The organism is Amycolatopsis sp. NPDC043887 (assembly GCF_056435665.1).
The window spans coordinates 1-88842 of sequence record NZ_JBWKEB010000012.1; the positions used below are offsets into that span (position 1 = coordinate 1).

Here is an 88842-nt window from a genome sequence, read left to right on the forward strand (position 1 = left end):
ACGGACGCCGCTGCCCCACCCAGCCCACCTCTCACCGAAGATCAACGAGACACGGCATCAAACCACACCCCAAAGGTCATTCTGTTAGGACCCCTAAATGCGGCAAGGGGTCAGGCGGCGCTGGCGGCGGGTTCGGGGGCAGGGGAGCGAGGCGCCCGCGGAGCCGGACGGCGCATGGTGAGCGCGGCGAGCACGCCCAGCACCAGTACCGCGGCCGGGAGCAGCAGTGTCACCCTTGCCGCATCGGTCAGTCCATTGTGGACGGCGTCGAGCGCGAGCCGCTGGGCCTGCTCGGCGACGCCGGACGGCAGGCCGGGGAACGCCGCCGTCCCGGAGGAACCGAACTCCCCGGTCGATTCCGCGGCCTTCGCGACACCTTCCGCGAACGGGGCCCGGTACTGCTCCGGCAAGGCGCTCGCGGCCACCGCGGCCTCGTCGGCGATCGAAACGCTGATCCGTGCCTGCAGCAGCACACCGACGGCCGCGCTGCCGAGCACGCCGCCGACCTGGCGCGCGGTGTTGAAGATGCCCGACGCGGTCCCGACGAGCCGCGGCTCGACCGAACTCATCGCCAGGTTGCCCATCGGCGCGAAGATGAACCCGATCCCGAAGCCCGCCACCAGCAACGCCGGGGTGAGCGCCCAGGCGTTCGCGCCCGCCCGTGCGGTCAGCGCCGCCAGTGCCAGCCCCGCGCCCAGCGCGGCCAGCCCGATGATCAGCAGGACCTTGCCGTTCACCTTGTCCGAAGCGCGGCCGACGAACGGGCCGATCAAGCCGCCCAGCAGCGACATCGGCGCGAACAGCAGGCCGGACATCGTCGGCGACTCGCCGAGCACGGCCTGGATGTAGATCACCAGCGGAAGGAACATGCCGGTCATCGCGAAGCCGACGGTGACCGCGGTCAGCGCTCCGGCCGAGAAGTTACGGTTCGCGAAAACGCCCAGCGGCAACAAGGGTTCCTTGCGGTTGAGCCGCTGCCACACCACGAAAGCGACCAGCAGGGCGACACCGGCGCCGATGATCTCGAACACGGTGATCGGCCCGAAGACGCGGCCCCAGTCGTACTGCTGTCCATTTTGGACACCGTAGACGACGCAGAACAGGCCGGCTCCCGACAGCAGGATGCCGGGGACGTCGAAGGAATGTGAGTGCTTCGGCTGCCAGTCCGGCACCTTGAGCAGTGCCAGCGCGAGCGCGACCACACCGACCGGCAGGTTGACGAAGAAGATCCATTCCCAGCCGAGATGGTCGACGAGCACACCGCCGAGCAGCGGACCGACGATGGCGGCGAGCCCGGCGACGCCGCTCCAGAGCCCCATCGCGGGGCCGCGTTTCGACGGCGGGAACAGATGGCTGATGAACGCGAGGGTCTGCGGTGTCATCAAGGCGGCGCCGAGTCCCTGCACCGCGCGGGCCGCGATCAGCATTTCGACCGAACCGGACAGGCCGCACCACAGCGAGGCCAGCGTGAACACCACGAGCCCGGCCAGGTAGACGCGTTTCGGGCCGAAACGGTCGCCGAGCCTGCTGGCGAACAGCATCGGCACCGCGTAGGCGAGCAGGTAGACGCTGATCACCCAGACGATCGCGTTCAGGCCCGCGCCGAGTTCGCGCAGCATCGCGGGAATCGCGGTCGAAACGATCGTGGTGTCCAGCAGGATCATGAAGAAACCCAGACACAGCGCGGAAAGCGCCGCCCAGGGGTCAGCTTGTCGCGCGTTCATCGCTGTCGTCCTCGGTGACCAGGTTCAGGTGCGGGGTGCAGTGCTCCTGGAACCGGATGCGGCCGGATTCCAGGTCTTCGACCAGCTTCTTGGTCCACTCGAGTTCGAAGGCCCGCCGCGCGGTGGCGTAGGACCAGTCGAGCCAGTAGATCTCGGGAAGCTTGTGCTCGTTGACGAGGTTTTCGAGAACGACCTGGTCGGAGGCGATGGCGGCCTGAAGCCGCAGCACACGGTGCTTGAGGTGGGTGAGCGACATTTCCGGGCCGAGCTCGTCGATGACGGCGAGCGCGCTGAGGTACTCGGGGTACTCCTCGGCGGGGTTGGCCAGCATGTCCTGCGCCCGGTCGACGAACTCGTCTCGACCGGCGTCCGTCATCGCGTACACGGTGCGCTCGGGGCGCTTCCCGTCGCGCTGTGTCTCGACGACCTCGACGAAACCGTTCTGCACCAGGCGATCCACCGTGTGGTAGAGCGAGCCCGCCTTCACCTTGACGCGCGTGTTGACGAAGCGCTCCCGCATCAGCTGCGCCATCTCGTACGGATGCATGGCCCGTTCGTGAAGGAGTTCCAGCACCGCCATGGCGAGTGGGGTGAGCTTCGAGGCCATGGATGATCCCCTCGGAAGATTCCTTACTGATTATTCCGAGTGGACTATATGGCAGGACCGGTCCGGGCTCAAGTACGGGGTTCGCGTGCTTGAAGGCGTGACTCGCGTGCTCGGAGGCGGAACTCGCGTGTCAGTTCAGGGGTCTCGGCCCGATTTCGCGTTCGAGGAAGCGGTGGTACTCGATGGCCGCGATCGAGTTCTCCAGCTGTTCGAACGTCGGGGCGGGGAGCGCGCCGTTGAAGACGATGGTGAGGCTCTTGCGCGGGATGTTGATGACGTACGGATCGACGTCGAGTTCTACGCAGTGGCTCCGCAGGACCGCGGTCCAGTGGTCGAGGTCCTCGTCCTCGCCGAGGTGCTCCCATCGCGCGACGATCCAGTTGCCGTTGATCAGCTGTCCCGCCATCTCCCGCGGATCGTGGACCATGTACGGCTCGGCGACGTCGTTCATCGCCCGAGGTGCTCGAGGAGCGCGGCGAAGGACTCGGCCGGGAGCACCAGGATCGGCCGGGTCTCGTCCGGCATCGCCCACTGTTTGGTGTCCCGGATGCCGACCAGGCCGGGCGCGGCGCCGACCTCGACGCAGGCGTTCTCTTCCCAGTGCGTGTAGGTCGACTTGTGCCAGCCGGTCATGTTCTCGTGCCAGGTGGTCATCGGAGGCCCTTTCCCCAGTGACTGTTTCGGCAAGTAGACGGGTTGCGCGGCAGCAAGGTTGGCGAGATCGGGTGATCTGCGCCCGTTGGTCGGTGAACGGCTTCGGTGATCGCGTTCGGCGCACGAAAGGGGACCTTCACCGACAGCTGCCTTACTCACGATGCACTCTCGGAGTGCATAGTGCAAAGGGTCTTAGGTCACCGAAGTGAATCGGCCGCGAGCTGTCGGTAGTCGGCGGCGATCCGCGTCAGATGCGAGCAGGCGATGTCGCCGTAGGTGGCGTAGTGCTCGACTTCGGTGAAGCTCTTCTCGTAGTCGGCCACTTCGCGTTCGTCCGTGACGAGCGCCGTGGCCGTCTGAGTCCCGAGGAGCACCGCGCGCGAGTCGTAGATGTCGAAACCGTGGAGGACCGGGATCGAAACCGGTGCGGTCCACGGGATCACGCCCAGCCGCACCCGGCCGCGCCGGGACACCTCGATGAGGTGGCCGAGCTGGGCCAGCATCGTCGCCGCACCGCCCATGTTCCAGCGCAGGGCGCCTTCGGTGAGCACGAAGTGGAACTCGCGGTTCGAGTCGAGGATCCGCTGGCGTTCCAGCCTGGCATCGACCGTCTGGTCGCGTTCGTCGGCAGGCAGCGAATCACCGAACAGGGCGGTGATGTAGTCGCGGGTCTGGAGCAGGCCGAACACGATGGTCGGCTGGAAACTCCGGATACGGGCGGACGCCGTCTCGATCTTGCCGATGCGCTGCTGCATCCGCCAGGCACCGCGCTGGAGGACGACGCGGGCGGACGACGCCTCTTCACGGAGGTCCCGGGTGATCGCGACGAGCGCCCGCCGGACCTTCGCGGGCGCGCGGTAGACGCGGCACAGCGCGACGACCTGTTCCTCGGTCGGCATGAACGCGCCGGTTTCGACCCGCGAGACCTTCGACTGACTGAGGCCGGTGAGCCTGGCCGCTTCGGTACCGGACAACCCGGCGGCTTTGCGCAGACGGCGCAATTCGGTGGAGAGGTGGTCCTGGTTCGTCACGCACGGCTTTCTGGGGCGATCGCGGTCGGCGGATCCGTCACGATAACCCGCGAAGCCGCCTTCAGCGAGGAAGCGCCGAAGCCCGCCAGGCTCCCTCGCCGGGCGCGAGCGGGGCTCGCACGAGCGAAGCCTTGTCCGCCCACCACGAATCCCGTTTCGGCGCCGGTTCCGGTGCCCGCGCACTGGCCGCCGCAGCGACGACGGCGGTCAGGGCGGCGAGTTCGGTGTCGTCCGGGTTGCCCCGGACGACACGCAGCAGCGGGGTTTCGGGCGCGGTCACAGCGGGATGTTCCCGTGCTTCTTGGGCGGCAGCGTCTCCCGCTTGCCCTGGAGCAGCGAGAGCGCCTTCGCGATGTGGCCGCGGGTGTGGGCGGGCACGATCACCGAGTCGACGTAGCCGCGCTCGGCCGCCGCGTACGGGTTCAGGAGCGTGTCCTCGTACTCCTGGATCAGCTCGGCGCGCAGCGCGTCGACGTCCTTGCCTTCGGCGGCGGCCGCGGCGAGGGTCTTGCGGTGCACGATGTTCGCCGCGCCCTGCGCGCCCATGACCGCGACCTGCGCCGTCGGCCAGGCCAGGTTGATGTCCGCGCCGAGGTGCTTCGAACCCATGACGTCGTACGCGCCGCCGTACGCCTTGCGGGTGATGACGGTGACGAGCGGGACGGTCGCTTCGGCGTAGGCGTAGATCAGCTTCGCGCCGCGCCGGATGATGCCGTTCCACTCCTGGTCGGTGCCGGGCAGGAAGCCGGGGACGTCGACGAAGGTCAGCACCGGGATGTTGAACGCGTCGCAGGTGCGCACGAACCGCGCGGCCTTCTCGGAAGCATCGATGTCGAGGCAGCCGGCGAACTGGGTCGGCTGGTTCGCCACGATGCCGACGCTGCGCCCGTCCACCCGGCCGAAGCCGACCAGGATGTTGGGCGCGAACAGCTCGTGCACCTCGAGGAAGTCGCCGTCGTCGACGATGCGGGTGATGACCTCGTGCATGTCGTACGGCTGGTTCGGCGAGTCCGGGATCAGCGTGTCGAGCTCGCGGTCGGACTCGGTGACGTCGTCGAAGAACCCGCTGGGGGCCGCGTCGGTCTCGAAGACGGGAGCCTCGGAAAGGTTGTTCGCCGGGAGGAACGAGAGCAGTTCCTTGACGTAGGCGATCGCGTCCTCGTCGTCGGAGCCGAGGTAGTGCGCGTTGCCCGAACGGGTGTTGTGCGTGCGCCCCCCGCCGAGCTCCTCGAAGGAGACCTCTTCACCGGTCACGGTCTTGACGACGTCGGGGCCGGTGATGAACATGTGCGAGGTCTTGTCGACCATCACCACGAAGTCGGTCAGCGCCGGCGAGTAGACGTGCCCGCCCGCGTTGGCGCCCATGATCAGCGAGATCTGGGGGATGACGCCGGACGCCTTGACGTTGCGGTTGAAGATCTCGCCGTAGAGCCCGAGCGAGACGACGCCTTCCTGGATCCGCGCGCCGCCGCCCTCGTTGATGCCGATGATCGGGCGGCCGGTCTTGATCGCCAGGTCCATCACCTTGACGATCTTCTCGCCGTACACCTCACCGAGTGAGCCGCCGAAGACCGTGACGTCCTGGCTGAACACGCACACCGGACGACCGTCGACGGTGCCGTACCCGGTGACGACGCCGTCGCCGTAGGGCCGGTTCTTCTCCTGGCCGAAGTTGACCGAGCGGTGCTTCGCCAGTTCGTCGAGTTCGACGAACGAGCCCTCGTCCAGCAGCAGGTCGATCCGCTCGCGGGCGGTCTTCTTGCCCTTGGCGTGCTGTTTCTCCACCGCCCTCGCGGAACCCGCGTGCACCGCCTCGTCGTATCGGCGGTACAGGTCGGCCAGCTTGCCGGCCGTGGTGTGGATGTCCGGTTCGTCCTCGGGCGGCGTCCCGAGCGGCTCCGTCGCACTGCTCATGAAAGCGCAGCCTAGCTACTCGACGGTCACTTCGCGTGTGGCGTAGGCAACGTCCGTCAGCGGCGGCGGGTGGGTGGTCGCGGACGACCGGTCCGTGAAGGCCTCCTTGCCTACCCTCAAAGTAGGGAAGGAGGCCTTCACGACCTCGGCCGCAGCCAAATCCAGTAGGTATCCGAGACGCTCTTGGCTCTAGCCCGAATCGCCACTCACGACCACCCCGACCCATCCCTCACTGGACGGAGGCGCGCACCAGACCGGACTCGTAGGCCGCGATCACCAGCTGCGCCCGGTCCCGCGCCGCGAGTTTGTGCAGGAGGTGGCCGATGTGCGTCTTCACCGTCGCCAGCCCGAGATGCAGGGTCCCGGCGATCTCGTCGTTCGACAGGCCGCGCGCGATCAGGCTCAGGACCTCGCGTTCGCGGGTGGTGATGTTGTCCAGCGAAGCCGCGACGCGCTGCCCGGGTTCGGGCAGCCGGGCGAACTCGGCGATGAGCCGCCGCGTGATCGACGGGGCCAGCAGTCCTTCGCCCGCCGCGACGACCCGGATCGCGGTCAGCAGCTCGGCGGGCGGGGTGTCCTTCAGCAGGAATCCGCTCGCGCCCGCGCGCAGGGCCGAATACACGTAGGCGTCGAGGTCGAAGGTCGTCAGCATCAGCACGTGGACGCCTTCGGTGGCGGCCGACGCGCAGATCCGCCGGGTGGCTTCGATCCCGTCCAGTTCGGGCATGCGGACGTCCATCAGGACGACGTCGGGGCGCTCCTTCTCGGCGAGTTCCGCGGCCTCCGCGCCGTCGCTCGCCTCGCCGACGACCTCGAGGTCCGGCGCGCTGTCGACGAGCACGCGGAAGCTGCCGCGCAGCAACGCCTGGTCGTCGGCGATCAGTACGCGGATCATCGTGTCCCCACTTCCTTGGCGGCGTACGGCAGCCGCGCGAACACCCGGAATCCCCCGGCGGGCAGCGGGCCCGCTTCGAAGTCACCACCGTAGACGGCGACGCGTTCGCGCATGCCGATCAAACCGTGCCCGCCGGGCGTCGACGGCGAACCTTCGCCGCGCCCGTCGTCGACGATTTCGACGCTGACCTCGCCGGGGCCTTCGGTGATCGTGACCCGGCAGGCCGACGGTCCCGCGTGCTTCACGACGTTGGTCACCGCCTCCTGCGTGATGCGGTAGACCGAAAGCGCGACACCTTCCGGGAGGTCGTCCACCGCCTCGCCGGTCAGCTCGACGCGCACCCCGGCCTGTCCGGCGCGTTCGGCCAGGGTGCGCAGGTCGGCGAGTTTCGGCGCGGGGCCGAGCGCGGCCTCGGGCGTCCCGTCACCGGAACGGAGGACGCCGAGCATCCGCCGGAGTTCGACGAGCGTCTCGCGGCTGGTGAGTTCGATGACTCGCAACGCTTCGCGTGCTTCTTCCGGCTGTTCTCGCGCGACGTGGTTGCCGACGGCCGCCTTGACCGCGATCAGGCTCATGCTGTGCGCGACGACGTCGTGCATCTCGCGCGCGATACGCAGCCGTTCGTCGGAAACCGCCTGATCGGCTTGGGTTTCCGCGAGCTGGGCCAGGTTCGCGCGCCGTTGCCGCGTCATCCAGCCGAGTGCCCACGAGCCCACCACCCCGCCGCCCGCGAAGGCCGTCGACGCGATCGTGTTCGGGCCCAGCCGCAGGAACTCGAAGATCATGACGACGACCAGGCCGAGGCCCATCGCGATCAGCGAGCGGGCGCGCGGGTGTTCCAGCGCCACGGTGTACAGGGCGCACGCGGTGGCCAGGAGCGCGGCCGGGCCCAGCCCGTTGCCGGCGAGCAGGGCCGGGACCAGGCTGCCGAGGCCGAGGCCGTACGCGACCAATGGCCGGTGGCGTCGCAGCGCGATCGCGATCCCGCTGGCGGCGACCGTCGCCCAGGCGAGCCACATCGGGATGGCGATGAGGAACGTCCAGGTCTTCGCGGCCAGGTTCCCGCCGACGGCCACGACGAGCACCAGCGCGAGGAGCGCGTCGATCGTGTACGCCACCCGCTGGGGGAGCGCCGACGGCTGTTTCATACGGCGAACTTATCCGGACATGTGGTGCGTGCGCGTCCGTCCGGCGGAGGTCATCCCCAGGGTGGAGATCAGCTTGCCTGAGTCGCCGCGAAGAACTCTTTCAGCTTCTCGCGCCGGCTTCGTAGCGCCTCGGGCACGATGTCGTCCTGTCCGGCGGGGACGGTCTGGGTCACCTCGACCATGGTGCCGTCGAGTTCGGAATGGCTGAACTCCCAGCGGACGATCCCGCCCCGTGGCAGCGAAAACTCCAGCAGCCGCGGCGGTTCCTCGCGGATGACCGTGCCCTCGCCCGGTTCGGCGGTGAGACGGGCCCAGACCTCATCGAGCGGTTTCCAGACCAGGTCGCGACGGAAGCGGATCACCTTGCCGTCGCCGGTTTCCAGAACTTCGCCCTCGGCGAGCCCGAACTCCTCGGTGTAGGCCTCGATCGGGCCGATCCAGTCGGCCGACGGCTCATGGTCCACGCCGTCGAGCAGGGCGACGAGCGCCACGAGGCAGCTATCCCAGCCGGCGGCCGTGCGGGGCGCCGCGATCTTGGCGATGGCGGGTTCACCGCGGCCGAACGTATGCGTGAAGAGCAGACGGCTGCCGTCGCCGTCCGGAGTGATCTCCCAGCGCAGCACGTCGTCGTTCCAGCTGAACACGAACACGCGGGGTTCGTCGGCTTCGAGGACTTCGCCCGCGGTCGGGGCCTCTTCGCCCTCGAAGCTGAATTCGATCTTTCCGCCCGGTCGCAGGTCGACTGTGACCGTCGCGGGAAACCATTTCGCGAGCTTCGACGGTTCGGTGATCGCCTGCCAGACACGCTCCGGCCGGTCTGCGAGACGACGTTCCATCCGTAGCGCAGGACGTTCCCCGACGGTCTCCAACCGGGCGCGAGAGTTCACGGTGACCTCCTTATGTGCTTTGACGCTAATATAACCACGGGCTAATATTCGGTCAAGCGTCGAGGTGGACACCGATCCCGCTCAGCCCCGGCGCGAGTTCCTCACGCAGGACCAGATCCTCGTCGTAATCACCCCCGTTCTGGTGACGGAACGGGATCGGGTCCTGAATGGCCAGCGTCCGCAGCCGTTCGCGCAGCGCCGCGGCCGCGGCTTCGTATTGCCCTGGCGAGACGCGGTCGGCGCCGCAGATCGTCAGCGGGGGAAGGACGGACATGCCCGCGTACCAGAGTGTCCCGTGCTGCAACGGGAACAGCAGGTCACCGATGTCGCCGTTCACTCCGCGCGGGCCGATCGTGGCCTCCGGCGCCCCGGCGGTCAGCACGACCATGGCGCGCTTCCCGGCCAGCGCTCCTTCGCCGTAGCGCGCCGTCCGGCCGTCGGGACGCTGGACGCCGTAGGCGAAACCCTTGACGAAGACGCGGTCGAACCAGCCCTTGAGGATGGCGGGCATTCCGTACCACCACAGCGGGAATTGGATGATCACGGTGTCCGCCCACGCCAGTTTTTCGTGTTCGGCGCGGATGTCCTCGCCGAGCTCGCCGGTCTCGAAGGCGTACTTCGACGTCGAGCCGACGACGAGCCGGTCCGGGGAAGCGGCCCGGCCGAAGTCGTCGGCGTCGACGACGGCCTTCCACTTCATCGCGTACAGATCGGATTCCCGGACGTCGGCGCCCTGCGCGCGGAGGGCGCTCAACCCCTCGTCGCGCAGCGAGCCGCCGAGGGAACGGGGTTCGGGGTGAGCGAAGATCCACAGCACGTTCATGGTCCCACCGTCGCGTGTTCTCCCGGCCGGGGACGAGTGGCCTGATGGACAACATGTGCAAGAATCGAGCCATGGGCTTCTTCGTGCATCCCGGCCGTCATCGGGTCGCCGTGCTGGTCCGCCACGGAATGCTGGTGATGGAGCTGGGGATCGTCACCCGGCTGTTCGGCACGGCCAAGTCCGCCGACGGCGAGCCGCTCTACGAGGTCGTCACCTGCACGCCGGAACCGGGGCAGATCCGGACCGACGCCGACGTCACGATCTCGGTCGCGCTCGGGCCGGAGGTGCTGGCCGAGGCAGACACCGTCGTCATCCCGGCGTCGTCCACCGAATACGAACCGTCGGGGCACGACCTCACCGAGCCGCTCGCGCGGGCACTGGAGCTGATCCGGCCGGAGGCCAGGATCGCGTCGATCTGCACGGGTGCCTTCGTGCTCGCCGCCGCCGGGTTGCTCGACGGCCGGAGGGCGACCACGCACTGGCGTTCGGCGCTGGACTTCCAGGCGAAGTTCCCGAAGGTCGACCTCGATCCCAACGTGCTCTACACCGATGAAGGGAACGTGCTGACCGCGGCGGGCGTCGCGTCCGGGATCGACCTCTGCCTGCACATGATCCGCTGTGATCACGGTGCCGCGGTCGCGAACGAGGTCGCGCGCGGCACGGTCGTCTCACCGCATCGCGAGGGTGGGCAGGCGCAGTTCATCCGGCGGCCGGTGCCGGAGCCGCAGTCCTCCTCGACCGCGGCGGCGCGGGCCTGGGCGCTCGAGAACCTCGACCGGCCGCTGACCCTGCGCGAGCTGGCGGCGAAAGAGGCGATGAGCACGAGGACGTTCACGCGGCGGTTCCGCGACGAAGTCGGGATTTCGGCGTTGCAGTGGCTGACCCAGCAGCGGATCGAACGGGCCCGTCAGCTGCTCGAAGAGACCGATCTGCCGGTGGACAAGGTCGCCACCGAAGCGGGCTTCGGTACCGCCGCGTCGCTGCGCCAGCATCTTCAGGCGGCGTTGGGGGTCTCGCCGAGCGCGTATCGGAACACCTTCCGCGAAGCCGTCTGAAAGCAGCTGACCGCCTGGTAACTTACCCTGGGATAAGTTCCGGAGGTGGTCAGTGAAGGCCCTGAAAATCGCCGAACGGGTGTTGTTCGCGAGCGCCGCGATCGGCACGGTGTACTCCGCGAGGACAGGCAATCGGAAACTGCGACTCGCGACCAAGCCCGCCGCGGTCCCGGTGCTCGCCGCCAGGGTCGCGCGTTCGCGGGGGCTCGCGCCGGGGGAGAAGGGCCTGCTCGTCGCCGCGTTGATCGCGGCGGGAGCGGGCGACCACTTCATGGGCAGGTCCGACGAGGACGGCCAGCTGATCAGGGGTGCGACTTCGTTCGGTGTCATGCAGGTGCTGTACTCCGCGCTGTTGTGGCGCCGCGGTGCCCGGCCGCGCGCGGCGACCGCGCCGCCCCGGCTGGCGGCGTGGGCGGCGGCCGCGGTCGCGATGGCGTTGCCGAAGCCCTCGCCGGTCTCTTCGGTGCTTTCGGTCTACGGGGGCCTGCTGAGCACGACGTCGACCCTGGCGGCCGACCCGGTGCTGGCGCCGAAGGCCAGGGTCTCGGGCGGGATGGTGGTCCCGTCGGGTGACCGCCGCACCTGGATCGCCGCCGGCGCGCTGCTGTTCTCCGCGTCGGATCTGGCGATCCTGATCCGCCGCAACTTCGTCACCAGTGAGCGGGTGCGGGCCAACCTCGAAACCTTCGTGCTGACTTCGTACCTCGCGTCGCAGTGGCTGCTCGTCGAAGGCATGACCGCGGAAAGTTAAGCATCTACTTGACTATCGTACGGCGTGGGCGGATAGTTAAGCATGTGCCTAACCAACGCATGGACCAGGTGTTCAAGGCGCTGTCCGACGGGACGCGCCGCGAAATGATCGAGCGCCTCACCCGGGGCCCCGCCTCGGTGGGGGAGCTCGCGCAGCCGTTGTCGATGTCGCTGCCCGCCGTGATGCAGCACCTCCAGGTGCTGGAGGCCGGCGGGCTCGTCCGGTCGGAGAAGGCGGGGCGCGTCCGTACCTGCCACCTCGAACCGGACGGACTGCGGATGGCCGAGGACTGGCTCGGCGGGCAGCGCACCGGCTGGGAACACCGGCTCGATCGCCTTGGCGGCTTTCTGGACTCCGACGAAGGGAAAAGGTCATGACCGTCAAACACGCCACGTTCACCCTCGAGCGCGTCTACCCTGCGGCGCCGGAACGCGTTTTCGCCGCTTGGTCGGATCCGGCCGCGAAGGCCGGTTGGATCACCGTGCCCGGCGGCGGGCACTCCCTCGACTTCCGGGTCGGCGGCCGCGAGGTCATCAGCGGTCCCCCCGGCGGCAAGGAGATGCTCTTCGAAGCCCGCTATGAGGACATCGCGGAAAACGAGCGGATCGTCTACGCGGGGAAGCTCTCCGCGGACGACGTCCTGGCCACCGTTTCGGTCACGACGATCCTGCTCGAAGCAGAGGAAGGCGGCACCCGGCTGACGTTGATCGAGCAGGGCACCTTCCTCGACGGCCACGAGGAACCGAGCTGGCGGGAGCAAGGCACGGGCGACTGGCTCGACAAACTGGGAAAAACACTGTCGCGATAACTTCCGGCAGGATGGGGGACATGCTGACCGCTGAGCTGATCGTCGACAGCCATTTCCCGTCGGAACCCGCGCTTTCCCCCGATGGGAAATGGGTGGCCTACCAGGTCTCGACCATCACGAAAGGCGTCCCCGAGATGTGGCTCGCCGCTGTGGACGGCAGCGAAAAGCCGCGGAAGCTGGCCGAAGGGTCCTCGCCCCGGTGGTCCACGGATGCCCTCTATTTCCTCCGGGACGGCCGTGTCTGTTCGCGGGACGAGGAGCTGTTCGCTTGGGAGAGTGAGATCACCGGCTTCCTTCCGCTGCGCGACCGGATCGTGTTCATCGCCGAAGACGAGACGCCTGCCGCGGAAATCTGGGTCTGGAGTGAAAGTCTTCGCCCGGCGCGGCTGCGGAGCTTCGATCTTCGAACCGGCGAGATCACGACACTGATCGAAGACCACGTCGTCGACGTCGCCTGCCGCCAGGACGACAAGGCGCTCGCCGTCGTCACCTGGCCGACGCCGGAAGTCGACCCCGGCGGGCTCGAACCCCGGCTTTCCTTGCTGGACCTGGAAACCGGGGAGCGGCGTGATCTCGGCCGGGTCGCGGTTGAAGCCGCCAGCCCCGTTTGGTGGCGGGAGGAGGGCGGCTGGCACATCGCGTACCTCGGGACTCCGGAACTGGTGGGTGGCCGGGCCGTCTTCGACGTTCCCGTGGAAACCGGGGAACATCGGAACCTGACCGAGGAATCGACCTGTCCGATCAAGCTCGCGCAGGTCGATTCCGGTGCTCCTCTGGTGCTCGTCGCCGACGGGCTCGACACGGCTCTCCATCGGCTCGGCGCCGGCGAAGTGTCGTTCTGGCGCGGGCAAGTCGACGCGCTGGCCTCGAACGGCGAGATCGTGGTCACCGTGCTGAGCACCGCTCATCATCCGAAAGATATCCACTGTGGACCGGTGGGCGGAGCGTTGACGCGAATCAGTGACACGGCGCCGGAGTTCGCCGGGATTTCGTGGGGCTCCCAGGAACGGTTGTCCTACAAGGCGTCCGACGGCCTCGCGTTGGACGGCCTGCTCGTTCTGCCGCCGGGAAAGACTCGCGCCGACGGACCTTTCTCGCTGGTCACGCGGGTTCACGGCGGACCGTACGACCGGCACGCGGACCGCTTCATGCTCAACTGGTACCCGTCTGCGCAGTGGCTGGCCCTGGCAGGGCACGCCGTCTTCCTGCCGAATCCCCGTGGGGGACAAGGCCATGGGCATGAATTCGCCGCTTCCGTCGCGGGACGGGTAGGCATGGAGGAATGGAGCGATATCGAGACCGGGATCGATCTCCTCGTCGCCGAAGGAGTGGCCGATCCGGAGCGGCTCGGGATCGTGGGCGGGAGTCACGGCGGATATATGACGGCCTGGGCCGTCGGGCAGACCCGCCGGTTCAAGGCGGCGCTGATGGTCGCCGGGATCTGTGACTGGGGAATGCTCGCCGCGACCGGTGAACTCGGTCCGCTGGTGGAATCCGCGCATAGCGGAAGTATCGGCTGGGAAGGAACAGGTCCGCACCGGCACGATCAGCTCAGCCCGATCTCCTACGCGTCGAAGATCGAGACCCCCGTACTGATCGTGCACGGTGCGGACGACACCAACGTCCCCTTGTCCCAGGCGGAATTCTTCCACCGCGCGCTACGCCACTTCGGCGTCGAACACGACCTCGTCGTGTATCCCGGCGAAGGGCATTCGTTCCGCGGACGTGATCACCAGCTGGACCTGCTCCGCCGCACTCGCGAGTGGTTCGCGCGGTTGCTTTAGCTCTGCGGGGCTCCGAAGACGTACGTGCCGAAGGTCCATTCGTAGCCTTCGAGATCGTCGACGCGGCAGCGGTAGTTGCCCCATTCGGTATTCACCGGTTCCCAGACCGGTGTCGCGCCGGCCTCGATGGCCGAGGCGAAAACGGCGTCCACGGCCTCCTGCGTCGGAAGGCTCACGTAGAGGCCGTGGCCGACGGTTTCGCCCTTGCGCGCCGGGCGGTCGTAGTCCTCTTCCGCGCTGAACACGACGATCCCGACTCCGCCGAGCCGCAGTTCCGCGTGCAGGATCAGGCCTTTGTCGTCGGGGTACTCCGTGGTGGTCTCGAAGCCGAAGGCGCGTTCGAGCCAGCGAAGGGCCTTGGGGGCGTCGTTGTAAGCGAGGTAGGAGTGGAGGGAGGCGGTGCGTTCCTGGGTTTCGGTCATGGGCACAGCCTCGCAACCGATGCGGACAACCACGGTCCTCGATTCGCGGCTGTTTCTTCACCAGAGCAGCCGCAGCCCGAGCGCGCTGATGAACGCGCTCGACGCCAGCGCGGTCATCAGCCGTCCACGGCGTCCGGTCAGTGCCTTGCCGAGCATGGCGCCACCGCCCGCGAGGAGCAGTTGCCAGCTGGCCGAGGCCGCGAACGCCGCCGCCACGAAGACCACGTGTTCCGCTCCGCTCGCCGAGGCCATGTCCTCGCTGCCGAGTACGAGCGCCGCGAAGTAGACCACCGTCGTCGGGTTCAGCAGGGTGATCCCGAGCAGGCTCACGTACGCCTTCACCGGCCCGATCGCGACCGCCTGCGTCATCTCGGCTTTCGCGGAGTCGCGGAAGTTCCGGATCCCACCGAGTCCGATGTGGACGGCCAGTGCGAGCAGCACCACCACCGACGTCCAGCGCAGCGGTACGGCGATCGGCTCGATGACGGGGATGAGCCGCCCGCCGCCGAGAACCGCGACCAGCGCGTACAACCCGTCGGCCGTGGCCACACCGAGCGCGGCGTACGCGCCGATCCTGAGCCCCGATCTGGCCGTCAGCACAACGAGATAGGTCGCGACCGCGCCCACCGGGATGGCGATGCCATACCCGGCGAACAGGCCCGCGACGAGCGCGGCGCTCACGGCCGGACTGGTGTCGGCCTCCGCCAGGACCCGGCCTGCTGCTGCACCCGCACCCGTCGGACGACGGAGGACGGGGTCAGGAAGGCGAGGGTCGAAGTCATGGGAGAAGGATGCGAACGGGCGGCCGCTCGCGCAACACAATTACCGCTCGGTTCGCGATGGGGCTCGTGAGTTGGGGGTAAGGCAAACGTGGCGGGTTGTGGACGCCTGCCGCGCAGCCTTTTCGCTGACTTCACGGCAAGTTCTCTACCGTCCGGGCCTTTGGTGTCCGCATAGGTCCCTTTTCGGGCAGTGCGCGCCTGTTTGATGCCTGTACGCGGGGGGTCGAGTGGTAGAGAGCGTTACTGAGGGTAAGGCGAACGTGGTGGGTCGGCGGCCGCTCACCGCGAGGATCAGGTGCGGCCAATGACTGTCCACAAGGGACGATGAGTCGGATTCCGCTGCCCGATTTGAGTACTTTGCGCAGCCTTGACGCAGGGGTCGTGAGTGGCAAGTGTCGTTCTAACCCTCTTTATCACTCACAACTCCCCGCGAAACCGGACATACAGGCATGAAGCAGGTGTGCGCTGACCGAACGGTGACCTATGTGGACATCAAAGACCCGGCCGGTAGAGAACTTGCCGTGAAGTCAGCGAAAGGCCTGCGCGGCAGGCGTCCACAACCCGCCACGTTTGCCTTGCCCCTCAATAGAACGACCCAAAACGGGCGTCGGAACCCGGTCCAGGAGTCCCTTGTGGACCGTTATGTGCGCGCCTGATACCCGTGGCGAGGTGGCACGCTGCCGACCCGCCACATTTGCCCTGCCGCACCACTCAAGAGAGGGCGGGCTGCAGAGCGGCGTCCAGGTCGGCCAGCAGCTTGGCCTTCGGCCGTGCCCCGACGGTCGTCCACACTGGACTCCCGCCCCGGAAGAGGATCAGCGTCGGCAGCGACATGACCTGATAATTCCTAGCCGTGAGCGGGTTTTCGTCGGAATTGAGCTTGCGGATGAGCAGCGAGCCCGCTCGCTCTTCGGCGATCTGCTCGAGCACCGGCGCGATCATGTGGCAGGGCGGGCACCATTGCGCCCAGAAGTCCACCAGGACGGGCGTGTCCTGATCCAGGACGAACTCTGGGAAGGTTTCGTCGGTGACGACGGACAGGGACATTCAGGCCTCCTCGTTTCGCGGCACGACGACGCACGGTCCCGGCGGCGTTTTCAGCGCGCCCGCCAGCTTGGTCAGCAGGCTTTCCCGCACGTCGTTGAGCCTGGCCAGACAGGCGTCCACCTCGGCGAGTTTGCGTTGGTAGACCTCGATCGAATCGGCGCACGAGTCACCGGTCTCGTGCCCGGCGCGCAGGCATTCGACGAACGGCCTGGTGTCTTCGAGGCTGAGCCCGACCGCTTGCAGGGTCAGGATCTCGTTCACCAGGCGGTAGTCGTCCTCGTCGTACTCCCGGTAGCCGTTCGACGCGCGCCGTGCGTCGAGAAGCCCTTGTGACTCATAGAAACGCAGCGCGCGGGTGGTGGTTCCGGTGCGCGCGGCGAGTTCGCCGATCCGCATGGAGCCGAGCGTAGACCTTGCCCTTGGCGTCAAGGCAAACGTTCAGTCGTCGAGATCGACCCGGATGGTGAGGAGGTTCGTGCCGATCGCCCGCACGGCGGCGCTGTTGACCGTGGGCAGGGTCTTCAGCCGGGCGCGGGCGTCGTCTTCGGGGAGCAGGCGCGCCGTGCCGGTGTGCCACCGGCCCTTGATCCGCACCCGGACCCGCGGATCGGCCTGGATGTTGCGGACGTACTGCGACTTCTCGCCGAACTCCGAGACGATCCAGAACGAGCGGCCCGCCCGGCGGCCACCGATCGGCGTCCGCCGGGGCTGTCCGGACCTGCGGCCGGTGGTCTCCAGGATCGGCTGGGCGGGCAGGCGGACGAGGATGGGGTTGCCGACGTGGCGTTGAAAGGTGGTGGCCACGCGATGCTTGATCTCGTGATAGCGGGACATGGCTCCAGGGTGCCCTACGCTCGGACCATGGTGAACGAGTCCGACGTGGACCTGGGGGACGGGACCACACTGCACACCTACGACACGGCCGGCGCCGGTCCGGTGGTCTTCTGGCACCACGGCACCCCGAACATCGGCGCCCCGCCGGTCCCGCTGTTCGCGGCGGCCGAGCGGCTCGGGCTGCGGTGGGTCTCCTACGACCGGCCCGGTTACGGCGGTTCCTCGCCGCGGCCCGGCCGGGACGTCGCGTCGGCGGCGTCGGACGTCGAGAAGATCGCCGACGCCCTGGAGATCGAGCGGTTCGCGGTCTTCGGGCATTCCGGAGGCGGACCGCACGCGTTCGCGTGCGCGGCCCTGTTGCCGGAACGGGTGACGGCGATGGTCTGTGTCGCGAGTCTGGCTCCGTACGACGCCGAGGGGCTGGACTGGTTCGCGGGGATGGGCGCGGCGGGAGCCGGCTCCTTGAGGGCAGCCGTGGCCGGCCGGGAGGAAAAGGAGCGGTACGAGGCGACCGCCGAATATGACGCCGAGATGTTCACCCCGGCGGATCACGCGGCCCTGACGGGTGACTGGAACTGGGTGCTCGACGTGGTCGGTCCCGCGGTCGAGGGCGGACCCGGCGCGTTGATCGACGACGATCTCGCGTACGTCGCGCCGTGGGGCTTCCGGCCGTCCGACGTCCAGGCCCCCGTTCTGAACCTGCACGGTGGCGCGGATCGGATCGTGCCGGTCGCGCACGGCGAATGGCTGACCCGGCGGTGCGCCACGGCCGAGTCGCGCGTCTTTCCCGAGGACGGGCACGTCTCGGTCCTCCGTCACGGGGAGGCCGCGCTCGACTGGCTGGCCGAGCGCGCGTGAGCTGCGACGTCGTCCTGATCCGGCACGCCGAGTCCGTTCCGCCTTCGCCGGGAAAGCCCGACGACCCGGAGCGGTCACTGACCGCGGCGGGCGTGGCGGCCGCGGAACTGCTCGCGCACGAGCTCGCCGCGATGAAGCCGACGGCGGTCGTGTCGAGTCCGTACCGGCGAGCGGTCGCGACGGTCGAGCCCGCGGCAAGGAAGGCCGGGCTCGAAGTCACGACACGCTGGGAGCTACGCGAGTGGGACTCGGGCTTGGAGCCGACACCGGACTACGCCGGGCACTACGAGCGCAGCTGGGCGGATCCGGATTTCGCGCGGCCGGGCGCCGAGAGCCTGCGGCAGCTGACGGCACGCGCGATGGCCGCCGTCGCTCGGCTCGCGGAGGAGTATGACGGCGGTGTCGTGCTGGTGGGCAGTCACGGAACCTTCGTGTCCCGCCTGCTGGCCGGGGTGCGGCAGGGGATCGGCTGGCCGTTCTCCCGGGACATGCCGATGCCCGCCGTCCACCGGCTGCGCTGGCCCCACGAGCATCATCCGGCGCCGAAAGCGGCGCGAAGCGACCTCTCGTAGTCGTGCCGCGAGAACGTCAGATCACCGATGCTGCCGTAGTCCCAGTCCCGGTACGTATTACGCAGATCCGACCACGTCACCGTGTCCTCGCCGGTCGCGATCTTCGCCACCAGCGCCCAGCAGTCGTCGATACCGCAGGTGCACCCCAGCAAGAGGTGTTCGCCGTCTTCGACGCCGTGCGGGACGCGATCCGGCGCTCCGCCGAGTAGGTGCTCGGCGGAAAGGCTCGTCGAGGGAGCGTAATCCCCGGCGAGCAAGGGGGCGGGCTCCGACGGGAATTCCTCGATGCGCTCCTTCTGTTCCGCGAGCGCGCCGGGAAGTTCGGCTTCGCGCACCAGCTCCAGAAAAGAAACGCCGTCGATCAGGAATCGAAGCGACGTTTCCCGCTCGGCCGGTCTCGTGGAGATCCTGCGGAACTCGATCGAACGCATGGTCGCCACGGTAACCGTCGGTGCCGGGGCCAGGGGTGGTTTGGCCGGTTCAGGCCGCGGGCCGTCCGGCGCCGGTGTAGTCGTCGCCCTTCGAGCGATACGTGTGGATCTGGATCGCCTGGCCCTCGGTGGGCGCGTTGATCATCAGCCCGTTCCCGAGGTACAGCCCGACGTGGTGGATGCGCGTCGCCGGGTTCCCGTAGAACACGAGGTCCCCGAGCTTCGGCTCGCCGGACACCTGCGGCAGCGCCCGGAACTGGGTGTCCGCGGTCCGCGGGAGCGAGATCCCGGCTTCGTCGTAGGACTTCTTGGTCAGGCCGGAGCAGTCGAAGCCCGCCGCGCCCGCCTCGGGGCCGTTGCCGCCCCACACGTACGGGAGGCCCAGCTGGCCGAGGGCGAACCGGGTCGCCTTCACGGCGGGGCTGCCGGAACGTGCCGGGTCGAGGGACAGGGTCGCGTACAGCTGGGCGTTGCCCAGGACGCGCTGGCGGAACAGTTCGGCGTCGTTGCCCTTGCCGCCCTGGTAGCCGGCGATGGCCTTCCACCAGCCGTTGCCGCCGCCGAGGTCGGCCCCGGAAGCGCACAGGGCGCGGCCGGCGGCGACCGAGGCGGAGTCGGGATCGGTGAGCGCGGGTTTCGCGATACCGGGGATCGACGCGCCGTGCTTATTCCATTGCTGCGCCGACAGGCCGAGGGGGTTGTCGCCGCCGCGTCCGTGGTTCGAGCTCGCCGCGCCGATCCCGGCGAGGGTGACCCAGGACAGGTGACACTTCGGCTGCTCGCCGCGCAGCGCCAGTTCGCCGTTCGCGTACCCCATGAGCGACTTCGCCGGGATGTCGAGCGCCCCGGCGAGCTTGTTGGCCCACTCTTCGAGCGGCCGGGCGCCCTTCGGCGTTTCCTGCGCCTTCACCGGCGCGCTGACTTCGAGCACCGACGGACCCGCGCCGCCGCCGACGGTGGCCGGGTCCTGCTTGGCGGCGGGAACGGGAATCGGCTGGCGCCCGTCGGCGGGTGCGGGATCGTTGCCGCCCGCGAGCAGCCAGCCCGCCGTCGCGAGCCCCGCGACCAGGGGGAGGGCGACCAGGCCGCGCATCGCCACGCCGTGCGCCCACGACTTCTTCCGGCTGGTTTCGGGCGCGCTCGGGGCCGGGTCGGGCTCAGTCACGCCGTCCAGGTTATTGGAGACCACCTCTGCGTAACGAGCGAACGCCTTGCACGTTAGGGGGACTCTCATATTCTGGACGAATGAGTGAGACGGGAGCGCTCGACGCCGGGCGCCTGAGTGCCACGCTGTCCGGCCGGTACACCGCGATCCAGGTCGTTTCGAGCACCGGGTCCACCAACGCCGACCTGCGGGAAGCCGCCGCGAAGGGTGCCGAAGACCGCACCGTGCTGATCGCCGAAGAGCAGACGGCCGGGGTCGGCCGCCGCGCGCGGCAGTGGGCCTCGCCGAAGGGATCGGGCCTCTACGTCAGTGTCCTGCTGCGTCCCGGCGGCGTTCCGTTCGCCAATTTGGGTTCACTTTCCGTGGTCGCGGGCCTCGCGGTCCGGGAGGTCGCCGCGGGCCTCGGCGTCGACGCCGTCCTCAAGTGGCCGAACGACGTCCTCGCCGGTCCTGAGCGCGCCAAATGCGCGGGCATCCTGGCGGAGGCCGTCGCCGGCGACGACACCACCGTGATCCTCGGCATCGGCCTGAACGTGCTGCCGCTCGGCGAGAACGTCCCGGCCGGGCCCGGCGGTCTGCCCCCGACCTCGCTGGCCGAGCAGGGCGCGACGGAGACCGATCGCGCCGAGATCGCCTCGCGGCTGCTCACCGGTTTCGACGAACTCGAACGCCGCTGGCGGCTCGCCGGCGGGTCACTGGCCGAGGCCGGTCTGCTCGGGGACTACCGACGGCACTGCGCCACGCTGGGCCAGGACGTCGAGGTCCAGCTGCCCGACGGCTCGGCGCTGACCGGACGCGCCGCCGACATCGATCCCGCCGGCCAGCTCCAGGTCGACGTTCCGGGTGGTGAGCGGTACACGGTGTTCGCCGGCGACGTCGTCCACGTGCGCCCGGCCAAGGCCTGATCCGTGCGTCTCGATTTCCGGCGTCTCCTCTTCCGCCGGGACCGTTCGCCGGTACGGTGAGCTCACCAGCGCCGAACACACTTTGGGAGCGTCCGTCGTGGCCTATCCGGACGATTTGCTCAGCGAAAACGAGCACGTCGTGGTGCACAGTCACCCGCATTTCAAGATGCTGATCTTCCCGTTCCTCGCGCTGATCATCACGCTCGGCGTGGGGATTTGGCTGGCCATCGTCGCGAAGGACGCGACGGCCCCGTGGGACCTGATCTCCGAGATCGCGATCGCCGCGGTCGGGCTCGGTCTCGTCGTCTGGCTCTTCCTGGCGCCGTTCGTCCGCTGGCGCACGACGCATTTCATCGTGACCACGGACCGGCTGATCGCCCGCGAGGGTGTGCTGAAGCGGACCGGGATCGACATCCCGCTGTCGCGGATCAACAGCGTCCAGTTCGAGCATGGGCTGCTGGACCGCGTGTTCGGCTGCGGCACGCTGGTGATCGAGTCCGCTTCGGACGAACCGCTGAAGTTCGACGACATCCCCAAGGTCGAGCGGGTGCACACGGTCATCTACCGCGAAGTCAACGACAACCCGTACGACGACTTCGCGCCGGGTGCGCCGCAGCAGACCGAGCCGCTTCCGCCGCAGGGGCACCCGCCGCGCGGAAACCGGCGCCGCTGATGGGCACGCGAGAACTGGGGCTGCCCGACCGCGTCCCGTCGGCCGCCGCGTTGCCGGAGCGGGTGACGATCTGGGAGGTCGGTCCGCGTGACGGTCTCCAGAACGAGAAGTCGATCGTCCCGGTCGAGGTCAAACTCGAGTTCCTGGACAAGCTCGCGGGCGCCGGGCTGACCACGCTCGAGGCGACCAGTTTCGTGAGCCCGAAATGGGTGCCGCAGCTGGCCGACGCCGAGCAGCTCCTGGCCGGGCTCGAAAAGCGCGAAGGCGTCCGGTACCCAGTGCTCGTCCCGAACGAACGCGGACTGGACAGGGCGCTGGAAGCCGGGGTCTCGCATATCGCGATCTTCGCCAGCGCCACCGAAACCTTCGCCAAGAAGAACCTCAACTCGACGGTGGACGACCAGTTCGCGATGTTCGAACCGGTCGTCACCAGGGCGCGGGCCGAAGGTCTCGACGTCCGCGGGTACGTGTCGATGTGCTTCGGCGACCCGTGGGAAGGCGCCGTCCCGGCCGCGCAGGTCGCCGGGGTGGGTAAACGGCTCCTCGACCTCGGCTGCTCGCAGCTCTCGCTCGGCGACACCATCGGCGTCGCCACCGCGGGCCAGGTCGAGGCGCTGATCGGGCAGTTCGCCGACGTCGGCACCCTGGCCGTCCATTTCCACGACACCTACGGCCAGGCGCTCGCCAACACGCTGGCCGCCCTCCGCTGCGGCGTGTCCACTGTGGACTCCTCCGCCGGTGGGCTCGGCGGCTGCCCGTACGCCGAATCCGCCACCGGGAACCTCGCCACCGAAGACCTCGTGTGGATGCTCGACGGTCTCGGCGTCGAAACCGGTGTCGACCTCGACGCGCTGGTCGCGACGAGCAAGTGGATGGCCGGGAAACTGGGCAGGCCGAGCCCGTCCCGGGTGGTCAACGCGCTCGCCGGATGAGGTTCGCGGAACTCACGGACGAGACCTTTCCACTGCCTTGCTGCGGGCGGCGGTCGACTTCGCGGCCGGGCGTGGGGCGCGCGTCGTCGAGGGTTACCCCGTCGAGGTACTGGGGAAGCGGTCGGGCGCGGATCTGTACCACGGCACGGTGAGCACGTTCGCGAAGGCGGGTTTCGAACTCGTCGAACGCCGGTCGGCGCTAAGGTCGTAACGCGTCCTGTCCGCTGCCTCCCCCGTTCACCGGTGGGGTCCGATTCCTTGGGGGAGGTGCGGTGACCGATCCGAGCGAGGCCGGAACGGGCCCGATCCGGCTGCCTGCCGAGTACGACGCCCCGACCCCGCCGCACGGGGCGCGCGCTCCGTACGCGCCTTCGCCGTGGCCGCCCGCGGTGGCGCCGCTGCGAGTGCCGTTTCCGCCCCAGCCCGTCGCTCCGCCGCCCATGGGGGCCTTGCGGACCGAGCGGGAGAGCGTGATCGCGCTGTTTCTGGTGCACATGTTCCCCATCGGTCATCTGCCGGTCGCGATGGGGAAACCCGCGCGCCAGTTGCCGCTCCCCGAGGGCGGTTCCGGCCCGCAGGACCATCCCGAGGCGGACGTGCTCGACGACCTGGACGCGTTGTCCCACGTCAGCAGCGGTTTCCGGCGTTCGCCGACGGCTCCGGGCGTCGCGCCCCCGGCGGAGTTGACCAGGGGCCACGATCCGTGGGGCGGAATGTCCCAAGAGGACTGGAAAGCGCGTTTCGTGACCGGAACGGGCTACCTGTGGCCGGAGGACGCCGATCCGGCGAGGCCGGTGATGCTCGAGGCGGGCACCCATCTCGACCGCTTCGGGGATCAGCACGGCCGGGTGTTCGCCGAGGACGCGACCTTGTTTTCGATGCGCTCGCTGCCATCTGATCAGGTCACCTCGTACCGGCGTTACCGCGTCGTGCGGGCGCTGCCGGTCTGGCGCTCGGTGACCGCCGGCTGGTTCGGCCAGCCCGGCGGCGGGGTGCGCTTCCGCACGGTGCTGGGCGCCGATGAACTCGTCACGCTGGGCTTCCTGGCGGACGTCACGGGGGAGGTTCGGTGAACACGGGGACGATCCTGCGGTGGCTGGCCGCATTGGGTGTGCCACCCGAAGTGGTGTCGGTCGGCGCGGAGACGGACAACGCGTGGTGCCTCATGCGTGCCGAGGAGGAAGGCGCCGAGCCCGCCTGGGAGGTCTTCTGGCGTGAGCAGGGCAACCGGTACGACTGGGCCCGGTTCACCACCGAACAGGTCGCCTGCCACTACCTCTTCGGCCGTCTCGCGTGGTCGCAGGTCGCGCGCGGCGCCGTCGGCCTTCTGCCCGGCGCGCAGTGACACCCCGCGTTCAGCGCTTCAGGATCGCCAAGACTTCGTCGTGGAGCAGGCCGTTCGTCGAAAGCGCTGAGCCGTTGTCGTAGCGCCCTTCGCCGTTCAGATCGCTGAACCGGCCACCGGCTTCGGTGATCAGCACCTGGGCCGCGGCGACGTCCCACGGGTTCACGATGCATTCCGCGGTGACGTCGAGCGCGCCCTCGGCGACCAGACAGTGGTGCCAGAAATCGCCGAACGCGCGGCTCTCCCAGCACGCGTTGACGAGGTCGAGGTACTTCTCGCGGGAGTGGTACTCCACCCACGAGTTCAGGTCCGTTGTGGACAGATACGCGTCTTCGAGCGACGCGACCTTCGACACCGAGATGCGGCGTTCCCCGGCGGAGTCGCTCATCCAGGCGCCGTCGCCGGCGGCGGCCCACCAGCGGCGGCCGAGCAGCGGCGCGCTGATCATGCCCACCACGGGCGTGCCATCTTCGACCAGCGCGATCAGCGTCGCCCAGACCGGGACACCGCGCAGGAAGTTCTTGGTCCCGTCGATCGGGTCGAGCACCCAGGCGCGGCCGGTCGCCGCGGTGCCGCCGCGTTCCTCGCCGAGCACCGTGTCGTCCGGCCGGTCCGCGGCGAGGATCGCGCGGATGGCGTCTTCGACGGCGGTGTCCGCGTCGGTGACCGGCGTCCGGTCGGGTTTGCGTTCCACGGCCAGGTCGAGCGCGCGGAACCGGGCGGTGGTGATGGCGTCGGCGGCGTCGGCCAGCCGGGTGGCGAGTTCCAGATCATTCTCGTAGCCAGGCACGGTGACGATGGTTTCACGCCCGGCAGTCGTAGAGTTGGCCAGGTGAGCATGGTGCTACTCGCCGAGGACGACCCGGCCATCGCCGATCCGCTTTCCCGCGCACTCCAGCGGGAGGGCTATGACGTGCGGGTCGTCGGCGACGGGCCCGCAGCCCTCGACGCGACCGGGAGCGACCGGGTGGACCTGCTGGTCCTCGATCTCGGCCTGCCCGGGATGGACGGGCTCGAAGTGTGCCGCCGCCTGCGCGCCAGCGGCACCGAGGTGCCGGTGCTGATGCTCACCGCGCGCACGGACGAGGTCGATTTCGTGGTCGGGCTCGACGCCGGCGCCGACGACTACGTCGCCAAGCCGTTCCGGCTGGCCGAACTGCTGGCCCGCATCCGCGCGCTGCTCCGCCGCCGGGCCCCCGACGTGCTCGAAGCCGGGGGAGTGCGGATGGATCTCGGCGCCCGGATGGTCACCGTGGACCTGCACGAGGTGCAGCTGGCGAACAAGGAGTTCGAGCTGCTCCGGGTGCTGATGAGCCGCGCCGGTCAGGTGGTCAGCCGCGACGAGATCCTCGCCGAGGTGTGGAACGACCTCGAATCGAAGACCTCGAAGACCCTCGACATGCACATGTCGTGGCTCAGGCGGAAGCTCGCGATCGCGGCCGACGAAGCCGCGGGCAGGGCGGGCAAACCCGGCGGGAACGGCGACGGCGAACGGCGGATCGCCACCGTCCGCGGCGTCGGCTTCCGCTTCAACGCGGAATAGCATGCGCCGACGCATCCTCCTGGCGATCCTGCTCGCCGTCGCGGTCACCGCGGCGGTGCTGGGCATCCCGCTGGGGATCACCGCGTGGCAGCTGGTCGATAACCTCAACCGCGAGAACCTCGCTTCCTCGGCCCGTGGGATAGCGGCGACGCTGGACAGCGAGATCGCGGTCGGCCAGCCGATCAACCTCGACCTGGTCCGGGTCGCCGTGCCGCAGGGCGGATTGCTGACCGTCCGCGCGCAAGGGCAGATCGAGAAGCGCTACGGCTCCGATCCCGGCTCGGACGTGGTGTCCGAACGGGCCCCGATCGCGTTGCACGGCGAGGTCGAGCTGTCCGTGCCCGCCGGCCCGATGCGCACCCGCCAGACCCAGGTCACCCTACTGGTGGTGCTGCTGGTCGTGCTGTCGGTCGGCACCGGCACGGTGGTCGCGACGGTGACCGCGCGAAGGCTCGCGAAACCGCTGCGACACGTCGCGGATCGCGCGGTCAAACTCGGCGGCGGCGATTTCCGGCCGGATCCCAAGCGCTACGGCGTCGGCGAACTCGACATGGTCGCCGAGGCGCTCGACGCGTCCGGTTCGGCGCTCGCCCAGCTCGTCCAGCGGGAACGGCAGCTCGTCGGCGACGTCTCCCATCAGCTGCGGAGCCGGTTGACCGCGTTGCAGCTGCGGCTCGAACCGCTCACCATCCACGCCGACCGAGACGTCGTCGACGAGGCGAAGGCCGCGCAGGAACAGGCCGACCGGCTCGCCGAGGCCCTCGACGAACTGCTGGCCGCCGCGCGGGCGGCGCGCGAGGTCGGTGCGGAACCGGTGAACCTCCAGGAAGTGCTTCCCGAAGTCTCCGAAGAGTGGCGACAGCTGCTTCGCGCCGAAGGAAGGCATCTGCGGATCCGCGTCACCGACGGGCTGAGGGCGAGGGCGACGCCGGGCCGGTTGCGCGAGGTCGTCGGCGTCCTGCTCGACAACGCGCTGCGCCACGGCGCGGGAACGGTCACGCTCGCCGCGCGGCGCGGCGACACGGAAGGCACCGTCGTCATCGAGGTCGCCGACACCGGATCGGGGGTGCCCGACGAGCTCGCGCCGCACATCTTCGAACGTGGCTTCTCCGGCGGCGGGTCGACCGGCGTCGGGCTCGCGCTCGCTCGCGCGCTCATCGAGGCAGACGGTGGACGGCTGGAGCTGTCGAGCAAGCAGCCCGCGGTGTTCAGCCTCTTCCTGAAGGTGCCCCGGCCGGGCGATGTGGCCGAGGTGCGCTGGCCGGCCGAGCGGGTCCCTCGCTAAGACCTCCCCAAGGTTCTCCCGATCGGGCAAGGCCACGGAAGCGCGCGGACCTACCGTCGGGGAGTGCGTGCGACGGCGTTCCGGTACCACCCGCCGGTGAGTCCGGTGGCCGCGGCGACCCTGGAGATCGGCAAGGTGGCGGTCACCGTGGGGTTGTCCTTCGAGGGTGCCCTGTGCGCGTGCCGCCGTCCGCCCGGAGTGGTGGAGCGGATGGAGGCGGAAGCCTTGGACCTGCTGTCGAAGGGGCTGTTCGTCAGCGGGTTCGACACCCCGGTCGCGACCGTGACCGGGGCGGCGGGACACCGGTTCGTCCAGCAGAGCGCCGAGTTCCGGCCGCCGGACGCCCGGCTCTACCGGGGCATGTGCGGGGTCGGCGCCAGCCGGAACGGGCTGACCCTGACCGGCATCCTCGGCTACCGCCTCGAAGTCCGCGCGGGGTGGGCCAGGCGGGCAGGCGAATGCGGCCCGCCCGAGACGGCCTCCGAATGGTGCGAGCTCTTCGGCGGGCAGCTGTCGTCCATCGGCGGGGTGGTCCTGCGGCGGTCCTCGGTGCTCAGTCTCGGTACTCCGCCGTGACCGTGACGACGAACGCCGCCCGGGCGGGCAGGCCGAGGCTGACCCACAGTCCGGTCGGATCGGTGCGCCCGAGAGTCATCCGCAACGGCTGCTCGTCGACCAGGAGGAACTCCGTCCCGAGCAGGATCCGCAGCGAACGGTCGAGCAGGGTGTGCTCGTCCCGGACCTTGTCCGCCCGCGCCGTGACCAAATAGGACAGTTCGCACCGGTTCGCCCGCACGGCGCCGGTTCCCGGGCCGGCGCCGTGCAGGGCGAAGAGGAACAGATCGACGCTCGACACCCGCGTTTCGGTCTGCCAGGTGGGTTTCGGCGGATCCAGCCGGACCACCGTCCCCTCCGGCAGATGAGGTGCGATGAGCAGGCACAACGCCTCGTCGACCTGACTGATCACGGGATCAGATCAATCCCTCACGCAGTGCGTAAGCCACCGCGTGCGAGCGGTTCCGGAGCTGGAACCGGTTGGTCACGTCGTGCAGGATGCTCTTCACCGTGCGCTGCGAATAACAGAGCTGGTCGGCGATCTCCTGCGTCGAGAATCCCGACGCGACCAGCTTGAGCACCTCGGTCTCCCGGCTGCTCATGCCACCGAAGTGCAGGCCGCGCGGCTGCAGCACCTGGCGTTGCAGCCGCGAGACCCGGTGCAGCAGCCTGCCGAGCAGGTCGGGCGGCAGCGCGCCTTCCCCGGCCGCGGCCGCCTTGATCAGCCGGACCAGGACGTCGGCGCCCGCCTCGGAACGCCGGGCGACCGCGCAGACGCCGTGTTCGATGGCGCTGAGGATCTCGTTGTCGTCGACTTCACCCGCGATGAGCACGATGCGGGTGAACCCTTGGTGGTGCAGTGCGGACAGCAGTTGCGTCATGGCCTCGTCGAGGCGGTCGGTGACCAGGAGGGCCACCATCGTCGGGTCGGCGGCCTCCCCGTCCACCAGCCAGACATCGTCACGGGAGCGGAGCGTCATGCAGACGCCGTTGTGCAAAATCGGATCGGTGGCGCGGACGACCACCGGTGTCCTGTTCGGTTCGAACATGTGATTCCCATTCCCCTCGAACGGTGCGAGGGTCCCACCCCCCGCGCTACTCACCCTGCCGGGTGGGGTGTCCCGGGCGCATGGGACTCCGGTCCCGGAATTGCCCGAAAAGCCGCCCTTATCGGGGTCGCTTTTTCAGCGACCCAACCCCGCTTCGCGGGCACGCACGATCGCTTCGGCGCGGTCCGCGACGTGGAGCTTGCTGAAGACGTTCGAAATATGGTTCCGCACCGTTTTCGGGCTGAGGCAGAGAGTGCTGGCGATGGCGGTGTTGCTGTGCCCGCCCGCGATGAGCGAGAGGACCTCTCGTTCGCGGACGGTGAGTTCCGGGAACACCGTGTCCGTGCTCGGCTGAGAGTGGTTGAAGAAGCCGAGAACGCGCGTCGCGATGTCGGGCCCGAAGATCGCTTCGCGCCTCGCGACGGCGTGAACGGCACGAATGATTTCGTCGGGCTCCGCGTCCTTCAGCAGATATCCGCGGGCTCCGGCCCGCATCGCCGAGAAAACGGATTCACTCTCGTCCGCCATCGTCAGCATGAGCACGCCGACGTCCGGCCGTTCGGCGACGATGTGCCGGGTCGCTTCGGCGCCGCTGATATCGGGCAAATGCAGGTCCATGACCACGACGTCGGGATCGAGGGCGCTCGCCGCGCTGATCGCATGCGCGCCGCTCGCGGCCTCTCCGACCACGTCGACCAGCGGTTCGTTGGCGAGCAGGGTGCAGACCCCGAACCGGAACAGCGGATGGTCGTCGACCACGAGCACGCGAAGGCGTTCGTTCATACGGTTCCCCCTGTCTCCCCGACGCGGCACGTTAGCGAGAGGGCCGCTCGGCGGACAACGCGTGGTCCGGACAGCGGACCGGCGAAAATTAAACGCCTGATGAGTATCGCGTATCGCCGGGCCCGTCCCAAGTCATTAACCCTTTCGGCGCGTTCTTGGGTTTCAAATCCGTGAAGGCCTCCTTCCCTACCCTGAAGGTAGGGAAGGAGGCCTTCACGGACTCTGGGTCCCCAAGGGGGCCTTCATGTACTAACAGGGAGCCAGGCGGTAGCAAAGGTCCCTTGCTCCCTTTCCGCAGGTCAGGCGAAGGCGGCGGCGTGCTCCCGAGCCCAGTCCGCGAACGTCAGCGGCGCCCGCCCGAGCAGGTCGCGGACGGTGCCGAACACGATCTCCTCGTTCCCGGCCGACTGCCGCTTGAGCTCGAAGATCCCGTCGACCGCCGAAGCGGGCCAGCCGTACCCGAGCATCCTGGCTCGCGAAGCGGCTTCGGGCTCTTCGACGTACGTCAGCGGCCGCCCGAGCGCGTCGCCGAGGATCTCGACCTGCCGCCGCGTCGTGAGCGCTTCGCCGCCGGTGATCGGGTACGTCCTGCCCGCGTGCCCGTCGGTGGTCAGCACGGTCGCGGCGACTTCGGCGATGTCGCGGACGTGCACCAGCGCGGACCCCGGATCGCCTTCGGGGACGCGGACGACCCCGTCGCCGCGCACGGCGTGCAGCCAGGCGAACCGGTTGTCCATGAACGTGCCGGGACGCAGGATCGTCCAGTCCGGCCCGGCTTCGCGCACGGCCCGTACGGCCTCGGCGTGCACGAGGGAGATGGGTCGGTCTGTCCGAAGTGGACGCCGGTCGTGGAGAGTTTGACGATGTGCGAGACGCCGGTGGCGGCCTTGAGCACGGCCCGCTCCTGGGCGAGGGGGGCCGAGCCGTGCCCGGAGGTCAGGACGAACACGCGACCGTGCGAACCCGGCCGGCGTCATCAGTGAAGGAACGTTGACATGGATGACCCTAGGCAATCACATGTCTTTTGGCAAGTACTTAGCGGAGCGGAATGACGTCCTCGTCCGGCTCGTCGCTGTCCCGGCGGCGTTTGCCCAGCTCATCCGGGAAGACCCACTTCTTGAAGCCCCAGAAGCGGAAGAACATCGCCAGCAGCATGCCGATGATCGACCCGCTGGTGAAATCCGCCAGCTCCTGGACGAACCGCGTCACGTGCGGCACTTCGAGGTCGAAGATGTAGCGCGACGTGTACAGCGGGATCAGGTTGACCACCACGGCGATGCCGCTGATCACGAAGAAGAGCGCGGCTTCGTGATGCCGTTCGCGGCCGCCGCGGGTCCGGAAGGACCACTCGCGGTTGAGGATGTAGGACACGATCGTCGCGACGATGATCGCGATGGCCTTCGCCGTGGTCGGCTTCGACTCCAGCACGCTGAGTTTCAGCAGGTACCAGACGCCGTTGTCGACCAGGAACGTCGTGCCGCCCACGATCGCGAACTTCAACAGCTCACGGTGCTTGATCAGCACGGATCGGAGCGGCTCGGGCGTCCTGGAAAGGACGGATTCGACCACGGTCACCAGATCAGTCTAATTCGCGTCGGCCGCCGAACGGGTCGGCAGGGGATGGACAGCGCGATATAGGGCGCTTTGGGCGATTCGGCGGCGGGTCGTGAGTGGCGATTCGGGTTAGAACACGAATCGCCACTCACGACCACTCGCCCTGCCTCCGCTGGTGTTGCGATGACCTGCGAAAAGAGAGCAAGGGACCTTTGCTGCCGCGCGGCGGGCGGATCAGGCGGCGGGATCGTCGGGAATGGCGGAAATGTCCTGCCCGCCGCCCCGCAGCAGTCGCGGCCGCGCGCCGGCCTCCGGGAAGACCCACTTCTTGAACGACCACCAGCGGAACGCCGTGCCGAGCAGGGTGCCGATGATCACGCCGCTGACGAAGTCGGCGATCTCCTGGGCCAGCAGCCCGACGTAGGGTTGCTCCAGCTTGAACACGTACCGCGAAACCAGCTGCGGAAGCGCGTTGAGACCGAGCGCGATCGCGCTGAGCAGGAAGAAGAGCGCGGCTTCGTGGGCTCGCTCACGCCCGCCGCGGGAGCGAAAGGACCATTCACGATTCGCGACGTACGAGAAAACGGTCGCCACCAGGACGCCGATGATCAGCGCGGTCACCGGTTTGTCGGTCAGCACGGTGAACTTGAGCCCGTAGGTGATCGTCATCGTGATGACGAAGCTCGCGCCGCCGACCAAGACGAACCGCAGCAGTTCGCGATGCTTCCCCCGCATGCGCGCGACGCTACTGGAAAGTGCGGTCGACCACCCCGTTGGGCCGCGTGGTCGGCTTGGACTTCCCGGGCTTCGGCGGAGCGCTGGTGGTCGTCGTGGTCGTCCCCGGCTGGGACGGCTCCTCATTCGAAGGCTCCGAAGGCGTCACGGACGGCGAAGGCTTCTTCGACGGAACAGGCCACCCTGGCCGTCCAGGCTTCGTCGTGTCGATGCTGGCCGGAGGCTTCGAAGTGACCGAAGGCAGCGAAGGCACCGTCGTCGGCGGAAGCAGTGCGTTGTCGTCACACCAGTGGTGCCAGCAGCCGAAGTAGACCTCGACCGGCTTCGCCTTGGCAGCGCCGAGGGTGGCGTTCACCGTCACCGGGACATGGGCAGGCGGACGGCCCTTCAATTGGACCAACAGGCTCGCCCGACGCCCCGGAGCCAGCGAACCACGCGAAGTGCACGACGCACCTTCGCCGGTCGGAGTGCATCGGATGCCGGAGAAGCTCGACGAGTAGAGGATGCGGTGGTCGAGAGTGATCGTCACCGGCTTCGTCGACTCACCGGTGTTCGTGACGTGGATGTACAACCGCGGGTTGTGGTTCCAGGGGAGCGCGGACAGCCAGTCGCTCGTGGCCGTCAGGGTGAGGGCGTCCCGTGGCGGCGCCGGCACCTTGACCTTCACCTCGACCTGAACCTTGATCTGCGCGCCCGCCGTCACCGATCCGGTGACCACGCTGCCGTCCACGGCCGTTTCGTCCGCGAGCAGCCGGAAGGTCAGCACCGCGGACTGTCCCGGTTCGAGACCGGTACCGGTCCGGCAGGTCACCGTACCGGTACCGCCGGGGCAGCTCACCGCGATCGTGGAGGGTGCCTGCTGACGGAAGCCGTTGGTGCCCATCGCGCCGCCGCCGGCGGCGGGAACGGCCCGCACACCCTTCGGCAGGTTCAGCGAGACCGCCACGGGCTCGGACTTCGTTCCGCCGTCGTTGCGCACGGTGATCGGCAGGTTGGCCGCCTCACCGGGCTTGAGCTGGACACCGCCGGGCGGGGTCGACGCGGTCATCACCGGAGGCGCCGGGATCACCGGCGAAGGCGCGGGCGGCTCGGCGGGCGCCGGAGTCGGCGCGGGAGCGGGCGCCGGAGGAGGCACCTGCTGAGCGGGCGGTACCGGCTGCTGGGCGGGCGGCACCGGCTGCTGGGCGGGCGGCACCGGCTGCTGCGCCGGCGGCGGGGCGGCAGGCGGTGCCGGGGGCGGGTCGGCCGGTTTGGGGGCGGGTGCCGCGGCGGGCGGCGGGACCGCCGCGGCTGCCGGGATCTCCTGCGTGCCGCCACCGGCGGCGAGCGCCACCGCGACGGCGGCGACGATGGCCGCGCTCGATCCGGCCACTCCGGCGAATTGACGCGGTCCGGCCGCGGCCGCGCCGGCGGCGGCGCCCGAACTCGAACCCGCCGCTGCGGCCGTCGCGGCCGCGGTGACCGCGCCCGCCTTGCCCGCCCCGGTCGTCGCCAGGTAACCGAGGGCCGCGCCACCGAGCACGATCGGCGCGATGATCCCGCGCAGACCGGTGTTGACGTCGGCCAGTTCCGCGGCCAGCGCGCGGCATTTCTCGCATTCGTCCAGGTGGTTCTCCACCTGGGTCCGTTCGCGTTTGGACAACCCGTCCCGGGTCCACGCGCCGAGCTTGTCCGCGCTCGCGCGGCAGCGTTCGGCGGAGTTCTCGGCCAGGTGGACCTGCAGATACGCCTGCCGCAGTCCTTCACGGGCGCGGTAGGCGAGCGCGGAGACACCGTTCGCGGTCAGGCCCAGCAGCGGCGCGACCTCGGCGGGCGTCTGCCCCTCGATCTCGGTGTGCCACAGCACCGCCTGCCACCGCTCAGGTAGCCGGGCGAACGCCTTCGCGGCGAGCGTGCGCTCGAGCCCGGCGACGGCGGTGTCGGAGAAAGGGACGGTCAGCGCTTCGCCGATGGCGCCGCCGACGTCGGACATGTCCTCGTTCAGGTCGACGCGCTTGTCCTTGCGCGTCTTGTCATAGGCGGTGTGCCGGAGCGCGGTCAGCAGGTACGCGCGGAACGCGGCGTCGGGGCCTTTGCCGCCGCGCAGCGTGTCCAGCACCTTCGCGAAGGCTTCCGAAACGAGGTCGTCGGCCTCGGAACTCGAGCGGGCGAGCTGGCGGGCGAGGTTGTGCGCCGCGCCGGCGTGGCGCTCGTAAAGGGTTCCGTAAGACGCGATCTTCCCGTCACGCACCTCGGCGATCAGCTCGGCGTCACTCTTACCGGAGAGATCGGCGGGAACGGTGGACACGGGGCTCCTTCATCTGCTGGTTCGGCGGGTCTACTGTCTTAAACGCCCGAACCCGCTCAGTGTGACGGACTGGGCGACGCACGTCACCTCGCGGCCCCGTCGATGACCCGGAGAGCGCAACACCTTCACCCGCCCCGGGTTGATTTCGAGCCGCGCGCGCAGCGCGTCCGTTGAGGGTGGTGGCGGGGGCATGGATGGAGAGTTCGGAAAGATCCTTGAAAAACGCCGTCACGCGCGGCGTGGACGGGCGTCCCCACCGTGAAGCGATCGCAAGATCGAAAAGATCGGAACGGAAAGGGGCGGTGGGCAGTGGACGTACCGGCCACCGGTGCGCCGTCCGGGGGATCCGACGGGCAAGCCGCCTGGAACCGGTTCGAACGAGATCGCACGCTCCGCGCACTCCGGGCCCGCTGGCGGACGGCCAGCCTGGCCGCGGGCTGGCGTTTCCCCAGCGACTGGGGCCTGCCCGAGGTCGACGCCGTCTGCGCGGCGGTGATCAAGAACGGCCGGGTCGCTCCCGCAGAAGTGGCGGAGACCGCACTCGCGGGGCTGGGCCGGGCACGGGCCGCAGCGGGCGCGGGACTGGCCGAGACGCTCGCGGACCTCGCGGCGTTGCACGCCGTGCTCGCCGACCCGGACGCGGTGGACGGTTTCCTCGCGCCGGACGTCGACTCCACACCGTCCCGGTTGCTCCGGGTGACGGCGCTCGCCTGGGCGGACGTCGCGACCGACCAGCTGGTGAACACCGAGGTCACCGAACCCCTCACCGGCCTGCCCACCGCCGCGTACCTGAGGACCCGGTTGAGTGAGCTGTACCGCCAGGCCCGCCGTGACGAGCGGCCGGTCGCGGAGGCGCACACGCTGCTCGTGGTCTCGATGGACTTCAGCTCGGTCGCGGGCTGGCCCCGGCTGACCGGGATGATCCTGGTCGCGGACGCGTTGAAGCAGGTTTTCGACGGCGGGGAGAGCGTTGCCTCGATCGGGCCGTCCGTCGCGGGCGCTCTCGTACCGAAGGACGTGCGGCTCGCTTCGTCCGGCGTCGCGCTGCGAAGGGCGCTCAACGAGCGGCTTTCCGTGGACGCCCAGTTGCGTGACACCGGCCGCCCGCAGATTTCGGCGGTCCGCCTCCCGGCGACCTACGACCTCGCGTGCGATCTCCTCGGCACCCTCGCGCGTTCCTGACGTGGGGTAGCGTAAGACGTTCTCCAGGTCACGGCCGACCCTGTCGACCAGGGACGACCCGGTTCATGATTTCCTGTTCGCGTGACCCGGACTGTTCCCGCCGACGCCAACGGCGACGTTTCGGCGAGCCGCCCGCAGCATCGACTGTCGCTGCGAAAGTCGCTCGCCCGCTTGTCCGTCCGGCCGAGATCGATCCTGATTCTGTCCGTGATCCCGCTGGTCGCGATCGGTTTCGGTATCTGGGGCTGGCAGCACGAATGGGTGCTGGGCGTGGACAGCGCGGTCTACCGCGCCGGTGCCGAGACGCTGTTGAACGGCGACCCGCTGTACGACGCGAACACCCTTCCGGTGGAACCGTGGTGGGCGCTGCTGCCGTTCACCTACCCGCCGACCGCCGCGCTGCTGTTCATCCCGCTCGCGATCGTCCCGACGCAGGTCGCCTGGGGGCTCCTGACCGCCGTCTCGCTGCTCGCGCTGGCGCTGTGCGTCCGGATCGCCATCGGCGCGCTGCCGAAGCCCTCGACCGACGGCCCCCGCTGGTGGGCCTCGCCCGCCCGGTCGACGATCGCGTTCTTCCTGGTCTTCCTCGGCCTCGAGCCGGTGTGGCGCACGATCTTCCTCGGCCAGATCAACATCATCCTGATGGCGCTGGTGATGCTCGACATCCTGGTCATCGGGGCAAGGGGCAGCCGCTGGGGCGGCGTGCTCGTCGGCGTCGCGGCCGCGGTCAAGCTCACCCCGATCGTGTTCCTGGGGCATCTGTTCATCACCGGCCGCCGGATGGACGCCGTCCGCGGGCTCGTCACCTTCGTCGTGATGCAGGGCCTGATGTTCCTGATCATCCCGCACGACGCGGCGCGGTACTGGACCTACACCCTGCCCGACACCGGCCGCATCGGCCCGGTGCACTGGGCCGGCAACCAGTCGCTGAACGCGCTGATGAACCGCTTCACCGAGCTCGCGCCCTGGGCGTCGAAAGCGGCGATGGGGATCGGCGCGCTGCTCGCGATCCCGGCGATCTGGCTGGTGCTGCGCTTCCATCGCAAGGGCCAGGCGCTCGCCGCGATGCTGGTGACGGCGTTCTGGATCCTGCTGATCTCGCCGATCTCCTGGACGCATCACTGGGTGTGGGTGGCGCCGCTGGTCGTCCTGCTGGTCTCGCGGCTGCCGAAGACCACGCCCGCCACCGCGTGGAAACGCTGGCTCGGCACCTTCGCGGTGTTCTTCGTCTTCATCAGCTGTGTCCTGCTGATCCTGCCGAACGGCCGCAACGTCGAGCTCCACTGGCAGGTGTGGCAGAACATCCTCGGCAGCGCGTACATCTTCATGCCGCTGGTGCTGGCGCTCGCACTCGCCGGACGCTGGTGGTACCTGCGCCGGAAGCAGGGCACGGGGCACACCGCTGTGGGGATTAACGACGAGCATGCTGAAGTCACGTCCGGCGGCTGAGGCCAGGCTTGTCGGGATCACGCTGGCGGGTGCGCTCGCACTGGCGATGCTCGCGCTGGGCGTGGTCGCGTGGCTCGGCGAATGGCACCTCGGCGCGGACAGCGCCGTCTACCGGGCCGGCGCTCTCACGCTGCTGAAGGGCGAACCGCTCTACACCCGGGAGGCGCTGACGACGCTGCCCCCGTGGGTGCTGCTGCCGTTCACCTACACCCCGGCCGCGGCGCCGCTGTTCCTGCCGCTCGCGATCGTCCCGGCCGGGCTGACCTGGGGCGTCATCGGCGCGCTTTCCCTGGTCTGCCTGAGCGTTGTGATCTCCGTGGTCGCCCGCGCCTGCGGCGCCCCCATCACCCGGTGGTGGGTGTTGCCGCTGGCCACGGCCGGCGCGCTGGCGCTGGAGCCGGTCTGGAAGACGATCTTCCTCGGCCAGATCAACCTCATCCTGATGGCACTGATCGTCGTCGACGTCCTCGTGCTTTCGGCGCGCGGTTCGCGCTGGGCCGGGGTTCTGATCGGGATCTCGGCCGCGATCAAGCTGACGCCGCTGATCTTCGTGCCGCATCTGCTGTTCACCGGCCGCTGGAAGGACGCGCTGCGGGCGCTCGGCACGTTCGTCGCGCTCGAAGCCGTGATGTTCGCGGTGATCCCCGGTGACGCCGTCCGGTTCTGGACCGAATCGGCGACCGACCCCAGCCGGGTCGGCTCCGTGCACTGGATCTTCAACCAGTCGCTCAACGGCCTGGTGAACCGGGCTTCGGAACTCGCGCCGTGGTCGTTGACGGTGGCCATCGCGATCGCCGCCGTCTTGGCCGTACCCGCCGTCTGGCTGGTCGTGCGCCTGCACCGCCGCGGCGACCCGGTCGGCGCGCTGCTGGTGACCGCGTTCTACGGACTGTTGCTTTCGCCGGTGTCCTGGTCACACCACTGGGTGTGGACGGTGCCGTTGCTCGTCCTGCTCGTGCTCCGCCGATCGTGGGTGCCGGCCGCGGGTGTCGCGGTGCTGTTCGCGAGCGGCTTGATCATGTTCGTGCCCAATGGCGGGGAGACCGAGTTCGGCTGGGGCCTCGGCTGGTCGCTGCTCGGGAACGTCTACGTCCTCACGGCTGCGATCGCCATCACAGGCCTGGCGGTGCGGGAGCTGCGACGCGGGTCCGCCCAGGTCGCGGCTGTGACGGCCAAGTAATCTCTCCGTCGTTATGGACAAACGAACCGGTCTTCCGATCGTGGGCATGGTGGGCGGCGGACAGCTGGCCAGGATGACCCACCAGGCGGCGATCTCCCTCGGCCAGTCCCTGCGCGTGCTGGCCGCCGGGGAGAACGAATCCGCCGGCCTCGTCGCGGGTGAGGTCGTGCACGGGCACCACACCGACCTCGAAGCGCTGCGCTCGTTCGCCGCCGGGGTCGACGTGCTCACCTTCGACCACGAGCACGTCCCCGGCGAGCACCTGCTGACGCTCGCGATGGAAGGCGTCACCATCCGTCCCGACCCGGCCGCGTTGTCGATGGCGCAGAACAAGCTCGTCATGCGCGAGATGATGGCCGGGCTCGAGATCCCCGGCCCCGCCTTCGCCGAAGTGTCCTCTGTGGACGATGTGATCACCTTCGGCGACAAGCACTCGTGGCCGGTGGTGCTCAAGGCGGCGCAGGGCGGCTATGACGGTCGCGGCGTCTGGATGCTCGACACCGCGCAGCACGCCCGCGAGACCGTCCCTGAACTGCTCGACGCCGGAACCCCCTTGCTGGTCGAGGAAAAGGTCGTCATGCGGCGCGAACTGTCCGCGCTCGTGGCACGGTCGCCGTTCGGACAGGGGGCGGCGTGGCCGGTGGTGGAGACCGTGCAGTCCGGCGGGATCAACACCGAGGTGCTCGCGCCGGCGCCGGGGCTGAGCGTCGAGCGCACGCAGGAAGCGCAGGACCTGGCGCTGCGGATCGCCGCGACGCTGAACGTGACCGGCCTGCTCGCCGTCGAGCTGTTCGAGACCGGCGAAGGCCTGCTGGTCAACGAACTCGCCATGCGCCCGCACAACTCGGGACACTGGACCCAGGACGGTTCGAAGACCTCACAGTTCGAGCAGCACCTGCGTGCCGTGCTCGACTACCCGCTCGGCGTGACCGACCTGATCGCCCCCGCCTGTGTGATGGCGAACGTCCTCGGCGCCCCCGAGGCCCCCGCGATGGGCCCGGACGAACGGCTGCACCACCTGTTCGCGCGGTACCCGGACATCCGCGTGCACCTGTACGGCAAGGGCGAGCGTCCCGGCCGCAAACTCGGCCACGTCAACCTCGTCGGCGACCGCATGGAGGAGCTGCGCGACCGCGCGCTGCTCGCCGCGCACTGGCTTTCCCACGCCGTCTGGCTCGACGGCTACGAAATTCACTAGGAGTAGGAAATGGCGCCGCAGGTTGGCCTGATCATGGGCAGCGATTCGGACTGGCCGACGATGGAAGCGGCCGGGCAGGCGCTGGCCGAGTTCGGCGTCGAATACGAGGTCGGGGTCTACTCGGCGCACCGCACTCCGCAGCGGATGCTCGACTACGCGGCTTCGGCCGCTTCGCGCGGTGTGCGCGTGATCATCGCGGGCGCCGGCGGTGCCGCGCATCTGCCGGGCATGGTCGCGTCGGCGACGGTGCTGCCGGTGATCGGCGTGCCGGTCCCGCTGAAGTACCTCGACGGCATGGATTCGCTGCTCTCGATCGTGCAGATGCCCGCGGGCGTCCCGGTCGCGACGGTCTCCGTCGGCGGGGCGCGCAATGCGGGCCTGCTCGCGGTGCGCATCCTCGCCGCGTCCGACGAGGAGCTTCAGGCGAAGATGGCGCGGTTCCAGGCGGATCTGGAGCAGCTGGTGCTCGACAAGGACGCCGCACTGCGTAAACGCGTCGAAGGCTGAATCTGCTCCATTTCCTCCGGTTCTTTGGAACCTGCTTGCGGGCACCCGTCGTCACAGTAAGGTGTCAGGCGGGCACTGCCGGTCAGAACGGTCCGGTGGTGGAGGAGGGAGCACGATGCTTTGCTTTGTGATGCCGTCATGACGGCGCCGCAGGATCCGCGAGTGTTTCGCGATCGGGTGCGGGCCATGGAAGCCCGACTCACGGGGACCGTGCACATCGGACGGTCCGCGGATCAGGCGGTGGCCGCGACGGTGACCGGACGCGGCGAACTCGTCGATCTGCGGATCTCGGACAACGCACTGGACCGCGCACACCCTCAGCTGCTCGGATACAGCATCGTGCAGGCCGTCCAGGCCGCGCGTGGCGCCGCCCACTCGGCCGCGGTCCCGGAGCTGGCGGCGGTGATCGGGAAAGAACCGGCTTCGCCGCCTACGTCGGATTGGGGAGCAGGGAGTTCGGCTCGGCCATCGCCGGCGCCGCCGGTGGAGACGGCCACTGCCGGTCGGAGAGCGCGGGCGCCACGGGACGAAGTGCCCGATGAAGAGAGCTACGACCAAGTCGACTTCCTCTCCGACGAAGACTTCGACGACCGGGGTGATCACAGGTGAACACCCACGACAGGCTGTACCACCTGGCCAAGGAAATCGATACGAGAGTCACCGCGATCGAGCAGGCCGCGAGCAGTGGTCGTGCGGCGACGCTGACGTGGAACATTTCTGCCGGGCTCGGCACGGTCACGGTGGACGGGATGGGCTCGTTGAGGTCGGTCGACTTGAAACCCGACGCCATGGAAACTCAGACGGAGGCGAGTCTCGCCCGGCACATCCTGCGTGCGATCAATGATGCGGAGCGTGCAGCGCGTATGAGGCGCGACGCAATGGTCGAGGAAGCGGAGAAGGGAGGCTTTCGATGAGCGGCCCGTTCGAGCCGCTCGGCTCCAGTGGCTCCGGCTACGAGGTGTATCCGGAAGCCCTTCGAAGGGCGACCGAAGACGTCTTTCATGCTGCCGGGCGTATCCGTGATTTCGCGAATGTCGATATCGAAGGACTGCGCCTCAATGTTCATGACGTCGGCATGCTGGGTGAAGAGGCCGGAATCATCGAAGCCTTCAACGGGATGATCGCCGAACTGCAGGCAAAGAGCACTCGTGGCTTCGATCGTTTGATCAAGCTGGGGGACGCCATGGACAAGGCCGCCGACTACTACGACGCGCAGGACGAGGAGTACTACAAGCGCCTCCGTGACCTCGAGAAAGACGGGGAATGATCGTGAGTGAATTGCCGGCGTACCCGTTCGCTGCCGACCAGAAAATTCGCGACTTCGCTGGGCTTCCGCTTATCGGTCGTCCTGACGTGTTCCGTATGCTCGACGATATTCGGACGCGGCTTCTCGGTAACGCCGTCGGGATTCAGGAGATCGCTTTCCGGTTTGCGAGTAACGCTGCGATACAGGGTGCACACGATGACATCGGTGACGCGGTGCAGGCGTTGGCGGGGACCTGGACAGGCCGGGCGGCCGACCAGTTCGTCGCGCATGCCGCGAACGTGACCAACGCGCTCAAGTCGGAACAAGAGGCGGTAGCCGGAATTTCCGGAGTGATGGCGGGTATCGCGAACGAGGTGATCAAAACCTATGGTACGGCGATCACCTTCCTCGGCGAATGCGCCGGAGAGCTTGCCAAGATTGATTTGAAGGCGTTGGTGGCAGCTCTGACCTCTACTATTCCTGGAGTGAATCTGCTGACCTTCGCCGACGTCATAGATTCGGTTATCGAGGCGCTCGGTGAGCTCGTGAAAAAGATCAGCTCATTGTTCGACGAGGCACTCAAGACAATCGGTGCTTTCAAGGCCGGCGCCATCAGTCTCGTGCAGATTCAGACTAATTTCGTCGAGGTTCCCGACCTTCGCGAAGGTTCCGGAGTGGACGAGCAGAAGCAATGGAAGGTCGAGCCGGATGCAGTTCCGGAATAACTTGAGGTACGTGTCCGTCGCCGTATTCACGGTGGTCGTGCTCATTGGCGGGTGTGGTCCGGGGAAGCCTGACCCGTTGCTCAAGGAGCGGCCGGCGCCCGCCAGGGCAGGAGACGCGATCCCGGTTACGCCGGTCGAGCAACCTGTTGATCTTGCATCTTTTCAGGCAGACCCTTGTGGCTCGCTGAAACGTGAGGATGTAGCAGCGCTGGTCCTCGATCCGCCGGATCGGGTCAAGCCCAGTCGGGCGGATTCTCCTCTGATGGGGTGTGCGTGGGTCGTCCGGGACGCGCCGCAGTTGCGTGTGCAGATCCCGACAGTGAAAGAAAAAAGCCTTGCCGGTCTGACGGCGCTCAGCGCCAGTAATCAGGGCACATACTCCGGGTGGAGGGAATTGTCGATCGAGGGTCTGCCTGCGGCGCAGTACCATTTGTTCGGCGACATGAAGTCGTGCGCGATGGTGGTCGGTGTGTCGGACGACGCGGCTCTCGAATTCGACTACATGGTTCCCGATGGGGTTGATTCGCAGTATTGGGGCACCGATCGGTGTGCGGGTGTGCTCAAGGCCGCGGAGCTGGTGATCGGCAACCTCCGCGGCCGCTGAGCGTCAGTCGGCGAGCTGCTTCCGCAGTTCCCGTTTGAGCACCTTCCCGGCGGCCGAGACCGGGATCTGGTCGACGAAGTGGATCGCCCGCAGCCGCTTGTACGGCAGGACGCGGGCGCCGACGGCCTCCAGGAGTTGTTCGGCGGTGACGTTCTCGTCGCTGCGCACCACGAACGCGACCGGTAGCTCGCCGACCTCGGTGTCCGGTTTGCCGACGACGGCCGCCGCGGCGACGCCGGGCAGGGTGATCAGCAGCTCTTCGAGTTCGCGCGGGAAGACGTTGTATCCCTTGTACAGCAGCATGTCCTTCTTGCGGTCCACAATGGACAAATAGCCGTCCTCGTCGAGGATGCCGATGTCGCCGGTGTGCAGCCAGCCGTCGACGAGCGCGGCCGCGGTCTCCTCGGGGCGGTTGCGATAGCCGGTCATCACCTGTGGGCCGCGCAGGCACACCTCGCCGCTTTCCCCGGCGGGCAACGGATCTTCGCCGCCTTCGGCCGGGACGATCTTGATCTCGGTGTCGGGCAGCGGAAGGCCGACCGAGCCCACCTTCCGGGTGGCGGAGCGATACGACGGCGCGATGACGGCGCCCATGGTGACCTCGGTGAGGCCGTAGCCCTCGGTGATGATCACTCCGGGGAAGCGTTTCTGCAGGGCGCGGATCATCTCGTGGTTCATCGGCGCCGCGCCGGAACCGATGGTCAGTACCGAAGACAGGTCGGCTGTGTGAAACTCGGGGCAGGCGAGCAAGGCGGCGAACAGCGCCGGTGCCCCGCCGATCGTGGTGACCCGCAGCAGTTCGGCGTCGGCCACATACGCCGCCGGGTCGAAGCGGTCGTGCAGGACGACGGTGCCGCCGTCGAGCAGCGGGACGTTGAGCGCGGCGATGGTGCCCATGGCGTGGAACCACGGCGTCAGGTTGAGGGCGACGCCGGTGCCGATCCGCGACGGCCATTCGTCCGGACCGCCGAGCTGCTCGACGATCACCTCTCCTGACGCGTCGAGGGCCGGGACCGCGCCCAGCCGCCAGCAAGAACTCTGAAGGCTGTTGACCACGACGTTCCGGTGCGGCAGGCACACGCCCTTCGAGCGTCCGGTGGTGCCGCCGGTGTACGCCAGATGGGCGAGATCGCGGTAGATGTCGATCTCGACGTCCGGCCGCTCGTCGGAGTGAGCGGAGGAGAACTCGGTGAACTCCACCTCTCCCTGCCCCAATGCCTCGGGCGGGTGAACGACGATGCTCAGCCGGACCGATGTCCGGTCACGGAGCGAAGCGAGTACCCGCGCGACGGGGCCGACGGTGACGGCGGCGACCGCCCCGGCGTCGGCCAGCTGGAAGGCGAGGTCGTCCGGCGGGAGCAGCGGGTTCGCCGGGCTGAAGGTGGCCCCGGCGAGCAGTATCCCGTAGTACGCGACCGGGTACGCCAGGCAGTTCGGCAGGTGGAGCGCGACGACGTCGCCTCGCCCGACGCCCTCGGCGCGCAGGGCGTTCGCGAAGCGGCAGGCCGCGCTGTACGTCTCGGCGAAGGTGAGGCTCTGGCCTCCGTGGGCGAAGGCCGTGCGGGTGCCCCAGCGGGCAGCGGCGCCGGCGAGCACCGAGCCGACCGGGACCTCGGGATAGTCGAGCGACCGGGGAAACGGGGTGAGCTCCATCACTCGAACGTACGGACTTTGCGGTCAAAGACACAAGCGCTCGCGATGTCGCACAATGTGAACGAGCGCTAACATCGGTCAAACTCCCAAACGCGGTTAGAAGAGGTGACGAAGGTGTCTGACGGCCCGGGTCTGTACCAGCTTGCCGAAGAGCACGAGGAGCTGCGGGCCGCGGTGCGTGCCCTCGCGGAGAAGGAGATCGAGCCGTACGCGGCCGAGGTCGACGAGGACGAGCGCTACCCGATCGAGGCGTACAACGCGCTGGTCAAGTCGGGTTTCAACGCCGTCCACATCGGTGAGGCCTACGACGGTCAGGGCGCGGACGCCATCGCCGCCTGCATCGTGATCGAGGAGGTCGCGCGTGTCGACGCGTCGGCGTCGTTGATCCCGGCGGTGAACAAGCTGGGCACGGTGCCGATCATTCTTTCGGCGTCGGAAGACCTCAAGAAGCTGGTGCTGCCGTCGATCGCCTCCGGTGAAGCGTCGGCGTCGTACGCGCTTTCGGAGCGCGAAGCCGGCTCGGACACCGCGTCGATGCGCACCCGCGCGAAGCTCGACGGCGACCACTGGGTGCTGAACGGCACCAAGTGCTGGATCACCAACGCGGGTGAATCGTCCTGGTACACCGTGATGGCGGTGACCGACCCGAACGCCGAAAAGAAGGCCAACGGCATCTCCGCGTTCGTCGTGCACAAGGACGACCCCGGCTTCACCGTCGGCTCGAAGGAGCGGAAGCTCGGCATCAAGGGCTCGCCGACCCGCGAAATCCACTTCGAGAACTGCACCATCCCGGCCGACCGCATCATCGGCGAGCCCGGCACCGGCCTGAAGACCGCGCTGCGCACCCTCGACCACACCCGCCCGACCATCGGCGCGCAGGCGCTGGGCATCGCGCAGGGCGCGCTCGACGCGTCGATCGCGTACGTCAAGGAGCGCAAGCAGTTCGGCAAGTCGATCTCGGAGTTCCAGGGCGTCCAGTTCATGCTGGCCGACATGGGCATCAAGATCGAAGCCGCCCGGAACCTCGTCTACGCCTCCGCCGCGGCGACCGAGCGTGGCGACAAGCGCGGCGGCTACATGGCCGCGGCCGCGAAGGCGTACGCGTCGGACATCGCGATGTCGGTGACGACGGACGCCGTGCAGCTCTTCGGTGGCGCGGGCTACACGCGCGACTTCCCGGTGGAGCGCATGATGCGCGACGCGAAGATCACCCAGATCTACGAAGGCACCAACCAGATCCAGCGCATGGTCATGGCGCGCGCCCTGCTCAAGGGCTGATTCGTTCCCGCGTGAAGGCCCCCTTCCTCGGCTCAGCCGAGGGAAGGGGGCCTTCACGCGCTTCGGGGCTCGCATTCAGGTGACGAAATGCGCAGGTGAGATCGCCCCTCGGTGAGATGCTTCACGGAAGTACGGCGATCATGGACCGCCGATGTCACTCTCGAAAGATGTTCTGGTTCGCACCGGTGTCGTGGACACCGCACGACGAGGCCGAGCTGATCGCCGGCTGGCGGTTGTGGCTCGAACTCGGGGATCGCATGTGGCCGTCGGCCGCGTGGGACGGGACGGCGGCCGACGTCGTCAGGCCGTTGCGTGAGCTGGTCGCGGCTTGCGACGAGATCGAGACGGGCTACCGCGAGGCTGTCGACGAGCCGTCGGAGGGGTTCATCCGGATCATCCAGTTCCTCGTGTGGACCGTCAGCACGGTGATCGAACTGTGGGCCGACGACGAGGTTCCGCTCGACGCCGAGCGGATAGCGTTGCTGCACGCCGATCTGGCCGGCTTCGCGGAGCAGGCCGAGCGGGTGCTCGAGGTGCTGGCCGTCAGTGGCGGCTGGACGGGTCTGGCCGCGGAGCACCGGCGGACGGGTCGCTGAGCGACTCCGGTTTCTCGACCCACGCGAACCGCGAGCCCGCCAGGTGCTCGGTCAGCGGGCGGTCCAGCGAGAGCAGGGTCACCGGGGTGCCGAACGGGTCTTCACCGCGCGCGATTTCGTACCCCAGCTCGATGACGGACTCCTCCTTCTCATCGGACTCGACGTCGTGACGGGTGACACCGTTGTCGATCGACCACGTGCCCTCGATGGTGCGATGGAACTTCAAGACCAGGTCGCCCGGGCTCGCCCAGGTGAAGCGAAACACCGCGAACTCTGTGCTCCAGCTCGACCAGTAGAGCCATCCGGAGCCGTCGCGGCGGAACACCAGGTCCACGGACTCGACGCTGCCGGGATGCAGGATTTCATCCGACCACAGGCCGGCCAGCCGTTCGTCCGTCACGGACGAGAGTCTGCCGTACCGGAAACGACCGGGTCCGCTTCCTGTCGGGTACCTGTCGATCACGCTCCGGAGGTGCCATCGGAGCCGCCCGGTGCCTTACCGTGATCCGAGTAAGTTGAATATTCACCGACCAGAAAGCTGATACCCGATGTTCGCTCGTTTCAAGGATGTCGCCCTCCTGCTCGGCCGGATCGGGGTCGGTGTGGTCTTCCTCGCACACGGCCTGCAAAAGTGGGAAAACGGGATCGACGGCACCGCGAAGTTCTTCGAGCAGACCGGAATCCCGCTGCCGACGCTCGCGGCGATCTTCGCGATCGCGGTGGAGATCGTGGGCGGGATCTTGTTCATCGTCGGTTTCCTGACGCCGCTGGTTGGCCTCGGCTTCGTCGTGGTCTCCGTCGGTGCTCTGCTCTCGGTGCACCTCGACAACGGCCTCACCGGTCAGGGCGGTTACGAACTTGTCCTCGTCCTGGCGGTCGCCGGGCTCGCGCTCGGTTTCAACGCCGGCAAGCTGTCGCTCGACCACGCGCTTTTCGGGCGCAAGCGTGAGGCGAAGCAGCTCCAGGACGCCTGACTCCGGATGGTATGAAGGGACCTTTCCTTGCAAATTTCGCAAGGAAAGGTCCCTTCATGGCATTTCAGGAGAATAGATCCGCCGTCGTCCGCTCGGCTTCGCGCCGGGAAGCGAGTTTGGCCGGATCCGCGTCGGTGACCTGGACCAGATGCGCACCCGCGGCCAACGGCGTGAGAAAGCCCGCGAGAATCCCTTCCTCGCCTGCCCACTCCACAGTGGACAGAACGCGATCCTCGGCGGACAGGCCCGCAGAGGCAGCGCGAGAGCGGGCTTCGGCGAGCACTTCGTCCACAGTGGACGAACCCAGTGCCGGAGTGTCGCCGGGCACGGGGAACAGCGGGCTGAACTGGTCACCCGAAAGCCGGGCTTCGGTCAGGTAGTCCAGCGCGCCGTCCGGTACGGAACCGGCGGGCAGCCCGAGACCCATCGGGTGCAGCGAGACGACGGCCGTGGCGGCCGCGTCGGACGCGCCGCCCGGGGCGACGAACGCCACCCGTGCGCCCGCGGTCTCCGTCACCACCCTGGCGCCGCACCACCACGCGCCCAGCAGGACACCGGCGGTCTGCCAATGCGACGGCAGTACCACGGCGACCTCGTCCCCGGGTTCGACGTCGAACTCGTCGACCAGCCAGTTCGCCGTCTTGGCCGCCCAGTTCACCGTGGTCGCCACGGACAGTTCGACCCGGCTGCCCTGCTTGTCGTCGTAGTGCGTGATCAGCGGTTTCGAGGGCGACCCGAGTACGGGCCGCAGCAGCAATTCGGTGAGGCTCACGCCACGACGTTAGTTCACGCAGGGAACGCTCGACGCGGCGAGCACCGGAGCCGCGCCGGGAGCGCCGCCACCGCCGCCCCTGCCCGCCAGACCGGAGACGAAGCTCCGCACGGCGGCTGGGTCGATCTCGACGATGCTCTGGCCGTCCGCGCTGCGGCCGTTGATGTTCACCACCGGGATGGTCGTGAACGTCAGGTCGCCCGACGCGATCCCCTTCGCCTGCTGCGCGAACTCCAGCAGGTCCAGTCCTTCGTCCAGGACGATCGAGCGGCGCACGACGTCCATCAGTCCCGCCATCGTCGAAGGGCTGGTCAGCGTCCCCGCCGAAAGCACCTGATTCAGCGCCGAGGACAGGAACGTCTGCTGCCGCACGATGCGGTCGAGGTCGCCGCGCGGCAGGTTCTTCCGCTGCCGCACGAAGGAAAGCGCCTCGCCGCCCGACACGGTCTGTTCGCCGCGCCGGAAGTTCGCGCCGGAGTCCTTGTCCTCGGTCGCGTGATTCAGGCAGACCTTGACTCCACCCAGCGCCTCGGTCAGGAGGTAGAACCCGAGCAGGTTGACCTCGGCGTAGTGGTCGATGCGGATCTGCGTCAGCTCCTGAACGGTCTGGACCAGTGCCTTGCGGCCTTCCTGGTCGGAATCACGTTCGAGTTTCGCCTGATCGGTTTCACCCCGATGGGCGTTCGCGTAGTTGGTCTTCGCGACGCCGTACGCCGAATTGATCTTGTTCGGACCGCGACCGGGGATCTCGGTCCAGGTATCGCGCGGGATCGAGACGCCGGACGGTTTCCCGCCGTTCTTCGGAATGCGGAGGATGATGATGGTGTCGGTGTTGACGCCGGCCTTGTCCTCGGTGCGCAGCTGCTTGAGCATGCGGAGAGGCAGCGGGTTGCCCTGTGCGTCGGTCCGCGCGTCGCTGCCGACCAGGAGGATGTCGGTCGCGCCGTCGTCGGCGGGCGGCGCGGCGGGATCGTCGGCCTTGCTCAGGGCGTTCGTCGTGGGGACGTTGTTCTGCAACTGGTCCTTGGTGACGTACGCGTAGCCCGTCGTGCCGAGGGCGAGCAGGGACACGAGGCCGACCGCGATCCGCCGGGTGATCCGGCCGGCGCGGCGCAGCGGGCGCTCGGGCACGTCGAGCACACCCGAACTCGGTTCGTCTTCGTCCTCTGCGGGGGCTGACGGCTGAGGGAGCGGCGGATTCCGCGGGTACGGCGTCGGGACGGGCTTTTCGTCACTCTCGGTGTCCGAATTGCCGTCCTCTTCGGACTTCGGCTCTTCGGCGTCCAAGTGCTCAGAACGTTCGTTGACGCTCTTGTCCTCGTCGCTCATCCCTGATCACCTCCCCTGGCGCTGCAGCTGGTCCGATCGTAGGAGAAGGCTAAGCCACCGTGAGGGCGGCCACGCTGAGTACCCGGAATTAATTGACGCAGGGCACATTGCCCGCGACGATCGGCTTCGAGGTGGGCGCCGCCGGAGCGCTGGAGGGCGGCTGAGCCGGCTTCGAGGGCGCCGACGTCTTCGCCGGCGGCGTGGCCGCGCCGGTGGACGCGCCCTTGAAGTCCTTGCCGAGCAGTACCCGCACCTTGCCGGGCGCGACGTCACGGTCCGCCTCGGCCTGCACCGCGGTGCCGAAGACCTGCTTGATCAGGTCCAGCGCGGCGTCGTCACCCGGCGCGTGCCGGATGACCGTCGAGTTCCGGGTGCTGAGCTTGGTGTCGGCAGCGAGTTTGAAACCCTTGCCCTGCAACAGAGTCCGGGTCTCGGTGGCCACCGTGGGCGAGCCTGTCCCGTCGAAGAGCTCGACGGTCACCGCTTCCGCGCCCGGCAGGGTGGCCGGGGTCTCGGACGGCGCCGCCTCCCCATCAGCGGTCAGGCGGGCGACCTCGGCCTGCACCTGAGCCGGGTCCACGCGGAGCACGGCGGCCCCGCCGATGGTCGCGTCGCCCTGGGTCGGGATCGTGTGGAACTCGACGTTGCCGCTGGTCAGCCCGCGCATCTGCGCGGCGAACTCCGGCAGATCCCAGCCCGCCGACAGCACGACCGACTTCTTCACCGCGCCGATCAGGTCCGAGATCTTCGCCGGGTTGAGCAGGACGTCCGAGGAGAGGACCTTGTTCGCCAGCCCGGACAGGAAGGCCTGCTGCCGCGCGATCCGGTCGAGGTCACCGTTCTGCAGGTCGTACCGCTGACGGACGAACGCGAGCGCCTGGACCCCTTCGACGGTCGACTTCCCGGCGGGCAGGTCCACGCCGGACTTCTTCTCCTTGACCGCGTTGTTGAGGCAGACCTCGACGCCGCCGATCGCCTTGGTGATCTCGTAGAAGCTCGACAGGTTCACCTCGGCGTACCGGTCGATCATCTTCGGCTTGCCGATGAACTTCTCCAGCGTCGCGATCAGGTTCTTGCGGCCGGCGTCCTTGGCCTTGGCGTCGACGTCCTTGAGGTCGGTGTTGCCCTGCTGCTGCAGCGTCTTCGACGTGTCGTTGTAGGCGTACACGTACGCACTGTTGAGCTTGTGCTTGCCGAAACCGCCGGTGATCTCGACCCACGAGTCGCGGGGGAAGGAGATCGCGACCGCCTTCTTGCCGTCCTGGGGGATGTGCACCAGGATCATCGTGTCGGTCTGGCGCTCGCCGTCCGAAACACCGGCGTGCAGCATGTCGAGGACCTCTCGCGGCAGCGGGTTACCCTGCGCGTCGGTGCGGCTGTCCTGGCCGACGAGCAGGATGTCGATCGCGCCGTCCAGCGGTTTCGCCGGCGGGTGACCGTCGTCCTCGAAGATGTTCGTGGTCGCGAAGCCCTGCGACAGGTCGCCGATGGACTGCCAGCCCCACCAGGTCAGCGTCAGGATCGTGATCGAGACCAGGCTGAACACGACCTTCACGCCACGGCGAGCGAACACCACGACGCCGCCACGGCGCGCCGGAATGGGTGGCCCGGGCCACTCGGTCACGTGCGGTCCTCCACGAATCTCCCCAGGGCACACGCGTGCCTCGTCCATAACTCTACTGATCCTCGTGTTAGACGCCCGTAGGCTGGTGAAAGGTTGCCCCGGTCGTGACACACTCGGCCGGTCGGGAAGAAGCAGAGGGAGGATCGCGGCATGCGAGTGCTGGTCACCGGTGGCGCCGGGTTCATCGGTTCGCATTACGTCCGGCAGGTGCTGACGGGTGCGTACCCGAGCATGGCCGGCGCCGAGCTGATCGTGCTCGACAAGCTGACCTACGCGGGCAACGAAGCGAACCTGGAGCCCGTGCGCGACAACCCGCGCTACCGGTTCGAAAAGGGCGACATCTGTGACGCCGCCCTGGTCGGTGAGCTGATGCGGGGTATCGACCTGGTCGTGCACTTCGCCGCCGAGTCCCATGTGGATCGTTCGATCGCCGGCGCGGCCGACTTCGTGCTGACGAACGTGCTCGGTACCCAGACCCTGTTGCAGGCCGCGCTCGAAGCGCAGGTCGGGAAGTTCGTCCACGTGTCCACCGACGAGGTCTACGGCTCGATCGACAACGGATCCTGGGACGAGGACCACGCGCTGGAGCCGAATTCGCCTTACTCGGCGTCGAAGGCGTCCTCGGATCTGCTGGCCCGTTCGTTCTTCCGTACGCACGGGTTGCCCGTCTGTGTCACGAGGTGCTCGAACAACTACGGTCCGTACCAATTCCCCGAAAAGGTCATCCCGCTCTTCGTGACCAACCTGCTCGACGGCAAGAAGGTCCCGCTCTACGGCGACGGGCTCAACGTGCGTGACTGGCTGCACGTGGACGATCACTGCAACGGCATCCAGCTCGTCGCCGACGGCGGCAGGCCGGGCGAGGTCTACAACATCGGCGGCGGCACCGAACTGACCAACCGCGAGCTGACCGAGCGGCTCCTGGCCGCCGTCGGCACCGGCTGGGACAGCGTCGAGCCGGTCGAGGACCGCAAGGGACACGACCGCCGGTACTCCGTCGACATCACCAAGATCTCGCGGGAGCTCGGTTACGCGCCGCGGAAGTCCTTTGAGGACGGTCTGGCCGACACTGTCGCCTGGTACAACGAGAATCGGTCTTGGTGGGAGCCGCTGAAGAAGCGCGCGGGGGAGTGAAGAAGTGCTGAGCATTCTCGTACCGGGCGGATCCGGGCAGCTGGGGCGGGACCTCGCGGCACTGGCTGTGGACTCCATCGACGCCACGACCCCGTCGTCGTCTGAGCTGGACGTGCGCGACACCGGTCAGGTCGTCGCCGCGGTGACCGAGCTGGCCGGCCGGGCGCGGGCGGCGGGAACGTCGCCGGTGGTGATCAACGCGGCGGCGTACACCGCGGTCGACGCGGCGGAAACCGATGAGGAGCGGGCGTTCGCGGTGAACGCCGACGGCCCCCGGGTGCTCGCCGCGGCGTGCTCGTCGCGCGGGGTGCCGCTCATCCACGTGTCGACGGATTACGTGTTCGCGGGCGACGCGACTTCGCCGTACGAGACCGATGATCTGCTGGGCCCGCTCAACGCCTACGGCCGGACGAAGGCGGCAGGGGAGGACGCACTGCTCGGTTCGGGTGCCCGTTCGTGGATCGTGCGGACGTCCTGGGTGTACGGCAAGACCGGGTCGAACTTCGTGGAAACCATGGCACGGCTGGAAAAGGAGCGCGACAAACTGTCCGTAGTGGACGATCAGACCGGTTCGCCGACCTGGTCCCGTGACCTCGCCGCGGGCCTGCTGGAGCTGGCGGGCCGGGTCGCCGCCGGTGAAGGGCCGTCGCAGCGGGTACTGCACTGCACGGGTGGCGGGTCGACGACGTGGTGCGGGTTCGCGAAGGCGATCTTCGCGGAGCTGGGCGCGGATCCGGCGCGCGTGAAGCCTTGCACGACGGCGGAGTACCCGCGTCCGGCGGCGCGCCCGGCATACGGGGTGCTGTCGAACGCGTCGTGGCGCGAGGCGGGTCTTACGCCGCTTCGGGGTTGGCCTGACGCACTGAAGGCCTACTTCGCTTCCTGACCCCGCTCGCATTTCGTCCTCTGAATGCGGTACTTGCGTGTGCAAGTACCGCATTCAGAGGACGAAATGCGGAGGTCAGTGCTTCGTGCTCGCCTGGCGGTACGCGGCGACGGTGAGTTCGGCGCACGCGCGCCAGGTGAAGTTCGCGACGTGCGCGCGGCGCGCGGCCGAAGTGGCCACGGCGTGCGGGTCGCTGACGGCGATCCGCAGCGCCTCCACGAGCCCGTCGACGTCCTCGTAGGGGACCAGGCTCGCGCAGTTCCCCGCGACCTCGCGCAGCGCCGGGATGTCCGTGCACACCACGGGGACGTCCGACGCCAGCGCTTCCAGCACCGGGAGCCCGAAGCCTTCGTCGCGCGACGGCAGCACCAGTGCGCTGGCCCCGGCGACGACCCGCCGGAGGTTCACGTCCGACAGGTAGCCGACGTGCCGCGAACGAGAGCCCACCGCGAACGAACCGGGACCGACGAACACCAGATCCGGCAGATCCGGCGCGGCCTCGTGCGCCTGCCGAAGCCAGTGCAGGCCCTTCCTGGGCCCGGGGGCGCCGGCGAAGAGCAGGTACTTGTCCGGGAGCCCGAGTTCCTTGCGGCGTTCCGGGTCCGGCGGGCGGGCGGTGAACCAGGCCGGGTTCACGCCTAGCGGGGTGACGATGATCTTGCCGCGGTCCACGTCGAGCCGTTCGGCGACCTGGTCGGCGACGGCGTTGGTGGGCGTGCAGATCGCGTCGGCGAGCCGGGCGCCGCGCCGCACCAGCCGCGGCAGCTCGTGATCGCTCGGCGCGAGCTCCTCGGGAGCGTCCAAAAAGGCCAGATCGTGGATGGTCACCACACCTGCGGCGCGGAACCGGCCGGGCAGCACGAAATTGGTGCCGTGCACGACATCCGTCGGCCCGGCGAACAGCTCCACCGGCGGCAGTTGCGAACGCAGCCACGCCTTGCGCAGGAGCCGCGCCGCCACCGGCATGCCGCGCGCCCGGACGCCGTGCGGGAGCACGTGCCGCAGCCGTCGCCAGCCGCGCAACGTGAACGCGACCGCACGAGTGTCCACTTCGGACATCGAGGCGAGCTCTTCGGACAGCGCGACGGTGTACCGGCCGATACCCGTCCTGGCACCGAGAAGCGGGGTCCCGTCGAGCAGGACGCGCAAGGGGCGGTCAGCCACGGCCGAGCCTCTGCTTGGCGACCTTGACCACGCGGCCGCCGACGCGCCGCGCGAGCTCCTTCGGGCCGCCGTCGGCGAGGTACTCGCGGATCAGGCCGACGTCGCGGCGCAGCATTTCCTTGCCGCGCACCGGTCCGGCGACCACGAGGTCGCCGGAGCCGGGTAGTCGGTCGGCGGCGGGCCGCGGGTTCCGGCAGAACTCAACCAGCGGTTTCAGGGCCTCCGGCCAGGCATAACGCCGGGCGACCGCGGTCATTCGCTCGACACAGCCCGCGGCGAACTCCTCGTCGTACAACGCCTTTTCGAGCGCGTCGGCCAGCGCGTCCACGTCCTCGGCCGGGACGACGACGCCGAGCCGTTCCTCGCGGACCAGGTCGGCGAACGAGTCACCGTCGGTGGTGACGATCGGGAGCCCGGCCCACAGGTAGTCCAGCACCCGCGTCCGGAACGCGAACGTCGTCTCGACGTGCTCGTAATGCGTGGTGACGCCGCAGTTCGCGTCGAGCAGCCAGTTCTGGCGCTCCTCGTACGGCACCCACTGCTGGTTGAAGAACACGTGCTTGCCGGTGAGCCCGAGCGTGTCGGACAGCAGCATCGTGCGCGCGCCGATGTCCATCTCGGTGACCTCGGGGTTGGGATGCTTCATCCCGAGGAACACCAGACGGACGTCGCCGCGGCGCTGTCGCAGCTGTTCGATCGCCCGGACCAGGGTCAGCGGGTCGAACCAGCTGTAGACGCCGCCCGCCCACAGCACGACGTGGTCGGTCTCGCCGATACCGTCCAAAGTGGACCGGAGGCCGGGGCCGGTGCGCACCGGTGCCTGCGGCGGCAGGCCGAACGGGACGATCGACAGCAGCGACTGGGTGGTCGGGTCGGCATCGTACAGCCGCGGCGACAGCCTGCCCATCGCGGCGAGATGGCCCAGCCAGAAGTGCCGCTGACGCTCCGAGGCGCACAGGAAGAAGTCGCCGCGTTCCAGCTGCGCGTCGAGGACCTTGGTGACCCCGATGAGGTCCAGTGCCCGCTTGTCGTCGGGAACGCCCTTGCCCTGTTCGAGCAGTTCGAGGTGCATCGGGTCGTACAGATCCGCGACCACGATCTTGTGCGCGTACTGATTCTTCAGCGAGGGCGCGAGTTCCAGCACGTGGCCCTGCAGGACGATGATGTCGGCCCAGGCGATCGGCGTCTCCAGATCGCGCCGGGTGGCCGCGCTGACCCGGAACGCCGCGGGTGGCGGATCGGCGAGCGGATTGACCGTCACCAGGTGGACGTCGTGTTCGGTGGCCAGCGTCGTGGCCATGTTCCACGCGCGGATCGCCGGGCCCGCCATCCGTTCGGTGATCGCGTCGCCGGTGATCACCAGTACCTTCCGGCGCTGCCCGAAGAGCGCGTCGATGCCGAACGTCTCGACCAGGACGTCGTGCGCGGCGAGATAGCGCGGCAGCGGATACGCGGGCTCCAACGCCTTGCGCAGCAAGGGAAGCAGATCGGCGTCGGTGCGGACGCGGGCGGCCTGTTCGGTGGCGCGGGACTCGGTGAGCGAGGGCAGCAGTTCGACGAACCGGTCGATCGCCAGCACGCCGGCCAGCGTCGTCCTCGGCACCTCGACCGGGCCGGTTTCGGCCGGGCCGACACCCTGGGCGAGATCGAACCGGGTGGCGTCGAGGTCCCCGCGCGCCGTCGCCCGGCGGACGGCCAGCGCCAGCGCGGCGGGCAGCGCGCGCGCCAGCGTTTCGTCGGAAAGGTTCTTGTACAGCGCCGCCAAGGCGTTGCGTTCCAGCAGGAACGTCTCGCGTCCGGAGTCCGGTGCGTCCACTGTGGACATCGTGGCGTGGTGCCGGTGGTAGGTCAGCGACTCCGGCACGTAGCGCACGCGCCAGCCGCGCAGGTTCAGGCGCCAACCGAGGTCGACGTCCTCGTAGAACATGAAGAACCGCTCGTCGAAGCCGCCGAGTTCGGCGAACACCCCGGCGCGGACGAACATCGCCGAACCCGTCGCGAACAGGACGTCCTTGGCGATCTCGTGTTCGGCGGCGGGGACGTCGGCCAGGGGGCTGCCCGCGTGGCGCTTGTAGCCCATGCCGAACCAGGTGAGGCCCGCGTCGACGAAGTCGGTGCCGGTCCCGTCCCAGTCGAGGACCTTGCTGGCCACCGCGGCGACCGTCGGCTGCGCGCGCAGCTCGGCCACTGCCGCGCCGACCCAGCCAGGAGCCGGGCGGGCGTCGTTGTTGAGGAAGGCGAGGACGGTGCCGGTGGCGTGCCGCGCGCCGAGGTTGCAGCCTCCCGCGAAGCCGGAGTTCACCGGGGATTCGACGAGCTTGACGCCCGGGGCCGCGGCTCTGATCTCGGCCACGTCGGTGCCGCCGGAGGCGTTGTCGACGCAGATGACCTCGAGGTTCGGGTAGTCGTGTTCGGCGAGAGCGCGCAGGCAGGTGACGGTGTCGGCCGCTCCCCGGTAGTTCACCACGATCACCGAGACGACCGGTTGCGTTTCCCCCTGCGCCAAAGCCGTACTCCCTGCTCTCGATTGGGGCAAGCTTAATTGCCCGCCCACGCGTCCCAGACCGCGCCTCGGCCCAGTGTCGCCCGCCGCCCGATGGCCCGCCGCTCGAGCAGCGTGCGCGGCAGGCGGGCGGCGACCGCGCCCAGTACCCGGCACCGGAGGCTCAGACGGAAGTTCGGCGCGTCCGGTTTCCCTCGAAGGGGGAGTACCGCGGTCAGGACCGCGAACTTCACCAGCTGGCGGATCGCCACCGCGCGGGGAGCGCACCGCAGGAGGGTCAGCAGGCGGTTGCGTTCATTCCACAGATGGAACGGGACCGAACCCGGCCGGGTGCTCGCGCCATGCCGATGGGTGACCTCGGCCTCGGCCCCCACGACGTCCCAGCCCGCCAGCCGCAGCCGCCACGCGGTGTCGGTGTCCTCGTAGTAACAGAAGTAGGACGCCGGGACGCCGCCGACGGAACGGAGTGCCTCGACGTTCAGCACGGCCGCGCCTCCGCAGAAACCGAAGACCTCGTCCGCGGGTTCCGGCAGGTCGGCACCGTGGCCGTCGGCGGTCAGGCGGACGCCGGTCGACTGGACGGTCCCGTCGGCCAGCGTCAGCCGGGCGCTCACGGCGGCGGCGAGCGGAGCTTTGGCGAGAGTGTCTTCGCAGGTCGCGAGCCACTCCGAGGTCGGCGTGGCGTCGTCGTTCAGCCAGGCCATCAGCGGGGTGTCCACTTTGTCCAGTGCGGCGGCCATGGCGCCCGCGTAACCGGTGTTGCGCCGCAGCCGGAGCACCGCGGGCTTCGAGGGATGGGCGGCGAGGAGGGCGGCCGTCCCGTCGTCGGAGGCGTTGTCGACGACCAGCGTCCGATGCGGGCGGGATTGTGCGGCGAGGGCGTCGAGGCAGGCGGTGATGTGCGCGGCGCCGCGCCAGGTGACCACGACGACGGTGGTGCTGGTCATTCCAGAGAGAATAGAGACCATGCCCGAACTGGTCGTGCTCGCCGAGCAGCTGCTGGCGCCGGTCCCCGGCGGGACCGGCCGCTACACCGGTGAACTGCTGCGAGCGCTCGCCGAGACCGCGCCGCCGGGATGGACGGTGTCGAGCGTGGTAGCCCGGCATGCCGGTGTCGACGCTGTCGGGGCCGCGGTCGTCGAAGGTGTCGAGGGCCCGCGCGTGCTGCCGATCCCGCCACGGGCGCTGATCGCCGCTTGGCAGCTGGGCCTGCCGTGGTGGCCTGGTGGCGACGCGGTCCACGCGCCGACGCCGCTGGCGCCCGCCCGGGTGCCGAAGGGGCGGACGCTGTCGGTCGCGGTGCACGACACCGTGCCCTGGACGCATCCCGAGACGCTGACCCCGCGCGGCGTCGCGTGGCACAAGGCGGTGATCGCGAGGGCAGCGGCGCGGGCGACCGCGCTGACCGTGCCGACGCAAGCGATTGCGGACGAGCTCACCGCGCTGGTGCCGGTGTCGGTGCCGCTGCGCGTGATCCCGCACGGTGTGCGGCCGCCCGCCGGGTTCGCCGAGGTCCCGCTGCCGGAGCGGTACGTGCTCGCGATCGGGACGATCGAGCCGCGCAAGGGCATCGACGTGCTGATCGACGCCGTCGGCCGGATCGGGGTGCCGTTGGTGCTGGCAGGCCAGCCGGGCTGGGGTGGCATCGACCCGGTGGCGCTGGCACGCGAGCACGGCGCCGACGTCCGGGTGCTGGGGAAGGTGAGCGACGCGGAACTGGCGTTCACGTTGCGGGGCGCGTCGGTGCTGGCGATGCCGAGCCGGGCGGAGGGTTTCGGGTTGCCGCTGATCGAGGCGATGGCGGCCGGGGTGCCGGTGGTGCACTCGGACGTCCCGGCCCTGGTCGAGGTGGCCGGGGGAGCGGGCGTGGCGGTGCCTGCCGGCGAGGCGCAAGCGCTTGCGGACGCCCTTCGTGACGTACTCGACCATTCGGAGCATGCGGCTGCGCTGCGTGACCGTGGTCTCAGCCGTTCGAGTGAGTTCTCCTGGCAGCGCGCCGCTTCGGCTGTTTGGGGTCTCCACCAGCGCGATCAGTTTGTCGGTTCCTCACCGCGGAGCCGGTGAGCCGCCGTACCCTCCTAGGGTGACCGATGACCCTCGCGTGCTGATCGACGCGACCGCCGTCCCAGCGGACCGGGGTGGCGTCGGACGCTACGTGGATTCGCTGGTCGCGGCGCTGGACGAGGACGGCGCGCGGATCACCGTCGTCTGCCAGCCGCGGGACGCGGTGCTGTACGACCGGCTGGCGCCCGGCGCGCGGATCGTGCCCACCTCGCCGTCGACCTCGACCAGGACGGCCAGGCTGACCTGGGAGCAGGCGACCCTGCCCCGGCTGGTCCGGCGGCTCGCCGCCGACGTCGTCCACTCACCGCACTACACGATGCCGCTGGCCAGCCCGGCCGCTTCGGTGGTGACACTGCACGACGCGACCTTCTTCACCGACGCGGTGCTGCACTCTTCCGTCAAAGCGCGTTTCTTCCGCGCCTGGACCGCGACGGCGCTTCGCCGCGCGACGCTGTGCGTCGTGCCGAGCATCGCGACGGCAGCCGAACTGGAGCGCGTCGGCCAGGTGCGTACCGCGGAATTGGAGATCATCCATCACGGCGTCGAACCGGACCGGTTCCATCCGCCCTCGCCCGCCGAGATCGAGGCCGCGCGGCAGGCCGTCGGACTCGGGAAGACCCCGTACGTCGCCTTCCTCGGCGCGCTGGAACCGCGCAAGAACGTGCCCGCGCTGATCCGCGGCTTCGCGCACGCCGTGATCGGCAGGCCGAACCCGCCGGCGCTGGTGCTGGCGGGGCAGCCGGGCTGGGATTCGCAGGTCGAACGCGCACTCGACGCCGTACCCCACCGGCTGCGCGTGATCCGGGCCGGATACCTGCCGTTCGACACGCTCGCCGGCTTCCTCGGCGGCTCCGAACTGGTCGCGTACCCGAGCCTCGGCGAGGGATTCGGGCTGCCGGTGCTGGAGGCGATGGCGTGCGGCGCGGCCGTGCTCACGACCCGGCGGCTTTCGCTGCCGGAGGTCGGCGGGGACGCCGTCGCCTACTGCGGGGTCGGCGCCGGAGACGTCGCGGCGGCCATCTCGGAGCTGCTCGATGCCCCGGCGAGGCGGGCCGAGCTGGCCGAAGCCGCGCTTCGGCGGGCGAAGGAGTTCTCGTGGGCGATGACCGCGGAGCGGCATCGGGATGCTTACGCGAAGGCTTGGTACCGGCACGCGCAGCGGCGGGCCGGCTGAGTCTCACTCCTGGCCTCGTGAGTGGTAAGGACGGTTAGAACCGTCGTTACCACTCACGAGGGGACCTGGGCCAGCCTGAACGTGCCGTTGCCGGCGTTCTGGTGTCCGTGAAGGCCTCCTTCCCTACCTTGAGCGTAGGGAAGGAGGCCTTCACGGACCCGCGATCGACCGGCAGCCACCTCCGGTAGGTACGCAAGACACCGTTGGCTCTAACCGTCCTTACCACTCACGAGGTGGGTGCGGCGTGGTCGCGTTCGGTGACGGTGGACAATGGCCGCGTGACTGAGCACCCCAGCTACGGCGACGGGCTCGCCGTCGTGACCGTGACGTACTTCCCCGGCGAAACCCTGGAGAAGTTCCTCGACACGCTCGAGAAGGCGACGGACCGGGACGTCCAGGTCGTCGTCGCCGACAACGACTCCACGGACGACGCGCTCGACAAGGCCGCCCGCCGGGACAACGTCAAGCTGCTCAGGATCGGCGAGAACGTCGGTTACGGCACGGCCGCCAACCGGGGTGTCGCGGAACTCGACGACAGTTACGGCTGGGTCGCCGTGGTGAACCCGGACGTCGAATGGGAACCCGGTTCGCTCGACGCGTTGCTCGAGGCGGCCGAGCGCTGGCCGCGCGGTGGCGCGTTCGGTCCGCTCATCCACGACCTCGACGGCACCGTCTACCCGTCGGCCCGGCTGCTGCCGTCGTTCGGCCGCGGGATCGGGCACGCGGCGTTCGGCAAGATCTGGCCGGGCAACCCGTGGACGCGGCAGTACCGGCAGGAGACCGGCACCCCGGTCGAGCGCACGGCGGGCTGGCTTTCCGGATCCTGTCAGCTTTTCCGCCGCGAGGCCTTCGACTCGGTCGACGGGTTCGACACGCGCTACTTCATGTACTTCGAGGACGTCGACCTCGGTGACCGGCTGACCCGCGCGGGCTGGCTGAACGTATACGCGCCTTCTGCCAGCGTCATGCACATCGGCGGGCACTCGACTTCGCAGGCATCGGAGAAGATGCTGCGCGTGCACCACGAAAGTGCGTACCGCTACCTCGCGGACCGTCACCGCGGACTCCTGTGGAAGCCGGTCATGCTCGCGGTGAAGGCCGGTCTCGCGCTGCGGCTCAAGCTCGAAACGCGCCGGAAGTAGCGGTTCCGGCCACCGGAATTCGCGCGACTCTGCTCCCTGCCGTCGTTACCGTCGGTGCATGGACTTCGTCGCACTGGACACCTGGCTGACGGAACGCGCCGGGGAGGACGGCTTCTCCGGGGTCGTGCTGATCCGGCGCGGAGACGGGACACTGTTCGAACACGGGTATGGCCTGGCCAGCCGCCGCTGGTCGGTGCCGAACGCGCCGGACATCCGGTACGACACCGCGTCGATCACGAAGGTCGTCACCGCGATCGCCGCGTTACGCCTCGCCGACGAGGGGCGGCTGGACCTCGATCGCCCGATCGGCGAGATCATCGACCTCGATGGCACTGCGATCGCGCCCGGGGCGACGACGCGGCAGCTGCTCACGCATACGTCTGGGATCGCCGACGACGCCGACGAGGAAGCGGGCGAGAGTTACGAGGCGTTGTGGGTCGACAAGCCGGTGTACTCGGTGGTCGACACGCGGGACCATCTGCCCAATTTCGCTTACCGGGCACCGAATTTCGCGCCGGGCGCGGGCTGCCGGTACTGCAATTCGGGCTACGTCCTCGCCGGGCTGGTGATCGAGGAGATCACCGGTAGGCCGTATCGCGACCACGTCCGGGAGACCGTGCTCGACCGTGCGGGGATGACCGATTCGGGTTTCTTCGACCGACGCGATCCGGAGCCGAGGGTCGCCGAGGGCTGGGATCCCCTCCTGGACGGTGAGCGGGTCACCGGCTGGAAGCAGAACATCTTCAGCTACCCGCCGATCGGGTCACCCGATGGTGGCATGTACTGCACCGTCGGCGACCTCGTCCGGCTGCTGCGGGCGATCCGCGAAGAACGACTCCTGAGCCCTGCGCGCACGAAGGAGTTCCTCACGCCACAGGTGCTTCACAGCAGCGGCGTCTGGTACGGCTTCGGCCTCGAATTCGTCCTGGCGCCGGACGGCTCGGTGCGGCACTACTACAAGGACGGCGGGAACGTCGGCGTCTGCTCGCTGATGCGGCACTATCCGGCCGAAGGGCTGGACGTCGCGATGCTGTCCAACGCCACGTACGGCGGGGGAGCGGCGATCAAGGAGATCGACCGGGTGATCCGGGCATCCTGAGGCAGGTTCTCGCGCGTGCAATGAAAGGCCCCTTCATAGCAAAATTTGCTATGAAGGGGCCTTTCATTGCACGTTTCGAGGGCTAGATGCCGTCCAGGCGGCGCGAGAGGTTCGACCGGCCCGAGGGGTTCTGCTTCACCGTCGGCACCAGGCCGCCGACCTCGTTCTCGACGGTCTCCGGCTCCGGCTGCTCGATCAGGGGACTCTGCACCGGCGCGGCGGGCGGCCGCCGGGTGAGCGGCGTCGTCGCCTGCGGCAGAGGCCTGGTCTGCTGGGGAGCGCCGGGACGGCGGGGGTACGGCTGCGGCTGAGTCGAGCCTTCGCCCCGCGCCGGCGGCAGGTCCAGCCGCGTCGTCGGTTCGGGTCCCGCGAGCGGGTGATCGTTCTCGGCGATCAACGAAGCCGGCAGCTGAGTGGTCGTATCCGGGTCCGAGGAACGGTCGATCTCGGCGACCACCGATCGGGGGATCTGCTGAGTGTTCGCGGAGTCCATCGGAGACGTCGCGTTGTCCGGTGTCACGACGAAGGCTCCACGCGCGCTTGCGCGTGCGAGCAAGGCGTCCGCCCGAGCACGGGGGTCCATTCCCCTAGGCCTCCCGACTGACCTGGGGCCCTCTGGGTTCAGGGCCGACTGTGTGGTGTCTAGGGTAGGCCCTAGGTGCGGCTGCCGTCAGCAGACCCGCAAACGTCTTCCGACAAATGTCGGTGTCAGGCTTCCATGTCCGAGAGGATCCGCGTGCTGGAGTCGGCCTTGTCCGTGCCGCCGATGCCGTAGACCATCGTGATGTTGTTCCGCGCCCCGGCTTCGATTTCGTCGGCAGGGAGCTCTTCGATGCTGCGCCTGTCGCCACCGTTGCAGAACTCGAGCTCCGTGTCGGGGTACGCCGCGCGGATCTGGTCGAACGATTCGTCGATGCCCGGCCCCTGCTCGACGGCGATGTACACGTCGTCGACGATGCGCAGCGCGCGGACGATCCGGGCCCGGACGTCCTCGGTCTGGATCACCCTGCCCTTCTTGAGGACTTGCTGGTGATCGTTGTTGACGATGACGATCAGGTAGCCGGACCGCGCCTGCGCGGACTCGAACAGGTCGAGATGGCCCTGGTGGAGCGGGTTGAAGTACCCACTGACGATCGAGGCCTTCGCCGGTCGCTCGGTCATCGTCCAGTCCTCCATAGGCTTACGGTTTCAGGTGGCCCGCTCACCCTAGCCGAGTGCCGGGTAGTTTCACCGTGTGCTGTTCCGTCCTGGGTTCTCGCTTGATCTGGACGCGGTCCTGGGGCCGCTGAGCCGGGGATCGCGTTCGCCCAACGTCGTCCGCACCGAGGGTGGGGTCACCTGGCTGGCCGCCAACACCGCGGACGGCGCGGGCACACTCGCGCTGCTGCGGCGCACTGACGGCGAGATCGAGGCGGAGGCCTGGGGACCCGGCGCGGACAGGCTGCTCGAAGGCGTTCCGGCGATGCTGGGCGCGCACGACGACGACTCCGAATTCGTCGCGCACCACGACGTCATCGCGACGGCGCGCCGCCGCAACCCGGGGCTGCGCCTCGGCTCGACCGGCCGGGTGTGGGACGCGCTGGTGCTCGCCGTGCTGGAACAGAAGGTGACCAGTGCCGAGGCGCTGCGGTCGTGGGGCGAGCTGTGCCGCTGGTTCGGGGAGCAGGCGCCAGGGCCTGGACCGGCACGGCTGCGCGTGCCGCCGACGCCCGTCGCCATCCGATCCATTGTGGACTGGAAATGGCATCGCGCCGGGGTGGACCTGAAACGGCGGACGACGCTGATCGCGGCGGCCCGCGTCGCGCCCCGGCTGGAGAAGGCCGTCGAACTGAAGGGTGTCGAAGGCCGGGCTTGGCTGCGGAAAGTGCCGGGCATCGGAGTGTGGACCGCGGCGGAGATCGCGCAGCGCGCCTGGGGCGACCCGGACGCGGTGAGCTTCGGTGACTACAACATCCCGTCGATGGTCGGGCACGCGCTGGTCGGCACGAAACTCGACGACGCCGGGATGTCCGAGGTGCTGGCGCCGTACTCACCGCAGCGGCAGCGCGCGGTTCGCTACCTGTCGACGGCCGGCTTCCGCCGCCCGAGGTTCGGGCCGAAGATCGAACTCCGCGACTACCGCGCGATGTGATCGCGCTACCGCCGCATTTGGTCCTCTGAATGCGGGAGTCAGTTGCCCCAGCCCTGCGGCGGGTAGGGCTGCTGGCTCGGGTACTGCGGCGGCTGCTGAGGATGCTGCTGGTGCGGGACGTGGGGCGGGTACTGCTGCGGCGGGTACATCGGGGGCTTGGGCTTGCTGAGCGCTTTCACCAGGAAGAAGATGCCGACGCCGACACCGGCGAGGACCAGGAAGATGATCAGCAGCATCAACACGGAGACTCCCATGCGGTGAGGTTAGCCGGTGGATGATCGCCGTGAGCGGTCGCGAGGGGTGGATCAGCCCAGCGCGGCGTCGATGATCGCCTTGGCCTCGTCGCGGCCGAGACCCAGCTTCCTGGTCAGCGCGGCGTAGTCGGCGGCCGCCTGCCTCGCCCGTTCGCGGGACTCGTCACCGACGGCGCTCACGAACGTCCCGGCCCTGCCGCGGGTCTCGATCAGGCCCGCTTCTTCGAGCTCTCGGTAGGCCTTGGCGACCGTGTTCGGGGCGATGCCGAGGTCTTCGGCGAGTTTCCGCACGGTCGGGAGTTTCGCCCCGACGGGCAGCGTGCCGTCGTTGATCCGCTCCGCGTAGGCGGTGCGGACCTGTTCGAAAGGTGGGACCGGAGAGTTCGGGTCGACCCTGACCATGCGGTTTTCTCCCTGCTGGAAATGCCGTGAAGGCCTCCTTGCCTACCTTGAGGGTAGGGAAGGAGGCCTTCACGGACAGTCGGACTACTGGCGGGGCGGGACGACCTGCGTGCGGTCGGCGCTCGCGGGGGAGACCACCTGGGTGCGGTCGGCGCCGGCATCCGCTTGCTGCTGCGGGGACACGACCTGGGTACGGTCCGCGCTGCCGTCGATCGGCGGCCCCGGCTGCGGGGGAGTCGGCGGGAAACCGGGCTGAGCCATGCCGGGCGCGCCGAACGGATTGGGTGCCGGGGCGCCCGGAGGTGGCGCGAAACCCGCGGGGGCGCCGGGCGGGAACCCCGCCGGGCCCGGAGGCGGCGGGAAACCGGGCGCCTGGCCGTAACCGGGCTGAGGCGGCGGGAAACCGGGCTGCTGCTGCCAGTTGCCCTGAGGGGCGGGGCCACCGGCGGGCGGGGGAGGCGGCGGGAAGCCGGGGGCCGGGCCGCCACCGCCGAAGTTCGGGTTCTGCGGGAAGGTCATCGGCGGCTTCTTGGCCTGGTTGACCTTCACGATGATCACCACGATCACGATGATGATGACGATGATCGCCAAGATCAGCAGAAACCAGCCGAAGCCGTCACCGTCACCGCTGCTGTGGACCCGGACCCGGTCCAGGTATGGCGTCAGCGTCGTCAGCATCATTCCCCCTTAAGAACGTCAGCCGACACCCTAACGGCCGGACGCCGCGGGCACGGCGGCTTCCAGCAGTTCGGCGAGATCTTCCGACCCTTCCGGCAGGGAATCCACCGGCCACCAACGAAGATCGTCCGATTCGTCGCTTTGGACCGGTTGCGCTCCCCGTGGCGCGCGCACCACGAAACGCACGTCGAAATGCCGGGTCGGCACGCCGAGCGAGCACGTGATCGGGTGGACGTCGAGATGCACCGGGGCCGGGTCGATCACGAGGTCCTCGATACCGGATTCCTCTCGTGCCTCACGAAGTGCGGCGTCCGCGAGCGTCGCGTCGCCTGGTTCGCAATGCCCGCCGAGCTGCAACCAGCGCCCGACTCGCGGATGCAGGGTGAGCAGCACGTTTTCCGCGTCGGCGTCGAGAAGGACGGCCGACGCGGTGATATGCCCGGCCGCGCATTCGCGGCGGCAGACGTCGTCGCGGGCGGCGAGGAAGCCGAGATAGGCCTGGCGCAAGGATTCCTGGGCCGCGTCCCCCGGTCGCCAACCGGACAAAGTGGACACAACGTCGTCGTGCAGGGTCACAGTTCGAGAAGTCCTTCACCGGGTTCGACGGGACCGCGCGCGGGCGGGAGGACGGCGGGATGCCCGATCGCGACGGCGCCGAGCGGTTCCCAGCGCTCGTCCAGGCCGAGGACGTCACGCACGATGTCCGCCGCGAAGATGGTCGACCCGATCCAGCACGAGCCGAGGTCTTCGGCGGCGAGCGCGACCAGCAGGCCCTGCACGGCGGCGCCACCGGCGACGGTGAACATCGTGTGCTCACAAGCGTTCCGCCGGTCGTCGCGGTAGGTGTGCGCGCCCTCGGCGACGAGGAACGGCACCACGACTTCGGGCGCGTTGTACAGGATGTCGCCGCGGCTGAGGCGCTTCGCGACCTGTTCGGCGGTGAAATCGTCGCCTTCGAGATCGGCCTGCCACGACACCTTCATCGCGTCGAGAAGCTTGCGGCGCAAGCCTTCCTCGCGCAGCCACACGAACCGGACCGGCTTCGTGTGATGCGGAGCGGGAGCCGTGAGCGCCGTCCCGACCGCGCGGCGCAGCACCTCGGGATCGACCGGTTCGTCGGTGAACGACCGGATCGAACGCCGCGCGAGCACGGCTTCCCGGCGGCCCTGGGCGATGGATTCGTTGGTACCGAGGCGGAACAGGTCTTCTTCGACCGGGCGGAGCAGTTTGCGGGCGGTCGAACCGTCGTCGGTCAGCCGGAGGCCGCGCACGACGGCGACCGGGGTCCCGCCGAGCTTGCCCTTGACCAGATCCGCCGCGGCGGCGAGTTCGTCGGCGATCGCCACCTCGGTGACCGCGAGTTCGTTGCCCTGGCTGTCGACCTCACCCGCGTACGAGTGCAGCACCCGCAGGCCGGACGCACCGATCGCGGCGTCGGTCTGCCCGACCCGCCACGCACGGCCCATCGTGTCGGTGACGACGACGGCGACCTCGACACCGAGCCGTTCACGCAGCCCGTTCCGCAGCGCGAGCGCGGAAGCGTCGGGATCGGACGGCAGCAGCGCGACCTCGCCGGAGGCCACGTTCGACGCGTCCACACCGGACGCGGCCTGCACGATGCCGAGCTTGTTCTCGGTGATCACCGTCCGGTTGATCCGCGCGATCACGCGGACGGACTCCTCTTCGACGAGCTTGCGCCGGGCGGCGTCGCGCTCCTCCGGATCGGACGGGACCCGGATCAGCATGCCTTCGACCTTGGAGACGATCTTGCTCGTCACGACCAGGACGTCGCCCGGCCGCAGCCAGGGGGCCGCCTCGACGATCGCCCCGGTCAGGTCGTCGCCGGGGCGGAACTCCGGCAGGCCCTCGACCGGCAGGATCTCGATCTTCGCGGAAGCGTGGTCACTCAACGGAAACTCCCGCCAGATCGAAAGCGGCGCGCACCATGGCCGCCGTAGCGTCCACATCGGACATCAGCAGGGGTACGTCGCGGACGGCGACTCCCGGCACGTCGACGGTCTCCCCCTCGGAGACCAGCCAGCCGTCGAGCACGCCGTCGGATTCCTCGCGGGATCCGTAATGCCGTCCGACGGCCTCGGCCGAGGTCTCCACGCCGATCGCGCTCAGGCACGCGTCGGCCATGCCGCGCAACGGCTTACCGCCGATGATCGGCGAGACACCGACGACCTTGGCACGCGTCTTCCGCAGTGCGTCGCGGATTCCCGGGACACCGAGCGTCGTGCCCACCGAGACCACCGGGTTGGACGGTGCGAACAGCACGATGTCGGCGGCCGCGATCGCGTCGAGCACGCCGGGCGCCGGCTTGGCCTCGTCGGCGCCGACGGCGATGATCGAATGCGCCTTCGGTTCCGCGCGGTAGCGCACCCACCACTCCTGGAAGTGGATCGCCTTGCGCTGGTCCGGATCCTCGGGGTCGTCGATCACGACATGCGTCTCGACGCGGTCGTCCGACATCGGCAGCAGGCGTACGCCCGGCTGCCAGCGATCGCACAGCGCCTCGGTGACCTGCGACAGCGGATAGCCCGCGCGCAGCATCCGCGAACGGATCAGATGCGTCGCGATGTCCTTGTCGCCCAGGCCGAACCAGGTCGGCTCGGCACCATAGGCGGCGAGCTCCTCCTTGACCGTCCAGGTCTCCCCGGAGTGACCCCAGCCGCGCTCCTCGTCGATCCCCCCGCCGAGGGTGTACATGCAGGTGTCCAGGTCCGGGCAGATGCGCAGACCGTGCATCCACACGTCGTCCCCGGTGTTCACCAGCGCGGTCACCTCATGCGGCGATTCCGGCGCGGAACCGGTCGCGGGCAGACCCAGTGCTTGTTTGACCCCCAGCAGGAAGCGGGCCCCGCCCACTCCGCCGACCAAAATGACGACCTTCACGACGGGCGATCCTCGCACGCCCCCGGAGCCGGGGCCCAGTAGCGGTACCTGTGGTGCTCCGTACAGCCCAGGCTTTCGTACAGCTTCAGCGCGCCGGAGTTCGCCACCGCGACCTGCAGCACCATCCCGGTCGCGCCCTGAGCGGCGCCCCAGGCGCCCACGGCGTTCATCAGCCCGCGTGCGAGCCCTCGCCGCCGGAACTCCGGCCGTACCTCCAAACGGGCGATGTGCAGCCACTCGCCGACGACCGCTCCGCGCACCGCGCCCGCCGTGACGCCGTCGATTTCGACCACCCCGAAGCCGACCTTGCCGGTGCCGAGGACGTGCCTCGGCGCCTCCGCCGGATCCGCGCCGCCCGCCGTCATCTCCCACCATCCGGACGTCGGTTCGTCCAGAATCACCGTTCCCGCCGAGGTCCCGTGCGAGAGCGGCCCGGTCAGCACGCGGACCTCGTGCGCGGGGCGGTGTTCCACATAGTGGACCCAGCCGCGGGCGGCGATGGCGTCCTCGAGAGACGTGTTCTGGATCACCTGAACGACGGGCGGGATGGCATGATCGTGGGCGAAGTCACAGACCGTCCGCAGGGCGTCTGGCAGCGGTTTTCCCGGGTCACCGATCGCCAGGGCACTGTTGGCCCGCGCGGTGAACCCGTCCGCCCAGCGGAGCCTCCAGTCACCGATCCGGCTCTCGAGCAGGGGAGTCCAAGCCTGGCTACAGGTGAGCTCGAGCATTTCCGCACTGTTCACGGTTAGATTGTGCCAAGGAAGGCAGTGGAGGGACCCCGATGAGCATCGCGCGCAAGGACGACAGGCACAACGAAGACCTCGTCCGCGAGATCTCGGACGGCTTCAACCGGGCATTGGGCGCGGAAAAGGCCGTCGAGAAGGACGCGGAAGCGGCGAAGCCCGCCGCGCCGAAGTTCGTCATCACTGGGGACAGCAGGGCCACTCCGCCGCCTCGCCGGAAAGACCGCTGAACGCCCATCCCGGAGTGCCGATAAGGGTGGCCTAAGCGGGCCGGTCGCGCCCGTGGGCGCGTAATGTCCGTTGCAGACTGGTGAAGCAGAGATAAAGCAGGAGTGCGCAGTGACCTACGTGATCGCCGAGCCCTGCGTCGACGTGCTCGACAAGGCGTGTATCGACGAGTGCCCCGTGGATTGCATCTACGAGGGTGACCGCATGCTGTACATCCACCCGGACGAATGCGTCGACTGCGGTGCCTGCGAGCCGGTCTGCCCTGTCGAGGCGATCTACTACGAGGACGACGTCCCCGACGAGTGGAACGACTACACCAAGGCCAACGTCGACTTCTTCGACGAGCTCGGCTCGCCCGGTGGCGCCTCCAAGGTCGGCAAGACCAGTCACGACCCCGCCTTCATCAAGGCTCTTCCCCCGCAGGGCGAATGAGCCGGGTCGCTCTTCCCGATTTCCCCTGGGACTCCCTGGCCGAGGCGAAGGCGAAAGCCCAGGCGCATCCCGGCGGCCTCGTCGACCTGTCGATCGGCACGCCGGTGGACCCTGTCCCCGAGAGCATTCGCGCGGCGCTCGCGTCCGTGTCGGAGATCCCGGGGTACCCGACCACGCACGGGATCCCCGAGCTCAGGGCCGCCGCGATCGACGCGCTTTCGCGGCGGCACGGCATCGAGGGTGTTCCCGAGGCGGCCGTGCTGCCGACGATCGGTTCGAAGGAACTGGTCGCTTCGCTGCCGCGGCAGCTGGGGTTCGGCCCCGGCGATCTCATCGTGATCCCCGAGGTGGCGTACCCGACCTACGAGGTCGGAGTGCTGCTGGCGGGTGCTTCCCTGCTGCGCGCGGACAGCACCTTCGCGGTCGGTCCGCAGCGGCCGTCCATGCTGTGGATCAACTCGCCGTCCAACCCGACCGGGCGCGTGCTCGGCGTCGACCACCTGCGCAAGGTCGTCGAATGGGCGCGGGAACGCGATGTCGTCGTGGTCTCCGACGAGTGTTATCTGGCGCTGGGCTGGGAAAGCGAGCCCGTGTCGATCCTGCACCCGTCCGTGCACGGTGGCTCCCTCGACGGCCTGCTGGCCGTCCACTCGCTGTCGAAGTCCGCGAACCTCGCCAGCTACCGCGCCGGATTCGTCACCGGTGACCCGAAGCTCGTCGCCGGGCTGCTGGAGATCCGCAAACACTCCGGGCTGATCGTGCCGCGGCCGGTGCAGGAGGCCATGGTCGCCGCGCTGAAGGACGACGAAGCGCTTGCCGCGCAACGGGAACGCTACGCGCGCCGTCGGCTGGTGCTGCGTAAGGCGTTGCTGGACAGCGGTTTCGAGATCTCGCATTCCGAGGCCGGGCTGTATCTCTGGTCCACGCGCGGGGAATCCGCGCTCGACACGGTCGATTGGCTGGCCGATCGCGGCATCCTCGCCGCTCCGGGCACCTTCTACGGGCCGACCGGTGGACGGCACGTCCGGATCGCCCTGACGGCGACGGACGAGCGGATCGACGCGGCCGTGGAGCGGCTCGCTTCCTGACTAGGGCACGTCGCGGCCGGTGAAACCCCGGTAGATGAACCGTGTCAGCGCCTCGATGGCATCCTCCTCCGAGACGGAGGACGGGTCCAGCAGCCACGTGTGCGCGAAACCGTTGACCAGTTCACCCATCATCGCGAGCGTGAGCCGCTCCGACGCCGGGAGTTCCAGGCCGGCCGCGGTGACGTACCCCAGGTGGCCGAGGATGTCCTCCGCCTGAGCGGCGCCGAAGCGCGCATAGGTGCGTGCGAACTCGTCGCTGACCATCGCGGCCTGGCGCAGCGCGAGCATCGTCGCGGCGTTGTCGCGGTGGAAGTTCCAGTACTCGCAGACGTGCCAGCGCACGGCTTGCGGGTCGGTGAAGTCGGGTATGTGCTCCGGTGAGGCCGCGTTGACGTCGCTCGCCGCCGCGAGGTCCTCGAGGAGCGCTTCGAGCAGTTCTTCCTTGCTCGCGAAGTGGTTGTAGAACGATCCCGCCGCGCGCCCGGCCTCCGCCGTGATGTCGGTGATCTTGGTGTTCAGGTACCCCTTCGCCGCGAAAACGCGCTTCGCCGCCTCTTTGAGCGCGGCCTCGGTCTCCGCCGCCTTCTCCTTGCGGCTCGTCGCCGTCATCGGCACCTCCTTGACACGGAAGGCTAGCAACGGTCAAACTGAATCAAGATTCACTGAATTATAATTCACCGGAGGGAAGATGATCGAGGTACTGATCGCGGGAGCCGGGCCGACGGGGCTCACGCTGGCCATCGATCTCGCGCGCCGCGGTGTCGGAGTGCGGATCGTGGAGAAGGCCGAGACGTTCTTCGAGGGCTCGCGCGGCGACGGCCTGCAACCGCGCACGCTCGAGGTCTTCGAGGATCTCGGGGTACTGGACGCCGTCCTGGCCGCCGGGCAGCCGCCCGTGGCGGTGAAGATCCATCTGGGTGGCGAGGTCGTCGGCGAGCGGAGGATGGCCGAACTCGCCGAACCGACCCCGGACGTGCCCTATCCGAACGGCCACTTCCTCGGCCAGTCGCGGACCGAGGGGATCCTTCGTGAGCGGCTCGCCGAATTCGGCGTCCAGGTCGAGCTCGGCACGCCACTGCTCGGCTTCGAGCAGGACGCCGACGGGGTGACCGCCGAACTGCCGGGCGAGCGCGTCCGGGTCGACCACCTCGTCGGCGCGGACGGGGGGAAGAGCTTCGTGCGCAAGGCGCTCGGGATCGCGTTCGAGGGCACCACCGACGAATCGGTCCGCATGCTGCTGGGGGACGTCCAGGCCGAGGGACTCGATCGCGCGTACGGACATTGGTTCGCGAAGCCCGAGGACCCGATGTCGGGGATCGTGCTCACGCCGCTGCCGGGGGTGCCGCATTTCCAGTTCGCCGCGCCACTGGGTGAGGAGGAGGTCGAGGCGTCGCTCGGCACCTTGCAGTCCCGGCTCGACGAACTGTCCGGCGGCGGGGTCCGGCTGCACGACCTCGCCTGGTCGACGGTGTGGCGGCCCAATATCCGGCTCGCCGAGCGGTTCCGTGACGGTCGCGTGTTCCTCGCCGGCGACGCGGCGCACGTCCACCCGCCGACCGGTGGGCAGGGCCTCAACACCGGTGTCCAGGACGCGTACAACCTGGGCTGGAAACTCGCCGACGGTTCACCGGAGCTGCTCGACAGCTACGAGCCCGAACGGCGCGGGGTCGCCGCGCGGGTGCTGAAGATCAGCACTGAAATCCTCGAGAAGTACAAGGAAGGCGCGGAAGACGCGCACGAGCGCGGGGAGAACACGCGTCAGCTCGACATCGGGTATCGCGGCGGCCCGCTCGCGCCCGCGGCGACCGGCCGGATCCGGCCCGGCGACCGCGCGCCGGACGCGCCGCTGAGGGACGCGAACGGCAAGACCGTCCGGCTGTTCGAGGTGCTGCGCGGCCCGCGGGCGACGGTGCTGGTGTTCGGCGACGGCCCGGCGCCCGAAGGCGCGCGGCGGATCCTGCCCGCGGGCAGCGCGCTGTCCGACACGGACTTCGAGGACTTCGGCGGGCACGCCTTCGCCGCGTATGAAGCCGAGAACGGGCGGCAGGTGCTGGTTCGCCCGGACGGCTATATCCGCGGGCTCACCGCCTGAGCGGCTTCGTCGACTTCGGCCCAGACGTCGCGCCACACGGCACGGACCTCGGCGCGGCGCAGCAGTTCCTTCTCCGCGATCCGGCCGGCGATGAAGGCGACCTCGGAGTCGACGGAGGCTGCGACGCCGCGCATCCGATCGGCGGCGACGCAGGCGTCCTGGTGGTCCCCGAGGACGGTCTGGAAGTTCTTCGTGGCCTTGATCAGCCGCTGGATCCGCTCCGCCTGCTTCTTCTTCGCGGCGGGCTTGGCCATCTCGGCGGCGTAGCGGAGTTTCTTGCCGTAGATGCGAAGCGCGTGAAGGTCGTCGTCCGGAGGATCGGCGGGAAGAGCCTTCACGGCCTTCGCGAGCTTTCGATGCGGCTTCGCGAGACCGGCGACGAGATCGGCCGAGGTGGGGGCGGCCTCGGCAGTGGGTACTTCGGCGGCGGGCTGCCGGGCGAGGCGGCCGATGTCCTGCAGCATCGAGGCGTACCGGGGGCTGGCGAGCGCGCGGGTGAGCCGCCGCTTCGCGACGCCGCGCTCGGTGACGAACTTCGACACCAGACGGCGCGCGGCCGGCTGGTCGCGCACCTCGAACTCGGCGACGACCTCACGGAGATGCCCGATCAGGACGTCGTAATCGCGGACGTCGCCGAGGGACTGGCCGAGCCAGCCGAGCTCGGCGCGCACCGGCTCGGCGTCCGGGCCGACGAGGCGACCGGAGAGCTTGAGGACGCTTCGCATGCGGCGCAGCGCGACCCGCATCTGGTGCAGATCTTCGGGGTCGGCGCCGGATTTGGTGCCCGGCTCGTGCGCGAGGAGCGCGCGGATCTCGACGTCGAGTTTGACCCGGACATGGGTGGCCGCCGGATCGCCAGGCCCGGCTTTCGCGGGACGGTCGCCGAGCCCGAGCGCGGCCGGAGTGGTCGAAGGGGCGTTCTTGCGCGGCAGGGTCTCGGCTGTCACAAGATGAATTCTAGGTGAACCGGCAAGGTGGTCCAGGCCGTGAGAGAAGCAAGGGACCTTTGCTCCCGCCCTCCGGGGGGAGTGGCAGCAAAGGTCCCTTGCTCTCCTTTCGTGCTGCCGAGGGTGTCGCGAAAGTGGCCTTCGCGGCGCCCGAGAGACCCAGGCGGTAGCAAAGGTCCCTTGCTCCCCGCGCGCGCAGCGGCCCCGGGCGCCTCAGGTGACTGTGTGGGTTTCGGGACATCTAACGTCCCAAAACCCACACGGTCGGTCAGTGTCGCTACGCGGGGTAAGGGGTGTGTGGGAATAGGGACACTCAACGTCCCTATTCCCACACACCCTCCCGCCCTCCGGGGGAGAGTGGTAGCAAAGGTCCCTTGCTCTCTTTCCGCAGGTCAGTTGGCGTGCAGGGCCGCGTTCAGCTCGATGCCGACGCCGGTGCGCGCGACGACCTCGACGGCGCCGGTCCCGGAGTTCCGCCGGAACACCGCGCCCGAGATGCCGGACAGCTCCAGCGCCTTCACGACCTTGCCCTCGAAGGTCACCTTCGTGCCGGCCGTGACGTACAGGCCCGCTTCGACGACCGAGTCGTCGCCGAGCGAGATGCCGACGCCGCCGTTCGCGCCGATCAGGCAGCGCTCGCCGATCGAGATCGTTTCCTTGCCGCCACCGGACAGCGTGCCCATGATCGACGCGCCGCCGCCGACGTCGGAGCCGTCGCCGACCACGACGCCCGCCGAGATCCGGCCTTCGACCATGGAGGCGCCGAGTGTGCCGGCGTTGAAGTTGACGAAGCCCTCGTGCATGACCGTGGTGCCGTTGGCCAGGTGCGCGCCGAGGCGGGCGCGGTCGGCGTCGGCGATGCGGACGCCGGTCGGCACGACGTAGTCCACCATCCGCGGGAACTTGTCCACGCTGTAGACGGTGACGTTGCCGCGTGCCCGCAGCCGCAGCCGGGTCGCCTCGAAGCCCTCGACGGGGCACGGTCCGTGGTTGGTCCACACGACGTTCGCCAGCAGGCCGAAGATGCCGTCGAGGCTCGCGCCGTGCGGCCGGACCAGACGGTGCGACAGCAGGTGAAGACGCAGGTAGACGTCGTGCGTGTCGCCGGGGGCGTCGGACAGCCGGGCGATGGTCGTGCGGACCGCGACGACCTCGACACCGCGATCGGTGTCCGGGCCGAGCTGGGCGGCCGCGGCCTCGCCGAGGGCTTCGGAGGCCTCTTCGGCGGTCAGCCGCACCGTGCCGGCCTTGCTGTCCGAGCCGTCGGTCAGCTTGGGCAGCGGGAACCAGGTGTCCAGTACGGTGCCGTCGGTCGTGACGGTGGCCAGTCCGACGCCGGTGGCGCCGGTCGTTTCGGGGTCAGGGGTCTGCTCGCTCACGACCTGAACGGTAACCCAGTGACGCTCCTCAGCCGCCGACGAGGCTCTTCACACTGGTCAGCGCCGTCGCCATATCGGTGAGCGCCTGGCCGCACGGTCCCCCGGGAGCCGCCTGGGCCTGGCAGTTCGCGGCGCGGAAGGCGGCGATCGGGCGATCGAGGACGTCGGCGTGCGACGACAGGTCCGGGCGGCGCTTGCGGACGGTGCCCGCGGCGCTCGAGAGCTCGGTGACGTACTTCTGGCAGCCCTTGGGCGATTCGGTCCCCGGCGCCAGATAGCACTGATCGGTGGTCAGCGCCTTGAGCTTGATCGGCAGCACGTCCGGGCCGGTGCTCTGGGTCGGCCGGACCTTCACCGGGACTTCGCTCGATCCGCACCCGCTGAGCACCAGGAGGAGGGCGACCAAGATCGTTCGCATGCGCACTCCTTCACGGTAGCCCCGGGCCCCCGGCGGTACGGTGCGGGCATGCCTTCGCTCGACTTGCACGCCGATCCCGTCGCCCTCACCGCCGCGCTGGTGGACATCTTCAGCGTCTCGGAGCAGGAGAAGGTGATCGCGGACACCGTGCAGGCCGCGCTCCAGGCGCAGGCGCCGCATCTCGAGGTGATCCGCAACGGCGACGCGGTCCTCGCCCGCACGAACCTCGGCCGCCCTTCGCGGGTGCTGCTGGCCGGGCATCTCGACACCGTTCCGGTCAACGAGAACCTGCCCGTGCGCCGCGAGGGGACCGGTGACGACGAGATCCTGCACGGTCTCGGCACCGTCGACATGAAGAGCGGTGACGCCGTCTTCCTGCACCTCGCCGCCGCGCTCCGGGAGCCGAGGCACGACATCACCTTCGTGTTCTACGACTGCGAAGAGATCGAAGCGACGAAAAACGGTCTCGGGCGCATCGAGCGTGAGTTGCCCGAGTGGCTGCGAGCCGACCTCGCGATCCTCGGCGAGCCGTCGAACGGCGGGATCGAAGGCGGTTGCCAGGGCACGATGCGGATCGAGATCCGCGTCGACGGCGTCCGGGCGCACACCGCGCGCGGCTGGATGGGCGTCAACGCGATCCACGGTCTCGCCGAACCGCTGCGCAGGCTGGCCGAGTACACGCCGCGGGTGGTCGACATCGACGGCCTGACCTACCGGGAAGGGTTGCAGGCCACGAAGATCGGCGGCGGCGTCGCGGGCAACGTCGTCCCGGACGAAGCCGTGCTCACGATCAACCACCGCTTCGCTCCCGACCGCTCCCCGGAGGATGCCGAGGCGCACCTTCGCGAGGTCTTCGAGGGCTACGACGTCAAGATCGTCGACTTGTCGCCAGGGGCATTGCCCGGCCTGAGCGCTCCCGCGGCGGCCGAGCTGGTAGCCGCGGCCGGGGGCAAAGCGGTCGCGAAGCTGGGCTGGACCGACGTCGCGCGCTTCGCGGCACTCGGGATCCCGGCGGTGAACTTCGGTCCGGGCGACCCGACGCTGGCGCACACCCGCCAGGAGAACGTCCGAGCGAGCGAGATCCGGCAAGTGGCCGCGGTGCTGCGCGAATTCCTCAGCTAGTCAGGGCGAGCAACTCGTCGAGCGCCTGCTCCGGGCCGCCATAGGTCAGGTGCGAGATGGCGAACATGGGGGCGACCACCCGGCTCCAGGCGTACAACCTGTCCCCGTCGAGCCCGCAGGCGTTCGCCACCGTATGGCAACGGGCCTCGACGCCTTCGTGCCCGGCGCCGCTCACCACGTAGTCGACGGCGTCGAAGCACGGATCACCCACGCACGCCTTCGGATCGATCGCGATCAGGCCGCGCGAGCCGCCGTCCAAGGCGTTGCCGAGATGCAGATCGCCGTGGAGCAACACGACGCCGGCCTGGGTGTCCAGCAACTTCTCGCAGCGCTCGATCGCCAGGCGCCAGTTTTCCGGGCCGATCCTGGCGGCGATGGCCGGTTCGGTGATCCGCTTGCCGATCCGGTCGAAGGATTCCTCGAACCGGCCGCGCAGGCTCCACGGCCAGTCCGCCGGCGGGGCGACGGAATGCAGCGCGCTGAGCAGGTCTCCCCAACGTTCCGGCAGGGTCGGCAGCGGCAGGTCCTCGGCCGGGGTGCCCGGCTGGATCTCTTCCAGCACCATCGCACCGGCGTCCGCGTCGGCGGCGAGGACGGCGGGCACCCGGCCCGACGGCGCGAACACCCGCAGCATTTCGAGCTGTTTGGTCAGCAGCGCCCCGTCCGGGCTGAGTTTGAGCACCGACGGCGTCCCATCGGACCAACGGCAGCGCAGGACGACGGACGAGGCGCCGCTCTCGAACAGCTCGCCGAGCTCGAAGTCCCATCGAGAGGCCAGCCTCGCGGCGAGTGCGGGGACCCCGGCGAGCCATCCGTCGGCGTCGGCGCCGAATCGGCTCACCAAACGAGCTCTGATGTCTTCCAAGTCCACTTCGGTCACTGGGAAACGTCCTCCTCGGCTCCGAGAAGGAGCAGTCCATGCCGCAGTAGGTCCGCGGCCTCTTCGAAACGCCCCTGATCGCGCAGTAGCTCTCCAGCTTTGTCGATTGAAGCGGCCAAGACGCCGCGGGTGTCGTGGAGGGCGGCTACGTCGATGGCATGCGCGAAGCCTGCTTCGGCTGCTTCGAGGTCTCCACGGGCCAGGGCCAGTGAGCCCTGCTGGAACGTGAGTGAAGCTGACAGCGGCGAGTCCTCAGGGATGGCTTCGGTTGCTTCGGAGAGTAGCGCGGTGGCGTCGCCGAGACGACCGAGTTCGCGGCAGACGTCGGCGAGTTCCAGCGTGACGGTGTGATCGGGTGCGGCCGCGCGTGACGCGCGAAGGTCCGCCAGAGCGCCTTCGAGATCGTCGGCACGCCGGTTCAGGGCTCGCGCGAACAGGCACCGGGCCAGCACCGGCCGCAGGGCGCGTTCGTGGAGCAGATCGTGCAGCGCCGAAACGGCGGCGACGGCGTCGGCCAGCCGTCCTTCGCCGAGATAGGACTCGGCCAGCCGTCGCTGGTTCCCGGCGAGTTCGGCCAGAATCTCCTCGCTGCCGCGAGCGAGCCGAAGTGCCTCTCCCGCGTGATGCGCGGCCTGGGCGTTCTCGCCGAGGCGGAGCTGCCCGTCGGCGAGGTACGCGTGCAGGGTCAGCAGGAGCACCGGATGCGGATGGCGGACGAGGCTCGCTTCGAGCGCCGTCCGGAGCAGGTGCATCGCGTGATGCGGCTCGCCCCGGCCGATCAGGACGTTCGCCCGCAGCGCGGCGGCCAGTTCGCGATACGGCGGGATGTCGTCGGCGAGCGCGGCTTCGGCGGCGGCCACCGGCCGTGCCCTGGCGTCGCCCTCGGTGAACCGCGCGAGCCACATCCAGGCGAGTCCGGCCTGGCGGTGACGGCCGATCTTCTCGGCTCGCCGGGCCAGGCGCCGCATCTTCGGCGCCGAACCGGTCCCCGCCAGGAAATCCGCCGCGGCCGCCGCGATGTCCAGATCGAGCCGGACGTCGTCGCGGGGCGACGTCACGCCGAGGAGTTCGCCGGTGTCCACGCCGAGTCGCGCGGCGAAATGGCGCATCGCGTCACCGGAGGGTGTCCGCGCGCCCGTCTCGACGGACGAGACGTACGCGGCGGTGTAGTGCGGTTCGGCGAGTTCGCGCTGGGTGAGGCCGCGTTCGGCGCGGAGCCGCCGTAGCCGTCCGCCGACCTCCTCGTCCATGACCGAGAACGATACGGGCGAACCCGCCGATGACGTGAGTTCGCCGTTCGATCACGCGAGTTCGCCCCCTGATCACGCGAGTTCGCCGGTTCCGCACAGCAAGCTCGCGTGATCAGAGGCGGGACTCGCGTGATCAGACGGACGACTCAGCGGCCCTGCAGGGATTTCACGTTCTGCCCGAATGTCCAGTTCCGTGAACCGTCCCAGTTGATCGACCAGGTCATCAGGCCCTTCAGCGCCGGAATGCTGCGGTACGCCTGGGAAACCAGGCTCGGCGACATGTAGCCACCGCCTGCGCCGGCCTGCGCGGGCAAGCCCGGAGCCTGCTTGTCGTAGGGCACGCGGATCGTCTGGCCCTGGATCACCAGGCCCTTGTCGAGGCAGTTGGTCTGCGCGACGAAGCCCTGGACCGTCCCCGCCTGGTAGGAATCACCGGAGCAGCCGTACATGCTTCCGTTGTAGTACTGCATGTTCAGCCACCACAGCCTGCCGTTGTCCGCGTACTTCTTGATGATCGGCAGGTACGCGCCCCAGATCGAGCCGTAGACGACGCTGCCGCCGGTGACGTACGCCGTCTCGGGCGCCATGGTGAGCCCGAAGTTCGGCGGCATTGCGGCGAGGACGCCGTCGATGATGCGGATGAGGTTCTTCTGCGAAGCGGAAAGCGTGTTGATGTTCCCGCTGCCGGTGAGGCCGGTTTCGATGTCGATGTCGATCCCGTCGAAGTTGTACTTCTTCAGGATCGGCACGATGGTCGCGACGAATTTGTCCGCCACGGTGGCCGAATTCAGGTCGATCCCCGCCGTGGCGCCGCCGATGGACATCAGGATGGTCGCGCCGGCGTCCTTCGCGGCGCACATTTCGGAGGGGGTCGCGACCTTCACAGTCGCGTCCATCCCATCCTCCCATTTTGCCGTTCCGTCGGACAGGATGACCGGAAAGGCCGCGTTGATCACGTTGTACCCATTGGCCTTGATCCGGGCGTCGGTGATCGGGATCCAGCCCATCGGCGGATGGACGCCGTTCGAGGCGCCGTCCCAGTTCTCCCAATAGCCCTGCAGGACCTTGCCCGCGGGCTTCGATTTGATTGCGCAGACCTCGGCGTCGGGAGACGCCTGCGCCGAGCCCAAGGCGACGAGTGTGGTGACGGCGAGTACCGCCGCGCCGGTGATTGCGAGCAGCCGTGAGACGCGACCGAACATACCCAGCTCCCATCTCGAAAGCGGTTTGAACGAACAGGAAGCGGCCGTTCGGCTCAACATAGGTCGCCGCGCATGAGTGGCGCTACCGACGATCGGGTGGTCTAGACCAGATATCGAAGAGTTGCCCGAAAATCTCCCTCACGCGCGAAGGCCATCTCACGAGGCCGGGTGTCCTCGTGAGATGGCCTTCGTCATTCGGATGGTCAGACGGTGATGGTCCAGCTGTCGAGCGTGCCGGTGTCCTGCGCGTAGGCGTCGTAGAGCACGAGCGTCCAAGTGCCGGAAGCGGCCTCGTTGGTCACGGGGACCGAGTACGTCCTGGTGCCGAGATCCGTACAGGGCAGGGAACCGGTGGGTTTGACCGAGTACGTGCTGCCGTCGGGGGCCTTCAGGCTGATGCGGAGGTCCTCGGAGCAGGTGTGCGTCCCGGTGATCGACACCTTCACCGGCGAGGTCGCCGTGCCCGTCGCGGTGGACGTGATCGGGCTGTTGACCGTCGCGTAGTCGTTCAGCGCGTAGTCGGTGCCGTTGGTGAACGTGCGCACGCTGACGTCGCCGACGGTGAGCGTGTACTGCGCCGTGCGGTCCACCGAGGTCCCGTCACCGGTCACCGTGATCGTGCTGGTGCCGTCAGGGGTGCTCGCCGACGTCGCGATGGTGAGCGTCGAGGAGCCGCCGGACTGCACCGAAGCGGGGTTGAACGTCGCGGTCGCCCCGGCGGGAAGACCGCTGGCACTCAGCGAAACCGCTTGTGCCGCACCGGAAGTCGTCGTGGTGTTGACCGTGACGGTCGTCGACTGTCCTGCTTGGACGGTGCCAGAGGACGGCGAGAGACCGAGCGAGAAGTCAGGCCCCGTCGACGTGCCGACGGCGAGCTTCCAGAGCGCGTACGCGATCGCGTCGCTGTTCTTCTCCAGTGGGGTGTCCGGGATGTTCGACAGCGTGTCGCACGCGCGGTGGTAGCAGCTGTCGAACGCCCTTCCGGCGGTGCCGCCCCATTTCTGTTGCTGCGCCGCGCTCTTCGTGTACCCGGCACCGGTCGCGAGACCGCCGACCGGGATGCCCGCGCTCTTGAACGACGCGTGGTCCGAACGGCCGTCGCCCTCGGTGTCGCCCTCGGTCTGGATGCCGATCGTCCGGAAGTACTCGTCGAACACGGCCTTGACCGAAGCGACGTCGTCGTAGACGAAGTAGCCCCAGTTGTCGGAGCCGATCATGTCGAAGTTCAGGTAGGTCTTGATCTTCGTGCGCTCGGTCTGCGGCAGGCTGTTGACGTAGAACCTGGACCCGCGCAGACCGGACTCCTCGTCGGCCCACCAGCCGAAGCGGACCCGCTTCGCCATCGCCGGGTTCTCGCGGGCCAGAGTCAGCGCGACTTCGAGGATCGAGGCCGAACCCGAGCCGTTGTCGTTGATGCCGGGGCCGGCGCTGACGCTGTCGAGGTGCGCGCCGAGCATGATGACCTGGTTGGCGTCACCCTGCGGCCATTCCGCGATCACGTTCTGGTTCGAACCCGCGCAGCTCGTGCAGGACTGCAACGTGACGTTGTAGCCGGCGTCGCGCAGTTTCTGTGCCACATAGGACACCGACGCCGGGTAGCCCGGCCGTCCGGCGGCGCGGTTGCCACCGTTCTGGTTGGCGATGGTCTGCAACGCGCTCAAGTGCGCCTTGACGTTGGCGAGCGAGATGTCCGGTGCGGCGGCGGCCGTGACCGCCTGCGCGGGCGCCGTGACGACACCCAGTACGGCGGCCATGCCGACGACGGCCGCTCCTATTCGCTTTCCCCACTTCATGCCGGGGTGTTCCTTTCTTGGGCGGGTCCGTGAAGGCCTCCTTCCCTACGCTGAAGGTAGGGAAGGAGGCCTTCACGGAACGGGAATCAAACGGTGATCGACCAGCTGTCGAGCGTGCCGGTGTCCTGCGCGTAGGCGTCGTAGACCACGAGGGTCCACGTGCCCGCCGCGACTTCGTTGGTCACGTTCACCGAGTAGTTCCGGGTGCCCAGATCGGTGCAGGGCAGGGAACCGGTGGGTTTGACCGAGTACGTGCTGCCGTCGGGGGCCTTCAGGCTGATCCGGAGGTCCTCGGAGCAGGTGTGCGTCCCGGTCACCGTCACCTTCACCGGCGAAACCGCGTTGCCGGTGGCGGTCGAGGTGATCGGGCTGTTCACCGTGCCGTAGTCGTTCAGCGCGTAGTCGGTGTCGTTGTTGTAGGTGCGCACGTCACCGCCGGTGCCGACGGTCAGCTTGTACTGAGCGGTGTGCGTGCCGCTCGCCGCGGTGCCGGTCACCGTGATCGTGCTGGTGCCGTCAGGGGTGCTCGCCGACGTCGCGATGGTGAGCGTCGAGGAACCGCCCGACTGCACCGAAGCGGGGTTGAACGTCGCGGTCGCCCCGGTGGGAAGACCGCTGGCGCTCAACGAAACCGTCTGTGCCGCACCGTTGGTGGTCGCGGTGTTCACCGTGACCGTGGCCGACTCGCCCGGCTTGACGGAACCAGCCGCCGGGGTGACGCCGACCGAGAAGTCGTCACCCTGCGGGGTACACGAGGCCGGTTCACCGGTCGCCGCGGGAACGCTGATGGCGTTCCACGCCGCCTTGGTGGTGTTGAACTCGGTGCAGGAACCCGGGTACAGCGCGAGCGCCGCTTCCAGGGTGGCCTTGCGGGCCGCGCGGTGGTTCCAGCTGGAGGTCTTCTTCAGCAGGCCGTTGTAGAAGATCTTCGCGGCCTTCTGGATGCCGATCCCGGTGATCGAGGTGTTGTTGCAGGTCGGGCTGGCCGGTTTGCCGACCGGCGCGGTGCCCTCGGCGAGCAGGTAGAACCAGTGGTTCTGCGGGCCCGCGGCGGCGTGCACCTCGGTGTTCGGGATGGACGACGAGTAGCAGTCGGGGTTGCCGGAGATCCTGCTCGGCTGGTTCATGTAGCGGATCGGGCCGCGGCCGACCAGGTTCACGCCCTCGCCGACGTCGTAGTCGGGGACGTCCTTGGCGTTGTTGGCGTAGTGCTCGGTGACGGCACCGAAGATGTCACCGGTGGACTCGTTGAGGCCGCCGTTCTCGTTGCCGCTGCCCGCGCCGCCCGGCGTGGTCTGGAAGATGGCGTGGCCGTACTCGTGCGCGACGACGTCCATCGGGGTGGCCTGGCGCTGGCCGTCCTGCGAGCGGCCGTAGGTGGTCGAGGAGCCGTTCCAGTAGGCGTTGGCCTGGTTGAGGCCGACGTAGGCGGGGAAGCCGCCGCCGTTGCCGTTGATGCCGTTGCGGCCGAGCCATTCGCCCAGCATCTTCCACTCGGTCTGGACGCCGAAGAGCGCGTCGACACAGGCGGTTTCCAGGTCGGTGCCGGAACCGTTGCCCCAGTTGTCGTCCGGTCCGCTGTAGGGCGAGCCGTTCTGGCGGGCGCAGCTGATGTTGGTGCGCTGCGGGTCGCGCATCGTGTACGTGCCGCCGGAGTTCGTCGTGTCGATGGTTACGTTGCCGACGTAGTAGCTGTTCCCGGCGCCCAGCGTGCTGACGTCGTTCGACGTCGCCTTCGGCGCGGCGGCGGGGAAGTTGGACATCTTGACGTCGTCACGGGTTTCGAGCACCGCGCCGGTGACGCCGTCCACGAACACGTGCAGGTTGCTCGGGTTCGCCGCCTTGGTACCGGCGACGACGACCTCGTAGGCGAGCTTGGGGGAGTTCCCCGCCAGCACGACCAACTTCGGCGCGACGACACTGTCCACTTTGGACAGCTGGCTGCGCGCGACCTCGGTCGCCTTCGCCGCGGAGATCTTGGCCTTCGTGTCCACCGAGATCGCCGCGGTCTCCGCGGCGCTGGTGCCGCGGACGCGCCCGGCGCCGTCGGCGACCACCACCGCGTCCCCGCCGACGACCGGCAGGCCACGGTAGGTTCGTTCGTAAGCGGCGTAGAAGAGTCCTCCGCCACCGGGGGTCAGCCCGACGCGGCGGAAGTCTTCCTGCGCCCCCTTCCTCAGCTGGTCTACACCGGTCGCGGCGGCCCGGTCGGCCGCGCTCGCGGCCACGGCGTCAGGGCTCGCGGGCTGGATGGTGGCAGTGGTCGCGTTCGCCGGGGTCACCGGGAACGTCATGCTCAGGGCAAGGCCGGCGACGGCCGCCAACCCTGTTCTGAGCCCTCGCTGAACGGTCATGTGAACCTTCCATGGGCAGGACCGTGTACCCGTCCGGCTAGAGGCGCGGCGGGGAATTCGACCTGGCGGGCGCACGGCGGGGGACGGGGAGCGTGCCCATTCGGATAACTGGAGTTATCCCGATGGACACGTCCGAGTAAAGGAGCCGGTCACAAGGTGCGTCAATGGGCCGGATGGCCTAGCGGAGCGGGTGAAGATCGACATGCAGGGAATAAAATGCCTGTGTAGTAAGAGTTTTCCCGCCATGTGCGATATATGGCGACTTTCGTATGGTTTTCAGCCGGTCGGCCCGAAATCGGACATAGCGGCCGCGCGTACACCGCGCCGATAGGCCTCCGCGGCCTTTTCGATTAATCCGCGGGCGCGCAACGTGTCGCCCAGATGTAGTGAGGTGGCGACGAGCGCGCCGCGCAGTTCGGACTTTTCCTGTGCGGTGGCGGCTTCTTCGAGTAGCGCGGTCGCCCCGGACAGGTCGCCGCGCGCGCGGGCGATGAGTCCCAGTAACCGGAGAACCTCGGCCCTGGCCTCGATATCGGGGGATCGATCCAGAAGCGGGCGGATCCCTTCGGCGAGTTCGGCGGCCTCGTCGAGCTTCCCTTGGCGGCGGCGGACATCGGCGAGTTCGATGGTCGCGCCGAGCACACCTTCCCGCGATCCCGCCTTGGCAAGGAGATCGCGCGCGAGCCGCAGTTCGGCGTGCGCCTCGTCGAGTTTGCCCAGCCGCCGCCACAGGAAGCCGCGCGCCCAGCGGCACCGGGCGGCGTCGCGGTCGTAGCCGAGGGAGGTGAACAGGCGCAGTGCCCGCGAAAGGTCCTTCTCCGCGCGGTCGACCAGGCCGATCGCCTGCCACAGTTGCGCGGCCTGCCGGTGATAGCGCGCGGCGATGTCCGCACGGTGAGCGGAAGGGAGGACGCGCCGGCCTTCATCGGCGGCACGACGGGCGCGGCGGAGCGCGCCCATTTCGATCAGCGGATGGATCAACGCGGTCACCAACGCCAGCTCGGCGTCGGGATCGCTCGTGCCGGGGGCGCGGAGATCGGCGAGCGCGTTTTCCACGAGCGCGACCGAAGCGCCCAGATCACCCGAAAGCGCGCGGCAGGCGGCGAGGCGGTTGACGATCATCGCGCGCAGCCGGGGCGACGCCGCGTCGGCGAGTTCCATGGCGTGCGCGAATCCCTTGTCCGCCAACGGGATGTCGTAGCGCTGCCACTGGACTTCGCCGAGATGGAAGCGCGCGTGGCATTGGACGTCCGGCAGCCGGTACTCCGCCGCTCGATGTTCCACCCGGGTGAACTCGCGTTCGGCGGCTTCGAGTCCGCCTTGCTGCAACTCGCGGTACGCGGCCTCGAGCGCGCCGGTGAGTTCCGCGGCGGCGCCCGGTGGCCGGTCGAAGCGGAGTTCGTCCGCAGTGAGGCCGAGCCGTCGCGCGAGGTGGGAGAGCACGTCGTCCGAGGGCAGACGGCGGCCCGACTCGACCTTGGCGAGGAAACCGCGGTCGTAGCGCGGCTCGGCGAGCTCACGCTGAGTCAGCCCGCGTGCCCGGCGCAACCGCCGGATCCGCGCGCCGAGTGGTTCTGCCCTGGACGGCACCGATCCACGGTAGACGATTTTCTGACGGGTATCCGGCCGAGCTGGGCGGATACCCGCCAACAACGGGCGGACCCGGTGACTTCCGACCGGCGAAACGGACATATTGACTGGTGGCGCTCGGGGAGCTAGCGTCTTGCGCAATAAAAAGGAAACTTTCTTAACTAAATGTGAGCGGGGCGCCGATGATGGTGAGTTCCTGGTCCCGGACGGTGGCCGCGGTTTCGGCACTGGTCCTCGGGGGTTTGACGGTTCCGGCGGTTTCGGCCGCGGCGGCGGTGCAGGGTGAGGTCCGGGTCGATCAGGTCGGCTACGGCATCACCGAGACCAAGTACGCCTATCTCCTGTCCAGCGCGCCGGGTGCGTTCTCGGTGATCGACGAACGCGGCCGGACCGTCCATCGTGGACGGACCGGTCAGTCGCTCGGCGCGTGGAACGCGAAGTACCCGGCGGTGTACCAGCTGGACCTGTCGAAGGTCTGGCTGCCGGGCAAGTACCGGATCGAGGTCACCGGCGAGACCAAGGCGACGTCGCCGACGTTCCGGGTGGACACCAAGGACCGGCTCTTCACACCGCTCGTCCGTGCCACCAACGAGTTCTTCCAGGCGCAGCGCGACGGTGACGACATCATCCCCGGCCGTCTCGACCGCAAACCCTCGCACCTGGCCGACAAGCAGGCCACGGTCTACGAATGGCCCGCGTTCGGCGGTGAATTCGGCGACGAGATCACCGAACCGCTGAAGCCGGCGGGCGGGCCGGTCGACGTCGAGGGTGGCTGGGTCGACGCGGGCGACTTCGTCAAGTTCACGTCGAACACGGCGTACTCGCTGGCGGAGCTGGGTTACGTGCTCCGCGAGGACTACGATCGGGTGCTGGCCAAGGAGGTCAAGCTCGGCCTCGACTGGCTCGACAAGATGTGGGACGAGAAGAGCAAGACGCTCTACGCCCAGGTCGGGATCGGGACGGGCAGCGACAAGTTCGGGTTCCTCGGCGACCACGACGTCTGGCGGAATCCGCACGACGACGACCCGCTCGACGTGAAACCCGGTGACCCCAAGTACTTCGTGAAGCACCGGCCGGTCTTCCCCGCGAACCCCGGCGGATCCGCGCTCAGCCCGAACCTCGCCGGCCGCGTCGCCGCCGCGTTCGCGCTCGGCGCCCAGGTCGAGGCGAAGCGGAATCCCGCGCTGGCAAAGGAATACCTCGCCGAGGCCTCGTCGGTCTTCGCGCAGGCCAAGACCGAGAACGTCGGCGAACTGGTCACCGCGTTCCCGCACGCGTACTACCCGGAATCGTCCTGGCGGGACGACATGGAACTCGGCGCGACGCAGCTGGCCCTGGCGGCCAAGGCCCTGCGTGACCCGCGGTCCGCCGAGTGGACGCGGCAGGCGGCGCACTGGGCGAAGGCCTACATCGACGTCGAAGAGAAGAGCACGCTCAACCTGTACGACACCAGCGCGCTGGCGCACGCCGATCTGGCGAAGCTCCTGCGGCACGGCGTCCCGGGTGCCGCGCTCGGTCCGAAGGAACTGATCGGCGACCTCCGCCGTCAGCTCGACGAAGGGGTCGCGAGCGCGGCTCAGAGTCCTTTCCGGACCGCCGTCTCGGTGAAGGAATTCGACGCGGCCAGCAAGAGCTTCGGGTTCGCCGCGACCGAGCGGCTGTACGCGGACCTGACCGGTGACCGCCGGTACGCGGCGTTCGGTTCGCAGCAGCGGAACTTCACCCTCGGCGCGAACGCCTGGGGCATCTCGCTGGTCGTCGGCGTCGGCACCACGTACCCGCGGTGCCCGCACCACCAGGCGGCGAATCTCGCCGGCGAGGAGAAACTGCTCTACGGCGCCGTCGTGAACGGCCCCAACGGAGCGGAGAACTTCGAGCACATGGAGCTCCCGCCCGGTTCGAAGGACTGCAGGAAGCCCTTCGAAGCCTTCGACACCCCCGAGGCCCGCTACGCCGACGACCTCGCGTCGTGGCCGAGCAACGAGCCCGCCATCGACTTCACCTCGACGGCCATGCTCGCGTTCGCGCTGACCGGACGTTCCTGAGGCGTGATCGCGGGGCCCGCTCACCGGCGGGTCCCGCGTTCGCGTATCCGACAACTCCTGTTCGCGGCGATGCTGCCGCTCCGGACGGTGACGACGTCGTAGGCTTGGCGGGGTGAGCGAGACAAGCGAGTTCCCCGACGGCCAGTACCCGGAACGTCCCCTCGAACGGCACAAGGGTCCGGTCGTGCTGCGGCGGGACCGGCGTGACCAGGGCAGCACCACCGACCAGCGCCTGCTGGACTCGCGGGGGCCGAGCGACTGGGTGCACACCGACCCGTGGCGCGTGCTGCGGATCCAGGCGGAGTTCGTCGAGGGCTTCGGCGCGCTGGCCGAGGTGCCGCGCGCGGTGACGGTGTTCGGTTCGGCGCGGACCAAACGGGACCACCCGGAGTACGAACTCGGCCGCAAGATCGGCGGCGCGCTCGCGAACGCGGGCTTCGCGGTGATGACCGGCGGCGGCCCCGGCGCGATGGAAGCGGTGAACCGCGGCGCCAACGAGGCGGGCGGGTTCTCGGTCGGCCTCGGCATCGAGCTGCCGTTCGAGCAGGGCCTGAACCCGTGGGTCGACCTCGGCGTCAACTTCCGCTACTTCTTCGCGCGCAAGACCATGTTCATCAAGTACTCGCAGGCGTTCATCTGCCTGCCCGGCGGTTTCGGCACGCTCGACGAGCTGTTCGAGGCGCTCACGCTGGTGCAGACGAAGAAGGTCACGAAGTTCCCGGTCGTGCTGTTCGGCAGCAAGTACTGGGGCGGCCTGTACGACTGGATCGCCAGTTCGCTGCTCGCCGAGGGCAAGATCGGTCAGAAGGACCTCGAGCTTCTGCACGTGACCGACGACATCGAAGACGCCGTACGCGTCGTGCAGGATTCGTACAAGGCTTGGGAGGACACCCACTGATGGCGGTTCCGCGCCGGGTCTGTGTCTTCTGCGGCTCTTCGATGGGCTTCGACCCGCGGTACGCCGACGAAGCTCGCGCCCTGGGCACGCTGCTGGCCTCGCGGGGCATCGGGCTGGTCTACGGCGGGGCTTCGGTCGGGACCATGGGCGTCGTCGCGGACGCCGCGCTGGCCGCGGGCGGTGAGGTGATCGGCGTGATCCCGGAGGCGCTGGGCAGCGTCGAGATCGCGCACGCCGGCCTGACCGAACTGCACGTCGTCGCCGACATGCACCAGCGGAAGGCGAAGATGGCCGCGCTGTCCGACGGCTTCCTCGCGCTGCCCGGCGGCGCGGGGACGCTGGAGGAGCTGTTCGAGGTGTGGACGTGGGCGCAGCTCGGGCTGCACGAGAAGCCGATCGGGCTGGTCGACGTCGGCGGGTACTACGCGCCGCTGCTGAAGTTCGCCGACCACATGGTGTCGGAGGGCTTCCTGTCGGCTGGGTACCGGGACATGCTCTCGATCGACTCGGATGCTTCGGTGCTCCTGGACGGCTTCGCGGACTACGTGCCTCCGCCTCGGCCTAAGTGGGCTAAGTAGGGCTTGGTCGCGTGGGTCGTGGGGGGGGGTTTTGGTTTTCCCCCCAAACACCCCCCCCCCCCCCCCCCCGGGGTTTTTTCCCCCTCGTTTCTCGGCCTGAAAAGAACACATCCTGC

Annotated in this window: 97 protein-coding genes; 44 read left to right on the forward strand and 53 right to left on the reverse strand. The window is 68.9% G+C overall.

Annotated elements, in window-relative coordinates; genetic code table 11:
- Positions 1–110: 110 nt before the first annotated feature.
- From AC069H_RS28745 to AC069H_RS28795, 11 genes are all read right to left on the reverse strand, one after another.
- Entirely contained in the window at positions 111–1724 is a 1614-nt protein-coding gene (locus tag AC069H_RS28745) for a DHA2 family efflux MFS transporter permease subunit (protein ID WP_478234415.1), read from the reverse strand.
- Positions 1705–2331 (reverse strand): PadR family transcriptional regulator, encoded by a 627-nt coding sequence (locus AC069H_RS28750; RefSeq protein ID WP_478225143.1) that lies wholly within the window; start codon positions 2329–2331, stop codon positions 1705–1707. The genes AC069H_RS28745 and AC069H_RS28750 overlap by 20 nt, the downstream gene beginning before the upstream one ends.
- Before the next feature lie 130 nt (positions 2332–2461).
- Entirely contained in the window at positions 2462–2782 is a 321-nt protein-coding gene (locus tag AC069H_RS28755) for a hypothetical protein (RefSeq protein ID WP_478225144.1), read from the reverse strand.
- The gene (locus tag AC069H_RS28760; RefSeq protein ID WP_465417216.1) at positions 2779–2985 is read right to left on the reverse strand and encodes a DUF397 domain-containing protein; all 207 of its coding nucleotides are present in this window, start codon (positions 2983–2985) and stop codon (positions 2779–2781) included. The genes AC069H_RS28755 and AC069H_RS28760 overlap by 4 nt, the downstream gene beginning before the upstream one ends.
- Before the next feature lie 197 nt (positions 2986–3182).
- On the reverse strand, positions 3183–4016 hold the full coding sequence (locus tag AC069H_RS28765; protein ID WP_478234416.1) for a helix-turn-helix domain-containing protein: 834 nt from the start codon (positions 4014–4016) through the stop codon (positions 3183–3185).
- A gap of 61 nt (positions 4017–4077) precedes the next feature.
- Positions 4078–4296: an acyl-CoA carboxylase subunit epsilon gene (locus AC069H_RS28770; protein WP_340684550.1), complete on the reverse strand. Its 219-nt coding sequence runs from the start codon at positions 4294–4296 to the stop codon at positions 4078–4080.
- Positions 4293–5930, reverse strand: a complete 1638-nt coding sequence (locus tag AC069H_RS28775; RefSeq protein ID WP_478234417.1) for an acyl-CoA carboxylase subunit beta — start codon at positions 5928–5930, stop codon at positions 4293–4295. The genes AC069H_RS28770 and AC069H_RS28775 overlap by 4 nt, the downstream gene beginning before the upstream one ends.
- A 229-nt stretch (positions 5931–6159) precedes the next feature.
- Positions 6160–6825, reverse strand: a complete 666-nt coding sequence (locus tag AC069H_RS28780; protein WP_016331341.1) for a response regulator — start codon at positions 6823–6825, stop codon at positions 6160–6162.
- Positions 6822–7973 (reverse strand): sensor histidine kinase, encoded by a 1152-nt coding sequence (locus tag AC069H_RS28785; protein ID WP_478234418.1) that lies wholly within the window; start codon positions 7971–7973, stop codon positions 6822–6824. Before AC069H_RS28785 ends, AC069H_RS28780 begins: the two co-directional genes overlap by 4 nt.
- 68 nt (positions 7974–8041) lie before the next feature.
- Positions 8042–8860 carry an SRPBCC family protein gene (locus AC069H_RS28790; RefSeq protein WP_478234419.1) on the reverse strand — a complete coding sequence of 273 codons (819 nt, stop codon included), beginning with the start codon at positions 8858–8860 and terminating at the stop codon, positions 8042–8044.
- Between the two features lie 52 nt (positions 8861–8912).
- The gene (locus AC069H_RS28795) at positions 8913–9683 is read right to left on the reverse strand and encodes an NAD(P)H-dependent oxidoreductase (RefSeq protein WP_478234420.1); all 771 of its coding nucleotides are present in this window, start codon (positions 9681–9683) and stop codon (positions 8913–8915) included.
- A gap of 44 nt (positions 9684–9727) precedes the next feature.
- Between AC069H_RS28795 and AC069H_RS28800 the strand changes: the two genes are divergently transcribed.
- Genes AC069H_RS28800 through AC069H_RS28820 form a run of 5 tightly spaced genes read left to right on the forward strand, consistent with a single transcriptional unit; the run spans position 9728 to position 14081 of the window.
- Positions 9728–10738 (forward strand): GlxA family transcriptional regulator, encoded by a 1011-nt coding sequence (locus AC069H_RS28800; protein WP_478225153.1) that lies wholly within the window; start codon positions 9728–9730, stop codon positions 10736–10738.
- A gap of 52 nt (positions 10739–10790) precedes the next feature.
- Positions 10791–11489, forward strand: a complete 699-nt coding sequence (locus tag AC069H_RS28805) for a lysoplasmalogenase family protein (RefSeq protein WP_478234421.1) — start codon at positions 10791–10793, stop codon at positions 11487–11489.
- Positions 11490–11548: 59 nt separating this feature from the next.
- On the forward strand, positions 11549–11866 hold the full coding sequence (locus AC069H_RS28810; protein ID WP_478225236.1) for an ArsR/SmtB family transcription factor: 318 nt from the start codon (positions 11549–11551) through the stop codon (positions 11864–11866).
- Entirely contained in the window at positions 11863–12297 is a 435-nt protein-coding gene (locus AC069H_RS28815; protein WP_478234422.1) for an SRPBCC family protein, read from the forward strand. Before AC069H_RS28810 ends, AC069H_RS28815 begins: the two co-directional genes overlap by 4 nt.
- A 20-nt stretch (positions 12298–12317) precedes the next feature.
- Positions 12318–14081, forward strand: coding sequence for a S9 family peptidase (locus AC069H_RS28820; RefSeq protein WP_478234423.1), 1764 nt, complete (start codon positions 12318–12320; stop codon positions 14079–14081).
- On the opposite strand, the gene AC069H_RS28825 is transcribed toward AC069H_RS28820, so the two are convergent.
- From AC069H_RS28825 to AC069H_RS28845, 5 genes are all read right to left on the reverse strand, one after another.
- The gene (locus AC069H_RS28825; RefSeq protein ID WP_478225157.1) at positions 14078–14503 is read right to left on the reverse strand and encodes a VOC family protein; all 426 of its coding nucleotides are present in this window, start codon (positions 14501–14503) and stop codon (positions 14078–14080) included. The genes AC069H_RS28820 and AC069H_RS28825 overlap by 4 nt on opposite strands.
- 57 nt (positions 14504–14560) lie before the next feature.
- Positions 14561–15184 (reverse strand): LysE family transporter, encoded by a 624-nt coding sequence (locus AC069H_RS28830; RefSeq protein WP_478234424.1) that lies wholly within the window; start codon positions 15182–15184, stop codon positions 14561–14563.
- An 812-nt stretch (positions 15185–15996) separates the two neighbouring features.
- Positions 15997–16332, reverse strand: coding sequence for a thioredoxin (gene trxA / locus AC069H_RS28835; protein WP_478234425.1), 336 nt, complete (start codon positions 16330–16332; stop codon positions 15997–15999).
- Positions 16333–16728 carry a MerR family transcriptional regulator gene (locus AC069H_RS28840; protein ID WP_192746662.1) on the reverse strand — a complete coding sequence of 132 codons (396 nt, stop codon included), beginning with the start codon at positions 16726–16728 and terminating at the stop codon, positions 16333–16335. It abuts the gene before it with no gap.
- 42 nt (positions 16729–16770) lie between these two features.
- Positions 16771–17166: a nitroreductase/quinone reductase family protein gene (locus tag AC069H_RS28845; protein WP_478234426.1), complete on the reverse strand. Its 396-nt coding sequence runs from the start codon at positions 17164–17166 to the stop codon at positions 16771–16773.
- Between the two features lie 27 nt (positions 17167–17193).
- On the opposite strand from AC069H_RS28845, the gene AC069H_RS28850 reads away from it, so the two are divergent.
- Entirely contained in the window at positions 17194–18024 is an 831-nt protein-coding gene (locus AC069H_RS28850; protein ID WP_478234427.1) for an alpha/beta fold hydrolase, read from the forward strand.
- Positions 18021–18596: a histidine phosphatase family protein gene (locus AC069H_RS28855; protein ID WP_478225162.1), complete on the forward strand. Its 576-nt coding sequence runs from the start codon at positions 18021–18023 to the stop codon at positions 18594–18596. The genes AC069H_RS28850 and AC069H_RS28855 overlap by 4 nt, the downstream gene beginning before the upstream one ends.
- Here the strand turns inward: AC069H_RS28855 and AC069H_RS28860 are convergent.
- Entirely contained in the window at positions 18557–19027 is a 471-nt protein-coding gene (locus AC069H_RS28860; protein ID WP_478234428.1) for a hypothetical protein, read from the reverse strand. The two genes, AC069H_RS28855 and AC069H_RS28860, sit on opposite strands and share 40 nt — an antisense overlap.
- Before the next feature lie 49 nt (positions 19028–19076).
- Positions 19077–20192 carry a C40 family peptidase gene (locus AC069H_RS28865; protein ID WP_478234429.1) on the reverse strand — a complete coding sequence of 372 codons (1116 nt, stop codon included), beginning with the start codon at positions 20190–20192 and terminating at the stop codon, positions 19077–19079.
- A gap of 80 nt (positions 20193–20272) precedes the next feature.
- Here AC069H_RS28865 and AC069H_RS28870 point away from each other — a divergent pair, with 80 nt between their 5' ends.
- The 6 genes from AC069H_RS28870 (at position 20273) to AC069H_RS28895 (ending at position 24047) form a co-directional block, all read left to right on the forward strand.
- Positions 20273–21097 (forward strand): biotin--[acetyl-CoA-carboxylase] ligase, encoded by an 825-nt coding sequence (locus AC069H_RS28870; RefSeq protein WP_478225165.1) that lies wholly within the window; start codon positions 20273–20275, stop codon positions 21095–21097.
- A 97-nt stretch (positions 21098–21194) separates the two neighbouring features.
- Positions 21195–21770, forward strand: coding sequence for a PH domain-containing protein (locus AC069H_RS28875; RefSeq protein ID WP_478234430.1), 576 nt, complete (start codon positions 21195–21197; stop codon positions 21768–21770).
- Positions 21770–22702 (forward strand): hydroxymethylglutaryl-CoA lyase, encoded by a 933-nt coding sequence (locus tag AC069H_RS28880; protein ID WP_478234431.1) that lies wholly within the window; start codon positions 21770–21772, stop codon positions 22700–22702. The genes AC069H_RS28875 and AC069H_RS28880 overlap by 1 nt, the downstream gene beginning before the upstream one ends.
- Positions 22703–22739: 37 nt before the next feature.
- Positions 22740–22913 carry a hypothetical protein gene (locus tag AC069H_RS28885; RefSeq protein WP_478234432.1) on the forward strand — a complete coding sequence of 58 codons (174 nt, stop codon included), beginning with the start codon at positions 22740–22742 and terminating at the stop codon, positions 22911–22913.
- Positions 22914–22974: 61 nt separating this feature from the next.
- A complete protein-coding gene (locus AC069H_RS28890; protein ID WP_478234433.1) occupies positions 22975–23775 on the forward strand; it encodes a TNT domain-containing protein in 801 nt (266 codons plus the stop codon).
- Positions 23772–24047, forward strand: coding sequence for a hypothetical protein (locus AC069H_RS28895; RefSeq protein ID WP_478225170.1), 276 nt, complete (start codon positions 23772–23774; stop codon positions 24045–24047). Before AC069H_RS28890 ends, AC069H_RS28895 begins: the two co-directional genes overlap by 4 nt.
- Positions 24048–24057: 10 nt before the next feature.
- Here the strand turns inward: AC069H_RS28895 and hisN are convergent, their stop codons facing one another.
- Entirely contained in the window at positions 24058–24846 is a 789-nt protein-coding gene (hisN, locus tag AC069H_RS28900) for a histidinol-phosphatase (protein ID WP_478234581.1), read from the reverse strand.
- Positions 24847–24885: 39 nt separating this feature from the next.
- On the opposite strand from hisN, the gene AC069H_RS28905 reads away from it, so the two are divergent.
- From AC069H_RS28905 to AC069H_RS28915, 3 genes are all read left to right on the forward strand, one after another.
- On the forward strand, positions 24886–25590 hold the full coding sequence (locus AC069H_RS28905; protein WP_478225238.1) for a response regulator transcription factor: 705 nt from the start codon (positions 24886–24888) through the stop codon (positions 25588–25590).
- A 1-nt stretch (position 25591) separates the two neighbouring features.
- Positions 25592–26875 carry an ATP-binding protein gene (locus tag AC069H_RS28910; protein WP_478234434.1) on the forward strand — a complete coding sequence of 428 codons (1284 nt, stop codon included), beginning with the start codon at positions 25592–25594 and terminating at the stop codon, positions 26873–26875.
- A 63-nt stretch (positions 26876–26938) separates the two neighbouring features.
- Positions 26939–27451, forward strand: coding sequence for a hypothetical protein (locus AC069H_RS28915; protein WP_478234435.1), 513 nt, complete (start codon positions 26939–26941; stop codon positions 27449–27451).
- Here AC069H_RS28915 and AC069H_RS28920 read toward each other — a convergent pair.
- From AC069H_RS28920 to AC069H_RS28950, 7 genes are all read right to left on the reverse strand, one after another.
- A complete protein-coding gene (locus AC069H_RS28920; protein ID WP_478225173.1) occupies positions 27429–27842 on the reverse strand; it encodes a Pvc16 family protein in 414 nt (137 codons plus the stop codon). The two genes, AC069H_RS28915 and AC069H_RS28920, sit on opposite strands and share 23 nt — an antisense overlap.
- A gap of 4 nt (positions 27843–27846) precedes the next feature.
- Positions 27847–28479: a helix-turn-helix transcriptional regulator gene (locus tag AC069H_RS28925; RefSeq protein ID WP_340684524.1), complete on the reverse strand. Its 633-nt coding sequence runs from the start codon at positions 28477–28479 to the stop codon at positions 27847–27849.
- A gap of 135 nt (positions 28480–28614) precedes the next feature.
- Positions 28615–29262: a response regulator transcription factor gene (locus AC069H_RS28930; RefSeq protein ID WP_340684523.1), complete on the reverse strand. Its 648-nt coding sequence runs from the start codon at positions 29260–29262 to the stop codon at positions 28615–28617.
- Between the two features lie 299 nt (positions 29263–29561).
- Complete coding sequence (locus AC069H_RS28935; RefSeq protein WP_478234436.1) at positions 29562–30071, reverse strand: Rossmann-fold NAD(P)-binding domain-containing protein; 510 nt, start codon at positions 30069–30071, stop codon at positions 29562–29564.
- Between the two features lie 226 nt (positions 30072–30297).
- Complete coding sequence (locus AC069H_RS28940) at positions 30298–30837, reverse strand: GtrA family protein (RefSeq protein WP_034304834.1); 540 nt, start codon at positions 30835–30837, stop codon at positions 30298–30300.
- A gap of 213 nt (positions 30838–31050) precedes the next feature.
- Positions 31051–31551, reverse strand: coding sequence for a GtrA family protein (locus AC069H_RS28945; protein WP_478225177.1), 501 nt, complete (start codon positions 31549–31551; stop codon positions 31051–31053).
- A 10-nt stretch (positions 31552–31561) separates the two neighbouring features.
- A complete protein-coding gene (locus AC069H_RS28950) occupies positions 31562–33838 on the reverse strand; it encodes a sigma-70 family RNA polymerase sigma factor (RefSeq protein WP_478234437.1) in 2277 nt (758 codons plus the stop codon).
- Positions 33839–34147: 309 nt separating this feature from the next.
- Between AC069H_RS28950 and AC069H_RS28955 the strand changes: the two genes are divergently transcribed.
- The 10 genes from AC069H_RS28955 (at position 34148) to AC069H_RS29000 (ending at position 41929) form a co-directional block, all read left to right on the forward strand.
- A complete protein-coding gene (locus tag AC069H_RS28955) occupies positions 34148–35020 on the forward strand; it encodes a nucleotidyl cyclase domain-containing protein (protein ID WP_007031897.1) in 873 nt (290 codons plus the stop codon).
- 81 nt (positions 35021–35101) lie between these two features.
- Complete coding sequence (locus AC069H_RS28960; RefSeq protein ID WP_340684518.1) at positions 35102–36469, forward strand: glycosyltransferase 87 family protein; 1368 nt, start codon at positions 35102–35104, stop codon at positions 36467–36469.
- Positions 36444–37649 carry a glycosyltransferase 87 family protein gene (locus tag AC069H_RS28965; RefSeq protein ID WP_478234439.1) on the forward strand — a complete coding sequence of 402 codons (1206 nt, stop codon included), beginning with the start codon at positions 36444–36446 and terminating at the stop codon, positions 37647–37649. The genes AC069H_RS28960 and AC069H_RS28965 overlap by 26 nt, the downstream gene beginning before the upstream one ends.
- A 13-nt stretch (positions 37650–37662) precedes the next feature.
- Positions 37663–38847, forward strand: coding sequence for a 5-(carboxyamino)imidazole ribonucleotide synthase (locus AC069H_RS28970; RefSeq protein ID WP_478234440.1), 1185 nt, complete (start codon positions 37663–37665; stop codon positions 38845–38847).
- Positions 38848–38856: 9 nt separating this feature from the next.
- The gene (gene purE / locus AC069H_RS28975) at positions 38857–39354 is read left to right on the forward strand and encodes a 5-(carboxyamino)imidazole ribonucleotide mutase (RefSeq protein ID WP_340684515.1); all 498 of its coding nucleotides are present in this window, start codon (positions 38857–38859) and stop codon (positions 39352–39354) included.
- A 138-nt stretch (positions 39355–39492) separates the two neighbouring features.
- Positions 39493–39963: a YbaB/EbfC family nucleoid-associated protein gene (locus tag AC069H_RS28980; protein ID WP_478234441.1), complete on the forward strand. Its 471-nt coding sequence runs from the start codon at positions 39493–39495 to the stop codon at positions 39961–39963.
- On the forward strand, positions 39960–40268 hold the full coding sequence (locus AC069H_RS28985) for a YbaB/EbfC family nucleoid-associated protein (protein WP_478234442.1): 309 nt from the start codon (positions 39960–39962) through the stop codon (positions 40266–40268). Before AC069H_RS28980 ends, AC069H_RS28985 begins: the two co-directional genes overlap by 4 nt.
- Positions 40265–40621, forward strand: a complete 357-nt coding sequence (locus AC069H_RS28990; protein ID WP_478234443.1) for a hypothetical protein — start codon at positions 40265–40267, stop codon at positions 40619–40621. Before AC069H_RS28985 ends, AC069H_RS28990 begins: the two co-directional genes overlap by 4 nt.
- 2 nt (positions 40622–40623) lie before the next feature.
- Positions 40624–41325 carry a WXG100 family type VII secretion target gene (locus AC069H_RS28995; protein ID WP_478234444.1) on the forward strand — a complete coding sequence of 234 codons (702 nt, stop codon included), beginning with the start codon at positions 40624–40626 and terminating at the stop codon, positions 41323–41325.
- Positions 41326–41335: 10 nt separating this feature from the next.
- Complete coding sequence (locus AC069H_RS29000; protein ID WP_478234445.1) at positions 41336–41929, forward strand: DUF3558 domain-containing protein; 594 nt, start codon at positions 41336–41338, stop codon at positions 41927–41929.
- 3 nt (positions 41930–41932) lie between these two features.
- Here the strand turns inward: AC069H_RS29000 and AC069H_RS29005 are convergent, their stop codons facing one another.
- On the reverse strand, positions 41933–43582 hold the full coding sequence (locus AC069H_RS29005) for a class I adenylate-forming enzyme family protein (RefSeq protein ID WP_478234446.1): 1650 nt from the start codon (positions 43580–43582) through the stop codon (positions 41933–41935).
- A gap of 105 nt (positions 43583–43687) precedes the next feature.
- Here AC069H_RS29005 and AC069H_RS29010 point away from each other — a divergent pair, with 105 nt between their 5' ends.
- Positions 43688–44860, forward strand: coding sequence for an acyl-CoA dehydrogenase family protein (locus AC069H_RS29010; protein WP_478225189.1), 1173 nt, complete (start codon positions 43688–43690; stop codon positions 44858–44860).
- A 167-nt stretch (positions 44861–45027) separates the two neighbouring features.
- Positions 45028–45456 (forward strand): hypothetical protein, encoded by a 429-nt coding sequence (locus tag AC069H_RS29015; protein ID WP_478225190.1) that lies wholly within the window; start codon positions 45028–45030, stop codon positions 45454–45456.
- Here AC069H_RS29015 and AC069H_RS29020 read toward each other — a convergent pair.
- A complete protein-coding gene (locus AC069H_RS29020) occupies positions 45404–45856 on the reverse strand; it encodes a hypothetical protein (protein ID WP_478234447.1) in 453 nt (150 codons plus the stop codon). The genes AC069H_RS29015 and AC069H_RS29020 overlap by 53 nt on opposite strands.
- A 148-nt stretch (positions 45857–46004) precedes the next feature.
- Here AC069H_RS29020 and AC069H_RS29025 point away from each other — a divergent pair, with 148 nt between their 5' ends.
- Positions 46005–46430, forward strand: coding sequence for a DoxX family protein (locus AC069H_RS29025; RefSeq protein ID WP_478225192.1), 426 nt, complete (start codon positions 46005–46007; stop codon positions 46428–46430).
- 64 nt (positions 46431–46494) lie between these two features.
- Here AC069H_RS29025 and AC069H_RS29030 read toward each other — a convergent pair whose 3' ends face one another.
- The 3 genes from AC069H_RS29030 to AC069H_RS29040 form a co-directional block, all read right to left on the reverse strand.
- Positions 46495–47202 carry a TIGR03089 family protein gene (locus AC069H_RS29030; RefSeq protein WP_478234448.1) on the reverse strand — a complete coding sequence of 236 codons (708 nt, stop codon included), beginning with the start codon at positions 47200–47202 and terminating at the stop codon, positions 46495–46497.
- 9 nt (positions 47203–47211) lie between these two features.
- Positions 47212–48531, reverse strand: a complete 1320-nt coding sequence (locus AC069H_RS29035) for an LCP family protein (protein ID WP_478225194.1) — start codon at positions 48529–48531, stop codon at positions 47212–47214.
- An 88-nt stretch (positions 48532–48619) separates the two neighbouring features.
- Complete coding sequence (locus AC069H_RS29040; protein ID WP_478234449.1) at positions 48620–50155, reverse strand: LCP family protein; 1536 nt, start codon at positions 50153–50155, stop codon at positions 48620–48622.
- Positions 50156–50305: 150 nt separating this feature from the next.
- Between AC069H_RS29040 and rfbB the strand changes: the two genes are divergently transcribed.
- Positions 50306–51289 (forward strand): dTDP-glucose 4,6-dehydratase, encoded by a 984-nt coding sequence (gene rfbB / locus AC069H_RS29045; protein WP_478234450.1) that lies wholly within the window; start codon positions 50306–50308, stop codon positions 51287–51289.
- Positions 51290–51293: 4 nt separating this feature from the next.
- Positions 51294–52175, forward strand: a complete 882-nt coding sequence (gene rfbD / locus AC069H_RS29050; RefSeq protein ID WP_478234451.1) for a dTDP-4-dehydrorhamnose reductase — start codon at positions 51294–51296, stop codon at positions 52173–52175.
- A gap of 75 nt (positions 52176–52250) precedes the next feature.
- Here the strand turns inward: rfbD and AC069H_RS29055 are convergent, their stop codons facing one another.
- From AC069H_RS29055 to AC069H_RS29065, 3 genes are read right to left on the reverse strand one after another with little or no spacing between them, the layout of a single operon-like run.
- Entirely contained in the window at positions 52251–53339 is a 1089-nt protein-coding gene (locus AC069H_RS29055) for a glycosyltransferase family 4 protein (RefSeq protein WP_478225198.1), read from the reverse strand.
- Positions 53332–55845 (reverse strand): glycosyltransferase, encoded by a 2514-nt coding sequence (locus AC069H_RS29060; RefSeq protein WP_478234452.1) that lies wholly within the window; start codon positions 55843–55845, stop codon positions 53332–53334. Before AC069H_RS29060 ends, AC069H_RS29055 begins: the two co-directional genes overlap by 8 nt.
- A gap of 32 nt (positions 55846–55877) precedes the next feature.
- Positions 55878–56789, reverse strand: a complete 912-nt coding sequence (locus AC069H_RS29065; RefSeq protein WP_478234453.1) for a glycosyltransferase — start codon at positions 56787–56789, stop codon at positions 55878–55880.
- A gap of 19 nt (positions 56790–56808) precedes the next feature.
- On the opposite strand from AC069H_RS29065, the gene AC069H_RS29070 reads away from it, so the two are divergent.
- The 4 genes from AC069H_RS29070 (at position 56809) to AC069H_RS29085 (ending at position 61321) form a co-directional block, all read left to right on the forward strand.
- Positions 56809–57906: a glycosyltransferase family 4 protein gene (locus tag AC069H_RS29070; protein WP_478234454.1), complete on the forward strand. Its 1098-nt coding sequence runs from the start codon at positions 56809–56811 to the stop codon at positions 57904–57906.
- Between the two features lie 37 nt (positions 57907–57943).
- Entirely contained in the window at positions 57944–59080 is a 1137-nt protein-coding gene (locus AC069H_RS29075; protein ID WP_478234582.1) for a glycosyltransferase family 4 protein, read from the forward strand.
- A 278-nt stretch (positions 59081–59358) separates the two neighbouring features.
- Entirely contained in the window at positions 59359–60222 is an 864-nt protein-coding gene (locus AC069H_RS29080) for a glycosyltransferase family 2 protein (RefSeq protein WP_478234455.1), read from the forward strand.
- 58 nt (positions 60223–60280) lie between these two features.
- Positions 60281–61321 (forward strand): serine hydrolase domain-containing protein, encoded by a 1041-nt coding sequence (locus AC069H_RS29085; protein ID WP_478234456.1) that lies wholly within the window; start codon positions 60281–60283, stop codon positions 61319–61321.
- 82 nt (positions 61322–61403) lie between these two features.
- Here AC069H_RS29085 and AC069H_RS29090 read toward each other — a convergent pair whose 3' ends face one another.
- Positions 61404–61904, reverse strand: a complete 501-nt coding sequence (locus AC069H_RS29090; protein WP_185927248.1) for a hypothetical protein — start codon at positions 61902–61904, stop codon at positions 61404–61406.
- A 125-nt stretch (positions 61905–62029) separates the two neighbouring features.
- Positions 62030–62482, reverse strand: coding sequence for an adenylyltransferase/cytidyltransferase family protein (locus AC069H_RS29095; protein ID WP_340684492.1), 453 nt, complete (start codon positions 62480–62482; stop codon positions 62030–62032).
- Between the two features lie 73 nt (positions 62483–62555).
- Between AC069H_RS29095 and AC069H_RS29100 the strand changes: the two genes are divergently transcribed.
- Positions 62556–63452 (forward strand): DNA-3-methyladenine glycosylase family protein, encoded by an 897-nt coding sequence (locus AC069H_RS29100; protein ID WP_478225205.1) that lies wholly within the window; start codon positions 62556–62558, stop codon positions 63450–63452.
- 38 nt (positions 63453–63490) lie between these two features.
- Here AC069H_RS29100 and AC069H_RS29105 read toward each other — a convergent pair whose 3' ends face one another.
- The 7 genes from AC069H_RS29105 to AC069H_RS29135 all read right to left on the reverse strand — a co-directional run bounded on the left by AC069H_RS29105 (position 63491) and on the right by AC069H_RS29135 (position 68415).
- On the reverse strand, positions 63491–63706 hold the full coding sequence (locus AC069H_RS29105; protein WP_478234457.1) for a hypothetical protein: 216 nt from the start codon (positions 63704–63706) through the stop codon (positions 63491–63493).
- Between the two features lie 51 nt (positions 63707–63757).
- Positions 63758–64108, reverse strand: coding sequence for a GntR family transcriptional regulator (locus AC069H_RS29110; RefSeq protein WP_340684489.1), 351 nt, complete (start codon positions 64106–64108; stop codon positions 63758–63760).
- A gap of 84 nt (positions 64109–64192) precedes the next feature.
- Positions 64193–64789, reverse strand: a complete 597-nt coding sequence (locus AC069H_RS29115) for a hypothetical protein (protein ID WP_478234458.1) — start codon at positions 64787–64789, stop codon at positions 64193–64195.
- A gap of 27 nt (positions 64790–64816) precedes the next feature.
- Complete coding sequence (locus AC069H_RS29120) at positions 64817–65362, reverse strand: NUDIX hydrolase (RefSeq protein ID WP_478225208.1); 546 nt, start codon at positions 65360–65362, stop codon at positions 64817–64819.
- Positions 65359–66696, reverse strand: coding sequence for a coenzyme F420-0:L-glutamate ligase (locus tag AC069H_RS29125; RefSeq protein WP_478234459.1), 1338 nt, complete (start codon positions 66694–66696; stop codon positions 65359–65361). The genes AC069H_RS29120 and AC069H_RS29125 overlap by 4 nt, the downstream gene beginning before the upstream one ends.
- Positions 66689–67684 (reverse strand): 2-phospho-L-lactate transferase, encoded by a 996-nt coding sequence (cofD, locus tag AC069H_RS29130; RefSeq protein ID WP_478234460.1) that lies wholly within the window; start codon positions 67682–67684, stop codon positions 66689–66691. The genes AC069H_RS29125 and cofD overlap by 8 nt, the downstream gene beginning before the upstream one ends.
- Positions 67681–68415, reverse strand: a complete 735-nt coding sequence (locus tag AC069H_RS29135; RefSeq protein WP_478234583.1) for a GNAT family N-acetyltransferase — start codon at positions 68413–68415, stop codon at positions 67681–67683. Before AC069H_RS29135 ends, cofD begins: the two co-directional genes overlap by 4 nt.
- A 53-nt stretch (positions 68416–68468) precedes the next feature.
- Here AC069H_RS29135 and AC069H_RS29140 point away from each other — a divergent pair, with 53 nt between their 5' ends.
- From AC069H_RS29140 to dapC, 3 genes are all read left to right on the forward strand, one after another.
- Positions 68469–68660: a hypothetical protein gene (locus AC069H_RS29140; protein ID WP_478225211.1), complete on the forward strand. Its 192-nt coding sequence runs from the start codon at positions 68469–68471 to the stop codon at positions 68658–68660.
- A gap of 109 nt (positions 68661–68769) precedes the next feature.
- Positions 68770–69090: a ferredoxin gene (fdxA, locus tag AC069H_RS29145; protein ID WP_016331413.1), complete on the forward strand. Its 321-nt coding sequence runs from the start codon at positions 68770–68772 to the stop codon at positions 69088–69090.
- A complete protein-coding gene (gene dapC / locus AC069H_RS29150; RefSeq protein ID WP_478234461.1) occupies positions 69087–70178 on the forward strand; it encodes a succinyldiaminopimelate transaminase in 1092 nt (363 codons plus the stop codon). Before fdxA ends, dapC begins: the two co-directional genes overlap by 4 nt.
- Here the strand turns inward: dapC and AC069H_RS29155 are convergent, their stop codons facing one another.
- On the reverse strand, positions 70179–70787 hold the full coding sequence (locus AC069H_RS29155) for a TetR/AcrR family transcriptional regulator (RefSeq protein ID WP_478234462.1): 609 nt from the start codon (positions 70785–70787) through the stop codon (positions 70179–70181).
- 79 nt (positions 70788–70866) lie between these two features.
- Between AC069H_RS29155 and AC069H_RS29160 the strand changes: the two genes are divergently transcribed.
- Positions 70867–72270, forward strand: coding sequence for an FAD-dependent monooxygenase (locus tag AC069H_RS29160; RefSeq protein ID WP_478234463.1), 1404 nt, complete (start codon positions 70867–70869; stop codon positions 72268–72270).
- On the opposite strand, the gene AC069H_RS29165 is transcribed toward AC069H_RS29160, so the two are convergent.
- The 3 genes from AC069H_RS29165 to AC069H_RS29175 all read right to left on the reverse strand — a co-directional run bounded on the left by AC069H_RS29165 (position 72246) and on the right by AC069H_RS29175 (position 75014).
- The gene (locus tag AC069H_RS29165; RefSeq protein ID WP_478234464.1) at positions 72246–73217 is read right to left on the reverse strand and encodes a CHAD domain-containing protein; all 972 of its coding nucleotides are present in this window, start codon (positions 73215–73217) and stop codon (positions 72246–72248) included. The two genes, AC069H_RS29160 and AC069H_RS29165, sit on opposite strands and share 25 nt — an antisense overlap.
- 392 nt (positions 73218–73609) lie before the next feature.
- On the reverse strand, positions 73610–74596 hold the full coding sequence (gene dapD / locus AC069H_RS29170; RefSeq protein WP_478234465.1) for a 2,3,4,5-tetrahydropyridine-2,6-dicarboxylate N-succinyltransferase: 987 nt from the start codon (positions 74594–74596) through the stop codon (positions 73610–73612).
- A 28-nt stretch (positions 74597–74624) separates the two neighbouring features.
- Positions 74625–75014 carry a hypothetical protein gene (locus tag AC069H_RS29175; protein WP_478225216.1) on the reverse strand — a complete coding sequence of 130 codons (390 nt, stop codon included), beginning with the start codon at positions 75012–75014 and terminating at the stop codon, positions 74625–74627.
- A gap of 48 nt (positions 75015–75062) precedes the next feature.
- Between AC069H_RS29175 and dapE the strand changes: the two genes are divergently transcribed.
- A complete protein-coding gene (gene dapE, locus AC069H_RS29180) occupies positions 75063–76136 on the forward strand; it encodes a succinyl-diaminopimelate desuccinylase (RefSeq protein ID WP_478234466.1) in 1074 nt (357 codons plus the stop codon).
- Here the strand turns inward: dapE and AC069H_RS29185 are convergent.
- The 6 genes from AC069H_RS29185 to AC069H_RS29210 all read right to left on the reverse strand — a co-directional run bounded on the left by AC069H_RS29185 (position 76129) and on the right by AC069H_RS29210 (position 85205).
- Positions 76129–77016 carry an aminoglycoside phosphotransferase family protein gene (locus tag AC069H_RS29185; RefSeq protein WP_478225217.1) on the reverse strand — a complete coding sequence of 296 codons (888 nt, stop codon included), beginning with the start codon at positions 77014–77016 and terminating at the stop codon, positions 76129–76131. The genes dapE and AC069H_RS29185 overlap by 8 nt on opposite strands.
- Complete coding sequence (locus tag AC069H_RS29190) at positions 77013–78266, reverse strand: helix-turn-helix domain-containing protein (RefSeq protein ID WP_478234467.1); 1254 nt, start codon at positions 78264–78266, stop codon at positions 77013–77015. The genes AC069H_RS29185 and AC069H_RS29190 overlap by 4 nt, the downstream gene beginning before the upstream one ends.
- A 146-nt stretch (positions 78267–78412) precedes the next feature.
- Positions 78413–79468 (reverse strand): chitinase, encoded by a 1056-nt coding sequence (locus AC069H_RS29195; protein ID WP_478234468.1) that lies wholly within the window; start codon positions 79466–79468, stop codon positions 78413–78415.
- 203 nt (positions 79469–79671) lie between these two features.
- Positions 79672–81261: a M28 family peptidase gene (locus AC069H_RS29200; protein ID WP_478234469.1), complete on the reverse strand. Its 1590-nt coding sequence runs from the start codon at positions 81259–81261 to the stop codon at positions 79672–79674.
- Positions 81262–81347: 86 nt separating this feature from the next.
- Positions 81348–83615, reverse strand: a complete 2268-nt coding sequence (locus AC069H_RS29205) for a M4 family metallopeptidase (protein WP_478234470.1) — start codon at positions 83613–83615, stop codon at positions 81348–81350.
- 276 nt (positions 83616–83891) lie between these two features.
- Positions 83892–85205 carry a helix-turn-helix domain-containing protein gene (locus tag AC069H_RS29210; protein ID WP_478234471.1) on the reverse strand — a complete coding sequence of 438 codons (1314 nt, stop codon included), beginning with the start codon at positions 85203–85205 and terminating at the stop codon, positions 83892–83894.
- A 182-nt stretch (positions 85206–85387) separates the two neighbouring features.
- Here AC069H_RS29210 and AC069H_RS29215 point away from each other — a divergent pair, with 182 nt between their 5' ends.
- From AC069H_RS29215 to AC069H_RS29225, 3 genes are all read left to right on the forward strand, one after another.
- The gene (locus AC069H_RS29215) at positions 85388–87250 is read left to right on the forward strand and encodes a glycoside hydrolase family 9 protein (RefSeq protein WP_478234472.1); all 1863 of its coding nucleotides are present in this window, start codon (positions 85388–85390) and stop codon (positions 87248–87250) included.
- A 112-nt stretch (positions 87251–87362) separates the two neighbouring features.
- Positions 87363–88148: an LOG family protein gene (locus AC069H_RS29220; RefSeq protein ID WP_478234473.1), complete on the forward strand. Its 786-nt coding sequence runs from the start codon at positions 87363–87365 to the stop codon at positions 88146–88148.
- Positions 88148–88726, forward strand: a complete 579-nt coding sequence (locus AC069H_RS29225) for an LOG family protein (protein ID WP_478234474.1) — start codon at positions 88148–88150, stop codon at positions 88724–88726. Before AC069H_RS29220 ends, AC069H_RS29225 begins: the two co-directional genes overlap by 1 nt.
- Positions 88727–88842 lie beyond the last annotated feature (116 nt).

What these genes read in the sequence shown, in the direction of transcription:
- AC069H_RS28745 (WP_478234415.1), bottom strand. Translation starts at nt 1,724, where the DNA reads ATGAACGCGCGACAAGCTGACCCCTGGGCGGCGCTTTCCGCGCTGTGT.
- AC069H_RS28750 (WP_478225143.1), bottom strand. Translation starts at nt 2,331, where the DNA reads ATGGCCTCGAAGCTCACCCCACTCGCCATGGCGGTGCTGGAACTCCTT.
- AC069H_RS28755 (WP_478225144.1), bottom strand. Translation starts at nt 2,782, where the DNA reads ATGAACGACGTCGCCGAGCCGTACATGGTCCACGATCCGCGGGAGATG.
- AC069H_RS28760 (WP_465417216.1), bottom strand. Translation starts at nt 2,985, where the DNA reads ATGACCACCTGGCACGAGAACATGACCGGCTGGCACAAGTCGACCTAC.
- AC069H_RS28775 (WP_478234417.1), bottom strand. Translation starts at nt 5,930, where the DNA reads ATGAGCAGTGCGACGGAGCCGCTCGGGACGCCGCCCGAGGACGAACCG.
- AC069H_RS28780 (WP_016331341.1), bottom strand. Translation starts at nt 6,825, where the DNA reads ATGATCCGCGTACTGATCGCCGACGACCAGGCGTTGCTGCGCGGCAGC.
- AC069H_RS28785 (WP_478234418.1), bottom strand. Translation starts at nt 7,973, where the DNA reads ATGAAACAGCCGTCGGCGCTCCCCCAGCGGGTGGCGTACACGATCGAC.
- AC069H_RS28795 (WP_478234420.1), bottom strand. Translation starts at nt 9,683, where the DNA reads ATGAACGTGCTGTGGATCTTCGCTCACCCCGAACCCCGTTCCCTCGGC.
- AC069H_RS28800 (WP_478225153.1), top strand. Translation starts at nt 9,728, where the DNA reads ATGGACAACATGTGCAAGAATCGAGCCATGGGCTTCTTCGTGCATCCC.
- AC069H_RS28810 (WP_478225236.1), top strand. Translation starts at nt 11,549, where the DNA reads ATGGACCAGGTGTTCAAGGCGCTGTCCGACGGGACGCGCCGCGAAATG.
- AC069H_RS28815 (WP_478234422.1), top strand. Translation starts at nt 11,863, where the DNA reads ATGACCGTCAAACACGCCACGTTCACCCTCGAGCGCGTCTACCCTGCG.
- AC069H_RS28820 (WP_478234423.1), top strand. Translation starts at nt 12,318, where the DNA reads ATGCTGACCGCTGAGCTGATCGTCGACAGCCATTTCCCGTCGGAACCC.
- AC069H_RS28825 (WP_478225157.1), bottom strand. Translation starts at nt 14,503, where the DNA reads ATGACCGAAACCCAGGAACGCACCGCCTCCCTCCACTCCTACCTCGCT.
- trxA (WP_478234425.1), bottom strand. Translation starts at nt 16,332, where the DNA reads ATGTCCCTGTCCGTCGTCACCGACGAAACCTTCCCAGAGTTCGTCCTG.
- AC069H_RS28840 (WP_192746662.1), bottom strand. Translation starts at nt 16,728, where the DNA reads ATGCGGATCGGCGAACTCGCCGCGCGCACCGGAACCACCACCCGCGCG.
- AC069H_RS28845 (WP_478234426.1), bottom strand. Translation starts at nt 17,166, where the DNA reads ATGTCCCGCTATCACGAGATCAAGCATCGCGTGGCCACCACCTTTCAA.
- AC069H_RS28850 (WP_478234427.1), top strand. Translation starts at nt 17,194, where the DNA reads ATGGTGAACGAGTCCGACGTGGACCTGGGGGACGGGACCACACTGCAC.
- AC069H_RS28860 (WP_478234428.1), bottom strand. Translation starts at nt 19,027, where the DNA reads ATGCGTTCGATCGAGTTCCGCAGGATCTCCACGAGACCGGCCGAGCGG.
- AC069H_RS28870 (WP_478225165.1), top strand. Translation starts at nt 20,273, where the DNA reads ATGAGTGAGACGGGAGCGCTCGACGCCGGGCGCCTGAGTGCCACGCTG.
- AC069H_RS28880 (WP_478234431.1), top strand. Translation starts at nt 21,770, where the DNA reads ATGGGCACGCGAGAACTGGGGCTGCCCGACCGCGTCCCGTCGGCCGCC.
- AC069H_RS28905 (WP_478225238.1), top strand. Translation starts at nt 24,886, where the DNA reads ATGGTGCTACTCGCCGAGGACGACCCGGCCATCGCCGATCCGCTTTCC.
- AC069H_RS28910 (WP_478234434.1), top strand. Translation starts at nt 25,592, where the DNA reads ATGCGCCGACGCATCCTCCTGGCGATCCTGCTCGCCGTCGCGGTCACC.
- AC069H_RS28925 (WP_340684524.1), bottom strand. Translation starts at nt 28,479, where the DNA reads ATGTTCGAACCGAACAGGACACCGGTGGTCGTCCGCGCCACCGATCCG.
- AC069H_RS28930 (WP_340684523.1), bottom strand. Translation starts at nt 29,262, where the DNA reads ATGAACGAACGCCTTCGCGTGCTCGTGGTCGACGACCATCCGCTGTTC.
- AC069H_RS28945 (WP_478225177.1), bottom strand. Translation starts at nt 31,551, where the DNA reads ATGCGGGGGAAGCATCGCGAACTGCTGCGGTTCGTCTTGGTCGGCGGC.
- AC069H_RS28965 (WP_478234439.1), top strand. Translation starts at nt 36,444, where the DNA reads ATGCTGAAGTCACGTCCGGCGGCTGAGGCCAGGCTTGTCGGGATCACG.
- AC069H_RS28970 (WP_478234440.1), top strand. Translation starts at nt 37,663, where the DNA reads ATGGACAAACGAACCGGTCTTCCGATCGTGGGCATGGTGGGCGGCGGA.
- purE (WP_340684515.1), top strand. Translation starts at nt 38,857, where the DNA reads ATGGCGCCGCAGGTTGGCCTGATCATGGGCAGCGATTCGGACTGGCCG.
- AC069H_RS28980 (WP_478234441.1), top strand. Translation starts at nt 39,493, where the DNA reads ATGACGGCGCCGCAGGATCCGCGAGTGTTTCGCGATCGGGTGCGGGCC.
- AC069H_RS28990 (WP_478234443.1), top strand. Translation starts at nt 40,265, where the DNA reads ATGAGCGGCCCGTTCGAGCCGCTCGGCTCCAGTGGCTCCGGCTACGAG.
- AC069H_RS29005 (WP_478234446.1), bottom strand. Translation starts at nt 43,582, where the DNA reads ATGGAGCTCACCCCGTTTCCCCGGTCGCTCGACTATCCCGAGGTCCCG.
- AC069H_RS29015 (WP_478225190.1), top strand. Translation starts at nt 45,028, where the DNA reads ATGTTCTGGTTCGCACCGGTGTCGTGGACACCGCACGACGAGGCCGAG.
- AC069H_RS29025 (WP_478225192.1), top strand. Translation starts at nt 46,005, where the DNA reads ATGTTCGCTCGTTTCAAGGATGTCGCCCTCCTGCTCGGCCGGATCGGG.
- AC069H_RS29035 (WP_478225194.1), bottom strand. Translation starts at nt 48,531, where the DNA reads ATGAGCGACGAGGACAAGAGCGTCAACGAACGTTCTGAGCACTTGGAC.
- rfbB (WP_478234450.1), top strand. Translation starts at nt 50,306, where the DNA reads ATGCGAGTGCTGGTCACCGGTGGCGCCGGGTTCATCGGTTCGCATTAC.
- AC069H_RS29065 (WP_478234453.1), bottom strand. Translation starts at nt 56,789, where the DNA reads ATGACCAGCACCACCGTCGTCGTGGTCACCTGGCGCGGCGCCGCGCAC.
- AC069H_RS29070 (WP_478234454.1), top strand. Translation starts at nt 56,809, where the DNA reads ATGCCCGAACTGGTCGTGCTCGCCGAGCAGCTGCTGGCGCCGGTCCCC.
- AC069H_RS29085 (WP_478234456.1), top strand. Translation starts at nt 60,281, where the DNA reads ATGGACTTCGTCGCACTGGACACCTGGCTGACGGAACGCGCCGGGGAG.
- AC069H_RS29090 (WP_185927248.1), bottom strand. Translation starts at nt 61,904, where the DNA reads ATGGACCCCCGTGCTCGGGCGGACGCCTTGCTCGCACGCGCAAGCGCG.
- AC069H_RS29095 (WP_340684492.1), bottom strand. Translation starts at nt 62,482, where the DNA reads ATGACCGAGCGACCGGCGAAGGCCTCGATCGTCAGTGGGTACTTCAAC.
- AC069H_RS29105 (WP_478234457.1), bottom strand. Translation starts at nt 63,706, where the DNA reads ATGGGAGTCTCCGTGTTGATGCTGCTGATCATCTTCCTGGTCCTCGCC.
- AC069H_RS29110 (WP_340684489.1), bottom strand. Translation starts at nt 64,108, where the DNA reads ATGGTCAGGGTCGACCCGAACTCTCCGGTCCCACCTTTCGAACAGGTC.
- AC069H_RS29115 (WP_478234458.1), bottom strand. Translation starts at nt 64,789, where the DNA reads ATGATGCTGACGACGCTGACGCCATACCTGGACCGGGTCCGGGTCCAC.
- AC069H_RS29135 (WP_478234583.1), bottom strand. Translation starts at nt 68,415, where the DNA reads ATGCTCGAGCTCACCTGTAGCCAGGCTTGGACTCCCCTGCTCGAGAGC.
- AC069H_RS29140 (WP_478225211.1), top strand. Translation starts at nt 68,469, where the DNA reads ATGAGCATCGCGCGCAAGGACGACAGGCACAACGAAGACCTCGTCCGC.
- dapC (WP_478234461.1), top strand. Translation starts at nt 69,087, where the DNA reads ATGAGCCGGGTCGCTCTTCCCGATTTCCCCTGGGACTCCCTGGCCGAG.
- AC069H_RS29155 (WP_478234462.1), bottom strand. Translation starts at nt 70,787, where the DNA reads ATGACGGCGACGAGCCGCAAGGAGAAGGCGGCGGAGACCGAGGCCGCG.
- AC069H_RS29160 (WP_478234463.1), top strand. Translation starts at nt 70,867, where the DNA reads ATGATCGAGGTACTGATCGCGGGAGCCGGGCCGACGGGGCTCACGCTG.
- AC069H_RS29175 (WP_478225216.1), bottom strand. Translation starts at nt 75,014, where the DNA reads ATGCGAACGATCTTGGTCGCCCTCCTCCTGGTGCTCAGCGGGTGCGGA.
- dapE (WP_478234466.1), top strand. Translation starts at nt 75,063, where the DNA reads ATGCCTTCGCTCGACTTGCACGCCGATCCCGTCGCCCTCACCGCCGCG.
- AC069H_RS29190 (WP_478234467.1), bottom strand. Translation starts at nt 78,266, where the DNA reads ATGGACGAGGAGGTCGGCGGACGGCTACGGCGGCTCCGCGCCGAACGC.
- AC069H_RS29195 (WP_478234468.1), bottom strand. Translation starts at nt 79,468, where the DNA reads ATGTTCGGTCGCGTCTCACGGCTGCTCGCAATCACCGGCGCGGCGGTA.
- AC069H_RS29200 (WP_478234469.1), bottom strand. Translation starts at nt 81,261, where the DNA reads ATGAAGTGGGGAAAGCGAATAGGAGCGGCCGTCGTCGGCATGGCCGCC.
- AC069H_RS29205 (WP_478234470.1), bottom strand. Translation starts at nt 83,615, where the DNA reads ATGACCGTTCAGCGAGGGCTCAGAACAGGGTTGGCGGCCGTCGCCGGC.
- AC069H_RS29215 (WP_478234472.1), top strand. Translation starts at nt 85,388, where the DNA reads ATGATGGTGAGTTCCTGGTCCCGGACGGTGGCCGCGGTTTCGGCACTG.
- AC069H_RS29225 (WP_478234474.1), top strand. Translation starts at nt 88,148, where the DNA reads ATGGCGGTTCCGCGCCGGGTCTGTGTCTTCTGCGGCTCTTCGATGGGC.